The 96,510-nt window shown below is 66.8% G+C and carries 95 protein-coding genes, 2 tRNA genes and 3 pseudogenes; 68 read left to right on the top strand and 32 right to left on the bottom strand.

The window, feature by feature from the left end:
* The 5 genes and pseudogenes from AB1I47_RS11350 to AB1I47_RS11370 form a co-directional block, all read left to right on the top strand.
* On the top strand, positions 1-1,243 hold a 1,243-nt coding region (locus AB1I47_RS11350; RefSeq protein ID WP_354683852.1), incomplete at its 5' end, for an ABC transporter substrate-binding protein.
* Positions 1,244-1,465: 222 nt separating this feature from the next.
* The gene (locus tag AB1I47_RS11355; RefSeq protein ID WP_354683853.1) at positions 1,466-2,581 is read left to right on the top strand and encodes a porin; all 1,116 of its coding nucleotides are present in this window, start codon (positions 1,466-1,468) and stop codon (positions 2,579-2,581) included.
* Positions 2,582-2,757: 176 nt separating this feature from the next.
* Positions 2,758-3,510 (top strand): annotated as a pseudogene (locus AB1I47_RS11360) (AMP-binding enzyme); the annotation flags it as partial.
* Positions 3,511-3,512: 2 nt separating this feature from the next.
* The gene (locus AB1I47_RS11365) at positions 3,513-3,740 is read left to right on the top strand and encodes a hypothetical protein (RefSeq protein ID WP_354683854.1); all 228 of its coding nucleotides are present in this window, start codon (positions 3,513-3,515) and stop codon (positions 3,738-3,740) included.
* Between the two features lie 16 nt (positions 3,741-3,756).
* Entirely contained in the window at positions 3,757-4,053 is a 297-nt protein-coding gene (locus tag AB1I47_RS11370) for a hypothetical protein (protein WP_354683855.1), read from the top strand.
* A gap of 191 nt (positions 4,054-4,244) precedes the next feature.
* On the opposite strand, the gene AB1I47_RS11375 is transcribed toward AB1I47_RS11370, so the two are convergent.
* The gene (locus AB1I47_RS11375) at positions 4,245-5,102 is read right to left on the bottom strand and encodes a GNAT family N-acetyltransferase (protein WP_354683856.1); all 858 of its coding nucleotides are present in this window, start codon (positions 5,100-5,102) and stop codon (positions 4,245-4,247) included.
* 289 nt (positions 5,103-5,391) lie between these two features.
* On the opposite strand from AB1I47_RS11375, the gene AB1I47_RS11380 reads away from it, so the two are divergent.
* The gene (locus AB1I47_RS11380; protein ID WP_354683857.1) at positions 5,392-5,604 is read left to right on the top strand and encodes a hypothetical protein; all 213 of its coding nucleotides are present in this window, start codon (positions 5,392-5,394) and stop codon (positions 5,602-5,604) included.
* Between the two features lie 215 nt (positions 5,605-5,819).
* Positions 5,820-7,439: an ABC transporter substrate-binding protein gene (locus AB1I47_RS11385; RefSeq protein ID WP_354683858.1), complete on the top strand. Its 1,620-nt coding sequence runs from the start codon at positions 5,820-5,822 to the stop codon at positions 7,437-7,439.
* Between the two features lie 66 nt (positions 7,440-7,505).
* On the opposite strand, the gene AB1I47_RS11390 is transcribed toward AB1I47_RS11385, so the two are convergent.
* The 6 genes from AB1I47_RS11390 to AB1I47_RS11415 form a co-directional block, all read right to left on the bottom strand.
* Positions 7,506-8,300 carry a transporter substrate-binding domain-containing protein gene (locus AB1I47_RS11390; RefSeq protein ID WP_354683859.1) on the bottom strand — a complete coding sequence of 265 codons (795 nt, stop codon included), beginning with the start codon at positions 8,298-8,300 and terminating at the stop codon, positions 7,506-7,508.
* Positions 8,301-8,475: 175 nt separating this feature from the next.
* Complete coding sequence (locus AB1I47_RS11395; RefSeq protein WP_354683860.1) at positions 8,476-9,957, bottom strand: NAD-dependent succinate-semialdehyde dehydrogenase; 1,482 nt, start codon at positions 9,955-9,957, stop codon at positions 8,476-8,478.
* A gap of 25 nt (positions 9,958-9,982) precedes the next feature.
* The gene (locus AB1I47_RS11400) at positions 9,983-11,626 is read right to left on the bottom strand and encodes an ABC transporter ATP-binding protein (RefSeq protein ID WP_354683861.1); all 1,644 of its coding nucleotides are present in this window, start codon (positions 11,624-11,626) and stop codon (positions 9,983-9,985) included.
* Positions 11,626-12,510, bottom strand: a complete 885-nt coding sequence (locus AB1I47_RS11405) for an ABC transporter permease (protein ID WP_354683862.1) — start codon at positions 12,508-12,510, stop codon at positions 11,626-11,628. The genes AB1I47_RS11400 and AB1I47_RS11405 overlap by 1 nt, the downstream gene beginning before the upstream one ends.
* Before the next feature lie 31 nt (positions 12,511-12,541).
* Positions 12,542-13,498 carry an ABC transporter permease gene (locus AB1I47_RS11410; RefSeq protein WP_354683863.1) on the bottom strand — a complete coding sequence of 319 codons (957 nt, stop codon included), beginning with the start codon at positions 13,496-13,498 and terminating at the stop codon, positions 12,542-12,544.
* Complete coding sequence (locus tag AB1I47_RS11415; protein ID WP_354683864.1) at positions 13,495-13,659, bottom strand: hypothetical protein; 165 nt, start codon at positions 13,657-13,659, stop codon at positions 13,495-13,497. Before AB1I47_RS11415 ends, AB1I47_RS11410 begins: the two co-directional genes overlap by 4 nt.
* A 467-nt stretch (positions 13,660-14,126) precedes the next feature.
* On the opposite strand from AB1I47_RS11415, the gene AB1I47_RS11420 reads away from it, so the two are divergent.
* The 3 genes from AB1I47_RS11420 to AB1I47_RS11430 all read left to right on the top strand — a co-directional run bounded on the left by AB1I47_RS11420 (position 14,127) and on the right by AB1I47_RS11430 (position 16,484).
* Entirely contained in the window at positions 14,127-14,948 is an 822-nt protein-coding gene (locus AB1I47_RS11420) for a GNAT family N-acetyltransferase (RefSeq protein ID WP_354683865.1), read from the top strand.
* 5 nt (positions 14,949-14,953) lie between these two features.
* On the top strand, positions 14,954-15,892 hold the full coding sequence (locus AB1I47_RS11425) for a 2-hydroxyacid dehydrogenase (RefSeq protein ID WP_354683866.1): 939 nt from the start codon (positions 14,954-14,956) through the stop codon (positions 15,890-15,892).
* 97 nt (positions 15,893-15,989) lie between these two features.
* Positions 15,990-16,484: an Lrp/AsnC family transcriptional regulator gene (locus AB1I47_RS11430; RefSeq protein WP_354683867.1), complete on the top strand. Its 495-nt coding sequence runs from the start codon at positions 15,990-15,992 to the stop codon at positions 16,482-16,484.
* Here the strand turns inward: AB1I47_RS11430 and AB1I47_RS11435 are convergent.
* Entirely contained in the window at positions 16,448-17,077 is a 630-nt protein-coding gene (locus AB1I47_RS11435) for a helix-turn-helix transcriptional regulator (RefSeq protein WP_354683868.1), read from the bottom strand. The genes AB1I47_RS11430 and AB1I47_RS11435 overlap by 37 nt on opposite strands.
* 369 nt (positions 17,078-17,446) lie before the next feature.
* On the opposite strand from AB1I47_RS11435, the gene AB1I47_RS11440 reads away from it, so the two are divergent.
* Positions 17,447-18,289 (top strand): universal stress protein, encoded by an 843-nt coding sequence (locus AB1I47_RS11440; RefSeq protein WP_354683869.1) that lies wholly within the window; start codon positions 17,447-17,449, stop codon positions 18,287-18,289.
* A 57-nt stretch (positions 18,290-18,346) separates the two neighbouring features.
* Here the strand turns inward: AB1I47_RS11440 and AB1I47_RS11445 are convergent, their stop codons facing one another.
* The 6 genes from AB1I47_RS11445 to AB1I47_RS11470 all read right to left on the bottom strand — a co-directional run bounded on the left by AB1I47_RS11445 (position 18,347) and on the right by AB1I47_RS11470 (position 24,219).
* The gene (locus AB1I47_RS11445) at positions 18,347-19,189 is read right to left on the bottom strand and encodes a phosphodiesterase (RefSeq protein WP_354683870.1); all 843 of its coding nucleotides are present in this window, start codon (positions 19,187-19,189) and stop codon (positions 18,347-18,349) included.
* Positions 19,186-20,244 carry an ABC transporter ATP-binding protein gene (locus AB1I47_RS11450; RefSeq protein ID WP_354683871.1) on the bottom strand — a complete coding sequence of 353 codons (1,059 nt, stop codon included), beginning with the start codon at positions 20,242-20,244 and terminating at the stop codon, positions 19,186-19,188. Before AB1I47_RS11450 ends, AB1I47_RS11445 begins: the two co-directional genes overlap by 4 nt.
* Positions 20,237-21,145, bottom strand: coding sequence for an ABC transporter permease (locus AB1I47_RS11455; RefSeq protein ID WP_354683872.1), 909 nt, complete (start codon positions 21,143-21,145; stop codon positions 20,237-20,239). Before AB1I47_RS11455 ends, AB1I47_RS11450 begins: the two co-directional genes overlap by 8 nt.
* A gap of 10 nt (positions 21,146-21,155) precedes the next feature.
* Positions 21,156-21,974 (bottom strand): ABC transporter permease, encoded by an 819-nt coding sequence (locus AB1I47_RS11460; protein ID WP_354683873.1) that lies wholly within the window; start codon positions 21,972-21,974, stop codon positions 21,156-21,158.
* Between the two features lie 79 nt (positions 21,975-22,053).
* Positions 22,054-23,076: an ABC transporter substrate-binding protein gene (locus AB1I47_RS11465; RefSeq protein WP_354683874.1), complete on the bottom strand. Its 1,023-nt coding sequence runs from the start codon at positions 23,074-23,076 to the stop codon at positions 22,054-22,056.
* Positions 23,077-23,118: 42 nt separating this feature from the next.
* Positions 23,119-24,219, bottom strand: coding sequence for a substrate-binding domain-containing protein (locus AB1I47_RS11470; protein WP_354683875.1), 1,101 nt, complete (start codon positions 24,217-24,219; stop codon positions 23,119-23,121).
* 820 nt (positions 24,220-25,039) lie between these two features.
* Here AB1I47_RS11470 and AB1I47_RS11475 point away from each other — a divergent pair.
* The 4 genes from AB1I47_RS11475 (at position 25,040) to AB1I47_RS11490 (ending at position 28,428) form a co-directional block, all read left to right on the top strand.
* The gene (locus AB1I47_RS11475; protein WP_354683876.1) at positions 25,040-27,055 is read left to right on the top strand and encodes a hybrid sensor histidine kinase/response regulator; all 2,016 of its coding nucleotides are present in this window, start codon (positions 25,040-25,042) and stop codon (positions 27,053-27,055) included.
* On the top strand, positions 27,052-27,684 hold the full coding sequence (locus tag AB1I47_RS11480; RefSeq protein ID WP_354683877.1) for a response regulator transcription factor: 633 nt from the start codon (positions 27,052-27,054) through the stop codon (positions 27,682-27,684). The genes AB1I47_RS11475 and AB1I47_RS11480 overlap by 4 nt, the downstream gene beginning before the upstream one ends.
* 205 nt (positions 27,685-27,889) lie before the next feature.
* Positions 27,890-28,138 carry a hypothetical protein gene (locus tag AB1I47_RS11485; RefSeq protein WP_354683878.1) on the top strand — a complete coding sequence of 83 codons (249 nt, stop codon included), beginning with the start codon at positions 27,890-27,892 and terminating at the stop codon, positions 28,136-28,138.
* A 59-nt stretch (positions 28,139-28,197) separates the two neighbouring features.
* Positions 28,198-28,428 (top strand): hypothetical protein, encoded by a 231-nt coding sequence (locus AB1I47_RS11490; RefSeq protein ID WP_354683879.1) that lies wholly within the window; start codon positions 28,198-28,200, stop codon positions 28,426-28,428.
* 297 nt (positions 28,429-28,725) lie between these two features.
* On the opposite strand, the gene AB1I47_RS11495 is transcribed toward AB1I47_RS11490, so the two are convergent.
* A complete protein-coding gene (locus AB1I47_RS11495) occupies positions 28,726-29,685 on the bottom strand; it encodes a substrate-binding domain-containing protein (RefSeq protein ID WP_354683880.1) in 960 nt (319 codons plus the stop codon).
* A gap of 143 nt (positions 29,686-29,828) precedes the next feature.
* Here AB1I47_RS11495 and AB1I47_RS11500 point away from each other — a divergent pair, with 143 nt between their 5' ends.
* The 12 genes from AB1I47_RS11500 to AB1I47_RS11555 all read left to right on the top strand — a co-directional run bounded on the left by AB1I47_RS11500 (position 29,829) and on the right by AB1I47_RS11555 (position 43,677).
* Positions 29,829-32,741: a PAS domain-containing protein gene (locus AB1I47_RS11500; protein ID WP_354683881.1), complete on the top strand. Its 2,913-nt coding sequence runs from the start codon at positions 29,829-29,831 to the stop codon at positions 32,739-32,741.
* A gap of 175 nt (positions 32,742-32,916) precedes the next feature.
* On the top strand, positions 32,917-33,810 hold the full coding sequence (locus AB1I47_RS11505; RefSeq protein ID WP_354683882.1) for an HpcH/HpaI aldolase/citrate lyase family protein: 894 nt from the start codon (positions 32,917-32,919) through the stop codon (positions 33,808-33,810).
* Positions 33,811-34,194: 384 nt separating this feature from the next.
* Positions 34,195-35,604, top strand: a complete 1,410-nt coding sequence (locus AB1I47_RS11510; RefSeq protein ID WP_354683883.1) for an SLC13 family permease — start codon at positions 34,195-34,197, stop codon at positions 35,602-35,604.
* Between the two features lie 52 nt (positions 35,605-35,656).
* A complete protein-coding gene (locus AB1I47_RS11515) occupies positions 35,657-36,574 on the top strand; it encodes a LysR family transcriptional regulator (protein WP_354683884.1) in 918 nt (305 codons plus the stop codon).
* Between the two features lie 134 nt (positions 36,575-36,708).
* Entirely contained in the window at positions 36,709-38,367 is a 1,659-nt protein-coding gene (gene mdcA, locus AB1I47_RS11520; RefSeq protein WP_354683885.1) for a malonate decarboxylase subunit alpha, read from the top strand.
* On the top strand, positions 38,367-39,278 hold the full coding sequence (locus tag AB1I47_RS11525) for a triphosphoribosyl-dephospho-CoA synthase (RefSeq protein WP_354683886.1): 912 nt from the start codon (positions 38,367-38,369) through the stop codon (positions 39,276-39,278). The genes mdcA and AB1I47_RS11525 overlap by 1 nt, the downstream gene beginning before the upstream one ends.
* Positions 39,278-39,595, top strand: coding sequence for a malonate decarboxylase subunit delta (locus tag AB1I47_RS11530; RefSeq protein WP_354683887.1), 318 nt, complete (start codon positions 39,278-39,280; stop codon positions 39,593-39,595). The genes AB1I47_RS11525 and AB1I47_RS11530 overlap by 1 nt, the downstream gene beginning before the upstream one ends.
* Entirely contained in the window at positions 39,592-40,443 is an 852-nt protein-coding gene (locus AB1I47_RS11535) for a biotin-independent malonate decarboxylase subunit beta (protein ID WP_354683888.1), read from the top strand. Before AB1I47_RS11530 ends, AB1I47_RS11535 begins: the two co-directional genes overlap by 4 nt.
* Positions 40,440-41,276: a biotin-independent malonate decarboxylase subunit gamma gene (gene mdcE, locus AB1I47_RS11540; RefSeq protein WP_354683889.1), complete on the top strand. Its 837-nt coding sequence runs from the start codon at positions 40,440-40,442 to the stop codon at positions 41,274-41,276. The genes AB1I47_RS11535 and mdcE overlap by 4 nt, the downstream gene beginning before the upstream one ends.
* Positions 41,249-41,911, top strand: coding sequence for a malonate decarboxylase holo-ACP synthase (locus tag AB1I47_RS11545; protein WP_354683890.1), 663 nt, complete (start codon positions 41,249-41,251; stop codon positions 41,909-41,911). The genes mdcE and AB1I47_RS11545 overlap by 28 nt, the downstream gene beginning before the upstream one ends.
* Complete coding sequence (gene mdcH / locus AB1I47_RS11550; RefSeq protein ID WP_354683891.1) at positions 41,908-42,843, top strand: malonate decarboxylase subunit epsilon; 936 nt, start codon at positions 41,908-41,910, stop codon at positions 42,841-42,843. Before AB1I47_RS11545 ends, mdcH begins: the two co-directional genes overlap by 4 nt.
* Before the next feature lie 240 nt (positions 42,844-43,083).
* A complete protein-coding gene (locus tag AB1I47_RS11555) occupies positions 43,084-43,677 on the top strand; it encodes a uracil-DNA glycosylase family protein (protein WP_354683892.1) in 594 nt (197 codons plus the stop codon).
* A gap of 81 nt (positions 43,678-43,758) precedes the next feature.
* Here AB1I47_RS11555 and AB1I47_RS11560 read toward each other — a convergent pair.
* Together AB1I47_RS11560 and AB1I47_RS11565 are read right to left on the bottom strand one after the other, a co-directional pair.
* Positions 43,759-44,156, bottom strand: a pseudogene (locus AB1I47_RS11560) (SDR family NAD(P)-dependent oxidoreductase); the annotation flags it as partial.
* A gap of 9 nt (positions 44,157-44,165) precedes the next feature.
* Positions 44,166-44,303 (bottom strand): annotated as a pseudogene (locus AB1I47_RS11565) (thiolase C-terminal domain-containing protein); the annotation flags it as partial.
* A gap of 22 nt (positions 44,304-44,325) precedes the next feature.
* On the opposite strand from AB1I47_RS11565, the gene AB1I47_RS11570 reads away from it, so the two are divergent.
* The 9 genes from AB1I47_RS11570 (at position 44,326) to AB1I47_RS11610 (ending at position 53,598) form a co-directional block, all read left to right on the top strand.
* The gene (locus AB1I47_RS11570) at positions 44,326-44,502 is read left to right on the top strand and encodes a hypothetical protein (protein ID WP_354683893.1); all 177 of its coding nucleotides are present in this window, start codon (positions 44,326-44,328) and stop codon (positions 44,500-44,502) included.
* 274 nt (positions 44,503-44,776) lie between these two features.
* Complete coding sequence (locus tag AB1I47_RS11575; RefSeq protein WP_354683894.1) at positions 44,777-45,535, top strand: IclR family transcriptional regulator; 759 nt, start codon at positions 44,777-44,779, stop codon at positions 45,533-45,535.
* A gap of 428 nt (positions 45,536-45,963) precedes the next feature.
* The gene (locus AB1I47_RS11580; protein ID WP_354683895.1) at positions 45,964-47,598 is read left to right on the top strand and encodes an ABC transporter substrate-binding protein; all 1,635 of its coding nucleotides are present in this window, start codon (positions 45,964-45,966) and stop codon (positions 47,596-47,598) included.
* A gap of 16 nt (positions 47,599-47,614) precedes the next feature.
* Positions 47,615-48,586: an ABC transporter permease gene (locus AB1I47_RS11585; protein ID WP_354683896.1), complete on the top strand. Its 972-nt coding sequence runs from the start codon at positions 47,615-47,617 to the stop codon at positions 48,584-48,586.
* A gap of 52 nt (positions 48,587-48,638) precedes the next feature.
* Positions 48,639-49,607, top strand: a complete 969-nt coding sequence (locus tag AB1I47_RS11590; protein WP_354683897.1) for an ABC transporter permease — start codon at positions 48,639-48,641, stop codon at positions 49,605-49,607.
* Between the two features lie 14 nt (positions 49,608-49,621).
* Positions 49,622-50,584 carry an ABC transporter ATP-binding protein gene (locus tag AB1I47_RS11595; RefSeq protein ID WP_354683898.1) on the top strand — a complete coding sequence of 321 codons (963 nt, stop codon included), beginning with the start codon at positions 49,622-49,624 and terminating at the stop codon, positions 50,582-50,584.
* Positions 50,581-51,540 carry an ABC transporter ATP-binding protein gene (locus AB1I47_RS11600; RefSeq protein WP_354683899.1) on the top strand — a complete coding sequence of 320 codons (960 nt, stop codon included), beginning with the start codon at positions 50,581-50,583 and terminating at the stop codon, positions 51,538-51,540. The genes AB1I47_RS11595 and AB1I47_RS11600 overlap by 4 nt, the downstream gene beginning before the upstream one ends.
* 163 nt (positions 51,541-51,703) lie before the next feature.
* Positions 51,704-52,741, top strand: coding sequence for a porin (locus tag AB1I47_RS11605; RefSeq protein WP_354683900.1), 1,038 nt, complete (start codon positions 51,704-51,706; stop codon positions 52,739-52,741).
* 2 nt (positions 52,742-52,743) lie between these two features.
* Positions 52,744-53,598, top strand: a complete 855-nt coding sequence (locus AB1I47_RS11610) for an N-formylglutamate amidohydrolase (protein WP_354683901.1) — start codon at positions 52,744-52,746, stop codon at positions 53,596-53,598.
* Positions 53,599-53,619: 21 nt separating this feature from the next.
* Here AB1I47_RS11610 and AB1I47_RS11615 read toward each other — a convergent pair whose 3' ends face one another.
* From AB1I47_RS11615 to wrbA, 3 genes are read right to left on the bottom strand one after another with little or no spacing between them, the layout of a single operon-like run.
* A complete protein-coding gene (locus AB1I47_RS11615; protein WP_354683902.1) occupies positions 53,620-55,038 on the bottom strand; it encodes an FAD-binding oxidoreductase in 1,419 nt (472 codons plus the stop codon).
* Positions 55,039-55,061: 23 nt separating this feature from the next.
* On the bottom strand, positions 55,062-55,469 hold the full coding sequence (locus tag AB1I47_RS11620; protein WP_354683903.1) for a DUF2069 domain-containing protein: 408 nt from the start codon (positions 55,467-55,469) through the stop codon (positions 55,062-55,064).
* Positions 55,466-56,068 carry an NAD(P)H:quinone oxidoreductase gene (wrbA, locus tag AB1I47_RS11625; RefSeq protein ID WP_354683904.1) on the bottom strand — a complete coding sequence of 201 codons (603 nt, stop codon included), beginning with the start codon at positions 56,066-56,068 and terminating at the stop codon, positions 55,466-55,468. The genes AB1I47_RS11620 and wrbA overlap by 4 nt, the downstream gene beginning before the upstream one ends.
* A gap of 182 nt (positions 56,069-56,250) precedes the next feature.
* On the opposite strand from wrbA, the gene AB1I47_RS11630 reads away from it, so the two are divergent.
* A complete protein-coding gene (locus AB1I47_RS11630; RefSeq protein ID WP_354683905.1) occupies positions 56,251-57,600 on the top strand; it encodes a YihY family inner membrane protein in 1,350 nt (449 codons plus the stop codon).
* Positions 57,601-57,626: 26 nt separating this feature from the next.
* On the opposite strand, the gene AB1I47_RS11635 is transcribed toward AB1I47_RS11630, so the two are convergent.
* From AB1I47_RS11635 to AB1I47_RS11645, 3 genes are all read right to left on the bottom strand, one after another.
* Positions 57,627-57,944 carry an Mpo1-like protein gene (locus tag AB1I47_RS11635; protein ID WP_354683906.1) on the bottom strand — a complete coding sequence of 106 codons (318 nt, stop codon included), beginning with the start codon at positions 57,942-57,944 and terminating at the stop codon, positions 57,627-57,629.
* A gap of 98 nt (positions 57,945-58,042) precedes the next feature.
* Positions 58,043-58,867, bottom strand: a complete 825-nt coding sequence (locus AB1I47_RS11640) for an alpha/beta fold hydrolase (protein ID WP_354683907.1) — start codon at positions 58,865-58,867, stop codon at positions 58,043-58,045.
* Positions 58,867-60,186: an O-acetylhomoserine aminocarboxypropyltransferase gene (locus AB1I47_RS11645; protein ID WP_354683908.1), complete on the bottom strand. Its 1,320-nt coding sequence runs from the start codon at positions 60,184-60,186 to the stop codon at positions 58,867-58,869. The genes AB1I47_RS11640 and AB1I47_RS11645 overlap by 1 nt, the downstream gene beginning before the upstream one ends.
* A 248-nt stretch (positions 60,187-60,434) precedes the next feature.
* Between AB1I47_RS11645 and AB1I47_RS11650 the strand changes: the two genes are divergently transcribed.
* The 5 genes from AB1I47_RS11650 to AB1I47_RS11670 all read left to right on the top strand — a co-directional run bounded on the left by AB1I47_RS11650 (position 60,435) and on the right by AB1I47_RS11670 (position 66,198).
* Positions 60,435-60,881, top strand: coding sequence for a CBS domain-containing protein (locus tag AB1I47_RS11650; protein ID WP_354683909.1), 447 nt, complete (start codon positions 60,435-60,437; stop codon positions 60,879-60,881).
* A 190-nt stretch (positions 60,882-61,071) separates the two neighbouring features.
* Positions 61,072-62,970, top strand: coding sequence for an MFS transporter (locus AB1I47_RS11655; RefSeq protein ID WP_354683910.1), 1,899 nt, complete (start codon positions 61,072-61,074; stop codon positions 62,968-62,970).
* 27 nt (positions 62,971-62,997) lie between these two features.
* On the top strand, positions 62,998-63,720 hold the full coding sequence (locus tag AB1I47_RS11660; RefSeq protein ID WP_354683942.1) for a glutathione S-transferase C-terminal domain-containing protein: 723 nt from the start codon (positions 62,998-63,000) through the stop codon (positions 63,718-63,720).
* A gap of 74 nt (positions 63,721-63,794) precedes the next feature.
* Complete coding sequence (gene aroC / locus AB1I47_RS11665) at positions 63,795-64,904, top strand: chorismate synthase (RefSeq protein WP_354683911.1); 1,110 nt, start codon at positions 63,795-63,797, stop codon at positions 64,902-64,904.
* A gap of 1 nt (position 64,905) precedes the next feature.
* Positions 64,906-66,198 (top strand): MFS transporter, encoded by a 1,293-nt coding sequence (locus tag AB1I47_RS11670; RefSeq protein ID WP_354683912.1) that lies wholly within the window; start codon positions 64,906-64,908, stop codon positions 66,196-66,198.
* Here the strand turns inward: AB1I47_RS11670 and AB1I47_RS11675 are convergent.
* Both AB1I47_RS11675 and AB1I47_RS11680 read right to left on the bottom strand, forming a co-directional pair.
* The gene (locus AB1I47_RS11675; RefSeq protein WP_354683913.1) at positions 66,120-67,226 is read right to left on the bottom strand and encodes an NAD(P)/FAD-dependent oxidoreductase; all 1,107 of its coding nucleotides are present in this window, start codon (positions 67,224-67,226) and stop codon (positions 66,120-66,122) included. The genes AB1I47_RS11670 and AB1I47_RS11675 overlap by 79 nt on opposite strands.
* A 39-nt stretch (positions 67,227-67,265) precedes the next feature.
* Entirely contained in the window at positions 67,266-67,979 is a 714-nt protein-coding gene (locus AB1I47_RS11680) for a FadR/GntR family transcriptional regulator (protein WP_354683914.1), read from the bottom strand.
* A gap of 252 nt (positions 67,980-68,231) precedes the next feature.
* Between AB1I47_RS11680 and AB1I47_RS11685 the strand changes: the two genes are divergently transcribed.
* The 3 genes from AB1I47_RS11685 to AB1I47_RS11695 all read left to right on the top strand — a co-directional run bounded on the left by AB1I47_RS11685 (position 68,232) and on the right by AB1I47_RS11695 (position 71,374).
* Positions 68,232-69,095, top strand: a complete 864-nt coding sequence (locus AB1I47_RS11685; RefSeq protein ID WP_354683915.1) for a flagellar brake protein — start codon at positions 68,232-68,234, stop codon at positions 69,093-69,095.
* A gap of 127 nt (positions 69,096-69,222) precedes the next feature.
* Positions 69,223-70,335: an esterase/lipase family protein gene (locus tag AB1I47_RS11690; protein ID WP_354683916.1), complete on the top strand. Its 1,113-nt coding sequence runs from the start codon at positions 69,223-69,225 to the stop codon at positions 70,333-70,335.
* Positions 70,322-71,374: a lipase secretion chaperone gene (locus AB1I47_RS11695; protein WP_354683917.1), complete on the top strand. Its 1,053-nt coding sequence runs from the start codon at positions 70,322-70,324 to the stop codon at positions 71,372-71,374. The genes AB1I47_RS11690 and AB1I47_RS11695 overlap by 14 nt, the downstream gene beginning before the upstream one ends.
* Before the next feature lie 131 nt (positions 71,375-71,505).
* Here AB1I47_RS11695 and AB1I47_RS11700 read toward each other — a convergent pair whose 3' ends face one another.
* Positions 71,506-73,194, bottom strand: coding sequence for an electron transfer flavoprotein-ubiquinone oxidoreductase (locus AB1I47_RS11700; RefSeq protein ID WP_354683918.1), 1,689 nt, complete (start codon positions 73,192-73,194; stop codon positions 71,506-71,508).
* A 318-nt stretch (positions 73,195-73,512) separates the two neighbouring features.
* On the opposite strand from AB1I47_RS11700, the gene AB1I47_RS11705 reads away from it, so the two are divergent.
* From AB1I47_RS11705 to AB1I47_RS11725, 5 genes are all read left to right on the top strand, one after another.
* The gene (locus AB1I47_RS11705; protein WP_354683919.1) at positions 73,513-74,298 is read left to right on the top strand and encodes an SDR family oxidoreductase; all 786 of its coding nucleotides are present in this window, start codon (positions 73,513-73,515) and stop codon (positions 74,296-74,298) included.
* A 290-nt stretch (positions 74,299-74,588) separates the two neighbouring features.
* Positions 74,589-75,191: a TRAP transporter small permease gene (locus AB1I47_RS11710; RefSeq protein WP_354683920.1), complete on the top strand. Its 603-nt coding sequence runs from the start codon at positions 74,589-74,591 to the stop codon at positions 75,189-75,191.
* Positions 75,188-76,492 carry a TRAP transporter large permease gene (locus tag AB1I47_RS11715; protein ID WP_354683921.1) on the top strand — a complete coding sequence of 435 codons (1,305 nt, stop codon included), beginning with the start codon at positions 75,188-75,190 and terminating at the stop codon, positions 76,490-76,492. The genes AB1I47_RS11710 and AB1I47_RS11715 overlap by 4 nt, the downstream gene beginning before the upstream one ends.
* Positions 76,493-76,540: 48 nt before the next feature.
* Positions 76,541-77,569 carry a DctP family TRAP transporter solute-binding subunit gene (locus tag AB1I47_RS11720; RefSeq protein ID WP_354683922.1) on the top strand — a complete coding sequence of 343 codons (1,029 nt, stop codon included), beginning with the start codon at positions 76,541-76,543 and terminating at the stop codon, positions 77,567-77,569.
* Positions 77,570-77,621: 52 nt separating this feature from the next.
* Complete coding sequence (locus tag AB1I47_RS11725; protein WP_354683923.1) at positions 77,622-78,023, top strand: acyl-CoA thioesterase; 402 nt, start codon at positions 77,622-77,624, stop codon at positions 78,021-78,023.
* Positions 78,024-78,231: 208 nt separating this feature from the next.
* Here the strand turns inward: AB1I47_RS11725 and AB1I47_RS11730 are convergent, their stop codons facing one another.
* Positions 78,232-78,777, bottom strand: a complete 546-nt coding sequence (locus AB1I47_RS11730; RefSeq protein WP_354683924.1) for a PAS and helix-turn-helix domain-containing protein — start codon at positions 78,775-78,777, stop codon at positions 78,232-78,234.
* Between the two features lie 171 nt (positions 78,778-78,948).
* Here AB1I47_RS11730 and AB1I47_RS11735 point away from each other — a divergent pair, with 171 nt between their 5' ends.
* The 3 genes from AB1I47_RS11735 to AB1I47_RS11745 all read left to right on the top strand — a co-directional run bounded on the left by AB1I47_RS11735 (position 78,949) and on the right by AB1I47_RS11745 (position 80,906).
* Positions 78,949-79,650, top strand: coding sequence for a CoA transferase subunit A (locus AB1I47_RS11735; RefSeq protein WP_354683925.1), 702 nt, complete (start codon positions 78,949-78,951; stop codon positions 79,648-79,650).
* Between the two features lie 11 nt (positions 79,651-79,661).
* A complete protein-coding gene (locus tag AB1I47_RS11740; protein ID WP_354683926.1) occupies positions 79,662-80,300 on the top strand; it encodes a CoA transferase subunit B in 639 nt (212 codons plus the stop codon).
* Between the two features lie 222 nt (positions 80,301-80,522).
* Positions 80,523-80,906, top strand: a complete 384-nt coding sequence (locus tag AB1I47_RS11745; protein WP_354683943.1) for a putative zinc-binding protein — start codon at positions 80,523-80,525, stop codon at positions 80,904-80,906.
* 39 nt (positions 80,907-80,945) lie between these two features.
* On the opposite strand, the gene AB1I47_RS11750 is transcribed toward AB1I47_RS11745, so the two are convergent.
* Positions 80,946-81,434, bottom strand: coding sequence for a DUF411 domain-containing protein (locus tag AB1I47_RS11750; RefSeq protein ID WP_354683927.1), 489 nt, complete (start codon positions 81,432-81,434; stop codon positions 80,946-80,948).
* Positions 81,435-81,444: 10 nt separating this feature from the next.
* Positions 81,445-82,221, bottom strand: coding sequence for a 3-hydroxybutyrate dehydrogenase (locus AB1I47_RS11755; protein WP_354683928.1), 777 nt, complete (start codon positions 82,219-82,221; stop codon positions 81,445-81,447).
* 243 nt (positions 82,222-82,464) lie between these two features.
* Between AB1I47_RS11755 and AB1I47_RS11760 the strand changes: the two genes are divergently transcribed.
* The 15 genes from AB1I47_RS11760 (at position 82,465) to AB1I47_RS11830 (ending at position 95,490) form a co-directional block, all read left to right on the top strand.
* Entirely contained in the window at positions 82,465-83,349 is an 885-nt protein-coding gene (locus tag AB1I47_RS11760) for an alpha/beta fold hydrolase (protein WP_354683929.1), read from the top strand.
* Positions 83,350-83,394: 45 nt separating this feature from the next.
* Positions 83,395-83,757 (top strand): RidA family protein, encoded by a 363-nt coding sequence (locus AB1I47_RS11765; protein ID WP_354683930.1) that lies wholly within the window; start codon positions 83,395-83,397, stop codon positions 83,755-83,757.
* Between the two features lie 15 nt (positions 83,758-83,772).
* The gene (locus AB1I47_RS11770; RefSeq protein ID WP_354683931.1) at positions 83,773-85,998 is read left to right on the top strand and encodes a RelA/SpoT family protein; all 2,226 of its coding nucleotides are present in this window, start codon (positions 83,773-83,775) and stop codon (positions 85,996-85,998) included.
* Positions 85,999-86,019: 21 nt separating this feature from the next.
* Positions 86,020-86,096, top strand: a tRNA-Val gene (locus AB1I47_RS11775).
* Between the two features lie 356 nt (positions 86,097-86,452).
* Complete coding sequence (gene thrS, locus AB1I47_RS11780; protein ID WP_354683932.1) at positions 86,453-88,360, top strand: threonine--tRNA ligase; 1,908 nt, start codon at positions 86,453-86,455, stop codon at positions 88,358-88,360.
* A 48-nt stretch (positions 88,361-88,408) separates the two neighbouring features.
* The gene (gene infC, locus AB1I47_RS11785; RefSeq protein WP_078195944.1) at positions 88,409-88,930 is read left to right on the top strand and encodes a translation initiation factor IF-3; all 522 of its coding nucleotides are present in this window, start codon (positions 88,409-88,411) and stop codon (positions 88,928-88,930) included.
* Between the two features lie 167 nt (positions 88,931-89,097).
* Positions 89,098-89,295, top strand: a complete 198-nt coding sequence (rpmI, locus tag AB1I47_RS11790) for a 50S ribosomal protein L35 (protein WP_006575466.1) — start codon at positions 89,098-89,100, stop codon at positions 89,293-89,295.
* 28 nt (positions 89,296-89,323) lie between these two features.
* Entirely contained in the window at positions 89,324-89,680 is a 357-nt protein-coding gene (rplT, locus tag AB1I47_RS11795) for a 50S ribosomal protein L20 (protein ID WP_008650487.1), read from the top strand.
* Between the two features lie 239 nt (positions 89,681-89,919).
* Entirely contained in the window at positions 89,920-90,951 is a 1,032-nt protein-coding gene (gene pheS / locus AB1I47_RS11800; protein WP_354683933.1) for a phenylalanine--tRNA ligase subunit alpha, read from the top strand.
* A gap of 59 nt (positions 90,952-91,010) precedes the next feature.
* Positions 91,011-93,458 (top strand): phenylalanine--tRNA ligase subunit beta, encoded by a 2,448-nt coding sequence (pheT, locus tag AB1I47_RS11805; RefSeq protein WP_354683934.1) that lies wholly within the window; start codon positions 91,011-91,013, stop codon positions 93,456-93,458.
* A 77-nt stretch (positions 93,459-93,535) separates the two neighbouring features.
* Positions 93,536-93,946, top strand: a complete 411-nt coding sequence (locus tag AB1I47_RS11810; protein WP_354683935.1) for an integration host factor subunit alpha — start codon at positions 93,536-93,538, stop codon at positions 93,944-93,946.
* 119 nt (positions 93,947-94,065) lie between these two features.
* Positions 94,066-94,491 (top strand): MerR family transcriptional regulator, encoded by a 426-nt coding sequence (locus AB1I47_RS11815; RefSeq protein ID WP_354683936.1) that lies wholly within the window; start codon positions 94,066-94,068, stop codon positions 94,489-94,491.
* Positions 94,492-94,547: 56 nt separating this feature from the next.
* Positions 94,548-94,624 (top strand) — tRNA-Pro (locus tag AB1I47_RS11820).
* A 156-nt stretch (positions 94,625-94,780) separates the two neighbouring features.
* On the top strand, positions 94,781-95,092 hold the full coding sequence (locus AB1I47_RS11825; RefSeq protein ID WP_354683937.1) for a hypothetical protein: 312 nt from the start codon (positions 94,781-94,783) through the stop codon (positions 95,090-95,092).
* A gap of 227 nt (positions 95,093-95,319) precedes the next feature.
* Positions 95,320-95,490: a hypothetical protein gene (locus AB1I47_RS11830; RefSeq protein ID WP_354683938.1), complete on the top strand. Its 171-nt coding sequence runs from the start codon at positions 95,320-95,322 to the stop codon at positions 95,488-95,490.
* Between the two features lie 19 nt (positions 95,491-95,509).
* On the opposite strand, the gene AB1I47_RS11835 is transcribed toward AB1I47_RS11830, so the two are convergent.
* From AB1I47_RS11835 to AB1I47_RS11845, 3 genes are all read right to left on the bottom strand, one after another.
* A complete protein-coding gene (locus AB1I47_RS11835) occupies positions 95,510-95,734 on the bottom strand; it encodes a DUF2188 domain-containing protein (RefSeq protein ID WP_354683939.1) in 225 nt (74 codons plus the stop codon).
* Positions 95,735-95,796: 62 nt separating this feature from the next.
* Positions 95,797-96,132 (bottom strand): hypothetical protein, encoded by a 336-nt coding sequence (locus tag AB1I47_RS11840; protein WP_354683940.1) that lies wholly within the window; start codon positions 96,130-96,132, stop codon positions 95,797-95,799.
* Between the two features lie 3 nt (positions 96,133-96,135).
* Positions 96,136-96,384 (bottom strand): hypothetical protein, encoded by a 249-nt coding sequence (locus AB1I47_RS11845; RefSeq protein WP_354683941.1) that lies wholly within the window; start codon positions 96,382-96,384, stop codon positions 96,136-96,138.
* Positions 96,385-96,510 lie beyond the last annotated feature (126 nt).

The raw sequence follows: 96,510 nt of genomic DNA on the forward strand, positions 1-96,510 counted from the left end.
CTGGGTCTTCACGCTGCGCAAGGGCGTGGCCTTCCACGACGGCAAGGCGTTGTCCCCGGCTGACGTGGTGTACTCGATCATGCGCCACAAGGACCCGGCCACCGCTTCCAAGGCCAAGGTGCTGGCCGAGCAGATCGAGAGCGTGAAGGCCACCGGCCCGAACGAGGTCACGGTGGTGCTGACCAGCCCCAATGCCGACCTGCCGGTGATCCTTGGGACTTCCCATTTCCACATCGTCAAGGACGGCACCACCGATTTCAGTGCCGGCATCGGTACCGGGCCCTACAAGCTCAAGGAATTCAGGCCCGGCGTGCGCACGCTCGTGGTGCGCAACGGCGCCTACTGGAAGCCCGGCAAGCCCTATCTCGACGAAATCGAGTTCGTCGGCATCGCCGATGACAGTGCCCGCGTCAACGCGCTGCTGTCGGGCGGGATGGACCTGGTGGCCATGGTCAACCCCCGCGCCGTAGCCCGAGTCAAGAGTACCCCAGGCTACGCGGTGCTTGTTACGCAATCGGGGCAGTACTCAGACCTGATCATGCGCAAGGACGTGGGCCCGGGTACGAACCCGGACTTCCTGATGGGGATGAAGTACCTGCAGGACCGCGCGCAGATGAAGAAGGCGATCGCGCTTGACTATGCCGTGGTCGGCAATGACCAGCCGATCGACCCGACCAGCCGGTTCTTCTTCAAGGAGCTTCCGCAGCGACCGTTCGACCCGGAGAAGGCGAAGTTTCATTTCCGCAAAGCTGGCGTGACGGGCAAGGTGCCGGTAGTGACCTCGCCGGCCGCGTTGTATTCGGTGGAGATCGCGATGGTGATGCAGAAGACCGCGCAGCGTGTCGGCCTTGACCTCGACATCAAGCGCATGCCTGCCGACGGCTATTGGTCGAATCACTGGCTCAACAGCCCCGTCGGCTTCGGCAATGTGAACCCGCGCCCCAGCGCCGACACCATCCTCACGCAGTTCTTCAAGTCCGATGCGCCCTGGAACGAATCGCGCTGGAAGAACCCCAAGTTCGACCAGCTGCTGGTGGCGGCGCGGGGCGAAACCGATACCGCCAAACGCAAGCAGTTATATGCCGACATGCAGACCATGATCCACCAGGATGCCGGCATCGGTATCCCGCTGTTCCTGGCCAGCATCGACGGACATTCGTCGAAGCTCAAGGGCTTGTCGCCGATCCCGCTGGGTGGGCTGATGGGCTATTTGTTTGCCGAGAATGTCTGGCTGGATGCGTGAGTTTGAAGGTCTGCGCTCGCAGACCACGCGCCTGACTTCGTGGATACGCCTGGCCTTCACCCCGACCCTCTCGCAAGCGGGAGAGGGAGAACCCAACGGGTGAGGGAAAGGCCGGTTCTGCCGGCCTGGACTACTGGCAACCCCTGCATGCTGTCGCTTTGCTCTGCTCTCCCGCTTGCGGGAGAGCAGAGTTCATTTACCCTTCCTGGAGGAAATCGTTTCATGAAAATAAAACTGTCGGCCCTTGCAGCCGCTTTGCTGGTGGTCCCCAGCGCGTATGCGCAATCGAACGTCACGCTGTACGGTGTTGCCGATGTGGGTATCGAATACCTGAACAAGGCGGTGGCTTCGACGGGTACCGTACCTGCCGGGGCCCAGGGCAACAATCTGTGGGCACTGCAATCCGGCAACCAGTCCGGATCGCGCTGGGGCTTGCGCGGCGTGGAAGACCTGGGTGGCGGCATGAAGGGCATCTTCCTGCTGGAAAGCGGCTTCAACCTCGATACCGGCGCATCGGGGCAGGGCGGCCGTCTCTTTGGCCGCGGCGCCTACGTGGGTCTGCAGAGCCAGTGGGGCCAGCTGACCCTGGGCCGGCATACGACCCCGTTCTATGACTTTGGCGTTACCTACGACCCGATGTCGATCGCGAGCCGCTATTCCGTTGGTGCGCAAGACCCGTTCATGGGCGGGGCCCGTGCGGATAACTCCGCCAAGTATATGGGGACGTTCGGCGGGCTGAGCGTGACCGCCCTGTATAGCTTCAACAACAGCAACCAGGAGGTCGCCGGCAATTTCACCAACGGGCGTCAGTACTCGGTCGCGGTGAACTATGCCGCGGGTGGATTCGCCGTTGGCGCCATTTACGATCAGACGAACCGGTCGGCAGCCACGGCGCTGTCTACTGACAGCCTGATCAGGCGCGCCGCGGTCGCCGGGACATACACCTTCGGTCCGGCCAAGCTCTACGGCGGCTACCGCTATGCCCACGCGTTCAACGGTGCCACGCTGCCTGGCGTTGCGCTGACCAACACCGTGTCGAACCTCGGTTGGGCCGGCGTCGGCTACCAGGTATCGCCGGCGCTGTCGGTCAGTGGCTCGGCGTACTACCAGAACCTGCGTCAGTCGAACGCCGGCAACCCGTGGCTGTTCGTTGCGTTGGTGGACTATGCGCTGTCGAAGCGCACGGACCTTTACACCACCGTTTCGTACGCACTGAACCGCGGCAAGTCGAACCTGGGGGTGAACGGGTTCAATGACCAGCTCGGCACGAGCAGCGAAGCCGTGCAGCCGGGTGCGAACCAGTTCGGCGCTGTCATTGGCATCCGCCACAAGTTCTGAGCTTAAGTCCGTTAGTGAACACCCGGAGGCGTCTCCGGGTTCCGATACAAGTCCGATCCGCTCCGGGGCTGGCATGCCCGGAGCGCTGTCAGTCCCGGGACGGCTCCGCCTGTTCTAACGCCCAGAGAAGAAGCCATGTCGGACATCGCCCCCCTGAAACAGGAACCCGAGCTTTTCACGTTGGCAACGGCGAATGCCCGATCGTCGACACCTTCTGGCAAACCGAAACCGGCGGGCACATGATCAGCCCGTTGCCTGGCGTGACGCCGTTGGTTCCGGGCTCCTGCACGCTGCCGTTGCCGGGCATCATGGCCGCGGTGGTGGATGAAGCCGGCAACGAGCTGCCGCACAGACAGGGCGGCATCCTGGTCGTCAAGCGCCCGTGGCCGTCCATGATTCGCACCGTCTGGGGCGATCCGGAGCGGTTCAAGGCAAGCTATTTCCCGCAGGAACTGGGCGGCAAGCTTTACCTGGCAGGCGACGGCGCGGTGCGCAATGAAAAGACCGGCGACTTCAGCATTACCGGTCGCATCGACGACGTGCTCAACGTCTCCGGTCACCGCATGGGCACCATGGAAATCGAATCGGTGCTGGTCGCCAACCCGCGCGTCGCGGAGGCCGCCGTGGTGGGCAAGCCGGACGATACCACCGGCGAAGCGATCTGCGCCTATGTCATGCTGAAGGGCCCCCGGCCTCAGGGCGATGAAGCACAGCGGATCGCCAGGGAGTTGCGCGACTGGGTCGCCAGGGAGATCAGCCCCATCGCCAAGCCCAAGGAAATCCGTTTTGCCGACAACCTGCCCAAGACACGCTCGGGCAAGGTGATGCGGCGGCTGCTGCGCGCCATCGCAAAGGGCGAACCGATTACGCAAGACCTGTCGACCCTTGAAGATCCTGCGATCCTGGAGCAGCTCAGGCAAGCGCAGTAATTGTGCAAGCCGACCGGCGCGCCGCACAGCGAGCGGGGCTGCCGGTCGCTGCACGTTTCTCAACAAGCGACTATACGAAAGAGACTCAGGAACTGATGACGAACGTTTTCAAGCCCATGCGTATGCTCAAAACGATCAAGGACGGGCACTGGAACCATCATCTGCAGGCTAATGCAATGCTGAAAGCCGGGAACATCAAGCTTGACACGGAGGACTGCAATGTCGCCTAAGCGACGATGGACGGCAATGCGGCAGCGTTACCCTTCGCTGGGTGTATTCGGGTACATCGACATGATGCTCGATTCGTCCATGCATCCCAGGACGCAGCATCGCGTGCTGGACTGCATCGAGGAACAGCGCGTATGGGAGTGGCCAGGATCGCCGGGGATCGGTATTACCCGGTTCGGACGCTTCGAGCATGCCTGCCGTGTGACGTTCGCACGCAGCGGCCACCACGCCATGTACTACGTGTGCCATAACGGACGCTATCGCATGGAAGAAACGCCGGCGTTCGTATCAGAGTTCGATGCAGGCGGTGCGTAACCACCTGCATCGTACGGCACGGTGCATGCTGTCGGCGCGGCCGACAGCCCCCAGGTCAACGCAGGAAACTGTGTGTGCGATCAGCGGCGCGGTGCCCGTCCTGAAGTGGAGGCGGGTTGCCAGTCAGCGGCTCCGACATTGGGTAAGCCCCGCCTTTTCCCCGATTCATGAGATGGCCGTTTCGAAGTGGCTCAGCAGAGCGCCTGGTTGATGATTGCGAACTGCTTGAGCCCGCTATCCGCCGGCGGTACGCCATTGCGTGCCATCGCCACGACTGTATCCACCTGAACCAGTCCCGCCTGCGCGAGCCAGTCCTGCAGGCCGCTGGTTCCCGTGATATCCGCGCGCACGAAAGACCCGGCGTAGGCGCCGGACCAGCAGGCAATCAAGGCCTTCGCACGTTCACTATCGGAGGCCACCACCGGCCCGATCGCATAGCCGCGCCCGAAGCGGCGCATAACCGAGAAGCCGACGGCTTCGCCATTGCGCTCGAGCACGACCGTCTCTGCCATGGGGAGCAATGACTTCAGCAGGTCGCCGCGCGACATGCCGGTAGCGCGATTCGCCAGCTCGGTGAGCGTCTCGATATCGCTTGGCTCGAGCGGACGCAGCGTTTCCCCGGCAGCGAGTGCGACCGGGTCGACGGCATTCATCGTTCCCTGGTGCTGCGTGATGGTGCCGGTCGCGACGAAGCCGAGGCGCTCATACAGGGGCTGTCCGGCGGGCGTGGCATTGAGCAGTGTGCAGCGGTTGCCCAGCGCTTCCAGCACCAGGCGCATCAATTCGCTGCCAATGCCCTTGCCCTGGTGCGCCGGCGACACAATGATCATCCCAAGCGATGCTTGCTGTCCCTGCTTCCAGCAGAGACCGGTGCCGATCACAGCACCGTATTCTTCGGCGACGAAGCCGATGCCCAGGCGAAGGACAAATTGCCAGTCTTCGACACGATGCGGCCAGCGCAAGGCTTGCGACAGTTCATGTGCTGCTGGCACGTCCCTTTCGTTCATCGCGCGGTAGGAAACTGGCGCGTGGATAGCTTGGCTTGGCATGGTGTCTTCCTTTTGAATAGGCCGGATCGGCAACACGTCTGGCAGGACCCCGGACTGAAGCCATCTTGCCACAGTGTTCGCGCATCTTTACGGCGCGAATGCGATTCCACATGTTTGTCTGACTACCGCTTCATCACGCAGAGCTTATGCCGTTGAGCCAACGAAAAACCGCATAAATTGCTACGCCCACGCTCTGGCAATGGGCGTAAGCGATGCAGTTCGCAATGTCACGTCGAGCTTTCCCAGACCGCTGATCGCGAGCGTATATGCTTGGTCACCGCGTCGCGTGATGGTGATGGCCGACGTATGCAGAGCGTCGGACAACGTGCCTCGTGGCAGCGAAACCGACATCAACGATGAGCGAATGGTCGCCTGCGGCAGCCGGATGCCGAGTTGCCGGCAGAATGCGGAAGCCCATGCGCCGCCCGCCAGCACCGCGATCGTCGTCCGGATCGTGCCATGTTCGATCACGACACCGCTGACCCGGCCGCCCGCGGTCTAATCTAGCTGCTCCCCCAGCCCGCTGGCGCAGTCGATGTCGATGGGGTTTATCCGCAACTTTCAAGATTAGTCTGGCGGAGCAGTCGGTTTTGCAATTCAATGCGGTAGCGCCGGCTGAAAAAATTTTCTTGACTAGATAAATGGCTTCAAGTCCTTAGCGGTGCGAAGGACAAGTCCGCGCCCGCCGGCCGTTCCAGACTACCCAGGAGCACTACGATGAGCGATAGCCGTAAAGAGTTCGAGAGTCTGGTGGGCCCCGGCGAAAGCCTTCGTATGATGGATCTGCTCAAGCGGGGCGCGACGCGGCGTGACGTGCTGGCGATGCTGCTGGCGGGCGGCATGCAGGCCACGCTGGCCGGCAGCCTGGCCGGTGTGGCCGTCAAGGCCCATGCGCAGACCCCGCGCCGTGGCGGCCGTATCCGCGTGGCAGCCGCCACGGCGGCCGCCTCGGATACGCTCGATCCGGCGAAGCAGTCTAACCAGAACGACTACGTGCGCTGCAACATGGTCTACAACGGGCTGACTACGCTCGATGCCACCCTGACGCCGCGGCCAGCGCTGGCCGAGTCGTTCAATACCACCGATGCCAGGACCTGGGTCTTCACGCTGCGCAAGGGCGTGGCCTTCCACGACGGCAAGGCGTTGTCCCCGGCTGACGTGGTGTACTCGATCATGCGCCACAAGGACCCGGCCACAGCTTCCAAGGCCAAGGTGCTGGCCGAGCAGATCGAGAGCGTGAAGGCCACCGGCCCGAACGAGGTCACAGTGGTGCTGACCAGCCCCAATGCCGACCTGCCGGTGATCCTTGGGACTTCCCATTTCCACATCGTCAAGGGCGGCACCACCGATTTCAGTGCCGGCATCGGTACCGGGCCCTACAAGATCAAGGAGTTCAAGCCTGGTGTGCGCACGGTGGTGCTGCGAAACGATGCGTACTGGAGGTCCGGTAGGCCCTATCTCGACGAGATCGAGTTCGTCGGTATCGGCGATGAGAGCGCGCGCGTCAACGCGCTGCTGTCCGGCGGCATGGACCTGGTGGCCATGGTCAACCCCCGCGCCGTAGCCCGGATCAAGAGTACCCCAGGCTACGCGGTGCTTGTTACGCAATCGGGTCAGTACACAGACCTGATCATGCGCAAGGACGCGGGTCCTGGCGCGAACCCGGACTTCGTGATGGGGATGAAGTACCTGCAGGACCGCGCGCAGATGAAGAAGGCGATCGCGCTCGACTATGCGGTGCTCGGCAACGATCAGCCGATTGACCCCACCAACCGCTTCTTTTTCAAGGGCCTGCCGCAGCGCCCCTTCGACCTCGACAAGGCCAGGTTCCATTTGCGCAAGTCCGGCGTGGCAGGGAAGGTGCCGGTGGTGACCTCGCCTGCGGCGTTGTATTCGATCGAGATGGCGACGGTGCTGCAGCAGACTGCTCAGCGCGCGGGCCTGCAGCTGGACATCAAGCGCATGCCTGCCGACGGCTACTGGTCGAACCACTGGCTCAACAGCCAGGTGGGCTTCGGCAACGTGAACCCGCGCCCCAGCGCCGACACCATCCTCACGCAGTTCTTCAAGTCCGATGCGCCGTGGAACGAATCGCGCTGGAAGAACCCCAAGTTCGACCAGCTGCTGCTGGCGGCGCGGGCCGAGACCGATACCGCCAAACGCAGCCAGATGTATGCCGACATGCAGACCATGATCCACGAGGACGCCGGCATCGGTATCCCGCTGTTCCTGGCCAGCATCGACGGGCATTCATCGAAGCTCAAGGGCTTGTCGCCGATCCCGCTGGGTGGGCTGATGGGGTATGCGTTTGCGGAGCATGTGTGGCTTGATGCCTGACGGAGCAGGGGGGGCGGGCGCTTTTGTGCAAGTCTGCCGCCTGCGCCCCTGCGCAGTCGGGCAGGCTTACTTGCCCAGCCACTTCGCCGCATGCACCTGGTATTCGCCGCCCGCCCTGGCCAGGTGCAGCCATTGGTCGACAAAGCTCTTGAAGACCGTGTCCGCATTGGGCAGCAGGAAGGCCATCTCCGCGTATTGGAGCGGCTGCTCCGGGTTGATGGCGCACAGCTCCGGATGAATCCGGCTTTGCGCCACGGCCTCCGCCGCCTCGGTGACAAAGACATCGGCCCGGCCGGCGACCAGTTCGTCGAAGATGGTCAGGTTGTCGCGGTGGACGGTCAGCCGGGCCCGCTGTAGCCGCGACCTGGCAAAGCGCTCGTTGCTGCCGCCGGGATTGGCGATGACGCGCACCTCCGGCCGGTTGATGGCGTCGATGCTCTGGTACTTGGCCGCATTCTCGCAGCGCGCGAGCGGCGTCTTGCCGTTGACCATGTAGGGCGCGCTGAAGAACGCCTGCTTCTGGCGCTCCAGCGTGACCGAAATGCCGCCGGCGGCAATATCGCACTTGCCCGCGACAAAGTCGGGCATCAGGTTAGCCCAGCTGGTCTTGACGAATTGCGGCTTCGCGCCGAGCGCGCTCGCCAGCGAGCCCATCAGGTCCACATCAAGTCCTTCGAAACTGCCGTCAGGACGCTGGAAGCTGAAAGGCTTGTAGTCCCCGGGCGTACAGACGCGCAAGGTGCCGCCCTGCGCGATCCGGGTCAGGGCTGACGGCGAGGGCGTCGACGGTACTGCGGACACCGTTTGTGCCGCGGCCACGGAGGACAGCAGGGCGAAGGCTGGTGCAATCAGGAATTTCACGTGGGGGCTCCAAGGCGAGGATTTTTATGCGGCGGCGCGTGATGGTGACGCCGGCGTGGCAATCATACTGCGCCAGGGAGATGTCGCGTGTTGGTCTGCGACGTCTTGCCCTCACCCTAACCCTCTCCCGCAAGCGGGAGAGGGAGCACCCAGAACGCGGTGGCCTCACGACATTTCAGTCCAGCAACCCCTGACACACGTACTTGATATGCATGTACTCCTCCAGCCCATAACGCGACCCTTCGCGCCCGTACCCCGAGTCCTTCACTCCCCCAAACGGCGCTGCTTCCGCAGCCAGCGCTCCCTCATTGATCCCGACAATCCCCGACTCAAGCGCATCGGCAAGCCGCCAGATGCGCCGCACATCATTCGAGTAGAAATACGCCGCCAGCCCGAACGGCGTGGCGTTTGCCGCCGCGACCACGTCGGCCTCGGTACTGAAGCGCGTAACCGGCGCCACCGGCCCGAAGGTCTCCTCGCAAGAGCAATCCATCGATGCATCGACATCGACCAGCACCGTGGGCGCATAGTAGTTCGGCCCCGGGCACTGCGCGTTGCGAATGCGCTCGCCCCCGACCACCACGCGCGCACCGCGGCTGACCGCGTCTTCCACATGACGTTCGATCTTGTCCACCGCCCGCCCGTTGATCATCGGCCCGATCTGCGCAGCGGGGTTGGTGGCCGGAGCGACCACCAGCGCGCCGACGCGCGCGGCAAGCTTGTCGACGAAGGCGTCATGCACCTTGTCCTGGACGTAAATGCGGTTCGGGCACACGCAGGTCTGTCCGCCGTTGCGGAACTTGGCGGCCATCAGCCCATCGACAGCGGCATCGAGATCGGCATCGTCGAACACGATAAACGGCGCATTGCCCCCTAGCTCCAGCGACAGCTTCTTCAGCGTATCGGCGGAGCGGCGCGCCAGGTGCTTGCCCACAGGCGTGGAGCCGGTAAAGGTGATCTTGCGCACCCGGGCATCGTCCAGCCAGACGTCGACGACTTCAGCCGCGCGTTCGCGCGAGGCGGTGACGATATTCAGCACGCCCGGCGGCACGCCGGCCTGTTCGGCGAGCCTCACCAGCGCCAGCGAGGTCAGCGGCGTATCCTCCGCGGGCTTGCACACCACCGTGCAGCCGGCCGCCAGCGCCGGCGCGATCTTGCGGGCGATCATCGCGGCGGGGAAGTTCCACGGCGTGATCGCGGCGATGACGCCGACGGGCTCGCGCAGTGCCAGCATGCGCCGGCCGGGAACCGGGGCGGCGATCACGTCGCCATCGGCGCGCGTCGCTTCTTCGGCAAACCATTCGACATAGCTCGCGGCATACAGCACCTCGCCTTTGCCTTCGGCCAATGGCTTGCCCTGCTCGCGCGAGATCAGGCGGCCAAGGTCTTCCAGGTGGCTGACGATCAGGTCGTTCCAGCGCTTGATGATCTGCGCGCGCTGCTTTGCCGGCGTCTTGCGCCAGCCCGGGAACGCCGCGTGCGCGACATCGACGGCGCGGCGTGCGTCCGCCGCGCCGCTGTCCGGTACCGCCGCAAAGACTTCATCCGTCGCGGGGTCCGCCACGGGCAATGTGCGATCGTCGGCAGCGCCGCACCATTCACCGCCGATATAGTTGCGGCCCGGAAGCAAGGCCTGGTTCTGGAGGGACAACGGCATGTAGAAACTCTCCTTGAAAATGAGGTCAGGCGGTAGCAGCGGCGGGCACCGCGCCTTCGATATGCAGATCGACTTCATCGATCCACCCGCGCCGCAACTCCGGCACCGAGCGCGCCAGCAGCGCGTAGTAAGGGTGATGCGGTCCGCGGTCATAGTCCGCGTGCGCCACCTGGGTCAGCTTGCGGCCATGCTGCATCACCACGATCTCGTCACAGATAGAACGCACGGTGTGCAGGTCGTGGCTGATAAAGAGATACGAGACGCCGAGCTCCTTGCGCAGCTCTGCCATCAGGTCGAGGATGGCAGCGCCAACCACCGTATCCAGCGCCGAGGTGATCTCGTCGCACAGGATCAGCTCCGGATCGGCCGCGAGCGCCCGGGCCAGGTTCACGCGCTGCTTCTGTCCGCCTGACAGGCCGCCCGGCGTGCGCTGCGCCACGCCCGCCGGCAACCGCACCAGATCGAGCAACTGGCGAATCCGCGCCCGTTGCGCTTCGCCGCGCAGGCCATGGAAGAACTGCAGCGGCCGCGCCAGGATCTCCTCGACGGTGCGCGCGGGATTGAGCGCGGTATCCGCCATCTGGAACACGATCTGGATGCGCCGCAGCTCATCGCGGCTGCGTTCGGCCACCGTCGGCTTCAGCGGGCGCCCGTTGAACACGATGCTGCCGCGGCACGGCGCCACCAGCCCGGCGATCGCACGCGCCAGCGTGGTCTTGCCCGAACCCGATTCGCCGATCACGCCGATCGCCTGCCCGCGATACAGCTTCAGGTCCACGCCTTCCAGGATCTTCGCGGCGGGCTGGCCGTGCGCATCGACCGCACCGTAGCCGGCGGACAGATCGCGCACCTCCAGCAGCAGCGGGCTCTTGTCAGGGTCCACCGGCGCGCCCGGACGCTCGGTCGGACGTGCAGCCGCCAGCAGGCAGCGCGTGTAGTCGTCGACGGGCTGGTACAGGATCTGGTCGGTCTCGCCCAGCTCGCGCATCTTGCCGTCGCGCAGCACCAGGATATGGTCCGCCACCTGCGCCACCACGGCCAGGTCGTGGCTGACATAGACCGCGGTGGTGCGGCGTTCCTGCACCGCGCGGCGGAACACGCGCAGCACTTCGACCTGCGTGGTGACATCCAGCGCCGTGGTCGGCTCGTCCAGGATCACCAGGTCGGGGTCGGTGATCAGCGCCATCGCGGCCATCAGGCGTTGTAGCTGTCCACCGGACACCTGGTGGGGGTAGCGCTCGCCGATGGTATCAGGATTGGGCAGCGCCAGTTCGCGGAACAGCGCGACCGCCTTCTTCTCGGCAGCCTTGCGATCCATGAGCCGGTGGATCAGCGCCGGTTCGACCACCTGGTCCATGATGGTGCGCGACGGGTTGAACGAGGCCGCCGCGCTCTGCGCGATATACGTGATCTCGCGCCCGCGCAGACGGCGCTGTTCGCCCGGCGACAGGTGCAGCACGTCGGTGTTGCCGACCCGGATGCTGCCGGAGATCTCGCAGCCATGGCGCGCGAAGCCCATCAGCGCCAGCGCGGTGGTGGTCTTGCCAGAGCCGGACTCGCCGATCAGCGCCAGCACCTTGCCGGGTTCGATCTCGAAGTCGATTCCATCTACCAGCGTCGACTGGCCTGCGGTGATGCGCAGATCGCTGACCTTTACGGACGTGCCCATTATTTGACTCCGGTACGTGCCGAGCGACCCGGCAGATTGTCGATAACAAGATTGACCGCGAGAGTCAGGCTGGCAATGGCCAGCGCCGGCGCCACCACGGCCATGCTGCCTTCGGACAGCGCGCCGATGTTCTCGCGCACCAGCGAACCCCAGTCGGCATCGGGCGGCTGGATCCCCAGGCCGAGGAAGCTGAGGCTCGCGAGCAGCAGCACGACGTAGACGAAACGCAGCCCCAGGTCGGCCAGCATCGGGCCGAGGATATTGGGCAGGATCTCCTGGCGCATGATGTAGGCGGTGCCTTCGCCACGGGTGCGCGCCACCGTCACGTAGTCCATCGCATTGATGTTGACCGCCAGCGAGCGCGCGATGCGATACGCGCCCGGAACGTAGATGATCGCCGCCGTGATCGCCAGCATCCACACCGACGAGCCGAAGGCCGCGACCATGATCAGCGCGAACATCTTGCTGGGGATCGCCGTGAGCGTGTCGAGGCCGCGGCTCAGGCCGGCATCGATCCAGCGCCCGCTGACGGTGGCGAGCAGTGCCAGCGTGATGCCGATGCCGCTGGCGCACAGGGTCGAGACCAGCGCCACGCAAACGGTGTAGCGCGCGCCGAGGATCACGCGCGTCAGCATGTCGCGCCCGAGGTAGTCGGTGCCGAGCCAGTGCTGCGCGCTGATCGGGCCGAAGACCTGGACCTCGCCCGCGGGCGTGCCATCCTGGCTGATCAGGATCGGGCCCAGGATGGCGGCGACCAGCCAGCCGATGAGGATCAGGCAGCCGATCCAGCCGGTGATGCCCAGCCTGGGCAGGCGCGGGCGGCGACCGCCTTTTTCGGGGGCACTCACGGCGGGGGTGGCGTGTGTGTTGGAGGTAGTGGACATGTGTTGCAGCTCCTGCATGGCGTTCAAGGCTTCAGCGGTGGCGCAGACGCGGATTGGCGACGATGCCGCACACATCGGCGAGCGTGACGAGGGTCAGGTACGCACAACAGAAAATCATCGCGCACACCTGCACCACGGGCATGTCGCGCTGCGCGACGCTGTCCACCATCAGCTTGGCGATTCCCGGGTAGTTGAAGATGGTCTCGATGATGATCACGCCGCCAAGCAGGTAAGACAGGCTCAGCGCCACGGCATTGGCAATCGGGCCGATGGCGTTGGGCAGCGCGTGGAACAGCACCATGCGGGTCGCGGATGCGCCTTTGAGCCGCACCATCTCGATGTAAGGCGCGTTGAGCTGGTCGATCACCGCGGCGCGGGTCATGCGCAGCATCTGCGCGACGATCACGCAGCACAGGCTCAGCACCGGCATCGCCAGCGAACGCACGATCTTGTCCCACGAATCGTCGGTGCCGATATAGGCGAGCGCCGGCAGCCAGCGCAGCTGGACCGCGAACAGCAACACCGCCAGCGTCGCGACCAGGAACTCCGGCACCGAGACCACCGCCACCGCGCCCAGGCTGACGCTGCGGTCAAACCAGGTGCCGCGGTAGACCGCCGCCAGGATGCCGAGGCCGAGCGCTACCGGCACTGAGATCAGCGCGGTCAGGCCGGCCAGCAGCAGCGAATGGGGCAGGCGGCTGCCGATAGCCTCGGACACCGGCATGCGCGTGACCAGGGACTCGCCGGCGTTGCCGGTCACCATGCCGCCCAGCCAGTGCGCGTAGCGCACCGGCGCGGGGACGTCGAGCCCCATCTGGGTACGCAACGCGGCCAGTGCCTCGGGGGTGGCGTCCTGGCCGAGCTGCTCCTCCGCGGCATCGCCGGGCAATACCGCGGTGATGGCGAAGACGATGGCCGAGACGGCCAGCAATGAGATCAGCGCCATGCCGACGCGGCGCGCCAGCAGACGCAAGATGAACCGGTTCATGGTGTCTCTCCTTTCCCCTTGTTGCAGCCGTCGATGGTGGCAACAAGGCGCGGTATGCCGGCACCGATGCAGCCACCGCGGCGCGGCGTCTGCAAGGCGCTGATGATCGGGGTGAATTCGGCAGGGCCGATGAGGCCGTCGAACGGCTTCTTGTCTGACATGGCTATTGCTCCTGGTGGGGGCCGGAGTTCTGGGGATCGCGAAAGTGCAAGCTCAGGACCAAGCGGCGCGGGGGCAGGCTGCTGCTGAGGCAGCACGGCGCGCAGCGTGTCATTTCCCTGACATTGAAGCATGTGCGACCGGTGGCTTTGTGGGGTATTGCAAGCCATGGCAGTAAAACCTGCGGTTTCGCGTGGGCGGTTTGGCATTGCCTGCCATGCGCACGGCGTACGTGCATGTGCACCGCAACAATCCTCGGGATTACCCTAGACATCGCACAGCATCAGTGCATCGTCGGACGCAGCAAATTTTTCCTATCCCGGCCTTGCCGGTTCATCGCATCATCAGGGCTCTTTCTTTTCGTCCGGCGCTGGCCCCTCGCTGGCCCCTATAGGCGCTGGCCTCTATTGCAATGAACTCCGCGCAGCTCCCACTCCGTGCAAGCGATGGACCGCCCGCCATCCGCGTGATGGCGCAGTCCGATCTGCCCGTCGCGCTTTCGCTTTCCGAAGCTGTACGCTGGCCGCATCGCCTCAGCGACTGGAAGATGCTGTTCCAGATGGGCGAGGGCCGCGTTGCCGAAGTCGGCGGCGCGGTGGTCGGTGTCGGCATGCGCTGGCTGTGGGATGAACGCGGCGCGTCGGTCGGGCTGCTCGTGGTCGCCCCGGCCTTCCGCGAACGCGGCATTGGCAGCGTATTGCTGGAGGCGCTGTGTGCCGGCCTGGACGGCCGTACCGTGCTGCTGCACGCCCCCGGCAAGCTGCATCGCTTCTATGCGCGCATGGGATTCGAGCGTATCGGCGAGGTGCATCAGTACGAGGGCAAGGCATTGCCCGCGCCGTTGATGGCGCTGCCTGAAGGCTGCCGCCTGCGGCCCGGCGGTCGCAATGACCTGCAACTGCTGGTCGGCATGGAGCAGGGTGCCCGCGGTGTTGCACGCCCGTCGATGATCCAGGCCTGGCTGCGCCAGTCGATCGGCACTGTGGTGCTCGATCACCCCGACGGGCCGCGCGGCTTCGCGATCCTGCGGCGCTTCGGCCGCGGCGCGATGGTCGGCCCCGTGGTCGCCCCGTGCGCGATGTCGGCCAAGGCCATGATCGCGTACCTGGCCGGCCTTGTGACCGGGCGCGTGCTGCGTCTGGACGTTCACGCCAATGGCGAACTCGAAGACTGGCTCGGCTGCCTGGGCCTGGCGCATGTCGCCGACGCGACGGTGCTGGCGCGCGGCACCCCGGCTTCGCCAACGGCACCCTTCCTTCCCTTTGCGCTGGCCGACAAGGCCCTCGGATAGCAACAATGCATCTAGACACAACTTTCCTTTACAAGGCGGATCCCGTGCGCGGCCGCGCCTGGGCCGAGGTTTTCGCGCGCGAGGCGCCCGGCATCCACTTCCGCATCTGGCCCGATATCGGCGATCCCGAACAGGTCCGCTACCTGGCAGCCTGGGAGGCGCCGGAGCGCATCGCAGAGCAGTTCCCGAACCTGCAGGTACTGTTTTCAACGGGGGCCGGCATCGACCAGTTCGACCTGGACGCGCTGCCTGCGCACGTGCCGCTGGTACGGATGATCGAGCCCGGCATCATCGACGGGATGGTGGAGTACGTGGTGTTTTCCGTGCTGGCGCTGCATCGCGACATGCCGGCGTACCGGCGGCAGCAGGCGCAGGAAACGTGGCGGCCGCTGCAGGTGCGCCCGGCACACGAGTGCCGCGTCGGCGTGCTCGGTCTGGGCTCGCTGGGCCAGGCGGTGCTGCAGCGGCTGCGGCTGTTCGGCTTCGACTGTGCCGGCTGGGCAAGGTCGCCGCGCATCCTGGAAGGGGTGCAGTGCTATGCCGGCGCGCAGAGCCTGGATGCGTTCCTGGCGCGCACCGATATCCTCGTTTGCCTGCTGCCGCTGACCGATGAAACGCGTGGAGTATTGAGCGCTCGCGTGTTTGACGCGCTGCCACATGGAGCAGGGCTGGTGCATGTCGGACGCGGGCAGCAACTGGACGATGCCGACCTGCTGGCCGCGCTGGAGGCAGGGCAGATCGGCGATGCGATTCTAGACGTCACGCACCCCGAGCCGCTGCCTGGTGGCCACCCGTTGTGGCGCCACCCCCACGTCTGGCTCACGCCGCATATTGCCAGCATGACGCAGCCGGACACGGCGGCGCGGGTCGTCATCGACAATCTGCGCCGCCTGCAGCGCGGCGAGCCGCCGATCGGGCTGGTGGACCGTGCGAAAGGTTACTGAAAGGCGATGCGGTGCCTTACTTTCCGGGCGTGCCCCGATTGCCCTCGCCGAACCAGGCGGGGAGAATGTGATTCAGTCATTCCAGCCCTGAAAGCCCATGTCCGCCCCCATCAAACTTGACCGACTCGACCTCCGCATCCTTGCCCAGCTGCAAAAGAACGGCCGCATGACCAACGTCGACCTCGCCGATGCGGTGGGTCTTTCCGCCAGCCCGTGCCTGATCCGCGTCAAGCGGCTGGAGCAGGCGGGCTATATCGGCGGGTACAGCGCGCAGATCCGGATGGACAAGCTGGGCGATATCCTGACAGTGTTCACCGAGATCACGCTGGAGGACCACCATCGCGAGGACTTTGCGCGCTTCGAGAAGGCGGTGAGCGCGGTGGACGAGATCATCGAATGCCACCTTGTCAGCGGCGGCTATGACTACTTGCTCAAGTTCATCACCCGTGGCGTCAACCACTACCAGGAACTGATGGAAAGCCTGCTGGAGCGCAATATCGGCATCGAGAAGTACTTCAGCTTTATCGTGATCAAGTCGCCTTTCATCAAGACGCACTATCCGATCGAACGCCTGTTTCCCTCGACCACCTGAGCGATGGGCAGTGGCGGGCTGCGGCCCGTATCGGCGGGCAGCGAGGCGCTCGCCGTCTGGAACTGCCGGGGCGTCATGCCGCAGACGCTCTTCAGGCAGCGCGTCAGGTGGCTCTGGTCGTAGAAGCCGCACTCGTGCGCGGTCAGTGCCGGAGAGTGGCCGCGCCTGAGCAAGCACTGTGCGTGCCGGATGCGCTTCAGGCAGATGTAGCGGTGCGGCGTCATCCCCACCGCCTGCCGGAACACGGTCACGAAGCGTCCGACGCTCAGTCGGGCAAGGTCTGCAAGCAGGGGCAGTGGCAGGGGATCGCCCAGATGCTGGTGGATGTATGTGAGCGCGGCGCCCAGGCGGGGGTGCGCGTGGTCGTCCACGATGGTGGCTGTGGCGCGCGGTCGGGAAGGGGCGACGGTCGGACTCATGCCATGCAGCATAAGAGCAACGTTGGCATGCAAGACGCTGATTTTGCCGCCGCAGTCCACATCGAATTGCGAACTGCATTGCCTGGAACGCAGAATCTGCGGTATCGGCGTTCGTGTCCGGGCAAGGGCAGGCGATCCCGTGCTGCCCCCGCGGGTCTTGTTCAGTCTTGACATCCTCCCCTCCTTAGGCCTGCGGCCACCGCCTGACGGCGGAAAAGGAGGGAATTGTGCAGGTAATCGCGGTGGGCGTTGCCGATGCGGGCGTGGATGCGCTGGACTCTGGCTTTCGCCTTGCTTGGCAACCATAGCGCACCACCGCACAGTTTCTGGCGGATACGCCACATTAGACGGTTACGGCGGCATTGAGCCGCCTCACCGTCGCGCTATCCTTCCCCGCCCGGAAGGGCGGAGTATGCGGCGCATCTCGATCAAGCTGTGGCGTTACCTAGACTGAAGGTGTGGACTGGCGACCGGCTTTACCGACCCGCAAGGCGCCTGCTGATCCGCCCTTTTCCCATCGTTGACCGAACCACAGGAAACGCCATGGACTTCAGAACGATCCTTGTCGACCTCCGCGAGGATGCTGCCCGGCCGGCACGCATGGAAACGGCGGCACGGCTTGCCGAAAAGTTCGGCGGCAGCGTCGTCGGACTGACTGCGGCCGGAACGCACCTGGAGCCGTTTCGCGGTGCGGGCGAAAACGCCGGGCAATACGTGGCGCTGGCTGCGAGCGAACTGCAGCAGCTGGCCGTCGAGCACAAGGCAGCCCTGGACACGCTGATTGCGCGCGTGTCGCCGACGATTCCCACCCGGCACATCGTGATCGAAGCCGAGCCCGGCTGGGCGCTGGCCGAGGAGGGCCGTTTCGCCGACCTTATCCTGCCCGGACCGCCATCGGCGGATGCCGATGTGCCGGCGCTGCTGGCCGGGGTGGCGGAGTATGTGATGCTCAATGCCGGCCGCCCCGTCTTGCTGGTGCCGGGCACAGCCGTGCCGCAACTGGGCGGCCGGGTCGCCATTGCATGGAACGGCGGCCGCGAGGCAGCGCGGGCAGTAGCGGACGCGCTGCCGTGGCTGGCGCACGCCAGCGCTGTTTCTGTCCTGCTGGTCAGCACAGGCAAGAAAGGCGGGGAGTTTGAGGCAGAGGCCTACCGTGACAGCGGGAAGCGGCTGACCGCATGGTTGGCGGCCCATGGCATCAACGCCAGCCTGGTGGTCGCGGAAGGCGACCCCGACCACGTTGTGCCGCAGCTGGCGGGCACGGTGCAGGCCGACCTGCTGGTTGCCGGTGGCTATGGCCGTTCCCGGCTGAGGGAGCTCGTGCTGGGTGGCACCACCCGCGCCTTGCTGCGCCAGACTGCCTTGCCGGTCTTCATGTCGCACTGAGGAGGCCACCATTGCCGCCTGGAAGGCTGGCGGCTTTGGCATATCCCTAACCACCGCTCAATCGATCAGCTTCCCTTCGCCATCGAAGAACGGATGCGCCGGCCCATGATCCCCGATCGCCGCCGCATGCGTCACCAGCCCATGCTGCGGGTGCCACCAGTGCAGCAGGTAGCCGGGCGGCTCCATGCGGAACCGCGACGGTGCATGCGGATCGAGATCGAGCGCGACCTGATGCGCCGGCCCCGGCGCAGTCATCGCGATGGTGCCGCCGAAGCGGCGGGTGATATGCCGATGCAGGTGGCCGCAGAGTACGCGCTCAACCTGCGCATGTTGCCGCACCACGGCCTCCAGCGCGGCCGCATCTTCCAGCCCTTGCTCGTCCATATGCCCGATGCCGGTGTGGAAGGGCGGATGGTGCAGCAGCAACAGCGTCGGCGTGGCCGGCGCGCCGGCGAGTGTCGATTGCAGCCACGGCAGTGCCGCGGCATCGACACGTCCGCCCGGCTTACCCGGCACCGTGCAGTCGAAGCCGACAATGCGCAGCGGCCCGGCGTCGACCGCGTAGTGGACCGGCGCCTCGCCATCGCCGTTGGCGAACAGATAGTCGTGGTCGGTAAAGACCGCGCGCAGCGCGCTGCGGCTGTCGTGGTTGCCGGGCAGCAGCAGCCAGGGCATCGGCAGCCGCTGCAGGATGTCGCGCAGGAAGCGGTATTCGGCTTCGGTGCCAAAGTCCACAAGGTCGCCGGTAATGACGACGAGGTCGGCGCGTTGCCGCGCGGCCAGCAGCGTATCGATGCAGCGATGCAGCGCGCCGGCGGTATCGACCATCCGGTATGACAGCTTGCCGCCGGCCTTGATATGCAGGTCGGTCACATGTGCGACGAGATAGGGTGCCGTCATGCTGCCTGCGCCTGCGCCAACGTGATCATGTGCGCGGTATCGATGCGCAGGCTGACGCGGTCGCCCGCGCGCCAGCCGTCGCGCCGCGTGGTATCGACGATCAGTGGCGCGCCGGCGCCGACATCCGCCAGCAGCCGCGTGCAGTTGCCGAGGAACAGCGCGGTCACGACCGTGCCGTGCAGGTGCGCGTCATGCGCGTCCGCCAGTGCCACATCCTCCGGCCGGAACATCAGTTGGGCGGAGCCGCTGGCGGGAGCGGCGCCGTCGCGCGGCAACGCGCCGCCCGGCACGCGCCAGATGCCGGCCTCAGCCGTCGCGGGCAGCCGGTTCATCGTGCCGATGAAATCGGCGACGAATGCATTGGCCGGCGCGCGGTAGATGTCCTGCGGCGTGCCCGCCTGCGCGATGCGGCCGCGCTCCATCACGACGATGCGGTCGCCCAGCGCCATCGCTTCGGCCTGGTCGTGGGTCACATAGACGGCCGTGATATGCAGGCTGCGCAGCAGCTGGTTGATATCGGCGCGCAGCGTGTCGCGCAACTTGGCATCCAGCGCGGTCAGCGGCTCGTCCAGCAGCAGCACGCGCGGCTGCACGGCGATGGCGCGGGCGAGTGCCACGCGCTGGCGCTGGCCGCCGGAAAGCTGGTCGACGCGGCGGTCGGCGAACGGGCCGAGATGCATCATGCCGAGCATCTCGTCGATGCGGCGCCGGCGCGTGGCGACGTCGACGCGGCGCACGCGCAGGCCGTAGCCGATGTTCTCGGCCACGGTCATGTTGGGAAACAGCGCATAGTTCTGGAACACCATGCCGACGCCGCGTGCTTCGATCGGCAGCGCGGTCACGTTGTGGTCGCCGAAACAGACCTCGCCGCCGGCATCCGGTGATTCCAGTCCCGCGATGATGCGCAGCGTGGTGGTCTTGCCGCAGCCGGAGGGGCCGAGCAGCACCAGCGTCTCGGCCGCGCCGATATCGAGGTCCAGCGGTTGCAGCGCCAGCGCGCCGTCGGCGAAGGTCTTGCCGCAGTGGCGCAGGCGGATGGTGGTGGGTTCATGCATGGCGGGTCTCGGTGGAGGTGGCGGCCGGCGCAGCGGGGAGGGGCGCGGAGAGGGACGCGGCCGGGGGCGCAGCGGCAAGCGCCGGCGCATCGGCGCGGACATGCTTGCGGGCGCGCGCGCCCATGGCGGTCAGCGCCTGCATCAGCACCAGCAGCGGAATGATCATGACGAAGAAGACGATAGTGTAGGCCGAGCCGATCTCCAGCCGCATCGACGCATAGCTGTCGGCCAGCCCCACCGGCAGCGTCTGCGTGGTCGGCGTGTGCAGCATCCAGGTCAGGTTGAATTCGCCGACCGACAGCGTGACCACCATCAGCGCACCGGCCAGGATGCCCTGGCGGCAGTTGGGCAGGATCACGGTGAAGAAGCGCTGCATGCGGCTCGCACCCAGGCTCGAAGCGGCTTCCTCGAGCGTGCGGATATCGATGGCCGACAGGATCGCCAGCACACTGCGCACCATGAACGGCAGCGTGAACAGCACGTGGCCGATCAGGATAAAGACCCAGCTCGTGCGCAGCGCCTGCCACTGGCCGTAGAGCAGGATCAGGCCGAGCGCGGTGGCCAGGCCGGGGATGGCCACCGGCAGCATCAGCAGCTCTTCGATCAGCCGCGTCACGCGGTTGCGGCGCAGCGCCATGTAGTACGCGGCGGGAACGCCGAGCACCAGCGTGCAGGCCAGGCATGCCAGCGCGATGCGCAGCGACAGGAAGATGGTGTTGCGGTACAGCGACCAGACTTCCTCGATCCAGCGCGTGGTCAGGCCGCTGGCCACGCCTATGAAGATATTGTTGGTAAGACCGGCGAGCACGGACAGCACCACCGGCACGATCATGAACAGGCAGACCGCCAGCGTCAGCGCGAGCTGCAGCCAGTAGCGAAGGCGGGGACGAACGGGGAACATGGTCAGTCTCCTACGCGGTCGCGGCGACGGCATCGCCGGAGAACCAGCGCGCCACGGCCAGCAGCGCCCACGTCACCGAGCCCAGCAGGATCGACAGCGCGGCGGCCATGCCGAAGTTGGCGTAGTTGGTGAATTCGTTGTAGATCGTCAGCGGCAGCACATCGAGCTGCGTCGCCAGCGTAAAGGCAGTGCCGAAGGCGCCCATGCTGGTCGCAAAGCAGATCGCGCCGCTGGACAGCATCGCCGGCATCAGCGCGGGCAGCATCACGTCGCGCACCACGCGCCACGGGCTGGCACCGAGCGAGCGGGCGGCTTCCTCGAGCGAGCCGTCGAGCTTCTCGACCGCCGCCATCACCGTCAGGATCACGCGCGGAATCGAGAAGTACAGATAGCCCACGAACAGGCCGGTCAGGCCATAGGCAAAGGTCCAGCGCTCGCCGGCGAGCCAGTCTCCCAGCATGGCCGACAGCCCGTTGCGGCCGCCGAGCATGATGACCATGAAGCCGATCACTACGCCGGGGAAAGCGAGCGGGAAGGTCAGCACGGCAACCAGCGCGGCCTTGCCCGGCACGGCATTGCGCTGCAGGAAGGTGCCGGCGATCCCGGCGATGGCGAGCGTCGCCAGCGTGACGGCGCCCGACAGCAGCACCGTGACCATCAGGCTGTGCAGGTAGCGCGGACTGGTCAGCACGGTCCAGTACACGCCGGCACCTTGCGGACCGTTGACGCTGACTGCGAGCAGTCGCGCCATCGGCAGGCAGAAGAACGCGACGAAGACGACCAGCGCGGGCAGCGCGAAGCCGGACAGCAGGAGATTTCGCTTTGTCATGGCAGGGACTACCGTGCGGGGATTCCATGCCCCGCTCCCGTGGGTGGGAGCGGGGCGCGCATCTGGGGCGTTGGCCGTCTCAGCGCACTTCCTTCAGGTATTGCTCGCTGAAGGCCTTCTGCACCTCGGCCATGCGGGCGAAGTCGACCGGTTTGGCGCGCGCATACTCCGTGGCCGGCAGGAAGCGCGCCTGCACCTCCTTCGACACCGCGCCGCTGCGCACCGGCCGCAGGTAGGCATTGGCCCACAGCGCCTGGCCCGCGTCGGACAGCACGAAGTCCAGCACCTTGCGGCCCTCGGCCTCGTGCGGTGCCTTGTTGACCAGGCTCATCACGTACGGCACCACCACCGTGCCTTCCTTCGGGATCACGAAGGCAACGTTGGCGCGGTCCTTGTAGCGGGCGCGGTAGGCGTTGAAGTCGTAGTCGAGCAGGATGGGGATCTCGCCGGACAGCACGCGCGCGTAGGCGGTCTGCTTGGGCACGATCGGCTGGTTCTTCTGCAGGTCCTTGAAGTACTTGAAGGCCGGCCCGAAGTTGTCCATCGAGCCGCCCAGCGCCTGGTTGATCGCGACGGCGCCGACATAGCCGACGAAAGCGCTGGCCGGATCGAGGTAGCCGATCAGGCCCTTGTACTCGGGCTTCTGCAGGTCGGCCCACGACTGCGGCACCGGTTTGCCGCGCAACGCATCCACGTTCACCATGAAGCCGAGCGTGCCGGAGTGGATCGCAAACCAGTTGCCCTGCGGGTCTTTCAGGCCGTCGGGGATCTCGTTCCAGTGTGCCGGCTTGTACGGGGCGGTGACGCCGTCCTTCCTGGCCTGGATGCCGAAGGTCACGCCGTAGTAGACCACGTCCGCCACCGGGCTTGCTTTCTCCGCCACCAGTTGCGCCAGCGACTGGCCGGAGTTCTTGTTGTCCAGCGGCACGGTCACGCCGGTCTTGTCCTTGATGGCGCGGATCTGCGCGGCCCAGTCGGCCCATTCCGGCGGGCAGTTGTAGCAGATCGCGGTCTGCGCGAACGCGCCGTGGCTGAACGCGGCCGCGGCAAACATCAGGGTGAGCCGGCGCAGCGGGCGGCGCCAGGACGAGAACGGTTGCATGTGAGGCTCCTTGGTTGGCAACGGTCGGTGGAAAACGTCAGTTCACGATGCGCGCAACTTGCGCGGGGAGATGCGCTGGTTGGTGCGCCGGCTGGTGCGATCGGGCGGCGCGGCGATACTGCCGCTCACGCGCAGCGCGTGCGGCAGCAGGGTCACGCGCGCGTTGGCAGGCGCTGCGCCGCCAGGCGCATCCAGCCACGCCAGCAAGCGGGCGACGGCGCGCGCGCCGATATCGGGATTGGGCTGCACCACGGTGGCGAGCGGCGGCTCCATCACGCTGCCCAGGGCGATGCCGTCGTAGCCGAGCACGGAGACATCGTCTGGCACGCGCAATCCCAGTCTTCGCAGGTCCGAGATCACGCCGATCGCCAGCAGGTCGTTGGTGCAGAAGAAGGCGGTGGGGGCATCGTCCCCGTCGATCTGCGTGCGTAGCTGCGCCGCGTTGCTGGCGGTGTGCGAGGGCAGGGACAGCACCGGCAACGGCGTCAGGCCGTGTGCGCGCATCGCGTCCTGGTAGCCGGCATAGCGCTGGCGCGCGCGGTCCGATGCGACAAACGCGCCGGAGACCACCACGATGCGCCGGTGCCCCGCTGCAATCAGCGCTTCCACGCCATCACAGGCGCTGCCGCGGTTGTCGACGGAGACGGAATGCCGGCGGCTGCGCGCGCCGGCCTGATTGTAGGCGAGCACGTAGGGCAGGCCTTCGGCGTCGAGCTGATCGAGCACTGCGCTGCGCGCCGCATCGGCAACTGTCAGTACCATGCCGTCGACGCGATGGCGCAGCAGGTATTCGATGCGCTCGCGCTCGCGCGTTGGGTCGTAGCCGCTGGTGACGAGCATCAGTGAGTAGCCTGCGGCCAGCGCGGCTTCTTCGATGCCGCGCCAGCATTCGGCGAACACGGCGTTGTCGAGCGTGGGCAGCATCACGCCGATCATTCGTGTTTGCTGGGCGCGGAGTTTGCTGCCGAGAAGGTTGGGGCGGAAGTTCAGTTTGCGGGCTGCGTCGTGTACGCGCTGGGCGGTGGTGTCGCGGACCATGCTGGGGTGGCTGAAGACGCGGGAGGCAGTGGCTAGCGAGACGCGGGCGGCTTCAGCAACGTCGACCAGGGTTGGGTCGGTGGCCGTGGATGAAAACGTTTTCATTTTGTATGAAAAAAAGCGGGCGTCTGGATGTTCCACCTGTGCCCGGCGGCTGGCCGGCGATGGGGTGAAGGGAACGTTTACGCCCTGTGTTGCTGCGTATTGTTTTCGTGTGGGATGACAGGGTGATGACAGGGGCGATATGGTGTCAATGACCCAAGGCTCGCGCGGATAGCCTTCGAACCGCATCGGCGTGGCGATGGCAACGGACCCAGCAAGACGCCGGGGTCATTGAGGCCGCGCTCGGCAGGCCGTTGATGGATCTGGCCGAGGCGATCCAGTCCCGCATGCGAAGCCTTGAGTGACATCAGGGCTTCTAGCGGCTGCCTGAACTCCCCTTTTAAATGAGTAGGTCGTTCTTTCTAATTCTCTGTAAGGAATTCATGTAGAGGCGCTGGCGGCCGGACTGCAGGACTGACGAGTCGCCGTCCCACCTGATATCGAAGTTTTCCAGCCAAGGCCTCCGCGCCCACTGCGCGGACGCCTTGTTGTTTTGCGGTGCTTCATTCACCGTGCCCGCCCGCCAGTGAGCACGCCCCGGCAGGCTGCCGAAGCGCCTGTCGGCTCGCACCAGGCTCGCACCACGCAATAGGCTCGCAATAGGGGGTAAGGATTTCCCTATTTTCGCTTCAGGAAAGCCTTGATTTTTAGGTGTGATGGACACGCCATGCAGTGTTGCCAACCTGCGGTGCTATGCTGCACTCGCGTTGAAAGTATGAGGTTGGGGGGCTGACGGGGGAGCGAAAACCGGAAGAGCGACGTCTTTTCCGACTGCGATACCAACAGCCAGGCAAACGTGAGCCAAGACACCGAAGAGCCGCAGATGCGGCGTTCCATTCTGATCGTTGACGACGTGCCGGCGAATATTGCCATCGTCGCCCAACACCTCGAGGCGCAAGGCATTTGCGTGCTCGTGGCGCAGGATGGCGAGGAAGCGCTGGAACGGGCCTGCTTTTCCCAACCGGACCTGATCCTGCTCGACGTGAAGATGCCGCGCATGGACGGGCTGGAGACCTGCCGCCGCTTGAAGGCGATGGCGCAGACGCGCGACATCCCCGTCATCTTCATGACCGCGCTGTCCGCTACGGCCGACATGATGCAAGCCTTCGCGGTGGGCGGCGTCGATTATGTGATCAAGCCTTTCCAGCTCGCCGAGGTCATGGCGCGCGTCAATACGCACCTGTCGCTGCGGCTGATGCATCGCCAGCTTGCCGGGCAGAATGCCAGCCTGCAGGCAGAGATAACGATTCGCCGCGCGGCCCAGCAGGAACTGCTGCGCGCACGCGATGAACTCGAATACCGGGTGGGCCAGCGTACGCAGGCACTGGCGCGCGCCAACGCCAGCCTGATGCAGGAGGTGACCGAGCGCGGCCGCGCGGAAGCGGCGCTGTCGGCCAGTGAGGCGAGGTTCCGCTCCATCGTCGAGTCGAGCCCGGTGCCGCTGGTGATCACCGCCCTCGACGAGGGCCGGATCCTGTTCTGCAACCAGCCGTTCCGCGACCTGTTCGGGCTTGCCGAGGCACAGGCAACTGGCTTCGATATCCGGCAGTGCTATGCCGAGGCGGGCGCACGCGAAGCCGCCGTCGCGCAAATGCGGCGCGATGGCACCGTGCAGTCGCTGGAGCTCGAGGCCCGCCACTGCAACGGCACGTCATTCTGGGTCGCCGTCTCGGCGAATCCGATCACCTTTGGCGAAACCGCCGCGGCCTGCGTGGGCTTGTATGACATCACGGCGCGCAAGCGCGCGGAACTGAAGGTGGCCGCCAGCGAGGCCAGCCTGGCGAACGCGCAGCGCCTGGCGCGGCTGGGCGACTGGGAATGGCGCGCCGCTGACGGATCGATGCGGCTGTCCACCGAGATGTGCCGCATCCTCGGCGTGGACGAAGGCCGCATCCCTTCGCTGCGCGGCCTGCTGCGCCATGTCCATCCGCATGACCGGCATACCGTCGTCGCCACGCTGGGGCAATTGCTGAAGGCGCCGGGAAGCGCCAATATCGATGTGCGGCTGGAGTATGGCGACGTCAGCGACCATATCGTGCAGCTGCAGGCGGAGCGGCGCAGCGACGCGGCGGGGCGCTGTACCGGGCTGGTCGGGACCCTGCAGGACATTACCGAGCGCAAGCGTATCGAGCAGGAGCTGCTGGCGTCGCGCGAGCAGTTGCGCGAGCTGGCGGGACACCTCGAAGTGGCGCGGGAAGAGGAGCGCAGGCGCATCGCCATGGAGATCCATGACGAGCTTGGCCAGTTGCTGACGGCGCTGAAGATGGATGTCTCGTTGCTGCGGATGAAGCTGGCGGGCAATCGCGCCGCCGAGCAGAAAGCGGACGAGATGCGCGAGCTGGTCGAGCGTACCATCGGCATGGTCAGGCACGTGGCCAGCCACTTGCGCCCGGCGGCGCTGAACTATGGGATGGTGTCCGCGCTGGAGTGGCTTACCGAGGATTTCAACCGCAGGCATCGCGCGCGCTGCCGGCTGAGCGTCGAGGGGCCTGAGCCCCAGCTCGGGGATCCGGTATCGACCGCGGTATTCCGCATCGTGCAGGAGTCGCTGACCAACGCGGCGCGCCACGCGCGGGCCACGCGCGTGACGGTGTCGTTGCGCAACCGTGAAGACGGGGTGTGGCTGGTGGTCAGCGACGACGGCTGCGGCTTCGATGTGTCGGCGGCGCTGAAGGGCTATTCTTATGGACTGCTCGGCATGCAGGAGCGTGCCAGGATGATTGGGGGATACCTGAAAATCGACAGCGACGGCACCAGCGGCACGACCGTTTCCATTCAAATCCCGCGCACAGAGCGACCAGAAGAGAGACCTGAAGAGCAACCCGAGGCCCAACCATGATCCGAGTTTTGATTGCCGATGATCATGCCATCGTACGCAGTGGCCTGAAGCAGATTATCGCTACCACGACCGATGTCGTCGTCGCCGCGGAAGCGGCGGACGGTGGCGCGGTGCTGGAGCAGTTGCGCGCCGCCGAGATCGATCTGCTGCTGCTCGACATGACCATGCCCGGCGTCAGCGGCATCGACCTGATCCGCCGGGTGCGCGCCGAATGGCCCGATCTCGCCATCCTGATCCTGAGCATGCACAACGAAGCCCAGGTGGCCTCGCGGGCGCTGCGTGCGGGGGCGTGGGGCTATGTGACGAAAGACAGCGACCCCGAGGTCCTGATCGGCGCCATCCGCAAGCTGGCGGCAGGCGGCAAATTCATCGACCCGTCCCTGGTCGACGCCATGGTCTTTCACCAGCGCGGCCAGGACGCGCCGGCGCACGAGCTGCTGTCGGACCGCGAATTCCAGGTGCTGCAGCGGCTGGCCGCCGGGCAGACGGTCAATGAGATTGCCGAGTCCTTCTCGCTCAGCGCCAAGACCATCAGCACCCACAAGATGCGGCTGATGCAGAAGCTGGGCCTGCAGAACAACGCCGAGCTGATTCGCTACGCCATCAAGCACGGCTTCACGCAGGAGTAGGCTGCGCCACTTTCTGCCGGGCTTTTTTCGCGTCCCGCCGTTGTCGGGAAATCCCTACAAGGGAATCAGGCAAGCCCGAACCCGCTTTCAATGTCCCCTGAATGCGCTGGCCCACCCCGGCGCCTACGATGAACATGGACCTGCCGCACAGACCCCAGCACAGAACAACAGGGCGCTGACAGGACGCGAGACACCAGGAGGAAGCATGCAAGCGGAGGAGAAGTCGTTGCGGTCGATGGTGGAGAAATGGCTGGGATGTACGTTGACCAGTTCGTTGCGCGTGGCCGACGTCGGCCGCTTGCGTGACTGTGGCAGCCGCTTCGTGCGGGTCGAGTCCGAGCGCGTCACCGGCACGCTGTCGATCGTGTTCTTCCGTCACGGTGACGGTGCATGGCACGTCTTTCCGCCGATGACCGGCAGCCGGCTCCAGGCATACTGGGCCAGCCGGGCGTGAAGCCGTCGCCGCGCCAGCCATGAAGCATTTCGGCACGATTGCAGGGTCAGGGGAAAGCCGTGAGTGATTACCGTGGCGGAACCGCTGGCGGGACCGTCCTGCCAGGCGTAATCCGGGTTTCCGGGGATCTGTATGCCTGGACCGCCGCCTTGCATGAATATGCGCTGGAGGCGGGGCTGATCTCCTGGGAGTATGTGCCGGACTACCGCACGCTCGAGCGGTTGCGGCTGTATTTCCGCTCGGGCCTGACGCCGGGCGAGGCAGCGCGGGCGTGTTTCATGCCCTGCTGAGGACAGGGGCGAGGAAAGAGGGGGAAGGCCGGCTGCCCCGCGCCAGCCGGCGCATCCCGAAGCCCACGCGTACCAGGCGAAGGCCGGCGCAGTCAGTGCGATGCGGCGCTTGATGCGCCGTCTTGCACCGTCACGTACCGCACGCGTGGTCGTGCCGGATGCAGTCATCCGCTGCGCACAGCCTTTCGAACTTCAGGCTTGTTATGCGCCGATTATGCGCAGCGCCGCACCCGCGGGGCCAGTCAGCGCGCACTGAATTCTCGTTCGGAATTGCCTGACAGCGGGGCCGGTGCGCGTTCAACGGCTCGGTGCCGCGGCGCTCTTCTCGTAACGTGCCAGCTCCGCGCGCACATCGGCGTCGTCCAGCCGGGCCGCGGTAATGACGAGCGTGCCGACCGAAATGGAACGGGGCGCGTCCTTTGCCTTCATCGAGCGCAGCAGTTCGTGCAATGCCTGGTATCCCATGTTGAATGGCTGCTGGACGACGATGGCGTGCAGTTCGCCGGCTCTCAGGCTGGGTTCGAAGCTGGGCCAGTAGTCGAAGCCGACGTGCAGCGGGCGCCTGTCCTTCGGCAAGCCGCTGATGGCGCGCAGCACGCCGAAGGTGGAGAGGTCGTGCGGCGTGAAGACGGCGTCGAGCTTGCGGGTCTGCGACGCTAAAGCGGATGCCGCGGCGGTCTGCATGCCGCGAATGTCATAGCCAAGGTGGGTCTGCATCACGACCTCGAAGCCCAGTTCCTTCGCCGCGGCGACAAAGCCGTTTTCGCGCGCGGTGGTGGCCTGCAGGTCCGGCGCGACGCGGAACACGCCGATGCGGGCGCCCCGACGGAGCTTGCCGCGCAACGTCTGTGCCGCGCTGCGGCCGGCAGCGAAGTTGTCGGTGGCGACGAGCGGGGCGGTGTAGTCGTTGCTTTCCCGGTCGAGCAACAGCAGCGGCACGGGAATGCGGGGCGGGGTGCCCGGCGCGGCGACCGGCATCGGGGCAAGGATCAGGCCGTCGACCTTGCGCTCCAGCATCGACTCGATCATCCGCACCTGCAGGTTTTCCTGGATCGCCTTCGGATCGTCTTCATTCGGTCCCCGGATGGTGATCTTGACGCCGAGCTCGCTGGCCGCCTTGCGGATGCCGTCGGCGAGCACCTGCCAGAACTGGCTGCGGTTGCCGGCCAGGATCACGCCGATCTCGGTGGCGCAGGCCGCGGTGAGGGGCATGGCCGCAAGCAAACCGATCAGGCAGGCCACCAGCATCCGCCGCATGCGACTCCTCTCCGACTTTCCGACGACTGAACCAGGGCGCCATTGTCGCACGCGGGTAGGTGTTTGTACCTGCGGTCGGCCACAATCCGGTTCCAGCCGTTAAAGTTCCGATGGGGTTTGTCCAGAACCGGGGAGTTCGCAAGTTGAAGTCGGTCGTTCCTGCATGGTTGTTGCGCCTGTGGCATGCCCCGCGCGAGGGGATCGCGGTGGTCCTGCTGACCCGCGTGGTGCTGTTCAGCACCGTGATCACGCTGCTGCTGACGGCCATGCAGCTGGCGCTGAGCTACCAGGCGGAAGTCGCCGGCATCCACAATCGCTTCCGCGAGATGGAAGAGGGGTACGCCGGCACGCTCGGCAGCGCGCTGTGGTCGCTTGACGGACGGCTGGTCCAGGAGCAGCTGGACGGGATGCTGCAACTGCCCCATATCCGCTACCTGGAAGTGCGCGAGACCGCGCAGTCCACGCATCCGCTGGTGGTGCATCGGGGCCTGCCGGCGCAGCGCAATACGGTGGTCCGCGAGTTTCCGGTCTTCTGCTGCGACGAAGACCGCAGCCAGGTCGGCGTGGTCCGCGTCGAGGCCAGCCTCGACGAGGTGTACCGGGATATCCTGCGCCAGGCCCTCGTCATCCTCGCCAGCAATGCGGCCAAGACCTTCCTGGTCGCGCTCTTTATCCTGTGGATCGTGCATCGCGTCGCCACGCGCCATATCGTCGATATCACGACAGGATTGCGCAAGCGCGTGCCGGGCGTGCGCGCCGCGCCATTGACGCTGCGCCGGTCCGTGCACGGGGACGACGAGATCGACGAACTGGTCGAGGCGCTGAACGCGATGTTCGCGCGCATCGACCGCCATACCGCTGAAATCCGCGATGCCAATACCAGGATGGCGGCGATCCTCGACAACATCCCGGACTTCGCCTGGGTCAAGGACACCGAAGGGCGCTTCGTGGCCGCGAACCGCGCGCTGGCGGAGTCGCTTGGCCTGAAGCATCCGTCCGAGCTGATCGGCAAGACCGACTTCGACGTGCTGCCCCGCGAGCAGGCGCTGGCGTGCCTGGCAGATGACGCCAGGACCATGGCCTCGGGCGAGCGCCAGCGCTTCGAAGAGCCGTACAGCCACGCGGCCGGGCCGGCAACGTGGATCGAAACGATCAAGACGCCGTACCCGGACAGCAGCGGAAAGCCGGCGGGGACGGTTGGCATTGCGCGCGACATTACGGCGCGCCGGCGCATCGAGGATGAACTGCGCCGCAGTGAATCGCTGCAGGCCGCGGGCCAGCGGCTGAGCCGCACCGGCAGCTGGGCGTGGAATGTCGATACCGGTGCCATCACCTGGTCGGACGAGCACTACCGCATCTACGGCTTCGCGCCCGGTGAAGTCCAGCCGACGCCGGAGATCTTCCTGAGCCGGATCCACCCGGAAGACCGGCCGGCGTTGCATGCATTCGTGGCCGACAGCCTGCGCAATCCGCGCGAGCTCGAGCATGAAATGCGGCTGGCGTTGCCGGACGGCACCATCCGGCATGTCGGCATCATTGCGCACCCGGTCAGGAACAAGGACGGCAGGGTGGAGGAGTATGTCGGCATCGCCGCGGACAAGACCGCGGTGCGGCTGGCCGAAGCAGAGCGCGAAGCGCGGCGCGCGGCGGAGGCGGCCAATCGCGCCAAGACAGAATTCCTGGCCACCATCAGCCATGAGCTGCGCACCCCGCTGAACGGCATCCTCGGTTATGCCCAGCTGCTGATGCGCGACCAGCACGTTGCGCCAGGCGTGCGCGCGCGCGGCGAAGTGATCAAGCGCAGCGGCGAGCAGTTGCTGACGCTGATCGACGACCTGCTGAACTTCTCCAAGATCGAGGCAGGAAAGCTGGAGCTGGTGCCGACCGAGTTCAGCCTGGCAGAATTGCTGGCCTCGATCGAGGAGCTGATTCGCGTCAGGGCCGAGCAGAAGGGCCTGCGGTTCGACTGCCATGCGCCGCAAGCCGCGTCGACGGTGGTCTGCGCGGATGCGGGAAAGCTGCGGCAGGTGCTGCTGAATCTGCTGTCGAACGCGGTCAAGTTCACCGACCGCGGCCATGTGCGGCTGGAGGTCGCCGTTTCCGGGGGAGGTGGCGCTGCCGGCGCGACATCGAGACTGCGCTTCCAGGTCACGGACAGCGGCGTCGGCATTGCGCAACAGCAGCAGTTGCGGCTGTTCCAGCCGTTCGAGCAACTGGGCGATGCGCGGCGGCGCTCGGGCGGCACCGGCCTTGGCCTTGCCATCAGCCAGCGGCTGGTGGGATTGATGGGCGGCGAGATCCGGCTACGTAGCCAGGCCGGAACCGGCAGCACCTTCTGGTTCGAGATCGATGCGGCGATCGGTACCACGCAGCGCCGCCATGAAGACAAGGCTGCTGTGGCGGTCGGGTACGCCGGCGCGCGCCGCCGCGTGCTCGTTGTCGACGACATCGCGGAAAACCGCGCCGTGCTGGTCGACCTGCTTCGCGCCCTCGGGTTCGGCACCGAGCAGGCGGCGAACGGATTCGCAGCCATCGTGCAGTCGCGCCAGGCGGTGCCGGACCTGATCCTGATGGATATCTGCATGGCCGGGCTGGACGGGCTCGAGGCCATCCGGCAGTTGCGCCAGGACGCGGGCCTGCGCGACGTGCCGGTCATCGCCACCTCGGCGAGCGCGCGGGGCGAGGATGAAACCAGCTCGATTGCCGCCGGCGCGGATGTCTTCCTGGTCAAGCCCATCGACCACGATGCGCTGCTGCTGCAGATCGGGCGGCTGCTGCGCCTTCAATGGGAATACGACCCGGCGCCGCAGGCCGATGCCGCGCGGCCGCCTGCCGCGGCGATCGCCGTGCCGCCTGCCGCCGAAATCGAACAGCTGCATTACCTGGCCAAACGCGGCAGCATGCGCGAGATCCACGACTGGGCCGAGCGGATCGGCGAGCTCGATGCGCGATACCGGCATTTCGCCGCCAGGCTGCGGCAACTGGCCAGCGCCTACCAGTCCCGCGAGATCCTGCGGCTGGCCAGCGAGCATCTGCCCAGGCCCGAGGGCTCCTGAGGCGAGTGGCGTCGGCGCAGTGACGCCGGCTTCGATCCATTCGCCGTTGGCGAAACCTGCTTTCGGTAAACTCGGTTTGCGCGGCCGCGCGATCGCTGGCATTGTTGGCAGCATGCCAGCACTGCGAACGGGCTGGCCGCCACCCATCACAACAGTTCTCCGGAAACCCGCGACCATGCACGACAACCTGCCACAGCGCCTGCGCTCCCTTCTCTTCGTTCCCGCGGACAGCGATCGCAAGCTGGCCGCTTCGCTGAAGTCCGGGGCGGACGGCCTGGTGTTCGATCTCGAGGACGCCGTGCCCGAGCACGGCAAGGAGGCGGCGCGCGACAAGCTGGTGTCGTTTCTTGCAAAGCACCGTGATTCGATGGAGCCAGCGTTGCTGGTGCGCGTCAACGGGCTTGCATCGGGCCATATCCTGCGCGACCTGGCCGCCGTGATCCCGCACCGGCCCAACGCGATCGTGCTGCCCAAGTGCAGGAGCGTCGACGATGTGCACCGGCTCTGCGATTTCCTGGCGGCGTTCGAATGCGCGCTGCTGACCGAAAAATGGGAGGTCGCCATCATCGCCATGGCGACGGAGTCGTCCGAAGGCGTGTTTGGCCTGTCGTCCTATCGCAATGCGCCGATGCGGCTGCGGGCGCTGATGTGGGGCGTGGAGGATCTTGCCGCCGACCTGGGCGCGTTCTCGTCGCATATCGGCAAGGAACTGACCGCGCCGTTCTCGGTGGCGCGCACCATGTGCCTGATGGCGGCCGCGCAGGCCGGCATCGATGCCATCGATGCGGTCAGCACCAGCCTGACCGATCCCGCGCGGATCGGGCAGGAAGCCGCGCAGGCCAAGCGCGACGGCTTTACCGCCAAGGCGGCCGCGCACCCCTCCCATATCGATGCCATCAACCAGGCCTTCATGCCGCAGGAGGAAGAGGTGCGCTGGGCCCGGCATGTGGTCGAGGCCTTCTCCAAGGTGGGCGCCTCGGGCGTGGCAAGGCTTGGCAATACCATGATCGACCGGCCCCACCTGCGGCTGGCGCACCGGATCCTGTGCCACGTGGACGGGGAGGACTGATCCGCGCGAAGCGCAGGCCGGTACCAGCGCCGGCCGGGCGCGCTGCCGGGGGGCAGCGCACCTTCCCGCGTGGCGCGCAGGGCACAACCTGCCCGATGCGCTGTTCCGCTTTGCGTAAGAGTCGGCGCACAGGCTTAATTGATGCGCCTGGTCTGTCACCTTATCGTTGGTCCCATAACAGCAAGACTGAACCGGCACCGGCCTGGCTTCCCGCCAGGCCGGCGATGCCCCGGACCAAGGAGACTGACTTGACCCCCTGCCTCATCCACACGTTGCCATAGCGGCGAAGCCAGGATATCCGGCGCCCTTGCGCCGACGCCAACCCTTCGCTTTTCCTGCCATGCGGGGAGCGCCGACACGCGCGCCGTCCGCGACGGAGCCGCTATGTCGCAACACCTGATTTCCATTTCCGTACTGGGGCTGATGTTTGTCATCGCCACGGTCCTTCCCATCAATATGGGCGCGCTGGCCTTTGTCGGCGCGTTCCTCGTGGGCACCCTCGCGGCCGCGATGCCGGCCAAGTCGATCCTGGCCGGTTTTCCGGCCGACCTGTTCCTGACGCTGGTCGGCATCACCTACCTGTTCGCGGTGGCGCAGAACAACGGCACCATCGACTGGCTGGTGCGGCTGGCGGTGCGCGCGGTCGGCGGCAGGATCGCCGCGATCCCGTGGATCATGTTCATGATTGCCGCGGTGCTGACGTCGGTGGGCGCGGTCAGCCCGGCGGCGGTCGCCATCATCGCCCCGATCGCGCTAGGCTTTGCCGCGCGCTACGGCATCAACCCGTTGCTGATGGGGCTGATGGTGATCCACGGCGCGCAGGGCGGCGGCTTCTCGCCGATCAGCATCTATGGCGGCATCACCAACAAGATCGTGCAGAAGGCGGGGCTGCCGCTGAACGAGATGGCGACGGCGTTCGCCAGCCTGGGCGTCAACCTGGTGGTGGCCGCGGGGCTGTTTGTCGCGCTGGGCGGCCTGCGGCTGATGCGGCAGTCGGCATCGTCGCCGGCGTCAGCGCCGCAGCCGGTCGCGGGCGGCGTGCTGGCGCTGGGCGATCCGTTCGGCGCGCGCACCGTGCCGGCACAGGGCGCGCAGGTCTATGGCGATGCCGAAGCCGAGGCCGGCATGGAAGAGCGCAAGACCATGACGCGAGACCGTGCCGCGATGCTCGGCAACGATGCCGCTGGCACCGCCGAGGCCCCGGCCGGCCTGTACCAGTACCTGACCGTGACCGGACTGGTGGCGCTGGCCGTGCTGACGCTGTACTTCAAGCTCGATATCGGCTTCGTCTCGCTGACCATTGCGCTGCTGCTGACGCTGATGGCGCCCGAACTGCAGAAGCGCGCACTGACCCAGGTGTCGTGGCCGGAGATCATGCTGATCGTCGGGGTCAGCACCTACGTGGGCGTGATGGACAAGATGGGCACGATTGATTTCGTCGGCCACAGCGTCGCGCACCTGACTTCGCCGCTGATGGCGGCGCTGCTGCTGTGCTTTGTCGGCGCGGTGGTATCGGCCTTCGCTTCGTCGACCGCGGTGCTGGGATCGCTGATCCCGCTGGCGGTGCCGTTCCTGCAGCAGGGCTCCGATGTCAGCGCGATCGGCTTTATCGCGGCAATGGCGGTATCGTCCACCATCGTCGATGTCAGCCCGTTCTCGACCAATGGCGCGCTGGTGCTGGCCAACGCCCAGGGCGTGGACCGGCAGGCCTTCTTCCGCAAGCTGATGGTCTATGGCGGCCTGGTGACCGTGATCGCGCCGGTGGTGCTGTGGTTCGTCTTTGTCGTGCTCTGAGTGCGCCACGCGGCTAAGATAGGAGGCCGCATCTACCTAAGCCCCCAGCACCATGAGAATCCGCATTGGCGAAGAGATCACCTTCCGCAAACTCGAAGCCCTGCTGGCGTTCATGGAGTCGGGCAACCTGGCCAAGGCGGCGGAGATCCTCGATACCAGCACGGTCAGCGTGCACCGCGCGCTGCATTCGCTGGAAGAGGGCACGAGCTGCGCGCTGTTCCGGCATGAGGGCCGCAACCTGATCCCGACCGATGCGGCCTACGTGCTGGCGGATACGGCAAGGGAAGTGCTCAAGGCCATGGCCGACGGCATTCGCGCCACGCGCGAGGCCGCCGGCTTTTCGGCCGACCAGCTCAAGATCGGCTCGCTCTATTCGCTGACGGTGCAGACCGTGCCCAAGATCGTGATCGGCCTGAAGCTGCGGCGCCCTGAGCTGCAGACCGAACTGGTGCTGGGCTCCAATGCCGACCTGCTGCAGAAGCTGAAGCAGGGCTCGATCGACGCCGCGCTGATGGCGGTGCCGGAGCCTGACCCCGATATCGAATCGATCCCGCTGTTCGAGGACGATATCTTCTTCGCCGCGCCGGCTGACTCCCGCTACGCATCGATGCCGGCGGTGGACCTGCGCGCGTGCCGCGACGAGCCCTTCGTCGCGCTGAGCGAAGGCTTCGTCACCTATCACGGTTTCGTCGAAGCGTTCCGCATCGCCGAGTTCACGCCGAACCTCGTGATGAAGGTCGGCGATATCTTTTCGCTGATGAACCTGGTCGGCGGCGGCATCGGCTATACGCTGCTGCCGGGCCGGGTGCGCGGCGTGTATTCGCGCAACGTGGCGTTCGTGCCACTGACGGGCGAGTACGACATCAAGCAGACCATCGGGCTGAGCTTTTTGCGCCGGCGCGAGCGCGATCCCAACCTGCTGGCGCTAGCGGCCGTGTGCCGCATGGCGATGCGCGAGACGGAGCAATAGGGCGCCGGGGCCGCTTCCCGCTTGCTGCCGGCGTCGCTTCCGGCCAGCGTAACGGTTCCTTCCCCGGCGTGATTGTTCGGTTGGCACCACCTGTTTAAGGTGGTGCCATCAGACAGACTACAGCCGGAGATGCGATGACCACGACCAGTACGGCCCGCCAATGGAACACTCGCAGGGAAGCCAAGGCGCGCCGCAAGCAGCAAGGCGCCGCCATTGCCGACGGCAAGCTGGTGCCGACCAGCGACATCGTGCCGTTCCTGGAGGCCGTGCTGCTTCCCGGCGACCGCGTGGTGCTGGAAGGCAACAATCAGAAGCAGGCGGACTTCCTGTCGCGCTCGCTGGCGCAGGTCGATCCCGCGCGCGTGAATGCGCTGCATATGATCATCCCCAGCGTCAGCCGGGTCGAGCACCTGGATCTCTTCGAGCGCGGCATCGCGCGCAAGCTGGATTTCTCGTACGCCGGCGCGCAGAGCATCCGCATCTCGCAGTTCCTGGAGGACGGCCAGCTCGAAGTCGGGGCGATCCACACCTATATCGAGCTGTACGCGCGGCTGTATGTGGACCTGGTGCCCAATGTCGTGCTGATCGCCGGCTACAAGGCCGATCGCGACGGCAATCTCTACACCGGCCCGAGCACGGAGGACACACCGGCGCTGGTGGAGGCCGCCGCCTTTCGCGACGGGCTGGTGATTGCGCAGGTCAACGAGATCGTCGACGACCCCAGCGGCCTGCCGCGCGTGGACGTACCGGGCTCCTGGATCGACTACGTGGTGCAGGCCGACCAGCCGTTCTTCTGCGAACCGCTGTTCACGCGCGACCCGCGGCTGATCAAGCCGGTCCACGTGCTGATGGCGATGATGGCGATCCGCGGCATCTACGAGCGCCACCAGGTGCAGTCGCTCAACCATGGCATCGGCTTCAACACGGCGGCGATCGAACTGATCCTGCCGACCTACGGCGAATCGCTGGGGCTGAAGGGCAAGATCTGCAAGTACTGGACCCTGAACCCGCACCCGACACTGATCCCCGCGATCGAGACCGGGTGGGTCGAGAGCGTGCACAGCTTTGGCAGCGAACTGGGCATGGAAGCCTATGTCGCCGCGCGGCCGGATGTGTTCTTCACCGGCGCCGACGGCTCGATGCGTTCCAACCGCGCGTTCTGCCAGCTTGCCGGCCAGTACGCGGTGGACCTGTTTATCGGCTCGACGCTGCAGATCGACGGCGACGGGCATTCGTCGACGGTGACGCGCGGGCGCCTGTCCGGCTTTGGCGGTGCGCCCAACATGGGCCACCAGCCGGGCGGGCGGCGGCATCCGACGCCGGCCTGGCTGGACCTGATCGAAACCGACGACCCGCTCGCGCGCGGCCGCAAGCTAGTGGTGCAGATGGTCGAGACCTTCCAGGCGGGCGGCAAGCCCACCTTCGTCGAATCGATGGACGCGGTCGATGTCGCGCGCGAAAGCGGCATGCCGCTGGCGCCGGTAATGATCTACGGCGACGACGTGACGCACGTGCTGACCGAGGAAGGCATCGCTTACCTGTACAAGGCGCAATCGCTGGAACAGCGGCGCCGGATGATCGCCGCGGTGGCCGGCGTCACGCCGATCGGCATGAAGCATGACCCCGCCACCACGCGCCGGATGCGCAGCGACGGCCTGATCGCGCTGCCCGAAGACCTGGGCGTGCAGCGCAGCCAGGCCACGCGCAGCCTCCTGGCCGCCAAGAGCATGGCCGACCTGGTCGACTGGTCCGGCGGGCTGTACGCGCCGCCGGCCCGCTTCAGGAGCTGGTAATGGCGGGCGCAGCGGCAAGAATCCAACTAACGGCGCCACTGGCCTGCGCGCGCGCGCAGGCGCTGGCCGGGCTGGCCGTCGACGCCATCGTCGAAGAAGCACGCCTGTCGCCCAAGCCCGGCCTGGTCGACAGCCGCGGCAGCGGTGCGCATGCCGACCTGACGTTGCCGCTGATGCTGCGGTCCGCGCAGTCGCTGGGGCCGTCGTTCGCGGCCATGGCCGATGCCGGCCTGCGGGCGCCGCGGCTTGCGTACGGGCTGCGCGAACGGCTGGGCGCCCTTGGCCGCGAGGCCGAGGCGGTGATGCTGGCCACCACCGGCGGCGTCAATACGCATCGCGGTGCGATCTGGTGCATCGGCTTGCTGGTCGGTGCGGCGGCGCAGGTCAGTGCCGCCGGGCAGCGTGCGAGCGCGGCGGCGATCAGCGCCACGGCGGGCGCCATTGCGGCGCTGCCGGACCGGCATCGGCCCGCGGTGACGGGCAACAAGGGCGAGCTCGCCTGCCTGGCCTATGGCGTGGGCGGCGCAAGGGCGCAGGCCCGCGCCGGCTTTCCGCACGTGATGCGGCTGGCGCTGCCGGCATTGCAGCGCAGCCGCGCGCGCGGCGATGGCGAAGCGACGGCCCGGCTCAATGCGCTGCTCGCGCTGATGAGCGAGCTCGACGATACCTGCGTGCTGGCGCGGTCCGGGCGCAAGGGGCTGGACTACATGCAGGCGGGCGCGAGGGCGGTGCTGTCGGCCGGCGGCGCGGGCACGGTGGCCGGACGGCGCCACCTGCGCAGCCTCGATGCCGGCATGCTGGCGCAGCGCGCTTCGCCTGGTGGCGCGGCCGACCTGCTGGCCGCGACGATTTTCCTCGACCGGCTGGCACGCGATGGCGATGCCGGCGGCCACGACTTCAGGGGACTGTGATGGAACAACTGCGATTTGAATTTCCGGCAGGCCAGCCTGCGACGGCGCGCGTGCTGGTGGGCGTGGTGGGGTCGGGCGACCTCGAGGTGCTGGTCGAGCCCGGCAGCGGCGGCGTGACCACGGTGGACGTTACCACCTCGGTCAATGGCTACAGCCGGGTCTGGGATGCGCAGCTGTCGCGTGTCTTCGCGGCCGAGCCGCGGGCATCGATGCAGATCCGCATCCACGATTTCGGCGCCACGCCGGGCGTGGTCGGCATGCGGCTGGCCGAAGCCTTCGAGGCGCTGGCCGCGCAGCAACAGGGGAAAGGGGCATGAACACCGAGGCACTGCTGGCACGCGACAGCTTTATCGAACTGGGGGCACGCGAGCGCGCGCGCGTGCTGCTCGATGCGGGCACCTTCCGCGAACTGGCCGGTCCGTTCGACGGCCTGCAATCGCCCTGGCTGCCGCCGCAGGGCGTGGTGCCGCAGAGCGACGACGGCGTGGTGGTCGCCAAGGGCCGCATCGACGGCATGCCGGTGGTGGTGCTGGCGATCGAGGGGGCATTCCAGGGCGGCAGCCTGGGCGAAGTCGGCGGCGCCAAGATCGCCGGCGCGCTGGAGCTGGCCGCCGAAGACAACCGCCGCGGCGAACCGACGCGCGCGGTGCTGCTGCTGGAAACCGGCGGCGTGCGCCTGCAGGAAGCCAACCTGGGCCTGGCCGCGATTGCCGATATCCATGCGGCCATCGTCGACCTGCGGCGCTACCAGCCCGTGGTGGGTGTGATCGCGGGGCAGGTGGGATGCTTTGGCGGCATGTCGATCGCCGCCGGGCTGTGTACCGCGCTGGTGATGACGCAGGAAGGGCGGCTGGGCCTGAACGGGCCCGCCGTGATCGAGCAGGAGGCAGGCATTGCCGAGTATGACTCGCGCGACCGGCCGTTTATCTGGAGCTTTACCGGGGGCGCGCAACGCGTCGCCACCGGGTTTGCGGATGCCTACGTCGCCGACGATTGCGATGCGATGCGCAAGCAGGTTGCGACGCTGCTGCGCGGCCCCGTTGCCGCCAGCCATCGCAGTGAGCGCCATGCGCAGTACCTGGCCGCGCTGCAAGCCTGTGACGCCAGTGTGCAGCCGACGCCGGCCGCGGTGCAGGCACTGTTTCCACGGGGGACCGACGCATGAACGCACAACAACTTCCGGCAACGGAACGCGAAGCCAGCCGCGGCACCCGCTGGCTGCAGGCACTGGCTCCGGCGGCATCGTCTCGGCCGGACTTCCCCGGCTCGGTCGCGGTGGCCGACGGCGAACTCGCCGGCATCGCGGTGCGCTGGATCGCGCTGGTGCCCGATGCCGCCAGCCGCTTCCCGCGTGCGCGCAACGGCGAGGCCGGGCTGCTCGAAGGCTGGTCGCTGGCGCGCGCCGTGCGCGAGGTCATCGACGCGGATCGCCACGCGGCGGTCAAGCGCGCGATCGTCGCGATCGTCGATACGCCCAGCCAGGCCTACGGCCGGCGCGAAGAGGCGCTCGGCATCCATCAGTCGCTGGCCGGGGCGGTAGCCGCCTATGCCGATGCGCGGCTGGCCGGGCATCCGGTGGTGGCGCTGATCGTCGGGCGCGCGATGTCGGGGGCCTTCCTCGCGCATGGCTACCAGGCCAATCGCATCATCGCGCTCAATGACCGGGGCGTGCAGGTGCATGCGATGGGCAAGGAGGCCGCCGCCCGCATCACCATGCGCACGGTCGAAGACCTTGAAGCGCTGGCAGCAACGGTGCCGCCGATGGCCTATGACATCGAGAACTTTGCCACGCTGGGCATCCTGTGGCGGCTGATCGATGTGGAGTCGGCCAGTGAACCGGTGGACGCCGATGTCCACCTGGCGCGCGACACCATCCTGTCCGCGCTGGCGGACATCGCGCGCGACCAGGCGCGCGACCTGTCGGGCCGGCGCGCTGGCGCCAACCGCAAGGCGTCGGCCGCGGTGCGCGCGTGCCTGTCGCGGCAATGGCAGGGCTGAGCACGGCCACGCTGGCGCCGCACGACCTGGTCTGGCTGGCCGATCCGGCCGGCAGCCTCGGGCGCGATGCCCTGCCTGACTGGGTCTTGCTGCCGGCGCTGCACGACACGCCGCTGGTGGTCCGGCGCGATGGCCGCCGGCCCGGCGAGATCCCCGTCGGCCTGCGCGGCCGCACGCGCGCCGAGCGCTTCGGCACGTGGGTCGTTCCCGCGGCGATCGGCAAGGTCGTTACGCCGATGGAACTGGCCGCGCAGCGCGCATGGCACCGCCGGCCGGAACTGGCGACGCTGGCCGCGATCCGCGCGCTCGAGGCCGTCGCCGACTGGCTCGACGCGGCGGGTATCCGGTGGGGCGTGACCGGCAGCGCCGGCTTCTCGCTCGCGTGCCCGCACAACGTACTGCATGCCGACAGCGACCTCGACCTCGTGGTCCAGTCCGCGCAACCGCTGCCGGAGCACCACGTCACGCTGCTTGCCGAACTGCAGCGCGCCGCGCCGGGCAGGATCGACATCCAGGTAGCGACGCCGTTCGGCGGCTTCTCGCTGCTGGAGCGACTGCGCGGCGGCGGCAGGGTGCTGCTGAAGACCGACCACGGCCCGCGGTTGTGCAGCGATCCGTGGCAACCCGCGCCATGAAGATCCTGTTGACCTTCCCCGGCCAGGGCGCGCAGCGCCCCGGCATGCTGAAGGACTTGCCGGCGCATCCGGCGGTGAAAGCGGTGCTGGAGGAGGCGGAGGATGTGCTGCGGGTGCCGGTGGCTGGGGTGGACTCGCCGGCAAGCCTGCAATCGACGGTATGGACCCAGCTTTGCCTGCTGACCGCGGGCGTGGCGATGACGCGCTGCCTCGCTGCGCATGGCGCCAGCGCCGACGCCGTGGCGGGGCTGTCCATCGGCGCCTACGCGGCGGCGGTCAGCGCCGGCGTGCTGCCGTTTGCCGATGCGCTCGGGCTGGTGCGGCTGCGCGGCGAACTGATGGAGCGCGCGTATCCGCACGGGTATGGCATGACGGCCATCATCGGCCTGGACCGCGGCTGGCTCGAACCGCTGGTCGCGCAGATCTGCACGCCGCAGCAGCCCGTGTACCTGGCCAACTTCAATGCACCCACGCAGATCGTGATCGCCGGCAAGCTGTCGGCGCTGGAGCAGGTATCGGCGCTGGCGCTCGCCGCCGGCGCACAGACGGCCAGGCCGGTGGCCATCCACGTCCCGTCGCACTGTCCGCTGCTGGATGCCGCGGCGCGGACACTGGCCGACGCCATCGCAGGCGTGGCGCTGTCGCCGCCAGCGCTGCGCTATTTCAGCGCCAGCAAGGCACGCGAACTGCGCGATCCGCGCCGGATCGGCGAAGACCTTGCACAGAACATGGCGACACCGGTGCGCTGGCACGAAACCATGCTGCTGGCCCACGCCAATGGCGCGAAGGTGGTGATCGAAGCGCCGCCGGGAGAAGTGCTGACGCGGCTGGCGCTGCCGGTGTTTGCTGATGGCATTGTGATGGCGTGTGACCGGAATCGGGCGGATTCGGTGGCGGCGGTTATGCGCCGGGGAATGGGTACCGGTGATTGAGGTGGCGGCAGGCGCGTGCCAGGCGATACGGCATGTTGGTTTGCGAGGTCCTGCCCTCTCCCTAGCCCTCTCCCGCTTGCGGGAGAGGGAACCGGGCGGTGGTAGTTCGAGCGGCGTCGTCCTGCGTTGCCGCAAGCTCAAGAGATCGCGACGCCGCCGGCTTGCTCAGCAGCATCCACCCACGCCAACCCCCGCAGACTTGCCTACAATCAGACTCCGAACCCCGATCGCCACGCCCCGTTGCCAGCCCTCCCGCTTCCCCCACTCGACCGCCTGCTAGCCGACATCTCCAACTGCCGCGCCTGCACGCTGCCACACGAGCCACGCCCGGTCGTGCGCGCCAGCGTCGGCGCACGCCTGCTGATCGTCGGCCAGGCGCCCGGGCGGCGCGTCCATGAAACGGGGATTCCGTGGAACGACCCCTCCGGCGACCTGTTGCGGACCTGGCTGCAACTGACGCGTGAGCAGTTCTATGACGCCAGCCGGGTGGCGATCGTGCCGATGGGGTTCTGTTATCCGGGCAAGGGCGCCCACGGCGACCTGCCGCCGCGACGCGAATGCGCGCCGCTGTGGCATGCGCGGCTGCTGGCTTTCATGCCCGAGCTCCGCCTGACGCTGTTGATCGGCCGGCACGCGCAGGCGTATTACCTGAAAGGCACAAGCCGGTCGACCCTCGCTGACACCGTTGCCGCTTATGCCGACTATCTCCCGCGCTTCCTGCCGCTGCCGCACCCGAGCCCGCGCAACCGCTTCTGGCTGCGCCAGCATCCATGGTTCGAAGCGGAGGTGGTGCCGGCACTGCGGCAGCAGGTGACGCTGGCGCTGGCGGATTGAACCGGCCAGCGCCACTCGCCTGTACACGGACCTGCTCCCCCATTTTCAGCCATCTGGGCTACCGCACAAAGTACCGGGGCCCCCGGCTGGCATACCGCAACGATGTGCGTGCCCGGCGTTGCCGTTCAGGCCCGACGTCGACGAGATATTGACGATCTTGCGGTACACCTCGCGGCCGGCTTTCTTGTCGGCGGTCGCCGGCGCCTTGATATGCGGGTAGGCGGCGCGCAGGATGCGCAACGGTGCGGTCATGTGGCAGTCGAGGATGGCGTACCACTGCTCGTCCTCATCTTCTGCACCACGTCGTCCCAGGTGAAGCCGGCATTGTTGACGATGATGTCGATGCTCTTGAAATTGCTCATCGCCGTGTTGATGAAGCGGTCGGCAAAGTCCGGCGCGCTGACGTTGCCCACGCACGCCACCGCTTGCACGCCCATCGCTTTGAGTTCTTCCACGGTCTGGTGCGCCGGCTCGGTTTCGGTACGCGCTCAGGCGTGCTTCTGGTACAGCGTGACGACGCAGGCGCCGCCCAGGCCCGGGTTGTGCGTCAGCGCCAGCCGCGCCCCTTCCACTTGGCGCTTGTCAGCGCTGCCGCGCAGTTGCTGGACCATCTCGAAGCACTGCGCGAAGCACCTGCAAGGCTCGCGCATGGGCTCCAACCGATTCCCAGTCGACATGCCGCGGCTGGTGGACTTCTACATGTCCGGGCGGCTGAAGCTCGACGAGATGATCTCGCGCCGGTTGCCGCTGAGCCAGATCAACGATGCCTTCGACGATTTGCGTGAAGGCAAGGTGGCGCGGTCCGTCCTCACTCTCGAATACTGATCCGACGTTGTCGCTCCATGGCCTGCTCGAGCACGGCCCCGCTGATCGATGGTGACGATGTCGTCAGGCTGTTGCTGCAATGAGCGGTGCAGGGCTCTGGCCCGGTTTGTTCCGCCCCATTCCTGGAATTCACGGCTGGAGAATGCCCCGTACATGATGATCCGCCCGAGCCGCAGGCGCCGGCAGGAGGCCGGAGCGGCCACCAGGGCCCCGATGTCTGCAGCGACCGCTACAATCCGCGATGGGACATTTCTGAACATTGCAAGAAGGATCGATGACCTACATCGTTGAAGCGGTGGACGAAGCGCTGGGTTTGCTGATGCTGGTGGCCGAGCATCCGTCGCTGGGCGTGACCGAACTGGCCAGGCGGGCCGGGCTGACCAAGGCGCGTGCCTTTCGCCTGCTGACCACGCTGGAGCACCGCGGGCTGATCGCGCGCGAGTCGCCGGCCGCCGTCTACAAGCTGAGCTACAACGCGCTGCTGGTGGGCAATGCCGCGCGCGAGCAGTTCGACCTGGTCAAGCTGGTGGAGCCGCGGCTGGCCGCGATCGGCGCGGCCTGCGGCGAGAACGTGATCGTGCGCGTGCGCGACGGGCTGGAGTCGGTCTGCGTGGCGCGGCATGAGTCGACGCAATCGGTGCGCGTGCATACCGAGATCGGCAACCGGCGGCCGCTGCATGTTGGCGCCTCCGGCAAGCTGTTGCTGGCCTATGCCGCGCCCGAAGTGGTGGACGCGGTGCTGGCGCACCACCTTGAGCGCTTCACCGACAAGACCATCGTCGAGCCGCAGAAGCTGCGCGACGAACTGGCGGCGATCCGCGCCGCCGGCTATGCCGTATCGGTGGGCGAGCGCGATGCCGACGCCGTCTCCGCCGCGGCGCCGCTGCGCGACCACAGCGGCGCGGCGGTGGCATCGCTGAGCATCGCCAGTCCTGCCAGCCGGACTACGCAGCAGGCGCTGGACCGGCATGTGGCGATGGTGGTGGCGGAGGCGGCTACGTTGTCGCGGGCGCTGGGGTATGGCGGGGGGTGAGAGGGCTACGAGTTAGGAACCCCGTCAAGCAGGGCCAACGTCTTTGGGTGCTCCAAAGCCGCCCGAGCTGGCCTGAGCAAGGTGTTCTCCCTCTCCCCTCAGGGCCTCAGGGGGAGAGGGTTGGGGTGAGGGGGTGGTTTAGCCAGGAACACCTGAAGCAAGGCCAACGGTTTACACCCACGGGCGTCAGCCTTTGACCCGTCTGCCCTCACTCCAACCCTCTCCCGCACGCGTCGCTTGCGGGAGAGGGAGCAACCAATCGGTGGTTCGAAACCAGGCGGTATTTCTTCAACAGGTAGTCAGTGAAAAGCGGCGCTTCGGCGCCGCTTTGCCTTTGTCTGCCAACAATGTCCCGCCGGGTAAACCCCGCTTATCGGCATGGCGTTCTCTGTCTTATTCTTCGATACACCGTATCAGTGAATGAAACAATGTTTCGACCGCCGAACTACCACGTCCCCTTCAAGAGCCTGGCCGCGCGCATCCTGGCCGCGTTGGCATGCCTGGCCAGCCTGCAGAGCGCCCACGCCACCGACCTGCGCATCGGCTACAAGGCCGAGATCAGCGCCGCCGATCCGCACGTGCTCGATGCCGCCGGCCGCAACCTGTGGGGGCATGTGTACGAGACGCTGGTGGGCCTGGACAACGCGCTGCGCCCGGTGCCGCTGCTCGCGACGGCATGGCGGCAGCTCGACGACCGGACCTGGGAATTCGAGCTGCGGCCCGACGTGCGCTTCAGCAACGGGGAGCCCTTCACGGCGGAGGATGCGCGCTATTCGATCGAGCGCGCGCTGAAGCTGCCCGGCGCGCGCACGTTCCGCACCTACCTGAAGTCGGTGGCCGCGGTGGAAGTGGCCGGACTGCTGACGCTGCGCGTACGCACCAAGGCACCCAACCCGGTGCTGCCGCAGAACCTCGGCATGGTGGCGATGCTGCCGCGCTCGCTCGGCAAGGCGGTGCGCGAGGCGGACTTCGCCCACGGCAGCGCGGCCATCGGCACCGGCCCGTACCGGCTGGTAGCGTGGGAGCATGGCCAGCAGCTGACGCTGGCGCGCCATGCCGGCTACTGGGGCGGGGCGCAGCCGTGGGAGCGCGTGGTGTTCCAGTTCATTCCCAAGGAGCCGGCGCGGGCGTCGGCGCTGCTGTCGGGGCTGGTGGATGTGATCGATGCCTCGTCGGCCAGCATCGCGGAAGCTTTTGCGCGCACGGACGGCCGCATCCGCACGGTGTCGGCCACGTCGTACATGCTCAACTACCTGCAGCTTGACCAGGCGCGCGCGGTGTCGCCCTATGTGCAGGACCACGCGGGCCGGCCGCTGGCCGCCAATCCGTTGCGCGATGCGCGGGTGCGGCAGGCCATCAGCCTGGCGATCGACCGCGAGCTGATCGCCGCGCGGGTCACCAAGGGCGATTCGGTGCCGGCCGGGCAGATGGTGCCGCAGGGCTTCTTCGGCTTTTCCGCGGCGGTGCCGGCGCCGCGCGCCGATGCCGCGCGGGTGCGGCGCCTGCTGGCCGAGGCCGGCTACCCCGACGGCTTCCAGCTCACGCTGCATTGCCCCAACGACCGCTACCTGAACGACGCCAAGAGCTGCGAGGCGGTGGGGCAGATGCTGACCCGCGCCGGCATCCGTACCGAGGTGCGCACGCTGCCGTACTCGGTCTTTATCACCCGCGCCACCTCGGGCGGGGAGGGCGGCAAACCAGAGTTCAGCGCCTTCATGCTGGGCATCGGCGCGGTCAGCGGCGATTCGCTCGAGCCGCTGGTGGCGGTGGCGCATGCGCAGGACAAGGCCGCGGGGCTGGGCGCCAACAACCGCAGCGGCTATGCCAACCCGGCGGTCGATGCGCTGATCGGGCAGGCCATGCGCACCATGGCGCCGGCCCCGCGCGAACAGATGCAGCGGCACGCGGCCGAAACGCTGGCCGCCGATGCCGGCATCGTGCCGCTGCATCACCTGCGCGCCACCTGGGCCTATCGCGACGGGCTCGCGGTGCAGCCGCGCAGCGACGGCTTCACCTACGCGGGCAATATCCGCCCGGCCCCGCGCATGGCGCAGAAACCCTGACCGGCATCCGACCATCATGCTCGAAACCCTGTTCAAACGGCTGCTGCAGAGCCTGCTGGTGCTGTGGATCATGTCGGTGCTGACCTTCTGCGCGGTCAACCTGATCGGCGATCCGGTGCACCTGCTGGTCAGTCCCACCGCCACCGAGCAGGAGATTACCGAAGCGCGCCACGCGCTCGGCCTCGACCTGCCGATGCCGCGGCAGTACCTGCGCTTCGTGCAGGGCGCGCTGCGCGGCGACCTGGGCGAATCCTTCGTCTATGACCGGCCCGCGATCGAGCTGATCGTCAGCCGCGTGCCGGCCACGCTGGAGCTGGCGGTGACCGCGCTGCTGCTGTCGCTGGCCATCGGCATCCCGATGGGCGTGTTTGCCGGGCTGCGGCCGCACAGCCGGCTGGCGCGCGCGCTGATGGCCTGCTCGCTGGGCGGCGTGATCATGCCCACCTTCTGGGTCGGCATGATCGGCATCCTGGTGTTCTCGGTGAACCTGGGCTGGCTGCCGTCGGGCGGACGCGGGCCGGTCAGCACGGTGCTCGGCGTGCCGCTGTCGGTGACCAGTTGGGATGGCATCCGCTTCCTGCTGCTGCCGGCGCTGACGCTGTCGCTGTTCAAGATCTCGCTGGTGGCGCGGCTGGCCGAGGCCGGCACGCGCGAGGTGGCCGGGCAGGAGTACATCCGCTTTGCCCGCGCCAAGGGCGTGGGCGGCGCGCGGCTGGTGCTGCGCCACGTGGTGCCCAACGTGCTGATCCCGATCGTGACCGTGGTCGGGATGGAGTTCGGCCACCTGATCGCCTTCTCGGTGGTGACCGAGTCGGTGTTCTCGTGGCCGGGCATGGGCAAGCTGATCATCGATTCGGTGCTGGCGCTGGACCGCCCGGTGGTGGTGGCCTACCTGCTGGTCACGCTGGTGCTGTTCGTGGTGCTGAACCTGGTGGTCGACCTGCTCTACGTGGTGCTCGACCCGCGGCTGCGGCACAAGGCGGCATAACGGGCAAGCGCTGCCGATCACCTCCATCGCTACAGAACAACGAGAACCATCGATGTCCCTGCCTGTTTCCGAAACCGACCCCGCCGTGCCGGCGCTGCCGCCCGCTGCCGCACCAACCGCACCGGCCGTCCCCGTCGCTGGCACGCCTGCCCCGGCGCGGCCCACGCTGCTGCGGCGCTTCGTTGCCAGCCGCGTCGGGGCGGCCGCAGTGGCGGTGCTGCTGGCGCTGGTGCTGCTCGCGCTGCTGGCCGACGTGGTCAGCCCGCAGGATCCGTATGACCTCGCCACGGTGTCGGTGATCGATGCCGAATTGCCGCCGGGCAGCGCCGGCTACGATGGCCGCGCGCGCTACTGGCTCGGCACCGATGGCGCCGGGCGCGACCTGGTCAGCGCCATCGTCCACGGCATCCGCATCAGCGTGGGCGTGGGCGTGGTCAGCGCGGTGGTGGCGCTGATGGCGGGCAGCGCGGTGGGGCTCGCCGCGGCTTACTTCGGCGGGATCGTCGATGCCGCGATCATGCGCGTGGTCGACCTGCAGCTCAGCCTGCCGGCGGTGCTGGTCGCGCTGATCCTGCTGGCGGTGCTGGGGCAGGGCGTGGACAAGACGCTGCTGGCGCTGGTGATCGTGCAATGGGCCTACTTTGCGCGCACCGTGCGCGGCGCGGCGCAGGTGGAGCGCCGCAAGGAATATGTCGAGGCTGCGCTGGGGCAGGGACTGCCGGCGCTGCGCGTGATGTTCCGCCATATCCTGCCCAACTGCATGGCGCCGCTGGTGGTGACCGCCACGCTGCAGATCGCGCATGCGATCACGCTGGAAGCGACCATGAGCTTCCTCGGCATCGGCTTGCCGCGCACGCAGCCGTCGCTGGGCATGCTGATCGCCAATGGCTTCGAGTACATGCTGTCGAACAAATACTGGATCAGCATCTTCCCCGGCGTGGCGCTGGTGCTGCTGATCGGCTCGATCAACCTGGTGGGCGACCGCCTGCGCCGCGTGCTGAATCCGCGGCTGGACGGCTGAAGTAGGGAGATCCCATGGCACTGCTGGAAGTCTCCGGACTGAGCACCACGTTCGAGCTTGCGCAAGGCGCGGTGAAAGCGGTCGACAACGTATCGTTCGCGCTGGAGGCCGGCGAGATCCTCGGCATCGTCGGCGAGTCGGGCTCCGGCAAGTCGGTGACGGCGTTCTCGCTGATGAACCTGCTGGATCCGCCCGGGCGCATTACCGGCGGCTCGGTACGCTTCAAGGGGCAGGAGCTGCTGGCATGCTCGCCGCGCCAGTGGCAGGCGCTACGCGGCGACCGCATCGCGATGGTGTTCCAGGATCCGATGATGTCGCTGAACCCGGTGATGCGCGTCGGCGACCAGCTCGCAGAAACGGTGCGGGTCCATCACCGCCGCACCCGCGCGCAGGCGCTCGACCAGGCTACCGATGCGCTGGAGCGCGTGGGGATTGCGGCCCCGCGCGAACGCATGCGCGCCTATCCGCATGAACTGTCCGGCGGCATGCGCCAGCGCGTGGCGATCGCCAACGCCCTGATCAACCGGCCCGACCTGATCATCGCCGACGAACCCACCACCGCGCTCGACGTCACCATCCAGGCGCAGATCCTCTTCGAGATGAAGCGGCTGGTGCGCGAGACCGGCGCCGCGGCCATCTGGATCAGCCACGATCTGGCGGTGGTCAAGGACCTGGTAGACCGTGTCTGCGTGATGTACGCGGGCAGGGTGGTCGAGCAGGGCAAGGTTGCCGACCTGATTGCGCGGCCGATGCATCCGTACACGCGCGGCCTGCTCGATTCGCTGCCCACGCCCGCGTTGCGCGGCGCAACCCTGCGCGCGATCCCGGGCGCCGCGCCGTCGCTGGCCGCACTGCCGCCGGGCTGCGCCTTCGCGCCGCGCTGCACGCGGGCGCAAGACGCGTGTCGCCAGGCACCGGACGAAACCACCGTGCGCGGCCGGACGCTGCGCTGCTTTTATCCGCTGGAGGCCGCATGACCGTGATGCTCGAAGCGCGCCATTTGCACAAACGCTTCCCGCTGAAGCCCGGCCTGCTGGCGCGCATGGCCGGCAAGCCGGTGCAGGCGGTGCATGCCGTCGATGATGTCTCGCTGCAGGTGCGCACGGGCGAGGTGCTGGGCGTGGTGGGCGAATCCGGCTGTGGCAAGTCCACGCTGGGCCGCATGCTGGCCGGCCTGCTGCCGCAGACCGATGGCGAGATCGCCTGGGAAGGCCGGCGCGCCGATACCTCGGCAGGCAGCTATCACCGCGCGGTGCAGATGGTGTTCCAGAATCCCTATGGCTCGCTCAATCCGCGGCTGCGCATCGGCCAGGCCATTACCGAGGGCGCGGTCTACCACGGCATGGTGCGGCGCGCGCGGGCCGAGTCGTTTGCCGGCGACCTGCTGCAGCAGGTCGGGCTCGATGCCAGCTACGCCGAGCGCTTCCCGCACGAGTTTTCCGGCGGGCAGCGCCAGCGCGTGGCGATCGCGCGGGCGCTGGCGCTGCGCCCGCGGCTGCTGATCTGCGATGAGGCTGTGTCCGCGCTCGACGTATCGGTGCAGGCGCAGATCGTCAATCTGTTCATGCAGCTGCGGCGCGAGCACGAACTCACCTACGTCTTTATCAGCCACAACCTGGCGGTGGTGGAGCACATGTCTGACCGCGTGGTGATCATGTACCTGGGCCGCATCGTCGAGACCGGCGATGCACGCACGGTATTCGCCGCGCCGAACCATCCCTATACGCGTGCGCTGCTGGCCGATGCGCCACGGCTGGGCGGAAGCCCCCTCCGCCACCAGCCGGTCCAGGGCGAGCTGCCCAGCCCGCTGGCGCCGCCGACCGGCTGTGCCTTCCATCCGCGCTGCCCGCATGCCAGCGCGCGCTGCGCGGCCGAGGCACCGGTGCTGCGCGATATCGGCGGACGGCTGTCCGCCTGCCACCTGAATGACTAGATAGCCGCGCCGGCCGCGTCGCGGCGTTCCCTCCGATTCATGGTTGCCATCCCGCTCGCGTGGAATGGCGGGGACCGTTCGCGCCTGGGCCGGTAGCTACGCGGCAGAGGGGAAGCCCATAAGGGGAGCTTGTGCATGGCCAACAAGAAAAGGGAGGACAGGCATGGTTTGCAATCGAAGGAACGGTGCGTTCGGGCGCGCCTGCATCGGCGGCGCGCTGGCGCTGCTGTCGGCGGGGCCCGAGGCAGCGGTGACGCTGTACGGGCGAATCGATACCGACATCGAATACCAGAAGGGGCCGGGCGGCTCCGCCACCCAGTTGGCCGATAACGCCTCGCGCTGGGGCATGCGCGGCAGCGAAGACCTGGGCGGCGGCCTGACCGCCGCATTCGGCCTGGAGCAGGGCTTTGGCGTCGATAACGGCATGGCCACCAATCCGCAGTTCCGCAATGCCTTCGTCGGCTTGCGCGGCGGCTTCGGCGCGGTGGCGCTGGGACGGCTGGATTCGGCGACCATCGTCGGTTCGCCGATCTATTCGCAGGTCACGCAGAACGTTGACTTCGTCATCCACGATGCCGGTGCGACCGCGATCGGCACCAAGGTGCTGAATGCGCGCAACCGCGTGTCCAACGCGCTCGGCTATATGACGCCGGATTTCGGTGGCTTCTCGATGCGGGCGCGCGTGAACCTCGCGGGGCCGGATCCGGCGACGCCCAATGTGAATTCACCAGTCAAGGCCGAGGACGACTTCCGCCAGTACGACGTCGGCGTGAACTACGCCATCGGCAATTTCGCCGCGGGCATCGGTTATTCGCGCGATGCCAGGGCGGGCGGGCTGGCGGCCAACGACTTCCGCGACAAGGTGCAGGCGGCCGCTTCCTACAACTTCACCGTGGTCAACGTCTACGGCATCTACGGGCGCGACCGCTACGCCGCCACGGCGGCGAACAGGACCGAGGTGCCGTACTGGCTGGTCGGCTTCAGCGTGCCGTACGGCGCGCACAGCGTGATCGTCAACTACATGGAGCGCGCGGTGCAGCGCGACCCGCAGGGCCGGCTCAAGAAAGTGCAGGCCGGGTACGCCTACAGCCTGAGCAAGCGCACCATGCCCTATGTGTTCTTCGACCGCGAGGAGCCCAACTCGAACAAGCCGGGCGATACCGTGACCACGGTCGGCATCGGCATCCAGCACAAGTTCTGACGATGGTGTTGCCTTACACGCTGCACAAGCCAGCCAGCGGCGCGCTGCCGCTGGTGGCCGATTCCCCGCACAGCGGGCTGACCTGCGCCGAGGCGTTGCCGCTGGCCGCGCCGCCCGAAGCGTTAATGACGGGCTGGGACGCCTATGTCGACCAGCTCTTCGCGCACACGCCGGCGGTCGGCGGCACGCTGCTGTGCGCGGGCTTTCCACGCTGGCTGGTCGATGTCAACCGCGCCCGCGACGATATCGATCCTGAGTTGATCGACGGCGCCATGCCCTATGCCGTGCAACCGAGCGACAAGGCCGCCCGCGGCATGGGCGTGCTGCGCCGTCTGGCGCTGCCGGGCGTGCCGGTCTATGCGGTGCCGCTGGCGCCCGGCATGGCCGAGCACCTGCTGAAGACCTACTACGATCCGTACCACGCCGCGCTCGCCGGGCTGCTGGCGACGCATCACGCGCGCTTCGGCGCGGTGTGGCATATCGACTGCCATTCGATGAAATCGCGGGGCAACGCGATGAATATCGACAACGGCGCCGAGCGTCCGGACTTTGTCGTCAGCAACCGCGACGGGGCGAGCTGCTCGGCGGGCTTTGTCGACGTGGTGGCGCAATGCCTGCGCGGCCTGGGTTACCGGGTCGGCATCAACTGGCCGTACAAGGGCGCGGAACTGGTTGCGAGGTATGGCGATCCGGCGCGCGCGCGGCACAGCCTGCAGATCGAGATCAACCGCGCGTTGTACATGGATGAGGCGAGATTCGTGACGCATGACGGCTACACGGTGCTGCGCAGCCATCTCGACCTGCTGCTGGAAAGCGTGGCCGCATATATCCGCGAAGCGCTGGCGCGGCCGCGCTGACCGGGAGCGAGCAAAGGAGGCTCAGAGCACCTTGCCCGGGTTCATCAGTCCCTGCGGATCCAGCGCGCCCTTGATCGCGCGCATCATGCGCAGCTCCACCTCGCTCTTGTAGTGGCGGATCTCGTCGCGCTTGAGCTGGCCCAGGCCATGCTCGGCCGAGATCGAGCCGCAGTGCGAGCGCACGCTGTCGTGGACGATGCGGTTGACCTGTTCCTGGTTGGCCAGGAAGGCGTCATGGTCGACGCCTTCCGGCGGCGACACGTTGTAGTGCAGGTTGCCGTCGCCCAGATGCCCGAAGGTCACCATGCGCGCGCCCGGGAAGGCGTTCTGCAGCAGCGCGTCGGTGGTCTCGATAAAGTCCGCCACGCGCGATACCGGCACGGCGATATCGTGCTTGATGTTCTTGCCGTCTTCCACCTGCGCCAGCGGGATATGCTCGCGCAGGTTCCAGAAGTCGCGCGACTGCTGCACCGATTCCGCCACCACGGCGTCGGCGACCACGCCGGCCTCGAACGCGGCCGTCATCAGCGTCTCGAAGATGCCGCGCGCGTGGTCTTCGCTTTCGCTGTCGGACAGCTCCATCAGCACCAGTTGCGGGTGGATGTCGGTGAACGGGTAGCGCAGTTGCGGGTAGTGCCGCGTCACCAGCGTCATGCTGAGCGCCGACATCAGCTCGAAGCCGGTCAGCATCGCGCCCGCGTGGGATTGCGCGATCGCCAGCAGCGCCAGCGCGGCGCGCGGGCTCTGCACCGCGGCCAGCGCGGTGACCGAGGCGCGCGGCAGCGGGAACAGCTTCATCACCGCCGCGGTGATGACGCCGAGCGTGCCTTCGGCGCCGATAAACAGGTCGCGCAGGTCGTAGCCGGTATTGTCCTTGCGCAGCCCGCGCAGGCCGTGCCAGATCTCGCCCGACGGCGTTACCACCTCCAGCCCCAGGCACAGCTCGCGCGTATTGCCGTAGCGCAGCACCGCGGTGCCGCCGGCGTTGGTCGACAGGTTGCCGCCGATGGTGCAGCTGCCTTCGGCCGCCAGGCTCAGCGGGAACAGCCGGCCGTGCTCGCGCGCCACCTCCTGCAGGTGCTGCAGCACCACGCCGGCCTCGACGGTGACGGTGTTGTTGAGCGGGTCGACCTGGCGGATGCGGTTCAGCCGCTGCAGCGAGATCACCACCGAAGCCTGGCCCGCCACCGGCGTGGCGCCGCCGCACAGGCCGGTATTGCCGCCCTGCGGCACGACCGCGACCTGGCGCGCATGGCAGGCATGGACCGCTTCCGCGACTTCCTCGGTGGTGCCGGGGCGCAGCACCGCCAGCGCCTCGCCGGTATAGCGCTTGCGCCAGTCGGTCAGGTAGGGCGCCTTGTCGGCGGCATCGGTCAGTACATGCTGCGCGCCCAGCGCGGCGCGGCACAGGGCGAGGAAGGAGTCTTGGGATGCGGTCATGGCTCGAGGGCGGAGGCTGGTATTCAGGGCTTGCGCGCGGCGGCCCTGGTGGCGGCGCGGGCGCGGCGCTTGTACGGCCGCAGGTACAGGATGGTGCTGACGAAGAACACCAGCGTCAGCGCTACCTCCACCCACGCCAGCGTGGAAGAGGGCGCGCGGTCGCTGGTGGCGCGCACGATGCCTTCGGTGAAGAACAGCAGGATCAGCATCGACGACCACTGCATGGTGTAGCGGTTGCGCGAGAGCACGCCGCGCAGCGGCAGCAGCAGCGGCAGGAACTTGATGATCAGCCACGAGCCGCCCGGGCGCAGCGGCGCCAGGAACCATTCCCAGGCGATGCACAGCAGCAGCAGCGCAATCAGGCTGCCCACGCTGAGCCGGTACAGCCAGGGGCTGTGCAGCGCCTGGTCGCTGTCGGACGCGGCGGTCATGCAGCGGCCCCCTTCAGGCGCAGCGCTGCCTGCGCCAGCCGGCGGCCCATCGCCATCGCCAGCGCCGATTCGTCTTCGGTCACCGGGCCGCGGTTGTCGGCGTGGGCATGGTGGCTGGGGCCGTAGGGCGTGCCGCCCGAGGTGGTGGTCATCAGGCCCTTCTCCGAATAGGGCAGGCCCATGATCAGCATGCCGTGGTGCAGCAGCGGCAGCATCATCGACAACAGCGTGGTCTCCTGCCCGCCGTGCAGGCTGCCGGTGGCGGTGAAGACGCAGGCGGGCTTGCCGGTCAGCGTGCCCGACAGCCACTGCGCCACGGTGCCGTCGAGGAAGTACTTCATCGGCGCGGCCATATTGCCGAAGCGGGTCGGGCTGCCCAGCGCGAGGCCGGCGCATTCCTCCAGGTCGCGCAGCTCGGCATAGGGCGGGCCCTCGGCCGGGATATCGGGCGCGGTGGCCTCGCACACGGTGGAGACGGGCGGCACGGTGCGCAGCCGGGCCTGGGCGCCAGGGACGCTGTCGATACCGGTGGCGATCAGTTCCGCCAGCTTGCGGGTGCTGCCGTAGCGGCTGTAGTACAGGACGAGGATGTCGGTCATGGAGCGGGATGGCCGGCGGTGGAGGGTGGGGCCGCCTGTGAAAGGGGCGGCGCAGGTGCCGGAAGTGCCGGAAACAATGCGCGTATTATAGATGCGCCCCCGCGCAAGCCTGCCTGCCCGACGTTCTGCCGGGGCATCTGTCGACTATTGAACCCCATATCCGACAAGGAGGTTGATGCCGCATGCCTGGTAACCGCGTTGCCCGCCTGCGCAGGGAGTGGAACCTGCAGAAGGTGCGCGCCCTGGCGCGCTACGCGCTGCGCCGCGCCGCCGAAGACCGGCTGCCGCAGGTATCCGCGAGCCTGACATTCACCACCGTGCTGGCCGTGGTGCCGGTGCTGACGGTGGCGTTCGCGCTGCTGGCCGCGTTCCCGGTGTTCCGCGATTTCCGCAACGCCATCGAGGCGTTCCTGTTCCAGAACCTGATCCCGGGCAACGTCAGCGAATCGATCCAGCGCTACCTCGGCATGTTCGCCAAGAGCGCGCGCGGGCTGACCGCGATGGGCCTGGCGGGGCTGATGGTCACGTCGGTGCTGACCATGCTGACGGTGGAAGACGCGCTCAACGCGATCTGGCGCGTCAAGCAGCGCCGCCCGCTGGCGCAGCGGGTGCTGGTGTTCTGGGCGGTGCTGACCTTCGGTCCGGTGCTGATCGGCGCCAGCCTGTCGATCAGCTCATACCTGATCTCGATCTCGGCGGGCTATGTCGGCCATATGCCGCTCGGCGTCGGGCTGCTGGTGAGCGCCACGCCGGTGGTGCTGTCGGCGCTGGCCTTTGCCTTCCTGTACACGGCGGTGCCCAACGCCTATGTGGCGTGGCGCGACGCCATCGTGGCCGGTGTGGTCGCGGCGATCGCGTTCGAGTTCGCCAAGCGCGGCTTCGGCTACTTCATCACGCAGATCCCGACCTATACCGCGGTCTATGGCACCTTCGCCGCGCTGCCGCTCTTCCTGCTGTGGATCTACCTGAGCTGGCTGGTGACGCTGCTGGGTGCCACCATCGCCGCCAACCTGCCGGTGGTACGGCATGGCTACTGGCGCCGCCGCACCTTTGCCGGCAGCGAGTTTTTCGATGCGCTGGGCGTGCTGCTGCTGCTCTACCGCGCCCGCGACGAGGTGCCGCGCAGCGTCGGCGAACTGGACCTGAGCCGCAAGCTGCGGGTCGAGGCCGACTATCTTGCTGGGCTGCTGGGCAAGCTCAAGGCCATGCACCTGATCGGCCGGCTGCAGCAGGAGCGCGGGCAGGCGCACTGGGCGCTGCTGTGCGACCCGTCGCAGGTGACGCTGCGCATGCTGCATGACCGGCTGGTGCTGAATCTGCCGCGGTTGCCGCGCACGGCGCTGGCCCAGCATTTGCGCGGCGCGCAGACGCTCAGGGCGATGCTCGACAACCCGCAGCTGGACCAGACGCTGGAAGCGGTGTTCGGGCAGTGGCCGGAAGGCGCGCCGGGGCAGGGGATAGAAGAGACGGGCGCGGCGCCGCAGCGGCGCACGCTGGAGGTGGTGCCGCCGGGATGGCACGGGCAGGTTTAAACCTTGGGAATGACGGTGAGTTTGTCTTAGAACGGAATCCTGCCGCGCCAGATATCGGCGTACATCACCCAGTCGCCCATCAGGCTGTAGATCGGATGGCGGAAGGTGGCAGGCCGGTTCTTCTCGAAGCCGAAATGCCCGACCCAGGCAAAGGCATAGCCCGAGACCGCCGCGGCCAGCAGCCACCAGGCATTGCCGGTAACGACCAGCGCCACCAGGCACAGCAGCGCGACGCTCGTGCCGACGAAATGCAGCCGCCGGCAGGTGCGGTTCTGGTGCTCGCTCAGATAGTAGGGATAGAAGGCCGCGAAGTTCTCGAACTCGCGCGCGCGGGCGTGGGCCATGGCTGTCTCCGGCGGGTCTTGTTTTGTGCAGTGTAGACCTTCTGCCGGGGTGGGGCGAGGATGGCCGCCGGCGTGGCCGGCAAGCCATCCGGGCAGCATCAGCCCGCGGCGACCACCTTGCGCGCGAACGCGGCCAGCGCGTCCAGCACCTCATCGGGCCGTTCGCCCATCATCGCGTGGCCGCACGGCACCGAGACCAGGCTGGCCTTCGCCATCTTGCCGGCCAGCGCCTGTGCCGCCCTGGGCGAGGTCATCAGGTCCTTGCTGCCGGTGATGAACAGCGCCGGGCAGGCCAGCGCGGCCGCCGCCTCTTCGCCGTGGGCATAGGCGTTGCAGGCCGAGAAATCGTTGTGGAACACATGCGCCTGCGGGTTGTTGCGCGCCACGCGCTCCATCAGCCGCTGGCTGCCGCCCTGCATCCACGCACCTGGCCCCGGCGACGACGGCTTGTTGGCCAGGCTCGAATGCGACCACGTATTGACCATGGCGATGGCCTCGTCCTCACGATTGAGCGAGGCCTCGAGCAGCGCGTCCGAAACCTTCATCGGATAGGCGGTGGCGAGCAGGGCGATGCCCCGCACCGCCTGCGGATGCCGCGCCGCGCATTCCAGCGCGATCAGCGAACCCATGCTGTGGCCGAACACGAAAGCCGGCGCCTTGACCCCGGCGGCGGCCACCAGCGCCATCACCCAGTCCGCCATGGCCTCGACCGTGGCCAGCGGCGCGCCCTTGCTGCGGTTATGGCCGGGCAGGTCTACCGCCAGCACCGAGAAGCCGTGGTTGGCGAACCAGCGCGTCTGCAGCGCCCACACGCTGTGGTCGTTCTGCGCGCCGTGCACGAACACGGCGCAGGGCAGGGCAGGATCGAAGGGTTTGCCGCCGGTATAGGCGTAGGCCGTCTGGCCTGCGACGTTGAGTTCCATCAGGCACCTCCCTTGCCGCCAGTGGACGCGCTCATGGCCTTCTCTGCCGCCTTCAAGCCGCGCTTGAGATCGTCGACCAGATCGTCCGGGTCTTCCAGCCCGATCGACAGCCGGATCGTGCCCTCGGTGATGCCGGCCGACTGCAGCGCTGCCGCGTCCATGCGGAAGTGCGTGGTCGAGGCCGGGTGGATCACCAGCGAGCGCGCGTCGCCCACGTTGGCCAGGTGCGAGAACAGCGACATGTTTTCGATAAAGCGCTGGCCGGCGGCGCGGTTGCCCTTCAGGTTGAAGCTGAACACCGCGCCGCAGCCGCGTGGCAGCAGGCGCTTGGCCAGCTCGTAGTCCGGGTGCGATTCCAGTTCGGGATACGACACCGACTCCACCATCGGATGCGATGCCAGGAACTGCACCACCTTGCGGGTGTTGTCGACATGGCGGCTCATGCGCAGCGGCAGCGTCTCGACACCTTGCAATAGCTGCCAGGCGGCCATCGGGTTCATGCAGGCGCCGAAGTCGCGCAGGCCTTCGCGGCGCGCGCGCAGCAGGAACGGCGCCACCGTGCTTTCCTCGGTGAACACCATGTTGTGGAAGCCCTCGTAGGGCTCGGACAGCTCGGGGAAGCGCCCCGAGGCCTCGAAATCGAAGGTGCCGCCTTCCACCAGCACGCCGCCGATGGTGGTGCCGTGGCCGCCCAGGAACTTGGTGGCGGAGTGGTAGAGCAGGCCGGCGCCGAGATCGAACGGCCGCAGCAGGTAGGGCGTGGTGAAGGTGGAGTCGACCAGCAGCGGGATGCCGTGGTCCTGGCCGAGCTGGGCCAGCGTGGGGATGTCCAGCACGTCGAGCCCCGGGTTGCCCAGCGTCTCGCCGAACAGCAGCCGGGTATTGGGGCGGATCGCGGCGCGCCAGGCGTCGATATCGCGCGCCTTGACGAAGGTGGTTTCGATGCCGAAGCGGCGCAGCGTGTAGTGCAGCAGGTTATGCGAGCCGCCGTACAGCGCCGACGACGCCACCACATGCGAGCCGGCGCCCATCAGCGTGGCGACCGCCAGGTGCAGCGCGGCCTGGCCCGAAGCGGTGGCGATCGCGCCGGCGCCGTTCTCCAGCGCGGCAATGCGCTCTTCCAGCACCGCCACGGTGGGGTTTGAGATGCGCGAATAGACGTGACCGGCGCGCTCCATATTGAACAGCGATGCGGCGTGCTCGCTGTCGCGGAAGACGAAGGAGGTGGTCAGGTGGATCGGGGTGGCGCGGGCCCCGGTGGCGGGGTCGGGCGCGGCGCCGGCGTGCAGCGCCAGCGTATCGAATCTGGTTCCGGACATGGTCGGTCGGCCTGTAGTTGTCTCCGGCCAGCATCGTAGCATCGCCCGCCCGGCAGGGGGTGGCGCGGCCCGCAAACCGGCCTCCTGCTTTACTTTGCCGCCGGGTTTGGGCTAGGATCGGCCAAACGGAAGGACGCGCGGGCATCCCGGCCCGCACACCCATAGACAGATAACGAAGCGACCGGCAGCGCCTCCATCATCGCGGCGATGCCTCCAGCGAATACTTCAGCACGGCAGCGGAGACCAACATGAAAGTCAGCGACATCCTGCAGATCAAGGGCAATACGCTCTTCACCGTGACGCCTGACACCTCCTTGCTGGTCGCCGTCCATACCATGGCCGAGCACGATATCGGCTCGCTGGTGGTCATGGAGTACGGCGACCTGGTCGGCATGCTGACCTTCCGCGAGATCATCGAGACGCTGGCCAAGAACAACGGCAGCGTCGGCAACACCAGCATCCGCAAGGTGATGGACGATGCGCCGGTGACCTGCACTATGGAAACGGACGTCAACGAGGTGCGCCGCATGATGCTGGCGCGTCACACCCGCTATATGCCGGTGCTCGACAACCGCACGCTGATGGGCGTGATTTCCTTCTACGACGTCGCCAAGGCGGTGGTGGAAGACCAGAGCTTCGAGAACCAGATGCTCAAGGCCTATATCCGCGACTGGCCGGAAGAGCGCGCCGACTGACAGCGCCACGCCGTCCGGGCGGCGCCTGGGCGCGGCGGACGGTGCCCTGACTGAAGCTTCCTTCGAATTTTGTTTCGAGTGACGCCGCGCGGCCGCGCGGCGGTGGCAGGATGGCGGCCGGTTTCCGGCTCCGGCAAACTTGCCGGTGTTTCCATTTCCACGGCGGTCCTCCCGACCGACCGGCCCATCCATGAGCCAACACAGCCAGTTCCGACTGCTCGGCGAGCGCCGCTTCGCCCCGTTCTTCTGGACCCAGTTCCTCGGGGCGATGAACGACAACGTCTTCAAGGTCGCCTTCACCTCGCTGGTGACCTACCACACGGCGCTGTTCGAGGGCGTGGATGCGCGCAGCGCCGCGTTCCTGATCTCGGCCATCTTTATCGCGCCGTTCGTGCTGTTCTCCGCCACCAGCGGCCAGATTGCCGACAAGCTCGAAAAGTCGCGCCTGATCCGGCTGGTCAAATCGCTCGAAATCGCCATCATGGTGCTGGGCCTGGCCGGCTTTGCCTGGCACAGCGCAACGCTGCTGTATGCCGGCACCTTCCTGATGGGCCTGCATTCCACGCTGTTCGGACCGGTCAAGTTTGCCTACCTGCCACAGCACCTGGACGAGCGCGAACTGGTCGGCGGCAACGGCCTGGTGGAGATGGGCACCTTTGTCGCGATCCTGCTGGGCACGCTGGTCGGCGGCGAGCTGGCCGGGCTGCAGCAGGGCGGCACGATCGTGGGGCCGATGTACGTGGGCGCGGTCTGCGTGGCGATCGCGGTGGCGGGGCGGGTGGTGTCGGGCCGGATCCCGGTCTCGCCGGCGCCGCAGCCCGAGCTGCGCATCAACTGGAACCCGTTCTCGGAAACCTGGCGCAACCTGATGCTGGCGCGCGGCAACCGCACCGTGTTCTTGAGCCTGCTCGGCATCTCGTGGCTGTGGTTCCTCGGTGCCACCTTCCTGACCTCGTTCTTCAGCTACGCCAAGGATGTGCTGGGCGGCGACCAGAACGTGGTGACGCTGCTGCTGGCCGTGTTCTCGCTGGGCATCGGCACCGGCTCGCTGCTGTGCGAGCGGCTGTCGGGGCGCCATGTCGAGATCGGGCTGGTGCCGTTCGGCTCGATCGGCATGACGGTGTTCGCGGTGGACCTGTACTTTGCCAGCCAGGGCCAGGCCGCGGCCACGCTCAGCGGCCTGGGCGGCTTCCTGGCCGAGCCGCGCCACTGGCGCGTGCTGGCCGACCTGTTCCTGCTGGCGATGTTCGGCGGCTTCTACAGCGTGCCGCTGTACGCGCTGATCCAGAGCCGCAGCGCACCGACGCACCGCGCGCGCATCATCGCGGCCAACAATATCCTGAACAGCTTCTTCATGATCGCCGCGTCGCTGCTGGGCGTGGCGATGACGCAGGCCGGCTACACCATCCCGCAGCTGTTCCTGGTGGTGGGGCTGCTCAATGCGGTGGTGGCGGTCTATATTTACTCGCTGGTGCCCGAGTTCCTGCTGCGCTTTATCGCCTGGATCCTGGTCCACACCATTTACCGGCTGCGCCGCATCAATGCCGATCGCATTCCCGCGGACGGTCCCGCCGTGCTGGTCTGCAACCATGTCAGCTTTGCCGACGCGGTGGTGCTGATGGCGTGCAGCCCGCGCCCGGTGCGTTTCCTGATGGATCACCGCATCTTCAAGGTGCCGCTGATGTCGTGGTTCTTCCGGCAGGCCAAGGCGATCCCGATCGCGCCCGCGCATGAAGACCCGGACATGCTCAAGCGCGCCTATGACAGCGTGGCCGGCGCGCTGCAGGACGGCGACCTGGTCTGCATCTTCCCGGAGGGCAAGATCACCGCCAACGGCGAGATCAATCCGTTCAAGCAGGGCGTGCAGCAGATCATCCGCCGCACGCCCGTGCCAGTGGTGCCGATGGCGCTGCGCGGGCTGTGGGGCAGCTTTTTCTCGCGCAAGGGCGCGCCGGCGATGTCGCGGCCGTTCCGGCGCGGCATCCTGAACCGGCTGGAGCTGGTGGTTGGCGAGCCGGTGTCGCCGGAGGCGGCCACGCCTGAAGGGCTGCAGCAGATGGTGCAGACGCTGCGCGGCGACTGGCGCTAGTTGACGGAACGCGAACTCGACCCCCCGATGATCATCCTCTATACCTTCGGCCCCGCCTTCGGGCTGCCCGATGCCAGCCCCTTCGTCACCAAGGCCGAGATGCTGCTCAAGCTCGCCGGCCTGCCGTACCACACGCGCCGCGGCAGCCTGCGCCACGCGCCCAAGGGCAAGCTGCCGTACCTGGACGACATGGGCCGGATCGTGGCGGATTCCACCATGATCCGCTGGCATATCGAGAAGACCTACCACATCGACTTCGATGCCGGCCTGGGCCCGGCCGAGCGCGGCATCGCATGGGCCGCCGAGAAGCTGATGGAAGACCACCTGTACTGGGCGGTGGCGCGCGTGCGCTGGCTCGACCAGCACAATTTCGACAAGGGCCCGGCGCTGTTCTTCCGCGGCGTGCCGGCGCCGGTGCGCGGGCTGGCCGAGCGGCTGGTGCGCTACAAGGTGCGCAAGACGCTGTGGGGGCAGGGGCTGGGCCGGCACAGTGAAGAGGAGCTGGTGGCGCTGGCCAACAAGGGCGTGACCTCGATCGCCGATATCCTGGGCGACAAGCGCTACCTGATGGGCGACAAGCCGTGCGGGGCCGATGCCACGCTGTTCGCCTTCGCCGGCAGCCTGCTGTGCCCCGTATTCGACACCCCGATCCGCACCGCGGCCGAGGGGCATGCCAACCTGGTGGCTTATATGGAGCGGATGCGGGCCGAGTTCTACCCGGAATTTACGCCCGAAACCGCCGCCGCCTGAGCCTGCCGGGCCGCCCGCGGCCCGGCATTGGCCTTACAATGGAGGCCGTCCCCAATTCCTGTGCGGTTTCCATCATGTCCGGCAACACCCTTGGCCTGCTCTTCACTGTCACCACCTTCGGCGAATCGCACGGGCCCGCCATCGGCGCGGTGGTGGATGGCTGCCCGCCGGGCATGGCGCTGACCGAGGCCGACATCCAGGGCGACCTGGACCGCCGCAAGCCCGGCACCTCGCGCCACGTCACGCAGCGCAAGGAACCCGACCAGGTCGAGATCCTGTCCGGCGTGTTCGAGGGCAAGACCACCGGCACTCCGATCTGCCTGCTGATCCGCAATACCGACCAGCGCAGCAAGGACTACGGCAATATCGTCGAGACCTTCCGCCCGGGGCACGCCGACTACACCTACTGGCAGAAATACGGCATCCGCGACCATCGCGGCGGCGGCCGTTCGTCGGCGCGGCTGACCGCGCCGGTGGTGGCGGCGGGCGCGGTGGCCAAGAAGTGGCTGCGCGAACAGTACGGCACCGAAATCCGGGGCTACATGTCGCAGCTGGGCGAGATCGCGGTGCCATTCGCCGACTGGTCGCACGTGCCGGAGAACCCGTTCTTCGCGCCCAATGCCGACATCATTCCCGAGCTCGAAACCTATATGGACGCGCTGCGCCGCGACGGCGACTCCGTCGGCGCGCGCATCGAGGTGGTGGCCAGCAATGTGCCGGTAGGCCTGGGCGAGCCGCTGTTCGACAAGCTCGACGCCGATATCGCGCACGCGATGATGGGCATCAACGCGGTCAAGGGCGTCGAGATCGGCGCCGGCTTCGACAGCGTGGCGCAGCGCGGCAGCGTCCATGGCGACGAGCTGACCGCCGAAGGCTTCCGCGGCAACAATGCCGGCGGCGTGCTGGGCGGCATCTCGACCGGCCAGGACATCACCGTATCGCTGGCGATCAAGCCGACGTCTTCCATCCGCACCCCGCGTGAATCGATCGACAAGGCCGGCAACGCCGCCACCGTCGAGACCTTCGGCCGCCACGATCCCTGCGTGGGCATCCGCGCCACGCCGATCGCCGAGGCCATGCTGGCGCTGGTGCTGATCGACCATGCGCTGCGCCACCGCGCCCAGTGCGGCGACGTGAAGGTCGATACGCCTCGCATCCCCGCGCAGGCCGGCCAGCCGCGCTGAGTTGGCTGCGCTCCCCGCGGGCGAGGGCGGGTCCAGCGCCACTGGCGCCACCGGCGACGGCCGCCCCGACTACGCCCGCTTCGGGCTTTTCTACCTTGGCTACTACGGCTACGTCGGCGTCATCTCGCCGTACGTGAGCCTGTATTTCGCCGGGCGCGGCTTCGATCCCGTGCAGATCGGCGTGCTGATGGCCAGCTTCCAGGTCAGCCGCATCGTCGGGCCCTATCTGTGGGGCTGGCTGTCCGACGTGATGCACACCCGCGTGCGCATCCTGCGCGTCAGCGCGTTCACCTCGCTGGTGGCGTTCATGCTGCTGCCGGGCGTCGGCAGCTACGGCGGCATGATGGCGATGATGCTGACGCTGAGCCTGCTGACCAGCGCGATGTCGCCGCTGGGCGATGCGCTGACCATTTCCACGCTGCGCCGCTACGGCGCCTTCGACCACAGCTATGGCCGCATCCGCATGTTCGGCTCGGTCGGCTTTATCGGCGCGGTGCTGGCGGGCGGGGCCCTGTTCGAGGCGGTCGGCATGCGCGCCTTCCCGTGGGTGGCCAGCGCGCTGCTGGCGATCCTGGCGGGCGTGGTGCTGACCATGCGCGATGCCGTCGACGACGGCCCGCGCATGCCGGCGCCGCCGGCCCTGCCGCTGCTGCGCCGTCCCGATGTGGCGTGGTTCCTGGCGTCAGCCTTCCTGATGATGTTCGCGCACGCCGCGCTCTACGTGTTCTACTCGCTGTGGCTGGAGAAGCTGGGCTACAGCAAGTTCGCCATCGGCGTGATGTGGACCATCGGCGTGGTGGCCGAGATCGTCTTCTTCTACTACCAGGGGCTGCTGTTCGCGCGCTATGCGCTGCGCACCATCCTGGCTGGCACCTTCGTGCTGGCGGCGTTGCGCTTCGGGCTGACCGGCTACTTTGCGCAGTTCGTCTGGCTGATGGCGCTGGTGCAGGTGCTGCACGCGGCCACGTTCGCGGCCCACCACAGCGCCAGCCTGAAGCGCTTGCAGGCGTGGTTTGCCGGGCCGCTGCAGGGACGCGGGCAGGCGTTGTACACCGGCATTTCCTACGGCGTGGGCGGTACGCTGGGCGGGCTGGCGATGGGCTGGACCTGGAATGCGCTGGCGCCCGAGCATACCTTCGGGCTCGCCGCGATTGCCGCGGCGGCGGGTGCCTTCTGCGCGGCGATGAGCTTTCGCGCCGAAGGCGGCGGCGCAGTTCAGGACAGCGCCGCGCAGACTCGTTCAGCGATGGCCAGCGACGAGGTCAGTCCCGGCGACTCGATGCCGAACAGGTGAACCAGCCCCGGCACGCCATGCACTGCCGGACCATCGATTCGGAAATCCGCCGCCACCTCGTGCGGGCCGCTGATCTTGGGGCGGATGCCGGCATAGCCCGGCTGCAGCGCGCCATCGGCCAGCCCCGGCCAATAGCGGCGCACCTCGTCATAAAAGCCATCCGCATCGGCCGGGTCCACGCTGTAATCAATCTCGTCGATCCAGCGCACATTGGGGCCGAAGCGCGCCTGGCCACCCAGGTCGATGGTCAGGTGCACGCCCAGGCCGGCTGCCTCGGGCACAGGGTAGAGCAGCCGTGAAAACGGCGCGCGCCCGGCCAGCGTGAAATAGCAGCCCTTGGCGTAGTACTGCGGCGGGATATGCGCTTCGGGCATGCCGTCGAGGCGGCGCGCCAGTTCGGGCGCGGTCAGCCCCGCCGAGTTGACCACGGTGCGCGCCAGCAGCGTGGTGCTGCTGCCGTCCTCGCTGCCCACCTCCAGCCGGATGCCTTCCGGCGTGACCGCGCCGCCCAGCACCGGCGACTGCACCGCCAGCATCGCGCCGGCGTGTTCGGCATCGCCCAGCAGCGCGGTCATCAGGCCGTGGCTGTCGACAATGCCGGTTGACGGCGACAGCAGCGCGGCATGGCATTGCAATTGCGGCTCCAGCGCCTGCGCCTCGGCCTGGCTCAGCCGTTGCAGGTCATCGACGCCATTGGCAGCCGCCCTGGCGCGGATGCCCGCCAGCGTCGCCACCTGCGCCGCGCTGGTGGCCACAATCAGCTTGCCGCAGCGCTGGTGCGCGACATGGTGGCTCGCGCAGTAGTCGTACAGCATGGCCTTGCCGCGCACGCAAAGCTGCGCCTTCAGCGAGCCCGCGGGATAGTAGATGCCGGCGTGGATCACTTCGCTGTTGCGCGCGCTGGTGATGGTGCCGAAGGCGTTCTCGGCTTCCAGGATGATCACTTCGCGGCCCTGCAGCGCGAGCGCGCGCGCCACCGCCAGTCCCACTACGCCGGCGCCGATGACGACGCAATCCACTTGTTCCATGCTCGTTCCTTGATTGGGTTGTCTCTGTGTCAGCGGGGCTCAGCCCGGCAGGCCCAGCCGCGCCGCGGCGGCGGCCAGGTGCTGCCGTGCGGCTTCGCGCGCGGCCGCGGCGTTGCCGGCGGCGATCGCTTCGGCCAGCGCCGCGTGTTCGGTGTCGGCGGCGCGCGGCGCGCCGGTGGTGGCGACCAGTCGCGCGGTGTTCTCCCACGCGCGCTGCCGCGCGGCCAGCATCTGCTGGCTGACGAAATCGGTCAGGCCGGTAAAGCAGGGGTTATGCGCGGCCTCGGCGATGGCGTGGTGGAAGGCCATGTCGGCCGCCGCGGCGCTGGCCATGTCGCCCTGGCCATCGGCCTGCGCCTGCATCGCCGCCAGCGCGGCGCGGATCGCCGCGACATCGGCGTCGCTGCGCCGCTGCGCCGCCATTTCGGCGCAGGCGGTCTCCACCACGCGGCGCAGCTCGAACAATTGCGCCAGGGTCGGACCACCGTCCGGTGCGCTGGCCACGCGCCAGGCCTGGCCGCCGGGGGTTTCCGAGACATAGGCACCCGAGCCTTTGCGGGTCACCAGCACGCCATCCGCCTTTAGTTGCGCGAGGGCCTCGCGCACGATCGGCCGGCTGACACCGAAGGTATCGGCCAGGCTGGCTTCGGCGGGCAGCCGCGCGCCCGCGGCGTAGCGGCCGGCGAGGATATCGTCGTGCAGCGACTGGGCGATGCGGCTGGCGAGCGAGGCGGGCCGGGGCAGGGTGGTCATGATCAGAATCCCGTGTGTCGATATGTCAGGCTGTCTGACAGCTTTTCGCGATTCTGTGCCGTTTTTTGCGGCACGTCAACCTTTCTGCAAGGGCGGATGCTACACATGGTGTCCTCCGCCATCGGGGTCCGCTTAATTTCCACGCGGCCGCGCCGATAAGGACCGAATACAGGTGGCGGATAACTGCCCGGCAGCTCCGCCGTGGGTTTGCCATGCCACGGGATGTGCCTCCGGGCCCCTCTGCAAACAGCCATGATCCAGCTCACTCCCAACGATCTTCCGGTCGGACACCCGCTGCCCTGGTCGCTGCTCGACGGCGAGGGCAACCTGGTGCTTGGCAGCGGCAGCGTGATACCCGACGCGCGCGACCTGGCGCTGGTGTTCCGCCACGGCGCAGTCTGCCGCGAGGACGACCAGATCGATGCCGATGAAGTCCTGCGGCCCACCACTGGCCCGCTCGGCCTGCAGGTGGGCACACTGCTCCATATCAAGCATGAAGGCGAGATCGCGCGTGCCGCGGCGAGCCGCCTGATCGGCTTTATCGAGCAGGGCCTGTTCGTGACCTGGCCGCAAATCGGCGGGCGCGACATGCCGCTGCAGGCCGGCGACAACGTGCTGCTGCGCGGCTTCTCCGGACAGGCCATCCACAGCTTCACCTCCACCATCACCGCGGTGTGCCGCAGCCCGTTCCGCTACCTGGTGTTGTCGGCGCCGGCGCAGCAGCACGCGACGCCGGTACGCAAGGCCGCGCGCGTGCCCACGCGGCTGGCCGCCTTCCTGACGGAGCCCGCGGATGACGACGCTGCCGACAGCGGCACGGCGCGGCTGGCGCTGCTGTCTGACCTCAGCACCGGCGGCGCACTGGTGCACACCACCGCGCCGTCGCCGGCGCCGGGCAGCCGCGTGCGGTTGCGCTTCAAGATGCGGACCGCGTCGTTCGACAGCGAAGTGACCGTCGACGGCTGGGTGCGCGTCGCGCCCGAGCATACCGATGGCGAGGACGCCGACTTCCCGGCCTTCGGCGTGGCCTTCGACGTGCTGGCCGAACGCGAGATGACGCTGCTGCAGTGCTATATCTACGAGCAGCTTCTTTCCAGCACACGCATGCCGCTGTAGTGCATTGCGGTAGGGGATCGCTGTAGCGGGCGTTTGGAGGAATTCCGCTAATGTTTTGATTGTCTTCACGTGGTGCGCCGTCTTTACTTGCTTTCAATAAAAAAAGACCCACCACCGAGGAGACAAGATGCAGCACAGCGGACACCGTGGCCCCGGCCACGCGTGGGGGCGCAGCACGCCCGTGGCACGAAAAAAGACGCCGGGCCGGATCGCGGCCACCCTGGCGGCGATGGCCGCGGCGGCCGCGATGACATGGGCGGCGCCTGCCACAGCCCAGAGCGGGGATTACGCCAAAACGCGCTACCCCATCGTGCTGGTCCACGGCCTGACCGGCGCGGCCAAGATGGGTGGCGTGCTCGACTACTGGTACGGCATCCCCGAACTACTGCGTGCCCACGGCGCGCGTGTCTATGTGGCGACAGTGCCTTCGTTCAACAGCGACGAAGAACGTGCGCTGGCGCTGCAGGCGTACGTGCGTGCGGTCAAGCTGGAAACCGGCGCTGACAAGGTCAACCTGATCGGCCACAGCCAGGGCGGCCCCACCTCGCGCAACGTGGCGGCGATGTCGCCGCAGGACATCGCTTCGGTCACCACCATCGGCAGCCCGCATCGCGGCAGTGAAGTGGCCGACACCGTGCTGGACCTGATCAACGGCGTCAACAGCATCCCGGTCGCGGGGCCGGTGCTGGTGGGCATTATCCAGGGCGTATTCGATGCGGTGGGCTGGTTCAACGGTATCAGCAACGGCCAGGCGCTGGACCAGAATGCGATGGCCTCGCTGAAGATCCTGACCACGCAGGGCGCCGCCGAGCAGAATGCGCGCCTGAATGCGACGCTGGCGCCGGGCAGCAAGTCGGCGCTGGGGCCTGACTGCGATACGCCCGGCGCCGCGTTCGAGCAACGGCAGGCGCGCGATGCCGCGGGCCGTCTCGTCACCCATACGCAGGCGGCGTACTCGTGGACGGGACAGGGCGGGCCGTTCAGCTTGCTGCGCTCTAACCTGCTGGATCCGTCGACGGCCATGATGTCGACCTCGGCCGGCATCATGGCGCTGAAGGGCGCCGGCCCCAATGACGGGCTGGTCTCTGTCTGCAGCAGCAAATGGGGCCGGGTGCTGGCCACCGGCTACTACTGGAACCACCTCGACGAGGTGAACCAGATGGCCGGCCTGTACCAGGACGTCGACCCGCGCACGGTGATCCTCAGCCACGCCAACCGGCTGCGCAATGACCAGCTCTGAGCGCCTGCCGCGGCTCTGGCTGGCATTGTTGCCGGCGGGCGCCGCGGCGGCAGCGGTGTACTGGATGACGATGCCGTCCGGCCCGGCTGCCGTGCCGCAGCGCACGGCGGCCGTCGCCACGGTGAATCCGTCGGCAGCATCGGCTGACATGGGTGCCGCGCGCGGCGTCATCGCGTTGCCGCCGCTGGCGGGTGTCGACGTGCCCGACGGGCCTGAATCCGACGCCCACGGCAACCTGCGCCTGACGCGTGCATTGCGCACCTACTTCGATTACTTCCTCAGCGCGCGCCATGACGCCGGCAGTGCCGGGGCGCTGGACCAGATCGTGTACGACGATATCCGCCGCCGCGTGGCGCAGCCGGCGGCGGGGCAGGCGTGGCAGCTGTGGCAGCGCTATGTGGCCTATCTCGCGGAAATCCAGCCGCAGGCCGCGCGCAAGCCGCAGTCTGATGCGGGCGATGGCACGCTCAGTGCCGCGCAGGTCGGGCAACTGCGCGCATTGCAGTCCGCGCGCAACGCGGCCCGGCAGCGGCTGCTGCCCGAGGTCGCGGCGCTCTGGTTTGGCGACGAGCAAGCCTATGACGAGGCCATGCTGGCACGGCTGGAAATCGCGGCGCTGCCGGGGCTCGACGATGCGGAGCGGCAGCGGCGCCTGGCCGCAATGGAGGCTGCGTTACCCGAACCGCTGCGCGCTGCGCATGAAGCCAATGCTCGTCCGCAGGCAATCAGCGACACCATCGCCGGCATGCAGGCCGCCGGCCGCAGCGCGCAGGACATCGGCGCGGCGCTGGCGCAGGCCTACGGGCCCGAAGTCGCACAGCGCTACCAGCAGCAGGCGCAGGCCGAGCAGGCCTGGCAACAGCGGTACGATGACTATGCGGCGCGGCGTGCACAGATCGAAGCGTTTGCGGGGTTGTCCGAGCAGGACCGCCGGCAGCAGCTGGAAGCGCTGCGGCGCGAGGTGTTCAGCAATCCGAGCGAGGCGCTGCAGGCGGAGGTGGTGGACAGGGCGATGGTGGCGCGGCGGCAGATGCGGTAACGCGATTGCGTTTCGCTCCCTGCCGGTATGCGCCCCTCTCCCGCATGCGGGAGAGGGAGAACACCTTGCTTAGGCAAGTTCGGGCGGCGTTGGAGCCCCCAAATCCGTCGACTTCGCCTGGCGTGGTGGCCTTACATCCCCACGTAATTCGGCCCGCCACCACCCTCAGGCGTCACCCACACAATATTCTGCGTAGGATCCTTGATATCGCAGGTCTTGCAATGCACGCAGTTCTGCGCATTGATCTGCAGCCGTTCCTTGCCCGATGTCTCGTCCTGCACGAACTCATACACCCCCGCCGGGCAGTAGCGCGACTCGGGGCCGGCGTACTTGTCCCAGTTGATATCCACGGGCACGCTCGCATCCTTGAGCGTCAGGTGCGCCGGCTGGTTTTCCTCGTGGTTGGTGTTGCTGATAAACACCGAGCTGAGACGGTCGAACGTCAGCTTGCCGTCCGGCTTCGGGTAGACGATCTTCTCGCATTCCGCTGCCGGCTTCAGGTACACATGGTCCGGCTTCTGGCGATGAATGGTCCAGGGCGGGTTGCGGATGCCCAGCTTGGGCAGCAGCCATTGCTCGATGCCGGTCATCAGCGTCGCGGTGGTGCGCCCCTTCTTGAACCACTGCTTGAAGTTCTTGGCCTGCAGCAGTTCCTTGTACAGCCAGCTCTGCTCGAACGCGGCCGGGTAGGCGGTCAGCTCGTCGTGCTGACGGCCGGCCTGCAGCGCGTCATAGATGGCCTCGGCGGCCAGCATGCCGGTCTTGATCGCGGCGTGGCTGCCCTTGATGCGCGAGGCGTTCAGGTAGCCAGCATCGCAGCCAACCAGCGCGCCGCCCGGGAACACGGTCTTGGGCAGCGACAGCAGGCCGCCGGCGGTGATGGCGCGCGCACCGTAGGAGAGGCGCTTGCCGCCTTCGAAGTACTGCCGGATTTCCGGATGCGTCTTGAAGCGCTGGAATTCCTCGAACGGCGACAGCCACGGGTTGGTGTAGTCCAGGCCGACCACAAAGCCGACCGCGACCTTGTTGTCTTCCATGTGGTACAGGAACGAGCCGCCGTAGGTAGCCGGGTCCAGCGGCCAGCCGGCGGTGTGCACCACCAGGCCGGGCTTGTGCTTGGCCGGGTCGATTTCCCACAGTTCCTTCAGGCCGATGCCGTAGCTCTGCGGGTCCTTGCCGGCGTCAAGCTGGAATTTCTGGAGCAGTTGCCGGCCCAGGTGGCCCCGCGAGCCTTCGGCGAAGATCGTGTACTTGGCATGCAGCTCCATGCCGAGCTGGAAGTTTTCCGTGGGCTCGCCTTCCTTGTTGATGCCCATGTTGCCGGTGGCCACGCCCTTGACCGAGCCGTCCTCGTTGTAGAGCACCTCGGCGGCCGGGAAGCCCGGGAAGATTTCCACGCCCAGCGCCTCGGCCTGCTGGCCCAGCCAGCGCACGAAGTTCGACAGGCTGATGATGTAGTTGCCTTCGTTGTGGAAGCACTCGGGCAGCAGCGCCGGCGGCGTGCCCTTGGAACCGGTCTCGTTCAGGAACAGGAACTTGTCTTCGGTGACCGCCTGGTTCAGCGGCGCGCCCAGTTCCTTCCAGTCAGGGATCAGTTCATTGAGGGCGCGCGGATCCATGATGGCGCCCGACAGGATGTGGGCGCCGGGCTCGGAACCCTTTTCCAGCACGCACACGTTGACGTCGGCGCCTTTCTCCTGCGCGAGTTGCTTCAGGCGGATGGCCGTGGCCAGGCCGGCGGGGCCGCCGCCGACGATAACCACGTCGTATTCCATCGCTTCACGCGGGCCGAACTGCTCCAGGAGCTGTTGCTGATCCATTGTCTCTAACCCTCTATTTCTTCGCAGCTTGCTTGCAATTGTGGGAAATGCGGTGATCGTTCTGCTAGAACCTGCGCCGCGCTGGCGCCGTTGCCGGAACGGCGGGGATGGGTGAGTTGTCAGCGATTTGATGCCCGTAGACGCCAGAATCGCTGGTTTTCCCTCTTTCCCTTTGCGGGCCAAGTTCTTAGAATCTCCGGCATTGTCCGGGACTCGCCACCCACAGGCAAGGATTTTTTTGGAACGGTCGTTCTTTTTTTTGGTATGCTGCCTTCCGCACCCGATTAGGGTGGAGGGGCTCCCGCACAAGAGGTAATCATGGGTTTGTCGATCAATCTGGAAGGCAAGGTCGCGCTGGTCACCGGCGCTTCGAGCGGGCTGGGCTCGCGTTTTGCCACCGTGCTGGCCGCCGCCGGCGCCAAGGTGGTGCTGGCCTCGCGCCGTACCGAGCGGCTCAAGGAACTGCGCGCGGCCATCGAATCCGAGGACGGCAGCGCCCACGTGGTGCGCCTGGACGTCACCGATCCGGACAGCATCCGCGCCGCGGTGGCGCATGCGGAAACGGAAGCGGGGGCCATCGATATCCTGGTCAACAATTCCGGCGTGTCGACCACGCAGAAGCTGACCGACGTGACCGCCGACGACTTCGATTTCGTCTTCGATACCAATACGCGGGGTGCCTTCTTCGTTGCCCAGGAAGTGGCCAAGCGCATGATCGCGCGTGCCAAGGGCGCCGAGAAGAACGGCAGCCCGCTGCCGCAGGCGCGTATCGTCAATATCGCGTCGGTGGCCGGGCTGAAGGTGCTGTCGCAGATCGGCGTGTATTGCATGAGCAAGGCGGCCGTGGTCCATATGACCAAGGCAATGGCCCTCGAGTGGGCGCGCCATGGCATCAATACTAACGCGATCTGCCCCGGTTATATCGATACCGATATCAATCACCACCACTGGGATTCGGACGCCGGCCAGAAGCTGATCCAGATGCTGCCGCGCAAGCGGCTGGGCCGGCCCGAAGACCTCGACGGCCTGTTGCTGCTGCTGGCTTCGGACCAGTCGCAGTTTATCAACGGCGCCGTCATCACCGCCGACGACGGCATGGTCTGACAGGCCCGGCCTGAAGACTGTCGGGGGCGCCACCGCCCCCCGCGTCCCGGACGCGCGCCAAAAGCGCCGCGGGATGCCCCGGCCGTGCGCCCAGGGCTTATCCGGTCCCCTTGGGCACGGCAGCTCGCGCCTTCCGCCGTCGCCAGCCAGCGTCACCCCGCAGAAATATCGTGTGCGCGGCATGCCAGTCTTGGCATAATCCGCCCTGTCTGCAGATTAAGTCTTTACATACAAGGAAAAACGCCGCCGTGGCCGCCATGCCCGCGCGGTCCGGGCCGGAGGCCGGGGAGATGGAGCAACAAGACGAGGCACGGCGCAATGCCGTGCCGCAACACGTCGTCGATTCCGCGGTGATCCCGCAGGCCGCCGACGAAGCGCAGGACGCTGAATTCCGGGTTTCGCCCCGCCTCGAGGACGGGATCGGCGTGATCGTGATGGTGCTGCTGGTCGGCATCACCTTCGCCAACGTGGTGGTCCGCTATTTCACCGACGAGTCGTTCGCCTGGACCGAGGAATTCTCGGTATTCCTGATGATCGTGCTGGCGCTCGTTGCCGGCAGCGCCGCGGTGGCGCGCGACCGCAATATCCGCATCGAATTCTTCTTTGAACGCGGCAGCGCGGCCCGGCAACGCCGGCTGGCGATCCTGTCCGCGCTGGGTGTGGCGGTGATGTTCATCGCGCTGGCGGTGCTGGGCGCACGCATCACCTGGGATGAATACACCTTCGGCGAGACCTCGCCCGGCATCGGCGTGCCGAGCTGGTGGTACTCGATCTGGCTGCCGGTGCTGTCGGCCGGCATCGCGCTGCGCGCGCTGGGGCTGGTGGTGCGCAACGTGCGCGCGCTGAAGGCGCTCCATGAAGGCAAGAGCACCACGGCGGGGAAGGCGCAATGACGTTCGTCGCCATTACCCTGTTCGTGGTCTTTATCGGCCTGATGCTGCTGGGCGTGCCCATCGGGGTGGCGCTGGGCCTGGGCGGCCTGGTGGCGATCGGCCTGTCCAATCTCGATACCCAGATGTTCGGCCTGCTGGCCGTGCCGCAGAACTTCTATGCGGGGCTGGCCAAATACCCGCTGCTGGCGATCCCGATGTTCGTGCTGGTGGGGTCGATCTTCGACCGCTCCGGCGTGGCGCAGCGGCTGGTGACCTTTGCCATCGCCGTGGTCGGGCGCGGCCCGGGCATGCTGCCGCTGGTGGCGATCCTGGTGGCGATGTTCCTCGGCGGCATCTCCGGCTCCGGGCCGGCCAACGCGGCCGCGGTGGGCGGCGTGATGATCGCGGCGATGTCGCGCGCCGGTTATCCGGGCTCGTACAGCGCCGCGGTGGTGGGCGCGGCGGCTGCGACCGACATCCTGATCCCGCCGTCGGTGGCCCTGATCATCTACAGCGTGCTGGTGCCCGGTGCATCGGTGCCGGCCTTGTTCGCCGCGGGCATGCTCCCCGGCATCCTGGCCGGCGTGGCGCTGATCGTTCCGGCCGTGTGGCTGGCACGCAGGCACAACATGGGCGCGATCGAAGCCGCGCTGCCGCGCCCGCCGTTCTGGAAGAGCCTGCGCGAGGCCGCGTGGGGGCTGGTGGCGCCGTTCCTGATCCTGGGCGGCATGCGCGCCGGCTGGTTCACGCCGACCGAAGCCGCCGTGGTGGCGGTGGTCTACGGCCTCTTCGTCGGCATGGTGGTGTACCGCAGCATCGGCATGCGCGACCTGTTCACCATCTTCCAGGAAGCGGCCGAGACCTCGGCGGTGATCCTGCTGGTGGTGGCGCTGGCCGGCATCTTTGCCTATGCGCTGTCGACGCTGGGCGTGATCGACCCGCTCGCGCACGCCATCGCCAATTCCGGGCTGGGCGAGTACGGCGTGCTGGCCCTGATCGTGCTGCTGCTGATGACGGTCGGCATGTTCCTGGACGGCATCTCGATTTTCCTGATCTTCGTGCCGCTGCTGCTGCCCATTGTCAATGCCTTCCACTGGAACCCAGTGTGGTTCGGCGTGGTGCTGACGCTGAAGGTGGCGCTGGGCCAGTTCACGCCGCCGCTGGCCGTGAACCTGATGGTGTCGTGCCGGATTGCCCGCGTGCGCATGGAAGAAACCGTGCCCTGGGTGATCTGGATGCTGCTGGCGATGTTTGTCGCCATGCTGATGGTGCTGGCCTATCCGCCGCTGGCGACCTGGCTGCCGGAATACCTTGGCTATTGATGTACCGCATTCACCAACAAGAATTGATGATTCCCGAGAGGAGATGAGATGAAACGTCGTGCCCTGATGCTTGCCACGGCAGCCGCCATTGCCGCTTCCGCCTTCGCCCCCGCCGGCGCGATGGCCCAGACCTACAAGTCCGAGTACAAGCTGTCGCTGGTGCTCGGACCCGCCTTCCCATGGGGCAAGGGCGGCGAGATCTGGGCCGACCTGGTGAAGCAGCGCACCAACGGCCGCATCAATATCAAGCTGTACCCGGGCACCTCGCTGGTGGCCGGCGACCAGACCCGCGAGTTCTCGGCGATCCGCCAGGGCGTGATCGACATGGCCATCGGCTCGACCATCAACTGGTCGCCGCAGGTTCGCGAGCTGAACCTGTTCTCGCTGCCGTTCCTGATGCCGGACTACAAGGCGCTGGACGCGCTGACGCAGGGCGAGGTCGGCAAGTCGATCTTCGCCACGCTGGAAAAGGCCGGCGTGGTGCCGCTGGCCTGGGGCGAGAACGGCTTCCGCGAGGTGTCGAACTCAAAGCGCGAGATCCGCAAGCCGGAAGACCTCAAGGGCCTGAAGCTGCGCGTGGTCGGTTCGCCGCTGTATATCGAGACCTTCAACGCGCTGGGCGCCAACCCCACCCAGATGAGCTGGGCCGATGCGCAGCCGGCGATGGCCTCGGGCGCGGTCGACGGCCAGGAGAATCCGCAGTCGGTGTTCGCTGCCGCCAAGCTGTACACGGTGGGCCAGAAGTTCGTCACCACCTGGGGCTATGTGGCTGACCCGCTGATCTTCGTGGTCAACAAGCAGATCTGGGAAAGCTGGACCCCGGCCGACCGCGAGATCGTGAAGCAAGCCGCCATCGACGCCGGCAAGCAGGAAATCGCGCTGGCCCGCAAGGGCCTGGTCGAGCCCGGCACCCCGGCGTGGAAGGATATGGAAGCCCACGGCGTCAAGGTGACGCATCTGACGCCGGCCGAGCATGAGGCCTTCCGCAAGGCCACCGCCAAGGTCTACGACAAGTGGAAGAAGCAGATCGGCACCGACCTGGTGACCAAGGCTGAAGGCGCGATCGCCAAGCGCTAAGTCACAGAACAGGCCCGCCGGTACCGGCGGGCCTGTTGCTTTGGAGGCTGTAATGAAACACGTCTATACGGTGGTCATGCCGATCCGCTGGGGCGACATGGATGCCATGGGCCATGTCAACAACACTGTCTATTTCCAGTACCTGGAGCAGGCGCGCATCGAGTGGTTTGCATCGCTGGGGCGGGGCGGCAAAGATGCGCAAGGGCAGGGGCCGGTCATTATCAATGCGCATATGACGTTCCTGCGTCAGTTGCGGTATCCGGGTGAGATCGAGTGCCGGGTTTATGCCGGGCAGCTGGGGCGCACCAGTTTCGAGACGCGCATGGAAATACGGCGTACTGACCTGCCTGATGTGGTGTGGGCAGAGGGTGGGGCGAAGGTGGTGTGGTGCGATTACGCGCTGGAGAAGTCGGTGCCGGTGCCGGCGGAGATTCGGGCGATTATTGAGGGCTGAGACATGGCTCGCCCTGCGGGTTTGCTCCCCTCTCCCCCTGAGGGCCCTGAGGGGAGAGGGAGAGCACCTTGCTTAGGCTAGCTCGGACGGCTTTGTTGCACCCAAAACCGCGCTCCTTTTCCGCGGTCTGGGCGTATCCAAAACCGCGCTCCTTTTCCGCGGCTTGGCCATACCCAAAACCGCTCCCTCATCCGCGTCGCCGGGCGCGTCAATGATTCACCAACCTCTGCACCAGATCCACCGACGTACTCGCCCCATACTTCTTCATCAACCGCGCCCGATAAATATCCACCGTACGCGGACTGATCGCCAGCAGCTTGCCGATCTGCTTGCTGGTCTTCCCCTCCACCAGCTGCGCCGCGATCTCGCGCTCGCGCGCGGTCAGCTCGGCAGTGACCTGGCGCTTCTGCGACAGGTCCTCGAAGGTCCAGATCCCCGCACCCAGCGGCTGCGTGCGATCCAGCGCGCGCCCGGTGACATGGCACCAGAACAGCTCGCCGGCGGCGCGTTTCATGATGCGTTCGTCCGAGTACATGCCGCGCTTGTTCATGATCGGCACGATGCGCGCACCGGTGCGCTCAAATTCGTCGGCGGTGGGGTAGAGCACCTGGAACGACTGGCCCAGCAGCGCCTCGCGCGTGCTGCCGAAGATGCGGCAGACCTCTTCGTTGCAGTCCTCGATCACGCGTTCGCGTGACAGCACCAGTCCCACGGGAGCGAGCTGGAAGGCGGTCTGGTAGTCGATGGCGGGCATCTGCTTATGTATTTTTACGTAATGGCGCAGCCGGCGGCGCTTGCGTATGCTGTCGGTCGGACGAGATCCGGCGCCCGTCGCCGATTGTACCGTTACAATTTCCCTGCGTCGCCCGCCGCACAACCCGGCGGCGGGAAGAGCGACAGGGAACTACCGAGGAAGGAGCAAAGCATGAACAAGGTCTACGCCAGCGCCGCAGAAGCGCTTGCAGGCGTCGTCCGCGATGGCCAGACGATCGCCGTCGGCGGTTTCGGCCTGTGCGGCATCCCCGAGGCGCTGATTGCCGCGCTGCGCGACAGCGGCGTCAAGCAGCTTACCTGCATCTCCAACAATGCCGGCGTCGACGGCTTCGGGCTGGGCCAGCTGCTGGCCACGCGCCAGATCCGCAAGATGATCTCGTCCTACGTGGGTGAGAACAAGGAATTCGAGCGCCAGTACCTGGCCGGCGAACTCGAGCTGGAATTCACGCCGCAGGGCACGCTGGCCGAGAAGCTGCGCGCCGGCGGCTCGGGCATTCCCGCCTTCTTCACCAAGACCGGCGTCGGCACCATCGTCGCCGAAGGCAAGGAAGTCCGCGAATTCGACGGCGAGAAGTACGTGATGGAGCGTTCGCTAACGGCTGACGTGGCGCTGGTCAAGGCGTACAAGGCCGACAAGGCGGGCAACCTGGTGTTCCGCCGCACCGCGCGCAACTTCAACCCGATGTGCGCGATGGCGGGCAAGATCACCATCGCCGAAGTCGAGCATATCGTCGAAACCGGCGAGCTGGACCCGGACGAAATCCACCTGGCCGGCATCTTCGTGAAGCGCCTGGTGCTGAACACCAATCCCGAGAAACGCATCGAGCAGCGCACCGTGCGCGCGGCCAGCTAAGGAGACGCATCATGGCATGGACACGTGACGAAATGGCCGCGCGCGCCGCGGCCGAGCTGCAGGACGGTTTCTACGTCAACCTGGGCATCGGCCTGCCGACGCTGGTGGCCAACTGGGTGCCCGAAGGCATGGAAGTGTGGCTGCAGTCGGAAAATGGCCTGCTGGGCATCGGCCCGTTCCCGACCGAGGAAGAGGTCGACGCCGACATGATCAACGCCGGCAAGCAGACCGTGACGACGCTGCCGGGCTCGTCGATCTTCTCGTCGGCCGACTCGTTCGCGATGATTCGCGGCGGCCACATCAACCTGGCGATCCTGGGCGCGATGCAGGTCAGCGAAAAGGGCGACCTGGCCAACTGGATGATCCCGGGCAAGATGGTCAAGGGCATGGGTGGCGCGATGGACCTGGTTGCCGGCGTCGGCCGCGTGGTGGTGCTGATGGAACACACCGCCAAGAAGAAGGACGGCACCGAGGACATCAAGATCCTGAAGGAGTGCAACCTGCCGCTGACCGGCGTGGGCGTGGTCAACCGCATCATCACCGACCTGGGTGTGATCGACGTGACCGACGAAGGCCTGAAGCTGGTGGAAACGGCTCCGGGTGTCAGCCGCGAGGAAATCCAGGCCAAGACGGGCGCTCCGCTGCTCTGAGCGGCGTACCGGCTGTAGTCAGGGCTAGACCCCTGTGGCGTGATGCGCCGCAGGGGTTTTTCCTTTGGCGGGCGGATCTTGACACCTGCCCGCCTGGACTATGCCAGACGGCCGAGATGCTAGCCCTTCCGGCGAATACCCCGTCGCCGTTGCGCCCACTATGCTGGCCGCTTTTCGCCAGGGCACGCCCCGGCCATGGACAAACCTCACGAAACGCGCGCGATGCCGGCTTCCCCGAATCGATCCTTGCCACTGGTGTACGCCTGTTCCGGCTGCTCCAGCGTGGCGCAACTGGCCAACGCGTGCGCCGTGCGGCTCGACCGCAGCGGGCGCGCGGAAATGTCCTGCATCAGCGGCGTGGGTGGCGGGGTCCCGGCGCTGACGCGCGTGGCGCAATCCGGCCGGCCGATCCTGGCGCTGGACGGCTGTCCGCTGGCGTGCGTGCGGGCTTGCCTGGCAGGCGTGGGCGTGGCGCCGGACCAGCACCTGGTGCTGAACCGGCTGGGCGCGGTCAAGCGCCAGCACGGCGAATGCACCGAGGGCGAAACCGAGGCGGTATGGAGGGAAGTGGAAGCGGCGCTGGCGCGCCTTGCCGGCGCGCGGTGATCGCCGGATGCGCGCAGGCGCACCCGCCGACGCAGGCCTTCAGGCGGCCCGCTTGTTGTAGCTGGCGAACACCGAAGCCGCGCCGTCGGCCTTGACCAGCAGCACGTCGAACGGGTCCTTGCGCGGGCCCTGTTCCATGCCCGGCGAACCCACCGGCATGCCCGGCACCGCCAGCCCCACGGCCTTGGGCTTTGCCGCCAGCAGCTTGCGGATATCCGCCGCCGGCACGTGGCCTTCGATGGCGTAGCCGCCGATATACCCGGTATGGCACGAGCCGAAGCGCTCTGGCATGCCGAAGCGCTTGCGGTAGACGCCGGTATCCTCGACGTCATGCACCGTCACGGTGAAGCCGTTGGCACGCAGGTGCTTGACCCAGTCTTCGCAGCAACCGCATAGCGGGCTTTTGTAGACCTCGATGGCCAGTGGCTTCGCCTGCGCGAATGCATCGGCCGCAGGCCCCAGTACGCCCACGGCGAGCGTGCCGAGCGCCAGCGCGCCGAGAGTGCCGAGGAAACGTCGTCGTTGCATGGGCTGCTCCTTACTGCGCCACCCAGCCGCCATCCATGTTCCAGATCGCGCCGCGGACCTGGCGGGCCGCTTCAGACGACAGGAACACGGCCAGCGCGCCCAGCTCATCGGGCGTCACGAACTGGCCGGACGGCTGCTTCTCCAACACCAGTTCGCGCTTGGCCTGCTCGACCGGGATGCCTTCCTTCTGCGCCCGCGCTTCCACCTGCTTCTGCACCAGCGGGGTCAGCACCCAGCCCGGGCAGATCGCATTGGCGGTCACGCCGGTCTGCGCGGTTTCCAGCGCAGTGACCTTGGTAAAGCCGACGATGCCATGCTTGGCCGCCACGTAGGCCGACTTGTTCGCCGAGGCCACCAGCCCGTGCGTGGAGGCGACGTTGATGATGCGGCCCCAGTTCTTCTGCTTCATGCCGGGCAGCGCCAGGCGAGTGGTATGGAAGGCGGAGGTCAGGTTGATGGCGATGATTGCGTCCCAGCGCTCGGGCGGGAACTCTTCGATGCTGGCTACGTGCTGGATGCCGGCGTTGTTGACCAGGATATCGGTGCCGCCGAAGTCGGAATCCGCATAGCGCATCATCTCCTCGATCTCGGCCGCCTTGCTCATGTCGGCACCGTGGTAGCCGACCCGGATGCCCTGGCCGGCCTGCGCGATCTCGTTCTTTGCGGCGTCGGCGTCACCAAAGCCGTTGACGATGATATTGGCGCCCTGGGCCGCCAGCGCTTTCGCGATGCCGAGCCCGATGCCGCTGGTCGAGCCAGTCACCAGTGCGGTCTTGCCGTTGAGCATGTATGCCTCCGTCGAGAGAAAGGGATGCCACGAAAAGCGTGCCACAGCAGCGGGCCCGGGCAGCGTGCCAGAGCGTTGGCAGACCGCGCCGTGGCGGTGCGCGGCAGTGCATGCGATGGCGCAGACACTGTGCTGTGGCATTGTACCCGCTGCGGCGTACAATCCAGCTTTGCTCAACCTCCGGCGGTGCCGCGCGTCTTGTCACGGCCAATGGTCACCGCTCCGGTTTGTCAGGGAGTCCAGATGTCTGCCAGTCCGCGCCTCGGTTTTGTCCAGTGCATCAGTCCGGCGGGCCTGCACCGCATGGCCTACCACGAGTGGGGCGACCCCGCCAACCCGCGCGTTCTGATGTGCGTGCACGGCCTGACCCGTACCGGCCGCGACTTCGACACCGTCGCCAACGCCATGTGCGGTGACTACCGCGTGGTCTGCCCCGACGTGGTTGGCCGCGGCCGCTCCGAGTGGCTGGCCGAACCCAGCGCCTACGTGGTGCCGCAGTACGTATCCGACATGGTCACGCTGATCGCGCGGCTCAATGTGGAGCAGGTGGACTGGTTTGGCACGTCGATGGGCGGCCTGATCGGCATGGGGCTGGCCGGGCTGCCGAAGTCGCCGGTACGCAAGCTGCTGCTCAATGATGTCGGCCCCAAGATTGCCGCCTCGGCGGTGGAGCGGATCGGCGCCTACCTCGGCCTGCCGGTGCGCTTCAAGACCTTCGAGGAAGGGCTGGCCTACCTGCAGACCATCAGCGCGTCGTTCGGGCGCCACACGCCCGAGCAGTGGCGCGAACTGAACGCCGCCATCCTGAAACCGGTGCAGGGCACCGACGGCCTGGAATGGGGTTTGCATTACGATCCGCAGCTTGCCATGCCGTTCCGCAAGTCTTCGCCGGAAGCCATCGCCGCCGGCGAAGCCGCGCTGTGGCGCAGCTTCGAGGCCATCGAAGGGCCGGTGCTGGTGGTGCGCGGCGCGCAGTCAGACCTGCTGCTGCGCGAAACCGTGGCCGAGATGGTGGCGCGCGGCAAGCATGTGAGTTCGGTGGAAGTGCCCGACGTGGGCCACGCCCCGACCTTTGTCGATCCGGCGCAGATCGCAGTCGCCCGCCAGTTCTTTCTCGGGCGCGCCTGAGCGTATCGCGCAGCGGATCTATTTTTTATCCCTTAACGCATTGTCATGAGTAACCCTGAACTGAAGCGCGCCCACGTGGGCAAGCGGTTGTCCGAATACGCGGTCTACAACGGCGTGGTCTACCTGGCCGGGCAGGTGCCCGAGGTCGATCCCAAGGCCGATATCCGCGGCCAGACGCGCGAGGTGCTCGGCCATATCGACCGGCTGCTGGCCGAGGCCGGCAGCGACAAGACCCGCATCCTGTCGTGCCAGATCTTCCTGACCAACGTCGACCTGATCGGCGAGATGAACGAGGTCTGGGACGCCTGGGTGCCGCAAGGCAACACGCCTCCGCGCGCCACCGTCGAAGCCCGCCTGGCCAATCCCGATTACCTGATCGAAGTGGTGGTGACCGCTGCGCTCAACTGATGCAGGCGTAGTGACATGGTGACGTCCACCGACCTGACCGGTCGGGTCGCAGGCATCCCGGATGCCGAACTGGTCGAACGCGCGCTCGCCTATGTGCGCGAGCATGGCGCCGAGGTAGCGCTGCCCACCGGCGAGACCGTGCTGTCGCACGCGCAGGGCATGCTGCGCATCCTCGACGGCCTGCGCGTCGACGACGCCGCGCGCGCCGCTGCCTGCCTGTTCGGGCTGGCGGCATTCGTGCCCGAGACCGAGGCCGATATCGCGCCGCGCTTTGGCGACGAGGTCGCGCGCCTGGTCAACGGCGTGCGGCAATTGCTGCGCATCGGCGCGATTGCCGGCAGCCGCCCCGACGCCGAACCGGCCGCGCCGTCCAAGAACGAGGCGCAGGCACGCCACGAGCAAGTCGAGGCGCTGCGCAAGATGCTGCTGGCGTTCGCGCAGGACATCCGCGTGGTGCTGGTGCGGCTCGCTTCGCGCCTGCAGACGCTGCGCTGGATGGCCGAGACCAGGCAGGCACCGCAGCCCGGCGTGGCACGCGAAACGCTCGACATCTACGCGCCGCTGGCCAACCGCCTGGGTATCTGGCAAATGAAGTGGGAGCTGGAGGATCTGGCGTTCCGCTTCGAACAGCCCGATACCTACAAGCGCATCGCCAGGCTGCTGGACGAGAAGCGCATCGAGCGCGAGGGCTATATCTCCAGCGCCATCGCACGGCTGCAGTCCGAGCTGGCCACCGCGGGCATCCGTGCCGAGGTGAGCGGTCGGCCCAAGCACATCTACAGCATCTGGAGAAAGATGCGCGGCAAGGAGCTGGATTTTGCCGACCTCTACGATGTGCGCGCCTTCCGCGTGATCGTCGACGATATCAAGGACTGCTACACGGTGCTGGGTATCGTCCACCATATCTGGCAGCCGATCCCGCGCGAGTTCGACGACTATATCTCCAGGCCCAAGGCCAATGGCTACAAGTCGCTGCACACCGTGGTGATCGGCGATGATGGCCGCGCCTTCGAGGTGCAGATCCGCACGCACGAGATGCACCACTTCGCGGAATACGGCGTGGCGGCGCACTGGCGCTACAAGGAAGCGGGCCACCGCGGCTATGCCGGGCAGTTTTCGGCCAGCGAGCGCTACGACGAGAAGATTGCCTGGCTGCGCCAGCTGCTGGCGTGGAAGGACGATGCCGACCACAGCGTGGCGCACGACGAGTGGGAGCAGCTCAAGCACGCCGCGATCGATGACCATATCTACGTGCTGACGCCGCAGGCGCGCGTGGTGGCGCTGCCGCAGGGCGCGACGCCGGTGGACTTCGCGTACTACCTGCACAGCGACCTGGGCCACCGCTGCCGTGGCGCGCGCGTGGATGGCACCATGGTGCCGCTGAACACGCCGCTGAAGAATGGCGAGACTGTCGAGATCATCGCGGTCAAGCAGGGCGGGCCGTCGCGCGACTGGCTCAATGCCGAGCTCGGCTACCTGGCCAGCAGCCGCGCGCGGGCCAAGGTGCGCGCATGGTTCAACGCGCTCGATTCGCAGGAGACCATTGCGCAGGGCCGCGCGCTGATCGACAAGACGCTCCAGCGCGAAGGCAAGACCGCGATCAAGCTGGAAGACCTGGCCACGCGGCTCGGCTTCAAGACGCCGGACGACCTGTTCGCCGCGGTGGCCAAGGACGAGTTCAGCCTGCGCCATGTCGAGCACGCGCTGCGCCATCCTGAGGGCGAAACCCAGGCGCCGCTCAGCGAGGAAGATGCCGTCACCAAGAAGAGCCGCGCCACCAGCGTGGCACGCGGCGCCAAGAGCGGCGTGCTGGTGGTGGGGGTGGATTCGCTGATGACGCAGATGTCGCGCTGCTGCAAGCCGGCGCCGCCGGACGATATCGTCGGCTTTGTCACGCGCGGGCGCGGCGTGTCGATCCACCGGCGCAACTGCCATACCTTCCAGCAGCTTTCGGCGCGCGCGCCGGAGCGGGTGATCCAGACCGAGTGGGGCCAGAAGAGCCACGCCGCGGTCTACCCGGTCGATATCCATGTCGAGGCGATCGACCGGCAAGGGTTGCTGCGCGATATCTCCGAAGTGCTGTCGCGCGAGAAGATCAACGTGACCGGCGTCAAGACGCTCTCCAGCAAGGGCGTGGCGCGCATGCAGTTCACCGCCGAAGTGTCCGAGGCTACGCAGCTGCAACGCGCGCTGCAGTTGATCGAGGACGTTCAGGGGGTGTTGCAGGCAAAAAGAAAGTGATGCTATACTTGCGGCTTCGCTAGGCTCGTAGCTCAGCTGGTTAGAGCACCACCTTGACATGGTGGGGGTCGTTGGTTCGAGTCCAATCGAGCCTACCAACGAATTGCAGTAAGCATTAAAACGAAGTGCGGCAAGTCCGATTCAACCCCATACGGAACGGAAGGGCATCATGGTTATGACACCGCGAACTACTACCGCTGGCAAGCGACAGTAGTCGAGGTGCGCCTTCGACCCGGTTGGATCGGGTTTGACAAAGAGAAACGCGGCCTTGGCCGCGTTTTTTTTCGTCTGTCGCCTGCCAGCGCCCTGATAAGCTGCCGGCTTTCGCGCCAAGCGAAGCAAGGCCGCAAAGAATAATCGCCGGATCGCAGAACGCGGGCCGGTGCCACAAGATGCAGTTTGATCCGCTCAGGCGAAGCGCAAGACGCCGCCGGCGGAATCCTGGAGAGTCGAAATGATCGCAATCACGCTGCCGGATGGGTCCCGCCGCGAGTTCCCCGGCCCGGTGACGGTTGCCGAAGTGGCGCAGAGCATCGGCTCCGGCCTGGCCAAGGCCGCGCTGGCCGGCAAGGTTGATGGCAAGCTGGTCGACACGAGCTACAAGATCGACGGCGATGTGGAGCTGGCCATCGTCACGGACAAGGACGCCGACGGCGTCGACGTGATCCGGCACTCCACGGCGCACTTGCTGGCCTACGCGGTCAAGGAGCTGTATCCGGAGGCACAGGTGACGATCGGCCCGGTGATCGAGAACGGCTTCTACTACGACTTTGCCTACAAGCGTCCCTTTACGCCCGAAGACCTCGCCGCCATCGAAAAGAAGATGACGGAGCTGGCCCGCAAGGACGAGAAGGTCGTGCGCGAAGTGTGGAACCGCGACGAGGCGGTGGCGCTGTTCGAGTCGATGGGTGAGAAGTACAAGGCCGAGATCATTGCCTCGATCCCGGCCGACCAGGAAATCGGCCTCTACCGCGAAGGCAATTTCGTCGACCTGTGCCGCGGCCCGCACGTGCCGTCCACGGGCAAGCTCAAGGTCTTCAAGCTGATGAAGGTGGCCGGCGCCTACTGGCGCGGCGACGCCAACAACGAGATGCTCCAGCGCATCTACGGCACGGCCTGGGCGAAGAAGGAAGACCAGGAAGCCTACCTGCACATGCTGGAAGAGGCCGAGAAGCGCGACCACCGCAAGCTGGGCAAGACGCTCGACCTGTTCCACCTGCAGGAAGAGGCGCCCGGGATGGTGTTCTGGCACCCGAAGGGCTGGCAGGTCTGGCAGGCCGTCGAGCAGTACATGCGCGGCCGCCTGGGCGAAGCCGGCTACGACGAGGTGCGCACGCCGCAGGTGATGGACCGTTCGCTCTGGGAAAAGTCCGGCCACTGGCAGAACTATAAAGAGAACATGTTCGTCACGGAGTCGGAGAAGCGCGACTACGCGATCAAGCCGATGAACTGCCCGGGCCACGTGCAGATCTTCAACCACGGCCTGCGCTCGTACCGTGACCTGCCGCTGCGCCTGGCCGAGTTCGGCGCCTGCCACCGCAACGAGCCCTCGGGCGCGCTGCACGGCCTGATGCGCGTGCGCGGTTTTGTGCAGGACGATGCGCATATCTTCTGCACGGAAGAGCAAATCGTGGCCGAGGCCAAGGCCTTCAACGAACTGGCATTCGGGGTCTACGACGACTTCGGCTTCAAGGACGTGGCGGTCAAGCTGTCGCTGCGCCCGGAACAGCGTGCCGGCTCGGACGAGGTCTGGGACCACGCCGAGGAAGGCCTGCGCCTGGCGCTGCGTGCCTGCGGCGTGGAGTGGGAAGAGCTGCCGGGCGAGGGCGCCTTCTATGGCCCGAAGGTCGAGTACCACATCAAGGACGCGATCGGCCGCTCGTGGCAGTGTGGCACGCTGCAGCTCGACCTGGTGTTGCCGGAGCGGCTGGGTGCTGAATACGTCTCCGAGGACAACTCGCGCAAGCGCCCGGTGATGCTGCATCGTGCGATCCTGGGCTCGTTCGAGCGCTTCCTGGGCATCCTGCTGGAAAACCATGCGGGTGCGCTGCCCGCCTGGCTGGCGCCGGATCAGGTAGTTGTCATGAATATCGCGGATTCGCAGGCGGAATATGCTCAAAACGTCGTGCAACTGCTGCAAAAACAAGGGTTTAGGGCAAAGGCCGATTTGCGTAACGAGAAAATTACGTATAAAATCCGCGAGCATTCCCTTCAGAAGATCCCCTACCTGCTGGTAGTGGGCGACAAGGAGCGGGATGCCAATCAAGTGGCCGTGCGTGCCCGTGGCAACGTGGATCTGGGTGTGATGCCCGTCTCCGCGTTTGTTGAGCGTCTGCAACAAGACGTCGCCAGCAAAGCCTGATGGGTGGTGAGCACGGCTTGTTTTTTTGTCTTCTTGAGGTAACGCAACATCGCTACGGACAAAGGTCATCGCATCAACCGGGAAATCAGCGCGCCTGAGCTGCGCCTGGTAGGGGTTGATAATGAACAGCTCGGCATCGTCAAGTTCATGGACGCGCTGCGGCTGGCTGAGGATAAGGACTTGGACCTGGTGGAGATCGCGCCGAACGCGGTTCCGCCCGTCGCCCGGATCATGGATTACGGGAAGTTCAAGTACGAGGAAGCCAAGCGCGCTCACGAGGCCAAGCTGAAGCAGAAGATCATCCAGGTCAAGGAAGTCAAGTTCCGGCCCGGTACGGATGATGGCGACTACAACGTCAAGCTGCGCAACCTGAAGCGCTTCCTGGAAGACGGCGACAAGACCAAGATCACGCTGCGGTTCCGTGGTCGCGAGATGGCGCACCAGGAAATCGGTGCGCGCATGCTCGAACGCCTGAAGGCGGACCTGGAGGAAATTGGCCAGGTCGAGCAGATGCCGAAGATGGAAGGGCGCCAGATGGTGATGGTGCTCGCCCCCAAGAAGAAGAAGTAATTCCTGCGCGATGCAGCGGCCGGGGTGCCAGGCATCCCGGCGTTGCTTCGTGCGGAAGTCGCACGTCGCCCGCAAGGGCCGTCGTGCAACAACAAGTGGATGCGGGTCTTGCAAGCGTCGGCGTGAGCCGTCCACCTGCATGCATGTCATATGAGCTGGAGTTTTTCATGCCGAAGATGAAGACGAAGAAAAGCGCCTCCAAGCGCTTTACTGCCCGTCCGAACGGTTCGTTCAAGCGTGGCCAGGCCTTCAAGCGTCACATCCTGACCAAGAAGACCACCAAGAACAAGCGTCAACTGCGCGGTACTCAGGACGTCCATGAGACGAACCTGAAGTCGGTGCGCGCGATGATGCCTTACGCATAACCCCTGACGATAACGAAAGGAGAATTACATGCCTCGAGTAAAGCGTGGGGTCACTGCACGGGCCCGTCACAAGAAAGTCATCGACGCTGCCAAGGGTTACCGCGGCCGTCGCAATAATGTCTATCGCATCGCCAAGCAGGCGGTCATGCGTGCTGGCCAGTACGCGTACCGCGATCGCCGCAACAAGAAGCGCGTGTTCCGCGCTCTGTGGATTGCGCGTATCAATGCCGCGACGCGTGAGCATGGCATGACCTACAGCGTGTTCATGAACGGTCTGAAGAAGGCCTCGATTGAACTGGACCGCAAGGTGCTGTCGGACATGGCTATTCACGACAAGCCTGCCTTTGCCGCCATCGTCAACCAGGTGAAAGCCACCGTTGCCTGATGCCGGCTGCGGCAGCGCGCAAGCGCTGCCGGGCAAGCACCGACCGCAAGGTCGACCGCCGACCGCAAGGTCTGCTGAAACGGGGCTCCTCACCGAGCCCCGTTTTTATTTGCGGTTCCGGATACCGTTTGGCGCCTGTCTCTAAGACGGCATCCGGAAACGCATACCGCACGTAGTGCCAACCCACGTCGCATCGGCTCTCATGCCGACCGACGCCAGAACACGCCACGACCGCCGCCATGTCTCAGGATCTGGATCAAATTGTCGCCGATGCCCAGGCCGCCTTCGCCGCTGCCAACGACAACGCCACGCTGGAAAACGAAAAGGCCCGCTTCCTGGGCAAGACCGGCGCGCTGACCGAACTGCTCAAGGGCCTCGGCAAGCTCGACCCGGAAACCCGCAAGAGCGAGGGCGCGCGCATCAACCAGGTCAAGCAGCAGGTGGAAGCTGCGCTGCAGGCGCGCCGCCAGGCGCTGGCCGACGCGCTGATGAACGCGCGCCTGGCCGCCGAGGCCATCGACGTCACGCTGCCGGGCCGCGCGGTCAGCCGCGGCAGCCTGCATCCGGTGATGCGCACGTGGGAGCGTGTCGAGCAGATCTTCGGTTCGATCGGCTTCGACGTGGCCGACGGCCCCGAGATCGAAACCGACTGGATGAACTTCACCGCGCTGAACAACCCGGACAATCACCCGGCGCGTTCGATGCAGGACACGTTCTACGTGGATGGCCGCGACAGCGAAGACAAGCTGTTGCTGCTGCGCACGCATACCAGCCCGATGCAGGTGCGCTACGCGAAGATGCATGTCGAGAAGTATGCCGGCAAGCCGATGCCGCCGATCAAGGTGATCTGCCCCGGCCGTACCTATCGTGTCGACAGCGACGCGACCCACTCGCCGATGTTCAACCAGGTCGAAGGCCTGTGGATCGGCGAGGACGTCAGCTTTGCCGACCTGAAGGGCGTGTACACCGACTTCCTGCGCAAGTTCTTCGAGCGCGACGATATCCAGGTGCGCTTCCGCCCGTCGTACTTCCCGTTCACCGAGCCGTCGGCCGAGATCGACATGGCTTTTGGCAATGGGAAATGGCTGGAAATCTCCGGTTCGGGCCAGGTGCATCCGAACGTGCTGCGCAACATGGGCCTCGATCCCGAGCGCTATATCGGTTTCGCGTTCGGCTCCGGCCTGGAGCGCCTGACCATGCTGCGCTATGGCATCAACGACCTGCGCCTGTTCTTCGAGGGCGACGTGCGCTTCCTGCGCCAGTTCGCCTGAAGCACGCCGTCGTCCCCTCGTAACCGAATACACAGAATACTTACCGGATCAGAAGCGCCATGCAATTCTCGGAATCCTGGCTTCGCACCTTCGCCAACCCTGAAAAGATCTCCACCGACGCGCTGTCGCACACGCTGACCATGGCCGGCCTGGAAGTGGAAGAGGTGGGCTCGGTCGCGCCGCCGTTCGACAAGGTGGTGGTTGCGCACGTGCTGTCGACCGAGCGCCATCCCAACGCCGACCGCCTCAATGTGTGCCAGGTCGATGCCGGCACCGGCGAGACCCTGCAGATCGTCTGCGGCGCACCCAACGTCAAGCCTGGCATCAAGGTGCCATGCGCGCTGGTGGGCGCCGTGCTGCCCCCGTCCGAAGACGGCGGCCAGCCGTTCGAGATCAAGGTCGGCAAGCTGCGTGGCGTGGAGAGCTACGGCATGCTGTGCTCGGCGCGCGAACTGAAGTTGTCGGAAGAGCATGGCGGCCTGCTGGTGCTGCCGGAAGACGCGCCGGCCGGCCAGGACATCCGCCAATACCTCGACCTCGACGACCAGGTCTTCGTCATCAAGCTGACGCCGAACAAGGCCGACTGCCTGTCGATCCACGGCGTGGCGCGCGAAGTGTCGGCACTGACCGGCGCCGCGCTGAAGCTGCCCGAGATGAAGCCGGTGGCGGTGACGATCCAGGACAAACTGCCGGTCAAGGTATCGGCGCCTGACCTGTGCGGCCGCTTTTCCGGCCGCGTGATCCGTGGCGTCAACGCCCGCGCCGCCACGCCGGCGTGGATGGTGCAGCGCCTGGAGCGTTCGGGCCAGCGTAGCGTCTCCGCGCTGGTCGATATCTCGAACTACGTGATGCTCGAGCTGGGCCGTCCGTCGCACGTGTTCGACCTGAACAAGATCCACGGTGGCCTGGATGTACGCTGGGGCCGCAAAGGCGAGCAGATCAAGCTGCTGAACGGCAATACCATCGAGGTCGACGAGCAGGTCGGCGTGATCGCCGATGACAAGGAGATCGAGAGCCTGGCCGGCATCATGGGCGGCGACAGCACCGCCGTGACGCTGGACACCACCGATATCTACCTCGAGGCTGCGTTCTGGTGGCCGGCATCGATCCAGGGCCGCGCGCGCCGCTACAACTTCTCGACCGATGCCGCGCACCGCTTCGAGCGCGGCGTGGACTACGCCACCACCGTCGAGCATATCGAACGCATCACTGCACTGATTCTCGAGATCTGCGGCGGCCAGGCCGGCCCGGTGGACGACCACGTGGTCAACCTGCCGGTGCGCAAGCCGGTCAGCCTGCGCGTGGCGCGCGCCGAGCGCGTGCTCGGCATCGAGCTGTCGCCCGCGGCCATCGCCGACGTGTTCCAGCGCCTGCAGCTGCCGTTCACGCGCTCGCAAGGCGCCGAGGGCGAGGTGTTCGACGTCACGCCGCCGAGCTACCGCTTCGATATCGAGATCGAAGAAGACCTGATCGAGGAAGTCGCCCGCATCTACGGCTTCGAGCGCATCCCCGCGCGTCCGCCGATCGCGGAAAGCGAAATGCGCCCGACCGACGAGGCTCGCCGCTCCACCCACGTGGTGCGCCATGCCGTGGCCGCGCGCGACTACCAGGAAGTCATCAACTTCGCCTTCGTCGAGGAGAAGTGGGAGCGCGACTTCGCCGCCAACGACAACCCTGTCCGCTTGCTGAACCCGATCGCCAGCCAGCTCGCCGTGATGCGCTCGACGCTGATCGGCGGCCTGGTCGACAAGGTGCGCTACAACCTGAATCGCAAGGCCGCGCGTGTGCGCCTGTTCGAAGTCGGACGTGTGTTCCATCGTGACGCCGATGTGAAGGACGGCGGCCTGACGGTGGCCGGCTACCACCAGCCGATGATGGCTGCCGGCATCGCTTACGGCCCGGCCTTCGAAGAGCAGTGGGGCGTGGCCACGCGCAACGTCGACTTCTTCGACATCAAGGGCGATGTCGAGGCGCTGCTCCATCCGCGCGTGCCGCGCTTCGAGCCGGTGTCGCATCCCGCGCTGCACCCGGGCCGCGCCGCGCGCGTGCTGGTCGACGGCCAGCCGGTTGGCGTGGTCGGCGAGCTGCATCCGCGCTGGCTGCAGGAGTATGAGCTGGCGCACGCGCCGGTGCTGTTCGAGCTGCAGCTCGACGCGCTGCGCGAAGCCGGCCTGCCGGCGTACACCGAGATCTCCAGGTTTCCGGCCGCGGTGCGCGACCTGGCCGTGGTGGTGAAGCAATCGGTACGTGCGCAGGACATGCTCGACACCATGCGCGCGGCGCTGGAAAAGCAGGGCTACGGCCGCTACTGCCAGGGCCTGGTGCTGTTCGACGAGTTCCGTCCCAAGGGCGCTTCCACCGCCATCGGCGCGGACGAGAAAAGCCTTGCGTTCCGGGTGACCTTGCAAGATACTGGGTCGACCCTCCAGGACGAAACCGTCGACAGCGCTGTGCGCTGCATGGTCGACGCGCTGGCCGAAGCCTTCCAGGCGCGGTTGCGCGGCTGAACCGGCGGACACACGATAAACAAGGGCGCCCGGGCCAGCCCCGGGCGGATCGCCAGACACACACTTGAGCGATCGACATGAATGATCGAGACGCGAATTCCATGACCGCTGCAGCACTGGGTGAGATGAGCGACCGGCAGGCTTCCTCCCTTGACGACGCGACGCCGGACAACCGCGCAACCGAAGTTCCCACGCTGACCAAGGCCGAACTCGCCGAGATGCTGTTCGACCAGGTCGGCCTGAACAAGCGCGAATCGAAGGACATGGTCGAAGCCTTCTTCGACGTCATCCGCGAAGCGCTGGAGCAAGGCGACAGCGTCAAGCTGTCCGGCTTCGGCAACTTCCAGCTGCGCGACAAGCCGCAGCGGCCCGGACGCAATCCCAAGACCGGCGAAGTCATCCCCATCACCGCACGCCGCGTGGTGACCTTCCACGCCAGCCAGAAGCTCAAGGGCCTGGTGGAGGAGCGCGCGGACATCGCTGGCTGACGCGTCCTCACCCAAACGGCGGATTGCTTCCACAGGCCGGCATCGGTATTCTTCTGGGCGCGCAAATCGTGCGCGCCAACCTTGCGGCCGGCATGGCCTGACGCTCGTCTACACACCACATGTCGGACAAATCCAGCGAACGCATCGCGTTGCCGCCGATACCGGCCAAGCGCTACTTCACCATCGGTGAGGTGAGCGAGCTTTGCGCCGTCAAGCCGCACGTGCTGCGCTATTGGGAGCAGGAGTTCACGCAACTCAAGCCCGTCAAGCGCCGCGGCAATCGCCGCTACTACCAGCACCACGAAGTCCTGCTGATCCGCCGCATCCGCGAACTGCTGTATGAGCAGGGCTTCACCATCAACGGTGCGCGCAACCGGCTCGACGAAGGCCGCCATCACGGCGCGGCCGCGGCAGCGCAGGAAGCAGCGGAAGGCAGCGAAGAGGGCGCGGCGGCACTGTCGGTCGACATCACCGGCCTGCGCAATGAACTGGTCGAAGTGCAGCACCTCCTCGCGCAACTGCGCGAGATCGCCAGGCACGGATAATTTCGACGTAAGGTGCTAGTCATACGGGAAATGCTTCTGATATAATCTTCTTCTTTCGGGGCGTAGCGCAGCCTGGTAGCGTACCTGCATGGGGTGCAGGTGGTCGGAGGTTCAAATCCTCTCGCCCCGACCAGAACAGAACCCGCTTGGTGTGAGCCAAGCGGGTTTTTTCATTTTCTTCCGAGGCGTTGCAGCTTCACTTGCCTGCGTTTCCTCGTAACGCTTTGATACAGCGATGCGGGTTGCCCGTTGCTATGCTCGGCGATCTTTCCCGAGCCATATCCTTCCCATGTCCAGAATGCTTCCAGTCGTTTCCCTGGCACTGCTGTGCCTGATGGCGACGTCAGCGGCGCGCGCCGATGAGCGCGACCATTCGCACTATCGCGAACGCGGCGAGTACAAGGAGAAATTCCGCAGCGGCCGCTGTGAAGTCGAGCGCGAGCAGAAGCGCGACGGCGAATACAAGGAAGAGCGCAAATGCAAGGGCGGTCCGCGCGGCTATGAGCAGAAGCAGAAATACCGCGAGGGTCCCTGCCTGGTCGAGCGCGAGTGGAAGAACAACGGCGAGTATGAAGAGAAGGTCGAATGCAAGCATTCATGAGCGCGCACAGCGCTGAAGGCTCGATCAGAGGTCGGGTCGAGCGCCGTCCAGTGCCATCAATCCCCACGTGATAAGGAGGGGAAGGGCCATAATGCACAAACTCTTCGACAAGGTCGGCCAGGGCGCGGTCATGGCCCATCCTATGGCAGTGCGCCTATAGTTAGTCCTGCAGTTGTTGCTACCCCATGACAGGAGAACAGTGCCCTGTCACAACGACGGAGGCTGTAATGTCAGACAAGGGTAACGGAATTGTCGGAACCACCTGCATCGCCCTGGCGGTGGCAGGGCTGGCGCTGACCGCGTCGCTGATTCTTGCGTACTACGCGACGCGGTCGCAAGTCGAAGGGCTGCGTTTGGGCAACAGCGCGCCGGACAGTAGTGAGCCCACCGGCGAGTAGTGGTTGGGGTGTCGCGTCGTCAGCCCTTGATATCGCCCGGATCGTTGCCGAAGCTGTCGCGCTTCCGGATCTGGCCGTCGCGGCCGTGAATCAGCAGTTCCACCTGTTGCTGCTTCGCCTTCTCGGTGCCCGCGGCGATGGCGTCTTCCTGCGACGTGTATAGCTGGCGTCCGCCGGCGCCGTCTTCGGATTCAATGGCCCAGCCGTTCTCGAGCGGTACGACGTGGATATTCTTGCCCGGCATGGTGCGTCTCCTTTGTGGCAGTTGGCAGTTGCAGCCAGTCTCCGCGCGGTGCCGGGCAACGGCTATCGGTGCCCGTCCGACAGCGATATGCCACCTCTCCGACACTTGGGTGCCGTTTCAGGCTCGGCGCGGTAGGCGGACCAGTAGAAGTGCGTGTACCTGCCGTGGCGCGCTTGTTTCTTCTCGATAAAGAGCCGCACCGTGCCGGCATGGCCGGCTTCGACCAGTACCTCGCGATGGCTGGGGCCTTCGCGCGTGGCCGATCCCAGTGTGCGCAGTGCTGCGGCAATATAGTGGCCTTCGATCCGCGCGAGGATGCCGTTGGCACCGGCCACCGGATAACTGTCGAGGCCCTGCGGCGACACATGGCAGCGGGCGGCGTGCTTGCTGTTGCCCATGGTTCAGTTCCGGCCGGGGCTGATGCTGACACCCTCGCGTGTCAGGTCGACGTACGGCAGGTGGCCGAAGGCGCGCAGGCGGCGGATATCTTCCCGTGCCGACGCCGGGATGCCAGGCTGGCAGGACAGCGCGCGGGCGCTGATGTGGAAGGTGCCGCAGCTCGGGCAGGTATAGCGGTAGCCGCGCGGCGCGGCGCGCAGGCGCTCGGCGGCGGCGCCGCAGACAGGGCAGTTGGCGGGTTCGGGTGACATGGGGCGCACAGGTCTGTGTACTGTATGGATATACAGTGTGCGCCGGCTAACCGGCAAGGAGTAAAGGGTGAAAGTCCCTGACAGCAGAAGATTTAGCGAATCACGCTGTCCCCGAGTCATGCGTTG

The organism is Cupriavidus necator (assembly GCF_040578825.1).
GTDB lineage: Bacteria > Pseudomonadota > Gammaproteobacteria > Burkholderiales > Burkholderiaceae > Cupriavidus > Cupriavidus necator_E.

What these genes read in the sequence shown, in the direction of transcription:
- AB1I47_RS11355 (WP_354683853.1), top strand. Translation starts at nt 1,466, where the DNA reads ATGAAAATAAAACTGTCGGCCCTTGCAGCCGCTTTGCTGGTGGTCCCC.
- AB1I47_RS11370 (WP_354683855.1), top strand. Translation starts at nt 3,757, where the DNA reads ATGCGGCAGCGTTACCCTTCGCTGGGTGTATTCGGGTACATCGACATG.
- AB1I47_RS11375 (WP_354683856.1), bottom strand. Translation starts at nt 5,102, where the DNA reads ATGCCAAGCCAAGCTATCCACGCGCCAGTTTCCTACCGCGCGATGAAC.
- AB1I47_RS11380 (WP_354683857.1), top strand. Translation starts at nt 5,392, where the DNA reads ATGGTGATGGCCGACGTATGCAGAGCGTCGGACAACGTGCCTCGTGGC.
- AB1I47_RS11385 (WP_354683858.1), top strand. Translation starts at nt 5,820, where the DNA reads ATGAGCGATAGCCGTAAAGAGTTCGAGAGTCTGGTGGGCCCCGGCGAA.
- AB1I47_RS11395 (WP_354683860.1), bottom strand. Translation starts at nt 9,957, where the DNA reads ATGCCGTTGTCCCTCCAGAACCAGGCCTTGCTTCCGGGCCGCAACTAT.
- AB1I47_RS11400 (WP_354683861.1), bottom strand. Translation starts at nt 11,626, where the DNA reads ATGGGCACGTCCGTAAAGGTCAGCGATCTGCGCATCACCGCAGGCCAG.
- AB1I47_RS11405 (WP_354683862.1), bottom strand. Translation starts at nt 12,510, where the DNA reads ATGTCCACTACCTCCAACACACACGCCACCCCCGCCGTGAGTGCCCCC.
- AB1I47_RS11410 (WP_354683863.1), bottom strand. Translation starts at nt 13,498, where the DNA reads ATGAACCGGTTCATCTTGCGTCTGCTGGCGCGCCGCGTCGGCATGGCG.
- AB1I47_RS11415 (WP_354683864.1), bottom strand. Translation starts at nt 13,659, where the DNA reads ATGTCAGACAAGAAGCCGTTCGACGGCCTCATCGGCCCTGCCGAATTC.
- AB1I47_RS11420 (WP_354683865.1), top strand. Translation starts at nt 14,127, where the DNA reads ATGGCGCAGTCCGATCTGCCCGTCGCGCTTTCGCTTTCCGAAGCTGTA.
- AB1I47_RS11425 (WP_354683866.1), top strand. Translation starts at nt 14,954, where the DNA reads ATGCATCTAGACACAACTTTCCTTTACAAGGCGGATCCCGTGCGCGGC.
- AB1I47_RS11430 (WP_354683867.1), top strand. Translation starts at nt 15,990, where the DNA reads ATGTCCGCCCCCATCAAACTTGACCGACTCGACCTCCGCATCCTTGCC.
- AB1I47_RS11435 (WP_354683868.1), bottom strand. Translation starts at nt 17,077, where the DNA reads ATGTCAAGACTGAACAAGACCCGCGGGGGCAGCACGGGATCGCCTGCC.
- AB1I47_RS11440 (WP_354683869.1), top strand. Translation starts at nt 17,447, where the DNA reads ATGGACTTCAGAACGATCCTTGTCGACCTCCGCGAGGATGCTGCCCGG.
- AB1I47_RS11445 (WP_354683870.1), bottom strand. Translation starts at nt 19,189, where the DNA reads ATGACGGCACCCTATCTCGTCGCACATGTGACCGACCTGCATATCAAG.
- AB1I47_RS11450 (WP_354683871.1), bottom strand. Translation starts at nt 20,244, where the DNA reads ATGCATGAACCCACCACCATCCGCCTGCGCCACTGCGGCAAGACCTTC.
- AB1I47_RS11455 (WP_354683872.1), bottom strand. Translation starts at nt 21,145, where the DNA reads ATGTTCCCCGTTCGTCCCCGCCTTCGCTACTGGCTGCAGCTCGCGCTG.
- AB1I47_RS11460 (WP_354683873.1), bottom strand. Translation starts at nt 21,974, where the DNA reads ATGACAAAGCGAAATCTCCTGCTGTCCGGCTTCGCGCTGCCCGCGCTG.
- AB1I47_RS11465 (WP_354683874.1), bottom strand. Translation starts at nt 23,076, where the DNA reads ATGCAACCGTTCTCGTCCTGGCGCCGCCCGCTGCGCCGGCTCACCCTG.
- AB1I47_RS11470 (WP_354683875.1), bottom strand. Translation starts at nt 24,219, where the DNA reads ATGAAAACGTTTTCATCCACGGCCACCGACCCAACCCTGGTCGACGTT.
- AB1I47_RS11475 (WP_354683876.1), top strand. Translation starts at nt 25,040, where the DNA reads ATGCGGCGTTCCATTCTGATCGTTGACGACGTGCCGGCGAATATTGCC.
- AB1I47_RS11480 (WP_354683877.1), top strand. Translation starts at nt 27,052, where the DNA reads ATGATCCGAGTTTTGATTGCCGATGATCATGCCATCGTACGCAGTGGC.
- AB1I47_RS11485 (WP_354683878.1), top strand. Translation starts at nt 27,890, where the DNA reads ATGCAAGCGGAGGAGAAGTCGTTGCGGTCGATGGTGGAGAAATGGCTG.
- AB1I47_RS11495 (WP_354683880.1), bottom strand. Translation starts at nt 29,685, where the DNA reads ATGCGGCGGATGCTGGTGGCCTGCCTGATCGGTTTGCTTGCGGCCATG.
- AB1I47_RS11505 (WP_354683882.1), top strand. Translation starts at nt 32,917, where the DNA reads ATGCACGACAACCTGCCACAGCGCCTGCGCTCCCTTCTCTTCGTTCCC.
- AB1I47_RS11510 (WP_354683883.1), top strand. Translation starts at nt 34,195, where the DNA reads ATGTCGCAACACCTGATTTCCATTTCCGTACTGGGGCTGATGTTTGTC.
- AB1I47_RS11515 (WP_354683884.1), top strand. Translation starts at nt 35,657, where the DNA reads ATGAGAATCCGCATTGGCGAAGAGATCACCTTCCGCAAACTCGAAGCC.
- mdcA (WP_354683885.1), top strand. Translation starts at nt 36,709, where the DNA reads ATGACCACGACCAGTACGGCCCGCCAATGGAACACTCGCAGGGAAGCC.
- AB1I47_RS11525 (WP_354683886.1), top strand. Translation starts at nt 38,367, where the DNA reads ATGGCGGGCGCAGCGGCAAGAATCCAACTAACGGCGCCACTGGCCTGC.
- AB1I47_RS11530 (WP_354683887.1), top strand. Translation starts at nt 39,278, where the DNA reads ATGGAACAACTGCGATTTGAATTTCCGGCAGGCCAGCCTGCGACGGCG.
- AB1I47_RS11535 (WP_354683888.1), top strand. Translation starts at nt 39,592, where the DNA reads ATGAACACCGAGGCACTGCTGGCACGCGACAGCTTTATCGAACTGGGG.
- mdcE (WP_354683889.1), top strand. Translation starts at nt 40,440, where the DNA reads ATGAACGCACAACAACTTCCGGCAACGGAACGCGAAGCCAGCCGCGGC.
- mdcH (WP_354683891.1), top strand. Translation starts at nt 41,908, where the DNA reads ATGAAGATCCTGTTGACCTTCCCCGGCCAGGGCGCGCAGCGCCCCGGC.
- AB1I47_RS11570 (WP_354683893.1), top strand. Translation starts at nt 44,326, where the DNA reads ATGGGCTCCAACCGATTCCCAGTCGACATGCCGCGGCTGGTGGACTTC.
- AB1I47_RS11575 (WP_354683894.1), top strand. Translation starts at nt 44,777, where the DNA reads ATGACCTACATCGTTGAAGCGGTGGACGAAGCGCTGGGTTTGCTGATG.
- AB1I47_RS11580 (WP_354683895.1), top strand. Translation starts at nt 45,964, where the DNA reads ATGTTTCGACCGCCGAACTACCACGTCCCCTTCAAGAGCCTGGCCGCG.
- AB1I47_RS11585 (WP_354683896.1), top strand. Translation starts at nt 47,615, where the DNA reads ATGCTCGAAACCCTGTTCAAACGGCTGCTGCAGAGCCTGCTGGTGCTG.
- AB1I47_RS11590 (WP_354683897.1), top strand. Translation starts at nt 48,639, where the DNA reads ATGTCCCTGCCTGTTTCCGAAACCGACCCCGCCGTGCCGGCGCTGCCG.
- AB1I47_RS11595 (WP_354683898.1), top strand. Translation starts at nt 49,622, where the DNA reads ATGGCACTGCTGGAAGTCTCCGGACTGAGCACCACGTTCGAGCTTGCG.
- AB1I47_RS11600 (WP_354683899.1), top strand. Translation starts at nt 50,581, where the DNA reads ATGACCGTGATGCTCGAAGCGCGCCATTTGCACAAACGCTTCCCGCTG.
- AB1I47_RS11605 (WP_354683900.1), top strand. Translation starts at nt 51,704, where the DNA reads ATGGTTTGCAATCGAAGGAACGGTGCGTTCGGGCGCGCCTGCATCGGC.
- AB1I47_RS11610 (WP_354683901.1), top strand. Translation starts at nt 52,744, where the DNA reads ATGGTGTTGCCTTACACGCTGCACAAGCCAGCCAGCGGCGCGCTGCCG.
- AB1I47_RS11615 (WP_354683902.1), bottom strand. Translation starts at nt 55,038, where the DNA reads ATGACCGCATCCCAAGACTCCTTCCTCGCCCTGTGCCGCGCCGCGCTG.
- AB1I47_RS11620 (WP_354683903.1), bottom strand. Translation starts at nt 55,469, where the DNA reads ATGACCGCCGCGTCCGACAGCGACCAGGCGCTGCACAGCCCCTGGCTG.
- wrbA (WP_354683904.1), bottom strand. Translation starts at nt 56,068, where the DNA reads ATGACCGACATCCTCGTCCTGTACTACAGCCGCTACGGCAGCACCCGC.
- AB1I47_RS11630 (WP_354683905.1), top strand. Translation starts at nt 56,251, where the DNA reads ATGCCTGGTAACCGCGTTGCCCGCCTGCGCAGGGAGTGGAACCTGCAG.
- AB1I47_RS11635 (WP_354683906.1), bottom strand. Translation starts at nt 57,944, where the DNA reads ATGGCCCACGCCCGCGCGCGCGAGTTCGAGAACTTCGCGGCCTTCTAT.
- AB1I47_RS11640 (WP_354683907.1), bottom strand. Translation starts at nt 58,867, where the DNA reads ATGGAACTCAACGTCGCAGGCCAGACGGCCTACGCCTATACCGGCGGC.
- AB1I47_RS11645 (WP_354683908.1), bottom strand. Translation starts at nt 60,186, where the DNA reads ATGTCCGGAACCAGATTCGATACGCTGGCGCTGCACGCCGGCGCCGCG.
- AB1I47_RS11650 (WP_354683909.1), top strand. Translation starts at nt 60,435, where the DNA reads ATGAAAGTCAGCGACATCCTGCAGATCAAGGGCAATACGCTCTTCACC.
- AB1I47_RS11655 (WP_354683910.1), top strand. Translation starts at nt 61,072, where the DNA reads ATGAGCCAACACAGCCAGTTCCGACTGCTCGGCGAGCGCCGCTTCGCC.
- AB1I47_RS11660 (WP_354683942.1), top strand. Translation starts at nt 62,998, where the DNA reads ATGATCATCCTCTATACCTTCGGCCCCGCCTTCGGGCTGCCCGATGCC.
- aroC (WP_354683911.1), top strand. Translation starts at nt 63,795, where the DNA reads ATGTCCGGCAACACCCTTGGCCTGCTCTTCACTGTCACCACCTTCGGC.
- AB1I47_RS11675 (WP_354683913.1), bottom strand. Translation starts at nt 67,226, where the DNA reads ATGGAACAAGTGGATTGCGTCGTCATCGGCGCCGGCGTAGTGGGACTG.
- AB1I47_RS11680 (WP_354683914.1), bottom strand. Translation starts at nt 67,979, where the DNA reads ATGACCACCCTGCCCCGGCCCGCCTCGCTCGCCAGCCGCATCGCCCAG.
- AB1I47_RS11685 (WP_354683915.1), top strand. Translation starts at nt 68,232, where the DNA reads ATGATCCAGCTCACTCCCAACGATCTTCCGGTCGGACACCCGCTGCCC.
- AB1I47_RS11690 (WP_354683916.1), top strand. Translation starts at nt 69,223, where the DNA reads ATGCAGCACAGCGGACACCGTGGCCCCGGCCACGCGTGGGGGCGCAGC.
- AB1I47_RS11695 (WP_354683917.1), top strand. Translation starts at nt 70,322, where the DNA reads ATGACCAGCTCTGAGCGCCTGCCGCGGCTCTGGCTGGCATTGTTGCCG.
- AB1I47_RS11700 (WP_354683918.1), bottom strand. Translation starts at nt 73,194, where the DNA reads ATGGATCAGCAACAGCTCCTGGAGCAGTTCGGCCCGCGTGAAGCGATG.
- AB1I47_RS11705 (WP_354683919.1), top strand. Translation starts at nt 73,513, where the DNA reads ATGGGTTTGTCGATCAATCTGGAAGGCAAGGTCGCGCTGGTCACCGGC.
- AB1I47_RS11710 (WP_354683920.1), top strand. Translation starts at nt 74,589, where the DNA reads ATGGAGCAACAAGACGAGGCACGGCGCAATGCCGTGCCGCAACACGTC.
- AB1I47_RS11715 (WP_354683921.1), top strand. Translation starts at nt 75,188, where the DNA reads ATGACGTTCGTCGCCATTACCCTGTTCGTGGTCTTTATCGGCCTGATG.
- AB1I47_RS11720 (WP_354683922.1), top strand. Translation starts at nt 76,541, where the DNA reads ATGAAACGTCGTGCCCTGATGCTTGCCACGGCAGCCGCCATTGCCGCT.
- AB1I47_RS11725 (WP_354683923.1), top strand. Translation starts at nt 77,622, where the DNA reads ATGAAACACGTCTATACGGTGGTCATGCCGATCCGCTGGGGCGACATG.
- AB1I47_RS11730 (WP_354683924.1), bottom strand. Translation starts at nt 78,777, where the DNA reads ATGCCCGCCATCGACTACCAGACCGCCTTCCAGCTCGCTCCCGTGGGA.
- AB1I47_RS11735 (WP_354683925.1), top strand. Translation starts at nt 78,949, where the DNA reads ATGAACAAGGTCTACGCCAGCGCCGCAGAAGCGCTTGCAGGCGTCGTC.
- AB1I47_RS11740 (WP_354683926.1), top strand. Translation starts at nt 79,662, where the DNA reads ATGGCATGGACACGTGACGAAATGGCCGCGCGCGCCGCGGCCGAGCTG.
- AB1I47_RS11745 (WP_354683943.1), top strand. Translation starts at nt 80,523, where the DNA reads ATGCCGGCTTCCCCGAATCGATCCTTGCCACTGGTGTACGCCTGTTCC.
- AB1I47_RS11750 (WP_354683927.1), bottom strand. Translation starts at nt 81,434, where the DNA reads ATGCAACGACGACGTTTCCTCGGCACTCTCGGCGCGCTGGCGCTCGGC.
- AB1I47_RS11755 (WP_354683928.1), bottom strand. Translation starts at nt 82,221, where the DNA reads ATGCTCAACGGCAAGACCGCACTGGTGACTGGCTCGACCAGCGGCATC.
- AB1I47_RS11760 (WP_354683929.1), top strand. Translation starts at nt 82,465, where the DNA reads ATGTCTGCCAGTCCGCGCCTCGGTTTTGTCCAGTGCATCAGTCCGGCG.
- AB1I47_RS11765 (WP_354683930.1), top strand. Translation starts at nt 83,395, where the DNA reads ATGAGTAACCCTGAACTGAAGCGCGCCCACGTGGGCAAGCGGTTGTCC.
- AB1I47_RS11770 (WP_354683931.1), top strand. Translation starts at nt 83,773, where the DNA reads ATGGTGACGTCCACCGACCTGACCGGTCGGGTCGCAGGCATCCCGGAT.
- thrS (WP_354683932.1), top strand. Translation starts at nt 86,453, where the DNA reads ATGATCGCAATCACGCTGCCGGATGGGTCCCGCCGCGAGTTCCCCGGC.
- rpmI (WP_006575466.1), top strand. Translation starts at nt 89,098, where the DNA reads ATGCCGAAGATGAAGACGAAGAAAAGCGCCTCCAAGCGCTTTACTGCC.
- rplT (WP_008650487.1), top strand. Translation starts at nt 89,324, where the DNA reads ATGCCTCGAGTAAAGCGTGGGGTCACTGCACGGGCCCGTCACAAGAAA.
- pheS (WP_354683933.1), top strand. Translation starts at nt 89,920, where the DNA reads ATGTCTCAGGATCTGGATCAAATTGTCGCCGATGCCCAGGCCGCCTTC.
- pheT (WP_354683934.1), top strand. Translation starts at nt 91,011, where the DNA reads ATGCAATTCTCGGAATCCTGGCTTCGCACCTTCGCCAACCCTGAAAAG.
- AB1I47_RS11810 (WP_354683935.1), top strand. Translation starts at nt 93,536, where the DNA reads ATGAATGATCGAGACGCGAATTCCATGACCGCTGCAGCACTGGGTGAG.
- AB1I47_RS11815 (WP_354683936.1), top strand. Translation starts at nt 94,066, where the DNA reads ATGTCGGACAAATCCAGCGAACGCATCGCGTTGCCGCCGATACCGGCC.
- AB1I47_RS11825 (WP_354683937.1), top strand. Translation starts at nt 94,781, where the DNA reads ATGTCCAGAATGCTTCCAGTCGTTTCCCTGGCACTGCTGTGCCTGATG.
- AB1I47_RS11830 (WP_354683938.1), top strand. Translation starts at nt 95,320, where the DNA reads ATGTCAGACAAGGGTAACGGAATTGTCGGAACCACCTGCATCGCCCTG.
- AB1I47_RS11835 (WP_354683939.1), bottom strand. Translation starts at nt 95,734, where the DNA reads ATGCCGGGCAAGAATATCCACGTCGTACCGCTCGAGAACGGCTGGGCC.
- AB1I47_RS11840 (WP_354683940.1), bottom strand. Translation starts at nt 96,132, where the DNA reads ATGGGCAACAGCAAGCACGCCGCCCGCTGCCATGTGTCGCCGCAGGGC.
- AB1I47_RS11845 (WP_354683941.1), bottom strand. Translation starts at nt 96,384, where the DNA reads ATGTCACCCGAACCCGCCAACTGCCCTGTCTGCGGCGCCGCCGCCGAG.